The organism is Sphingobacterium olei, assembly GCF_005048855.1.
GTDB classification, from domain to species: Bacteria; Bacteroidota; Bacteroidia; order Sphingobacteriales; family Sphingobacteriaceae; genus Sphingobacterium; species Sphingobacterium olei.
In genome coordinates this window covers 402433-517775 of the sequence record NZ_SUME01000001.1, presented here as the reverse complement: position 1 = coordinate 517775, position 115343 = coordinate 402433, and the positions used below count along the sequence as shown (strand labels likewise).

Here is a 115343-nt window from a genome sequence, read left to right as displayed (position 1 = left end):
TATTTGGATTGGTTTTGTTCTTCAAGTTGCTTTAAGGCCTTTTTCTCCGATCTAATGTTCAGATATTCTACTAGTACCGAAAATGCCATTGCAAAATAAATGTATCCTTTAGGAATATGCTGATCGAATGCTTCTGCGGTTAATGATACCCCGATTAATAATAAGAAAGCAAGTGCTAACATTTTAACCGACGGATAATCATTTACAAATCTGCTGATTGATTCTGCAGAGATTAACATAATTACGACTGCAACGATAACAGCTGCGACCATTACACCAATCTGATCAACCATACCTACCGCCGTAATAACAGAATCTAATGAAAATACGATATCCAAAATTAGAATTTGGATAATGACACTGGTGAATGTTATTGGCTTACTTTTACTATTCGCTACTTCGACATGACCTTCCATTTTGTGATGAATTTCCGTCGTGGACTTGTAAATCAAAAACAAACCGCCGATAAATAAAATCAAATCTCTACCAGATAATACCAAATAAGGAACAATCTTCTCGTTGGTAATATTAAAAATTTCCGCAAAATTGACCAATGGAGCAGTAAGTCCCATCACCCACTTGATAGAGAACAACAATCCTACACGCATCACGAGCGCTAAAATCAAACCTAGTTGGCGTGCCTTCTTTTGCTGCTCTAAGGGCAGTTTAGCACTTTGAATTGATATAAATACAATATTATCTATACCTAATACGATTTCTAAAATCGTAAGCGTTAAAAAAGAAATCCATACGTGAGGATCCAATAACCATTCCATATACTTGTTTTTATTTGTTGTTAAACTTAGATAAAGTGCTTTAAATCCGACTATTATTTACGAATAATGAACGAGCGATACAACCTGATCACTAAATCGTGTCAACCGGCCGTGACTTTGTAAAAAATCCAAACTGATCACAAAAGAATATCCTACGATATTTCCACCCAATTTTTCAATAAGTTTCGATGCAGCTACAACTGTTCCTCCGGTAGCTAATAGATCATCGTGAATTAAAATATTTTGTCCTTCTTCAAATGCATCTTCATGAATTTCGATGGTAGCCTGACCGTATTCCAATTTATACGATTCTGAGATAGTCTTATAAGGTAGTTTTCCTTGTTTACGTATAGGCACAAATGGAATGTTCAGATGGTTGGCCAACATCATACCAAATAAAAAGCCTCTGCTTTCTATTCCTGCTACTACATCTATTTCAAGACCTTCCAGACGTCTTGCAAATTCAAACACCACCTCCTTGCATAGCGTTTGATCTTTTAAAATTGGTGTGATATCTTTGAAAACTATACCTGGTTGGGGAAAATCCGGAATATCGCGGATCACCTCTTTAAGCTTTTCTTCTAGCATACTATATTTTAGAATTGTAAATATGGCTCAATTTTACGGAAAAAATCTTCATTTAAAACAGGTATTTCTCTTAAATTATCTATGCCTTTATAATTTCCATGTTGTTCCCGATAGTTAACAATCAAATCAGCTTCCTTGTTTGAAATATAGGGGTGTTTTGCCAAATCCATTTTGGTCGTTTGATTTATATCTATTTTTTTTACTACTTGGGAGTCAAGAAATATTTCATCTACTAACTGTTCATAGAGTGCGGGGGTAATACCATACACTTCTCCAATCTGCGCTATGCAACAAAAACCTCCTAAAGCATTTCGATATTTTACGATGCGAGCGGATAAAACAGATCCAATTCCCTTCAATCTTTTAAATTCGCTGGTATCTGCTTGATTTATTTCGATCCTTAAAGGAATTACAGATGTTGAACTATCCGATTTTAAACCGATTGCAGCAAGACCTTCAAATCTATTTCTTTCCCTTTTCAAAATTTTAATATAAGGTTCTATACGCTTATAATCCTGATCCGATATTGAGTATATTTTTGCCACGTCCTCCTTTATATAAAATTTCCCTCCTTTGGATTCATAATTTTTGATAACCGAAATTTGTTTTTCTGAAAAGCCTAACCTTTTCCAATCTTCTACGGGAAGTGCATTTGGATCGAAATCAAAATATATAATACGCTTTTCGGAAGTCCGGGTAGACGATGGAGTTGCATAAAGTTCTTCCACAGGCGCATATTTTACTTTCCCATTTTCTTTATTTTCATCGCTAAAGTATACAATTGACGATTCAGGAATATCATTCTCACGGATAAAACTATACATCATTGGGAAGAGGGTAACAAAACCAATTAATAGGACGAGAACAAAAAATCCGCGTTGTTCAGCTTGCGTAAGGCCAAAATACTGAAAGAATTCCTTCATAAGTAAGATTAAAGTAATTAGTTAGGGAATGAACAATAGCTTTAATTTCAAATCTTTACTTAAATTTGCGAATATATTTCTAATATTACAACATGTATTTTGTCAATTCTCCTATTTTTCTAAGATGGTATTACCCCAACGTAACATGGAATAAATCAAGACGCGAGAAAAAGTTGTATTTGACATTTGACGATGGTCCAATTCCGGAAATAACCCCTTGGATACTAAATACTTTACGCAGTTTCAACGTTAAAGCCACTTTTTTCTGCGTAGGCGAAAATATTGAAAAATACCCTGAAATCTTTGATAGAATAGTTGAAAATGGACATCAGGTCGGAAATCATACGTACAATCATTTGAAAGGTTGGGATCATAGCGATACAGCGTATATCGAGAATATAATGAAATGTCACCAGTTAACCAAATCACGTTTATTTCGACCACCTTATGCTCGAGCAAAAAAATCTCAGATCTCCTTACTTTGCAAGCAATTTGAACTAATCTATTGGGATGTTCTTAGTGGAGATTTTGATTTGAACCTGTCGTCCCAGAACTGTTTGAAAAACGTATTGAGATACACTAAAAATGGCTCCATAATAGTTTTTCATGACAATATTAAGGCAATTCCACGTGTACAATATGTACTGCCTAAAGCAATTGAACACTTTTTAAAACGAGGATATTCCTTTGAAACTTTATAACATTTCTATACGAATGCCATACTCCTTAACAGCTGTAACACTAAAATAGCCAAAGGCACCGTTTGAAATATTCGATTTCGGATTTGAAGGTGACGCATTACCCGGATTGGCAAATTGAATCTCATTCCAATAATCGTATACTTCTTTGCTTATGCATTGTCTTCTTACTACAACTGAATCTCCGATTGCCAATGAATTATCACTATTAGCGATTTGGTGAGTAACAAATAGTCCGTCATTGAATTTATCGCTAAACGCCGAGGAAAACCTAAAAGGACCGCCATTTACCGAAGTAGAGTACCGATAGTAATTCGGAGTATCTATAGGGTCATTAAATTTAAATAACACGAAATAATAAGGGTCATTAAAAACACGCTCTTCAATAACGCCCAAAGAATCTATTGCTACGAAATCTTCCAATTTCGATGTAGCTTCAAATAGTTCATTATCAATGTTAACAGATAGGTTGTAGGTAATATTCTCTTGGAGCTTTAGATTTTGAACAGTATAATATCCCTGCCCCTGAGATACAAAATTAAAAACCTGTCCTCTTGAGTCTGAAACAGCAACCAGCGCATTTTCAATAGGTTTACTTGGAATATCAGCATTAAAAGGGACCGTTTGCGTCACTCGAATAAATTGATCGGAAGTCAGGGAAGTCAAATCAGCTTCTATCACATACTTCGGATCACCTTCATTTAAGTTTACCTCGATGATTTCTTCGCACGAAACGGCTGTTAAAGCAATACACAAACTTATCAACAAGTAAATTCTTCTTCTCATTTTCCTAAAATTTAAAATTCCATGTTACAGACGGAATAATACCAAAAAGTGCAATTTTGTAAGCCTCCGTAACATTTACATTTTGTTCATTTTCCCTAAAATCTATGATGTAGGCATTCCGTCGATTGTAGACATTATAGAGTCCAAAAGACCAACTTGAGTGTAAACGCTTATTTTCTTTTCGCGGTTCATAGGTGGCTGATAGATCCAATCGATGATAATCTGGCATACGATACCCATTACGCTCGGTATAATAAAACAATGTACGTCCGTCTACCTGATATTTCCCACTAGGAAAGGTAATTGCATTCCCTGTATAGTACACGAAAGTAGCACCCAAAGACCATTTTTTAGAAAGTTCGTACATACCCACTACAGAGATATCATGCGTGCGATCTTGTCGCGCATTAAACCATTCACCATCATTGATCTGTTCGAATTGTCTTTCGCTTTTTGCCAAAGTATAGCTTATCCACCCATTTAGTTTACCTTTTGATTTACGTAAATGCCATTCCAATCCATATGATCGGCCGACACCATACAGTAATTCTCCTTCCAAATATTTGTTAGCCTGCAAATCTGCACCATTTCGAAAATCAATCTGATTGCCCATATATTTATAGTAAGCTTCAACAGAAAACTCATAAGCATTATTATTGAAATTCCGAAAGTAGCCTAATGCGGCCTGATCGGCGTATTGTGGTTTAATGTTAACGCTACTAACTACATATTGATCCGTAGGCAAAGAAGAAGTTGTATTAGTCAATTGATGCAGGTTCTGTACAATCCTATTATAAGATGCTTTAACACTGTGCTCTTGACTGAGAATAACAGATAACGATAGTCTAGGTTCAAGATTAAAATAATGTTTTATAATGCCATCATCGAACAACTGTTCTCCGATGGGATCCCCTTCATCGTCATAGTCATAAAATGTACCCGGCCCCTGCACCATAAAGTCGGTCGCACGCAATCCATATATCATTGAAATCCAACTTGATGGCCTCCATTCGTGAGAAATGTAGGCTGCCGCCTCTATACCACTTCTACTTTCGATATCTATCGAATTCACAGCAGACTCGCCTCTGGCATTCAGGCTAGCCGGGGAAATTTTCTGACGCAATAAATTTAAACCAAAACGAAGCGTATTTTTATTATCTGCATAATACGACAGATCTTCCTTTAAATTAAAATTCTCAATTTTAGAAGCTATGGTAAAGTCACTTTCATCGTTAGATACATTTACATTATACGTAAAATCACTATAGATCAATGAGGTATTGCTGAATAGTTTTTCATTAAAAACATGATTCCAACGCACTGTTGCCGTGGCATTTCCCCAATCAAAACTAAATAGATCTCCATACCCTAAATCATCTTTTCCAAAATATCCTGAAGCGTATAGGGTATTCTTGTCATTAAATCTGTAATTTATTTTTGCATTTAAATCATAAAAGTAGAGCTTACTTTGATTTATTGTTTCATCATCGGATAGCTTCAGAAAGAGATCGGCATAGGTACGTCTTCCGCTGACCATGAAAGAACCTTTGTCTTTCACAATAGGGCCTTCCAGCTTCAACCGGGACGCGATGAGTCCCAATCCACCTTCTGCGGCAAATTTTTTATTATTACCATCGACCATATTTATATCCATCACAGATGATATCCGTCCACCGTATTGCGCCGGAATTCCCCCCTTATATAGTTCTACATCTTTGATGGCGTCCGAATTAAATGTCGAAAAGAATCCCAATAGATGGGCAGCATTATATACAGTGGCTTCATCCAATAGGATTAAATTTTGATCTGCTCCGCCCCCTCTAACATAAAAATTAGAGGAACCTTCCCCGCCTTTTCCAATTCCCGGAAGCAACTGAATGGTTTTTAAAATATCTCTTTCACCAAATACGACAGGAATATTCTTCACCTCTTCCATTGTAAAATTAAAAGCACCCATCTGTGCATTTGTGACATTATCATTTTGCTTTTTCGCAGAAACGACAACCTCTTCCAGTTGATTATCTAACGAAACGAGTTCAAAATTATAGCGTTTATTCTCCGAAATAAGAATAGTTTGCTCCAGAAATTGGTATCCCACAAAAGAGACTATTAATTCGGTATTCGGTTCAGAAATCTGCAAGGCATAATAACCATAGCTATTCGTACTAGTAGCATTTTGCGTACCTTTTATTTGAACGACGGCGCCTATTAACGCCTCGCCAGAGGCTGCATCTCTGACATAGCCACTGATGGTCGTCTTGTCTTGTGCGATTAATGAAACGGAAAAGAATAAACTAGTAAGTATTACAAGAAAATAAGGCATGAATCTAAAAATTGTACTGGAGTGCGAAAAAATTACAAACTAGGTGCGAAAAAAATCATCAAAAAATGCCATTTGCAATTTAATGGATTTCGCCCAATAGTCGAAATTGTGTTTGCCTGGCATAGATATAAAAGTGTGAGAAATATTCATATAAGTAAGTTGTTCGTGAAATTTTACGTTTACATCATAAAAAAAGTCACCAGTACCGCAATCAATTATAAGCTCCAAATTACCAGGTTGGATAAGATGAATCAACTCCATTACAGTATGCTGATCCCATTCTTCTCTATTACTCGCATAGGTACCAAGTCTAGCGGCCATATCCCAATTGTTCGGAAAAGGCCTGATATCAACCCCACCTGCTGTACTTCCCGCTGCGCCAAAAACATCTTGGTGACGAATTGCTAAATATAGTGCTCCATGTCCTCCCATACTTAATCCGGTAATTGCGCGCGCCTCACGTCCGGTACGTGCTAAATAGTTCTTCTCCACAAATTCAACAAGTTCTTTACTTACAAACGTTTCGTATTGATAATTGTTGTCTCCCTCGATGTTCCAATACCAACTATTGAAACCTCCATCCGGGCACACGACGTTATACCCATAAAAGTCAGCTAGATTTTTTATATATGGGGCATTTTTCACCCAGTTGGAATAGTTTCCCGAATATCCGTGCAAAAGATAAAGGGTTGGAGCTGGGCTTTTATTTCCCTCGGGCCGGATGATTACGGTCTTAATATTCTTATGCATAGCGGCTGAATACACATCCACGGTATCTACTTGGGCTGAAAACACATTGGTGCCGACACCAAAAACAAATAAAAGTAATAAGGAAATATTTTTCATTTGTATATAAATTATGATAGCTTCATTTTCATCTTTTTTCGTACCTATAAAGATAAGAATCCAATCCTAAAGGACGCTCACTTATCGTATAAAAATTAGCACTATGCGGATCGAAAGCAATAGCCTCTCCTTGGGGCTCTACTTCATAAGGAATCCCGACAGGAGATGCCAACAATGTTTCAATAATACTACTATTCGAATTTCTATTCCAATGGTAGATATTTGTCAAGGTCTTAATTAATACTTGTCGACCATCACGAGATATATCAGCGGCGGTAGCAAATGTAAAGGGCAGGGTAAGCTTAGCATCCAGCGTTAAAACGTGGTTTGCTATTGGAGGAATTTTAAAATCAAATACACCCACCCTTAGATCGCGCTTAGAAATTATATATACTTGATTATCCACAGGATCGACAAATACAGCTTCAGCATCTCTTTTTTTATCAGCGTACCTAACTTTTATCTCCCTAATGGACGATTTTGCAACAGTAACAACGGTTTGATCTCCTGAAAATTTTGGTTCCTCGAATAAATAAAATGACAGGATTTCTCTATCTCTTTTATTATTTCCAATATCAGCCAGCAATATATAAGGTATATTATCAATTTTCAACCATGCAATATCTTCAATGTCTACAGCTTTGATATTTTCAAGATTAAATTGACACCTTAGATTGCATAGTGTATCTATTAAATAAATAGTAGCGTTATCTCCACTATCGTTATGTACCCAAAAATGATGAGGACAGGTAGCAGAAGGAATTATTCCGGAAATTTCCCCTAATTTTGAATTCAAAATTTTTCCGAGTGTTTTTTTCTCATATATTGAATCCTGTGCTATAGCACAATAATGTATAGCAAAGCAGAGGTAAAGCAAGAAAAATTTCACATTAAATCTTATCATCCGTGAATATGACAAAAATAAAGGTTAGTACAAAAAAAAACACTAACCTTGCTATAAAATATTAGGCTCTAACCTATTGCCCTTCAAATGCGGAAATGAGATGTGCTCGAAAGGTAGAATCTTTTTCCGACATCTCAAATGACTTGCGGTAGGTATCCACCACAGCAAATAGCTCTGCTTCCGTACCAACTGAATTGTCCAAAAAAAACTTAAAACTATATGTACTTTGTTTTGCCAAATCCACAGGCACTTTATTTGACGAAAAAACCAGTGGATCAATAGTTTGGTTAGTCATTTTTCCCGAAGACGGTAATTGGAAGATGGTACCTAAAGCTTTAACCAGATTATCAGAGTAGACCCCTATTGAAGATAATTTAATAGATCCTTTCACAAATCCTTTGCTTTCATCAATTTTGCCATCAGAAGTTACACCAGCTTCGATATTTTTCAAAATTTCAACCTGTAAACCTACCGTATCGTCTTCAAAAACTGATTTTGCATTATAAATCACAGAAGAATCTGTTTGTTGCTCATCCACCAATCTCAAGAAAAATTGCTGTTTTGTTGCATTAACATCATTCGTAAATACTTCCAACGTACGTTCAGACGTTTTTTGCTTGTCAGCAGACGAACTATTACAGCTTGTCAGTACTAGCGCTACCATACCTAATCCGACAATAGAATATATACCTTTCATAATTATTTCATTTTATTGTAAAACAGCTAAATGTAAAGATTGTTTTTATTTTAACAAAGCATTATATAATATTTCAACCGGATGATAAGACTGTTTTCTCGCGCCATCTTTGATCTGATGTCGACAAGATGTCCCCGCGGCAGCTATTAATACGTCTCCGCTCGATTCACGCACAGCTGGTAATAACACCAGTTCAGCTACTTTCATCGATACATCGTAATGTTCCTTTTCATAACCGAATGAACCAGCCATCCCACAACAACCCGAGGGGATAACCTCTACCTTGTAGTTGATCGGTAACGAAAGAAGCTTTTCCGTATAGCCTACCAAGTGAAAAGCTTTCTGATAACAGTGTCCATGAAGTTTTATTGTACGGGAGTCAGAAGTAAACTGTTCGGTATGGATAAATCCCTTTTGTATTTCAGATACCAAAAACTCATCAATCATCAATGTGTTTTTAGCTAGCGATTCTGCTGTTTGACGTTGATCCCGATCTACCAATGTCAAATATTCGTCACGGAAAGTTAGTATTGCCGAAGGTTCGATACCCAAGAGGGGTGTATCATCGGTAACAAGATCTTTCAATAATTCCACGTTCATTTCAGCTATTTTTTTTGCTTCTTTGACAAATCCCTTAGAAAGATAAGTTCTTCCACTTTCTTTATGTGGAGGAATCAACACCTGATACCCCAAAGCGGTCAGTAGTTTATAAGCGATTTTTCCTATTTCCGTATCGTTGTAATCCGTAAATTCATCGCAGAATAAATATACCTGACGCGGTTTCAAAATCGATTCTTGCTTTTTCACCCAATCCTTCAACGTCGTAAAATGAACTTTAGGCAATGATCGCTGTGGTGCAAATCCGACGATTCGTTTAATAACACCTGAAAAAAAACGGCTTTGTGAAAAGAAATTATATAGTGGTGCTACATATGATCCAAGCTGCTGACTCTTTGTAAAGTTAGCGATCAACTTGGATCTAAATGGAGCACCATTCGCATCATAATAATGCTGAAGAAACTCAGCCTTCATTTTTGCTACATCCACGCTCGAAGGACACTCCGTTTTACAGCCTTTGCAACTCAGACATAAATCCATTACCTCCTTTATTTCTTCATGATCGAATCGATTCACCTTTGTTGAATTGGTTAAAAACTGACGCAGCATATTTGCCCTAGCCCGCGTCGTATCTTTTTCATCGCGTGTAGCCATAAAAGACGGACACATGGTTCCCCCCGAAATTTCCGATTTACGACAATCTCCTGAACCCGAACATTTTTCCGCTAGACGCAAAATGCTTTCGTCTTTCGTAAAGTCAAAATATGTTTTTATAGCGCCATCGTCTGGGACGGTATCGTAACGCAAAGAAGTATCCATAGGAGGTGTATTCACAATTTTATTGGCGTTGAAAACACCTTTTGGATCAAAAATATTTTTTACATCTTTCAATAAATCATATACCTTATCACCAAGTACCTTACTGATAAATTCACCTCTAAGACGGCCATCTCCGTGTTCACCACTTAACGATCCGTTGTATTTTAGCACCAAATCCGTTGTCTGTTCTAAAATAGAGCGAAACTTCCGTTTTCCTTCAGATGTCTTTAAATTGATAAAAGGTTCAATATGCAACTCCCCTGCACCCGCGTGCGCATAATAAGACGCGTGCACACCTTCCCTTTCCAAAAGAAGCTGTACATCAGCTACGTAACTGGGTAGATCTTCTGGTGACACCGCACAATCTTCTATTAAGTTGACGGGTTGGTTATCACCGGGAAGATTACGGATTAGCCCTAATCCGGCTTTTCTTACGTCCCACACCAAATTCGTGTCACGTACACCCGTAACCCAAGGATAAGCGTAGCCTAATCCTTTCTTCACCAGATCATCCTTAAGCGCCATAGCTTTCTGCTCAATTTCATCCAAAGTATCCCCTCTAAATTCGACAATTAACAGCGCCTGCGGATCTCCTTTTATAAAAAAACGATTATATTGATAAGTCGGGTGTCCTACCGTAAAATCCAATATATACTTATCCACCAATTCAGAAGCTTCTGGCCGGTGCTGTAACGCTATTACATTCCCATGCATACACTCCACCATATCAGTAAAATGTACGCAAAGAAGCCCTATTTGGGTTGGCGGCAGCGGTCTAAGATTTAACTTCGCCTCCGTAACAATGCCGATAGTTCCCTCGGACCCGGCCAATATATGGCACAGATTAAACGGTTTAGATGTATCAACTAAAAAATCCAAAGCATATCCTGTATTGCGGCGTGTTAGTGTTTTTTTTGGATAACCTGAATTGATTATTTCTATATTTTCTTTATCTGTTATTATTTCATTCAAATTACGATAAATATCTCCCTCTCTTGACTTTAATGTTAATTTATTAAAGTAATTCATCTCATCAAGCTCTTCAAATACAACTTCAGAACCATCATTAAGAAGCACATTGGCCGATACGAGATTTTGACGCATATCCCCCCAGACGATAGAATGTAAACCGGAGGAATTGTTTCCTATCATACCCCCAACCATCGCTCTACTAGCTGTCGAAGTTTCAGGACCAAACATCAATCCGTAAGCTCTTAAAAAGGCATTTAAATCATCCCGTATCACACCTGGTTCGACTCTCACCCACTTTTCTTCCACATTGATCTCCAATATTTTATTAAAAAACTTAGAAACATCCACGATAATACCCGAGCCAACTACCTGCCCAGCCAAAGAGGTTCCGGCAGTACGTGGAATTAACGTGAGGTGATGCATTTCGGCAAATGCAATCAACTGCTGTAAATCCGTTTTATGATGTGGAATAGAAACTGCCAAAGGTAATTCCTGATATACGGAAGCATCTGTTGCGTATGCCAAGCGTATCATTTGATGTTTAGGATCGGCGGAATCAAAAAACAAATCACCCGACAAGGTTTTAGCTAAATTTTCTAAAGATAGTTGTATTGACACGTCTTATGGTTTTAATAAACAAATCTAATTAAAGTAAGTTATTTTTTATGTATATTAGTAATAATAAATACTAATTTAAGTCGATTTAAATATAAAAAACGCAAAAAGACGCAAGTATTTTCTCGTTTTTTATATCATCATGCAGACTCTTTTATTAAAACGATAAATCTCCAAAATCAATTAACCAAGAGAACAATATTCATTATAAAATAAAATAATTGAATATTATTCTAATAATTACTAGTTTTGCAGAATTATGGCGAAATTAGAATACAATCTGGATCACATTGATTATCAAATTTTACGCATTATGCAAAATAATGCACGTACAAATAATGCAGATATTGCAAGAGAATTAGGTATGGCTCCGTCTGCTATCCTGGAACGCGTAAAAAAATTGGAACAAAAAGAAATTATCCTTCAGTATAATGCTAAGATAAACCCACTTGCATTAGACCAGAACCTGCTTTCCTTTATTTTCATCAAGACATCCGATATCATCGGGGAACAGGGTGTAGCCTACCTTTTAGCAGAAATACCCGAAGTACAGGAAGTGCACGACATCGCCGGGGATGATGGATATCTAATAAAAGTTCGAACAAATGACTCTTCAGGTTTAGTAGATCTTATGCGCAATACGCTAGGAAAGATAGAAGGTATATTGTCGACACGTACAACCATTGTATTGGAAACAATTAAAGAAGAACAAAAATTAGTCATTCCAACTAAAGAATAAAATGGAGGAAAAAAATCCATCTACCGGCAATATCGTTTTTGCCTATCTTGTCGTCTACATTGTTTGGGGATCTACGTTCTTTTTTATAGAAAAGGCACTACATTCTTTCCCTACCTTCGTATTGGGCTCTATACGTTTTATTATCGCCGGTGCATTGTTAATGGGTTATTGCGGACTGAAAGGATATCGGATCATCAATCGAGCAGATATAAAGCAAGCTGTGTTTGTAGGTTTTCTATTATTATTCGTAGACATGGCGGCTATCATTTGGGCTGAACAGTATATTTCCTCCGGTATTGTTGCCATACTCTCGGCCGCTACCGCAATTTGGTTTATCATATTCGACAAACCAAAATGGAAAGAAAATTTTTCCAGCCTACCTATTGTGTTAGGTTTGTTATTCGGTTTTGGAGGTGTCGTAATGCTATTTGCAGAACAGATATTCACCCAAAGCGATGACACAGAGAAATCTCAAAATTTGATCGCTATGGCTGTCCTTACCTTTGGCACTATGGCTTGGACAATTGGATCATTATTCTCAAAATACAATCAAAAAAATAAATCTGCCATTAAAAAGAAACAGCCCTCGCTCAATGTGATGGTGAAGACTGCATGGCAGATGGTGACAGCGGGTGTTGCATTTACAATAGTTGCGCTGCTTAATGGTCAATACACGTCATTTAGTGCCAGCGAAGTTCCATTAGAAAGTTGGGGGTACATGGCATACCTTGCGTTGATGGGATCTATATTAGCGTTCAGTTCATACATATGGCTGTTACAAGTAAGACCGGCGACCGAGGTGAGCACATACGCTTATGTCAACCCCATTGTAGCGCTAGTACTAGTTCACTTCTTTACAAACCATAACGTAACAGCATTACAGATTGCAGGATTGGTAATCGTATTATTTTCGGTACTATTAATGAATTGGAATCTGTATAAAAACAATAGGACATTTAGAGCGATCAAACACCGCAAGAAGCTTAAACGTCTCAAATATATGGCCCCTAAGAGTAGTATACCGCGAATTATAGAAGTAGCGGATTTTAATGAAAAGGAGAAGAATAAAAACTAAATCTATCTTCCTAAAAGAGCTAACTCTTCTTCATTGTACATCTTCGCTCCTTTCAAGTAGTTATATATGATATCTTTGGTATTTTCATCCGACATCTTATATAGGTTGTTCATAACAAACATCTTGTCTTCTTCTACATTTGAACTATATCCCAAATAACCCGGGACATAGTACTGAATACATAATCGAATAAAGCGCAGTTCTATGTTATTCGGATTATTAGCGATCTGTTTTTCCAACAGTTTTTTACCGCCATTAAAATAGCTCATCTTCTTGATAGGATTGGAAGTGTGTTTTGCCATAAACATATGAAACGCAGCTTCGTATCCCTTTTCAACCGGAGTATCAGCTTCTTTTTCTAGTGTTTTATGATATTTTTCGCACAAATCTTCATTTTTCACTCCCTTATTAAAATCTCTTCTAACATCATTTAAATTCAAACTCTGTGCCTGAACATATACTGATATCAATATCACGAAGACACAAACACTGGCTCTTTTTACATCTATCCATGGATATTTCATACAAATGACATTTTAGTTAGTTATTCTAAATTTACAAAAAATAAGCCAATATTTTCAACATCATCATTCGACCATTATTTTCATCCAGATAAATTTTTATTTTTTATGGCGATGAAACTTGTATGAACTCGTTATTTGCCTCCTTTATTGATCGGCACCTCACGCAGCTTTTCAATTAAAGAATTATAAAGAAAATTAGACACTTCTTTGGTTAGTGCTACATGTCCATTATCGTACTTCAAAACCGCGCCATTCGTAATTACAACAATTCCAAACTTCTCCTCCGGACTAAAAAACATCGAACTGTAAAGTCCATAAGCCGACCCTGTATGTCCTATTAACTTTTTGTTTCCTATAAAATTATCTACTTCGCACAATGCAAGTCCATATCCTTCTTTATGAGCCACCTTCGTTTGCATGGTTTTAACACTCTTTTTTTGCAGTATACGTTTGCCAGCATATTTACCATAATTCAGGTGCATAGCCATGTACTTTGCAAGATCTGTTACGGATATTTTCATACCTCCCGTAGGCGAAAATACGGGTGTAGAATACCCCAATTCGTAATTACTAATTTCCTCAGAACGTGGATTGTAAGCCGCAGACTGAATTTTAAAGTGCTCTAATTCACGATCGTATTCATATATATAGGCAAATCTCTCACTATCTAACGAATCTACGCAATATCCTGCATCAAGATTTAGTGGGTCTAAAATTTGTTGTTTAATGTATTGATCAAAACGTTTATCTGTTAAGCGTTCCAATACGGCACCCGCCATGTTAAAATTCAGATTGCAATATTCGTACTGTGTGCCGGGGCTATAGCTATTATAGCTTTTTCTCCAATCCAAACTCTTATTCGGATTGATAACATCCAGGTTAAAATATCCATTCGCATCATTAATACTTGATGTATGCGAAAGTACCATCCTCAGCGTAATCACCTGGTCCGGAAATGCGGGGTTACGAACAGGAAAACCAACTAAATCTCCAAAGTCATCATCTAGCGAAATTTCTCCATTTTCCACAAGCTGCATTAACGCAGTCGCTGTAAATGATTTTGAAATGGATGCTATCCGGAACAAGTTTTCCGAATTTAAAGATTCTTTTGTTTCCAAATTCTTATAACCGATGGCGCCTGTTTTAATAATTTTATTCTTTTTTACAACCGCATATGCGATTCCTATGGCATTATATTTTTCTGCAATGGACTTTATTCCATCCGCCACAATATCCTGAGCAATAGCTAAATGTCCCAAAAGAATGAACAAAAAAAATAATGTTACTTTATTTTTCATACATATAAGTTACTTCGCGAGCGCCCCTGTCTAGGTGAACTCGGTTATTCATTAATATTTTTCATGGTATTTAAACAAACTGTAAGCTAAATCTTAAGCCATATCCGATAGCTATTGCTATCACAAAACTTGCAAGTGTACCCACCAATATATATTCAGTAAATTTAGTATCCCTCGCATTGGTCAAATCTCCGAAACGGAAGATAGATTTCGCTGCCAGCAAAAAACCAATTCCGGAAAGAAAACCGACCTGAATAAACAATACGATGATTAATCTTTCCATTATGCCTATCAACATCCCGGCGTCCATTAACGTATCTTTTCGCTTCGTATAAAAATCGTTTTCCTTATTCCATTTACTAAAAAAGACACGCAAGAAAATAGGGCTTACTGTTGTCACCAGTAGAAAGGCGATTAGATAAAGAAGCGATCTATCTGTGAAAAACAATTGTCCCCATTGATCCGGAATACCATACACATGTACAATAACTGCAACTAATAACGCGATATGCAAAATTTGATCAACAATGAATAAGAGCACAGGCATATAAGGCCACATTCGCTCCCACCAAATCTTCAGGCTGTCTATTGCCAGATGCCCAAAAGTAATAAACAATACATTAGGCCACCAGTTTTCTAAATCGTTACTAAAAAGTGTAGTGAGTAAAAACAGGTGTGTAGCCACATGTAAAAACAAATACCCGATTTTATCTTTACGTTTAGCTACCCATGATTTTGGCTGTAGAACAAAATCTCCCAATATATGGCAAAGTAATAATTTTAAAAATACGGTTAACATTGCTTTAATAATTCATGAGTACAATATTCGATTACTTTCTTGATTTTCATAAAGCTAGCTTTATTCAGTTCAGTGCTAACCTGACTTTGATATTTCCGATGTAATATATTAGCTAATTCCTGTTGATTTGCTAACGGATTCTCGAATGTTGCAGCCACGCTTTCAGCCATATTTTCAGTCCATTTATTGGCTAATTCGGTTGATAGTTGCAACATTAAATTGATCGGGACATCCCACTCCCTCCAAGGAGATTGCATATTCATTAATTCCTTTTTCAATTCATCAAATGCTTCTCCTGAATTTATAAATGCTTCTCCAGTAGAATTTTTAATGTGTTTATCTAAATTTTCAATGCTGCCAAAACCTAATCCAAGTCTTACATCAAGCTGGCTTATGCTCTTAATTTTAGCTTTAATATAAAACAATATTTCGAAACTTTTTTCTAATTCAACTTCCGCCTGAAAACTATCCCCTCTAAATATATCAAAATTAGTAGAATATTCTTCAAGCGAATTTTCCAGTACAGGTAGCCAGACTTTGGCATTATGATTTCTCGATTTGACAATATCACCGGTTACTATAGCGTAAATTCTTTCCATTTCATCTAATATTATTATCAAATATAGTGATAATTAGCAATATCATCAAAATTAATAATAATCATAATTATCACTGATTTTGATAATATATAACAACAGAGATAAATTTTAAAAATTAACACAAAAACAATATCTTGTAACATCAAGTTATAACATTATGAGCGGATTAAAAAAGCAACTAACAGCGGATAGTAAATTCAACATGGAACATTATCCAACAGATATCAGTAAATCCATAGCACCTGAAGAGGCGAAAAAAGAATTAAAACGCATACGGAAAGAACTTGCTCAACTCCAAGATGTGATGTACGCCCATAATCGATATAGTGTACTTATCTGTCTACAAGGCATGGATACGGCAGGTAAAGATTCGCTCATCCGGGAAGTATTTGAAAAATTCAATGCACGAGGAGTAGTGGTGAGTAGTTTTAAAACACCCAGCAATAAGGAATTACAGCACGACTACTTATGGAGGCATGTAATAGCATTACCCGAAAAAGGGAAATTCGGTGTGTTCAACCGTACACATTATGAAAATGTATTAGTAACTCGTGTACACCCCAAATACCTCTTAAATGAAAATATGCCTGAAATCAAAAAAACAGAAGATCTTCCTAAAGATTTTTGGGAAAAGAGATACAAACAAATCAACAATTTTGAAGAGCATATATCGGCAAATGGAACAATAATTTTTAAGTTTTACTTACACCTCAGCAAAGGGGAGCAGAAAAAAAGATTGTTAAGAAGATTAGAAAAAGAAGATCACAATTGGAAATTTTCACCTGGCGACTTAGAAGAGCGCGAACTTTGGGACAAGTATATGGAAAGTTATCAAGAAGCCATTCAGCGTACTTCAAAATCGAATGCCCCATGGTATATAATCCCTGCAGACAACAAAGACATCAGTCGTTACTTAGTCGCCAAAACAATCTTGGACGAGCTCAAAAACTATAAAGACATTCAATATCCCGAACTAGCTGAAGATATTGAAAAACATATACATACCTATAGAAAACGATTAGAATCCGAAAAATAGACGTCATTTCTCAATTAATATCTAGGGCATCAATGTGATGCCCTAGATATTAATTATTTTTTATCAATTTCTTACAGATATCTCTGATCAACCCGGGACCTTCGTAAATAAATCCAGTATATAATTGAATTAAAGAAGCGCCGGCATCCAACTTTTCTATCGCATCCGCTGCAGAATGGATTCCGCCCACGCCAACAATAGGAAAGGCTTTATTGGATTTTATAGAAAGATAACGGATCACCTCTGTTGCACGTTTTGTTAGCGGCCTGCCGCTTATCCCTCCCATTTCTGCGACCAAAGTTGGGTCACTTTTCAATCCATCACGAGATATCGTTGTATTTGTAGCTATTACCCCCGCAATCTTTGTTTCCAATACGATCTCCACGATATCATCCAACTGGCTTTCCGTCAAATCGGGTGCAATTTTCAATAAAATTGGCTTTGCTTTTTCTTTTTTATTGTTTAAATCCTGTAACGTATTCAAAATATGTTTCAACGGCTCTTTCTCCTGCAAATCGCGTAATCCCGGTGTATTCGGCGAACTTACATTCACTACAAAATAATCCACATAGTCGTACAATGCGTGAAAACAATAGATATAATCGTTTATTGCTTCCTCGTTAGGTGTAATCTTATTCTTGCCGATATTACCTCCGATGATTACGCCATCCCGATTTTTCAAATATTTCAATCTACCGGCTGCCACATCAGCGCCCTGATTGTTAAATCCCATCCTATTGATCAAGGCTTCATCTGTTACCAGACGAAACATCCTAGGCTTATCGTTTCCCGGTTGAGGTTTAGGTGTTACCGTTCCTATTTCGATAAAACCAAAACCAAATTTGGCCATATCTTCAATGTACTCTGCATTTTTATCGAAACCAGCAGCCAGACCAACTGGATTTTTAAACTTCAGTCCAAAAACCTCTCTTTCCAGTTTCGGATCTTCTACCGTATATATGGCTTTCAATAACGCTTTGGAACCCCAAACTTTTGAAAACGTTTTTAATCCTCCAGTAACCGTGTGATGCGCCTTTTCAGGGTTCATCGTAAAGAACAAAGGTTTAACTAATTTATACATATGTGCAAAGGTAGCCAAAGAAGAAGAAATTTCATTACTTTTGCATCCGAAATGATATCAATAAATAACTTAACATTTGAAATTGGGTCTCGGGCATTATATGATGAGGCAAACTGGCATATTAAACCAGGTGACAAAGTAGGGCTAATAGGTGCAAACGGTACTGGTAAATCAACCTTATTAAGATTGATAGTCGGTCAATATACACCTACGTCAGGTACTATATCTATGGCCAAAGACTTAAAAATTGGGTATCTAAACCAAGACTTATTGTCTTACCATTCTGACAAAAGCATTCTACACGTAGCGATGGAGGCATTTGAACGCCAAAATCAATTACATACAGAAATAGAGAATCTTCTTAAAAAATTAGAAACAGACTACTCAGATGATATCCTGAACAAACTAAGTGATAAGCAAATGGAATTTGAGGCCCTTGATGGATACAGCATCGAGTTCCGTGCGCACGAAATTTTAGCAGGTTTAGGTTTTTCAGAGGAAGAGCAGAAAAGACCTTTAGCTACTTTTTCTGGGGGCTGGCGTATGCGTGTCATGTTGGCCAGGATACTACTCCAAACCCCCGATATACTTTTGTTGGATGAACCTACCAATCACATGGATTTACCTTCTATCAAATGGTTAGAAAACTACTTACAAGCCTTTGAAGGTGCAATTGTCATAGTTTCTCACGATAGATATTTCTTAGATCGTATCATTAAGAAAACCGTAGAGTCTCGTAAAGGAAAATTAACTCTTTATGCCGGAAACTACAGCTTCTATTTGGAAGAGAAAATGCTACGGAGCGAAATTCAGTCCAATCAATTCAAAAATCAACAAGCTAAGATCAAACAAGAAGAACGCTTGATCGAGCGCTTTCGTGCAAAAGCTTCCAAAGCAAAAATGGCGCAGTCTCGTATCAAGGCTTTGGATAAGATGGAGCGAGTAGAAGATGTAGATGATGATAATCCTACCGTCAACTTCAGTTTCAAGTTTTCAAAGCCTTCCGGAAGACACGTGGTTACACTGGAAAATATTTCTAAATCATATCCTAATCTAGAAATCTTAAGAAATACTGGAGGAATAATCGAAAAGGGCGATAAAATTGCTTTGATCGGAGCCAATGGTAAAGGGAAATCCACACTATTGCGGATCGTTGCAGGTGCTGATTCAGAATATGAAGGAAAATCAGAGCATGGTCATAATGTCTCTCAAACGTTCTTTGCACAGCATCAATTAGAAGCACTCCACCTCGAAAACACCATTATCAGTGAGTTGCAAGCCTTCGCTCCCAAACATACGGAGACAGAACTGCGCTCAATCCTTGGTTGTTTTCTATTCTCGGGAGATGATGCTTTCAAAAAGATAAAAGTACTTTCAGGAGGAGAAAAATCGAGAGTAGCATTAGCCAAAGCCTTAACAGCAGACGCTAACTTCCTCGCACTTGATGAGCCCACCAATCATTTGGATATGCAATCCGTAAATATCCTTATTCAGGCATTACAACAATATGAAGGCACGTTGATTGTCGTATCTCACGATCGTTATTTCCTAGATAATGTAGCCAATAAAATTTGGTTTATTGAAGATAAAGAAATCAAGGAATATCCCGGTACATATCAAGAATATGAAGAATGGAACGCAAAACGTGATATCAAACCTTCTGATAAGACAGAGAAAAAGGTAGTTAAGGAAGAACCTAAAAAAGAAAAAATTGCACCCTCTGAGGACAGAACAAAGCTTCTGCAAAAGAAAAATAAAGAACTTGCTATACTAGAAAGTCAAATCACGTCGAAAGATCAAGAAGTAAAGGATTTGGAAATATTATTAGCAAAGGAAGAAATCTATTCAGATGCTATAAAATTACAGGAAAACACACGAAAATATAACTCTACTAAAGCCGAATACGATCAACTTCAAAAGAAGTGGGAACAACTTGCTGAAGAAATAATGGATTTGGAATCTTAAAACAAAGAAGCGGCATGAAAACATCACGCCGCTTCTTTGTTAAACTATTGGTTTATCTTCAAGTCTCCTTACAAATAAACTATAGTTTTCATGTTTTTCGACATAAATCGGCTCTCCAGCCTCAATAAAACCATCCAACGCAACAGCTTCGTACCATATCCCATCAATTTCAATTTTACCCGACGGGCGGAGAACGGTTTTAGCTACTCCGTTCTTATTGATCAAATTTACTTTGGGAACAGATGATGTATAGCCCGACTCAGCAGTTTGCTCATCTTCCAAAACCAAACGCTTAAATACCGACGACCGCATGATATTTCTACCAAAAATAACCAGTAGCGCTACTGAAAATATCATAGCACTTACAACTATCAAAAAGGAATTCACTAATAATCCAGGTTTAGAAATTTTAAAATCCAAAAAATCATTGGCTAACATCGCGAAAGCCAATCCACATAATACAAATATAATACCGAGTATACCGGCCGCCCCAAATCCAGGCACGACAAACACTTCCAACACCAGCAATAGTACACCGATAACAAATAAAGCAATCTCCCAATTGTCTGCCAGCCCTTGTAAATACAGCGGAGCGAAAAACAGCGTCGCACAAATAAGTGCCAATACCAATGCAAAACCAATTCCCGGCGTTTGTAATTCGAAATAAATACCTCCTATTATCCCCATAATAAGCAGACCGCTAATCATTGGATTAATTAAAAATCCAATAATCCGATCTATAAATGTTAATTTGTGAGTACTCACCTGTGGTAAGGAAATGGATAGATCCGTAAAAATTTCGTTCATATCTTTTACCTGTGCTTTGGCAAGATTTGCCTTTACCGCTTCAGAGGCCGTGAACGTTAAAACCTGTCCATCCTCCTTCCATTGCGGTAAAGAAACATTCGGATCGACAAAAGCTTCTGCCATTTTGGAATCCCGTCCCTTTGCCTCAGCTGTAGCCCGCATCAATCCTCTCATATAGGATTGGTATTTTTCCGGCATAATTTCCCCTTGCTGATTGACCACGCTAGCAGCCCCCAAGGAGGCGCCTCTATGCATATAGATGTAATCAGAAGCCAACGAGATTAAAGTACCGGCAGATGCCGCATTATTATTTACAAATACGATCGTTTTCATATTGGCATTTAACAACAGCGTACGTATAGAATCAGCGAAATTAACCGCTCCGCCGAAGGTATTCATTTCAACTAAAAAATAGTCAGCTTTTTCCTGCTTCGCCTGTTCATACGAATTTTTAATAATACGCCATGAGTTTGGACCTACATCTTCTTTTAGATCTGTTTTATAAATCTTCTGTGCAAAGGAAGAATTTACACTTAAACCAATAAAAAGGAGAATCAAAAGAAAGGTTTTCGTAAATTTGTTTAGCATAGTTTGTATTACAATAATGACTAAATATACGATTAATAAAGCATTCGAAAAATCTTTTCCTTATCCAATATGGAAAATCGAGGTAGACTGCACTAAAAAATGTATAGCCATCGAATATCGAAACCCAGATAATACCAGACCAACATTCGCTGTTTTTGATTTCAGGGGGCAAGATTTGCTTCATTCATTTATAGAACAAGAAAAAGAATGGACTTTAGAAGCCGTACAAGGCGACTACATGATATTAAAGCAATTTGGAAGTAATACACCTATTAAAGAAGGTATCAAAATTGTTCATATCCCCTCAAAAAATATTATTTATACAGGAATGGAATATATATTACACGATGTATTTGAGGGATATATAAAAGCGGCTCATCGTTCCATTCCATCCGGTTTAGACTTTTACATCAATATCCAAACTGGCGAAATCCAGAATCGCATTATTACACCTTTGAATTATCCCTTAATCCATGTCCACTACCCTCTTCCTTATACTGGAAAATTACCGAAATTTATGCAAAGTCTTGCGGTTGAAGACACCATTTGGCTCCAACCTATCAGAAACAATTTTATTTGGGCATATCACACCAAAGCGCATGACTCATATAATCTTCATTTATGCCTTTCATCTCGATCGGAAATTTTTGACACAAAAATTATTCTAGATAACTTAACAAAGTTAATCCCTCAACCCTACTTTCAAGTCGAAGACTATATTTTCTTTTTATCAAATACTAAACAAGAAATTGTAGCGTATTTAGTATAATTGCATGATATGAAACCTTCATGAGCTGCTACTCGACAAAGGAACTTGAGCTACCGCTGAAGGTAGATGCAACCGAGTACGAGCTCATTGATGCAATAAAAAAACAAACGATAGAACAACAATTTATTTGAATGAAAAAAAACAAAACACTTAACACGTTTCATAAAATAACATTTTTACTCTTATTTAGTGCAGTTAGCTCCACTTCAATTCAAGCAGAAGAGCATTCTAATTTCCATTCTTTAGCGCCCGACTCCGTCGGTACGGAGACAATCAATGGACAGCGCTATGTCATTCATAAACTCAATCCCAAGGATACGTATTACCAGTTAGGTCGACAATATAACGTTGTGGTAAAAGACATCATGGAGGCTAATAACAAAAAGAATCTCCGTGTAGGAGATACCGTAAAAATACCTCGTGGCCGAGCTGTTTCTGCAACTCCCCCCGCCGTAGTTGCTATACCCCCATCCAACAAAAAAGAAATCAATAACGACCCAAAGCAAATATTGGTCAACCTACAAGATATCTTGACGGAATACAAAGTGGGAAAAAGCGAAACACTATATGCTATCGCAAGAAGATTTGGCACAAATGTCAATGATATCAAAAGAATAAATGGCCTTACTTCTGACAGTTTACGTGAAGGACAGCTGTTAAAAATACCTAATGGAGATCTGCCTGAACCTATAGTCGAAAAACCGATAGAAGTTCCCATTATTATAGAGCAACATCAACCCATTGACGATTCTGACTTTAAGCCAAACAAATATGGTATCCGCGAGAAAAAGGAAAAAGGAATCGGTGTATGGATGGAAAATTTAGAGTCAGATGGTCAGAGTAATCTTGCATTGCACAAGACCGCACCCGTAGGCACCGTTCTAAAAATTACGAATCCCATGACACGAAATGTTACCTTTGCAAAAGTGGTCGGTAAATTTGCTGATAATGCGGATACCCAAGATGCCATTGTTGTATTATCCAAATCGGCTGCGTCTTTTATTGGTGCATTAGACCGAAAATTTCAAATAGAAATTACATATGGCATCCCACTCGAGTAAAATTCAGATAATTTATGAACAAACCTTATGTAATTGGTATTGCTGGTAGTAGTGGATCCGGCAAGACTTTCTTTTTAAAGAGCTTTTTGAATCATTTTGCCGTGGATGAGATCACATTAATCTCCCAAGATGACTATTATATCCCGGCTAATACCAAGACACGGGAAGAAAATCGCTTATATAATTTTGACTTACCGACATCCATAGATCGAGAAGCATTCTTCCATGACATAAAAGATCTTTTTGATGGTAAAACTGTCTTCAAAGAAGAATACACCTTTAATAACCCAAATATCAAACCTAATATACTGGAAATAAAACCCGCACCAATTTTGATTGTTGAAGGACTATTTATCTTCCATTATACCGAAATTAATGACCTATTGGATTATCGTATTTTTATAGATGCAGAAGAATCTGTAGCCTTAGAACGTCGTCTAAAGAGGGATCTCATTGAGAGAGGTTATGACAAAGATGATGTCATGTATAAATGGATAGAGCATGTCGCTCCTTCCTACAATCAATATTTACTTCCCTACAGGGATATTTGTGACAATGTATTAATAAATAACACAGACGATCCCCTATTAATTCATCAAGCTACAAATATAATTTCTGACGATTTGAGAGAAAAATTACAATTATTATAATTTAAATTAATTCTAAATAACTAACTTTGTAGCATGAATTTGCTGTACGAGTTAGAATCTACTATTAATCAGGTCGATATTACTGAATCGTCAAAAGGTCTAAATCCTTTTGGTGATTTTTCATGCTGCATTATGAAGAAGTGCTGTAAAAAATACAAGAAAGGAAAACGTTGTAAAAAATGTCCCGGCCGATTACGTTAGGTTATTCTTCTATATAATTCAAATCCTTATCAAAGCTTTCTTTCAATCGGGTTAACGCAAATATCGCAATAGCCGAAAGCAGCAAAATCATTACGGTTGCCGCGACAATAATTCCCCATAAGCTTACCAAATATCCATATAATATTGTTGAGGGTATCAATGCACCTCGCACAAAATTAGGTGCAGTAGTTGCAACCGTAGCGCGTAGATTCGTTCCAAACTGTTCCGCGGAAATTGTCACAAAAGTTGCCCAGTATCCCACTCCTAGGCCCATAAAGAAAGCTAGCCACATAAATTTTTCCGATGTAATACCCGTGCTATTCAGGTACCACAATGAAGAAAGAATAATAAGCATTTGACAAATAAATACGACCTTCTTTCTCGATTTGAGCCACTGTGCTAACAAACCGGCAAAAAAATCACCGATTGAAATCCCTAAATAGGTAAACATAACTCCTTTACCCGCGCTGAGAACGGTCTCCGCTCCCAAAGCTTTTCCAATTTCCGGCGCCTGGGTAACCAATACTCCCACGACAAACCATATCGGCAATCCGATACACAAACAGTAAACGTAACGTAAGAAACGTTCCCTATTCGAAAATAACATTCCTAAACTTCCCTTCGCCACCTCGTGATTACTTACTTGTTTAAAAAGACTAGATTCGAAAGTCCCCACCCTTAACAAAAGTAGAAACAACCCCATGCCCCCACCCACAAAGTAAGCGGTCCGCCAATTGAACCATTCCGAAACATAATATGCCAATATAGCGCCTAATACACCTACCCCTGCCACGATCATCGTGCCGTATCCCCTCTTCCTCCTGTCCATACTTTCGCTAACTAAGGTGATTCCAGCCCCCAGTTCTCCCGCTAAACCAATTCCCGCAACAAACCGAATAACACCATACGAAGTTACGTCCTGTACAAAGCCATTGTAAATATTAGCTAAGGAATACAGCAGAATAGATCCAAACAACACCCGAAGTCTACCAAATTTATCCCCAATGATGCCCCAGACCACACCACCGATCAGCAAGCCGCCCATTTGCATATTCAGTACAAACTCACCTTTAGAACGCATCAATTCTTCGGGCACACCTATATCCTGAAAAGATTCGATCCGTACAATAGAGAAAATAATTAAATCGTAGATATCCACAAAATATCCCAGTGCGGCTACAAATACCAGAAGCCCTACATTTTTAGGTTGATTATTATTCATCATGAGATTAAAGGCATGAATTTAGGGTAGAATTTTAATTAATGCAAAGCTTCTCCTTAAAAACTTTTGAAAGTCGTACTTTTGTATCATGAAATTTTCGCCCACATCACTTAAATGGATATTAAGAACCTATCCCCCTTTCCTGTTCCAGAGAATATGGATCAAGAAAGTGGAAGAAGGCTTTCGCGGCATAGAGGTTAAGATTTACAAAAGTTTTTTAAATATCAACTCCAATCGTACCGTCTTTGGTGGTACCATTTTTTCTGCTTTAGATCCACTTTATCCCATTCTATTGGATCAGATTTTTCAGGCAAATGGCCTCAAAAAGACCGTAGCATGGTTAAAATCTGCGAAAATAGAATATCGAAAACCCGGAAAAATGAACCTAGGATTTTCCGTTCGCCTAGCAGATAGCGATATAAAAGAAGCATTTACCACGATCCGAAATTGTGGAAAAGTGGTTAAAACGTTTAAAACAAATGTTTACGATACCGACGGTACGTTAATCGCTATATCATATAATGAGATATACATTAGGGATTTAACGTTTCCGATTCCTAAACGAAATGTCTATCAACCTCAGTTGGAAGATAATTAATATTAAGGTATACACGGTTCCTTGAAAACAAAATTTAGTATTCACCCACAAATTAGAATATAAATTATATACATATGAAAAAATCATTTTATGTTGCTCTGGGAGCAAGTTTAGTTTTGGTATCATGCCAGCAAAAGTCTACAAAAAATACAGTAGCTGATCAAAAATTGACAGCGGAAGCTATTGCTATACATGACGAAATTATGCCTCAGATTGCTGTATTCGACAGAAATACCGTGAAGATTGATTCCCTATTGGCTAATCTGTCCGATATCAAAAAAACAAATTCCGAAATCGACACCACTACATTGAAGAATGAATTAACCACATTAAAGCGCAATCTTGAAGATGCAACAGATAATATGATGACCTGGATGAAAGATTACAATCCAGACAGTACGGATATAGATTATCAAAAAGCGGAAGTAGAAAAGGTCCGTGAAATGAAAAAACAATTTGAAGACGTATCAGCCGAAAGCACTAAAAAACTATCTGTAACCAAATAGAAAGCCATGCATAAGTTATTCGTTCTCGGAATGATAATCTGCATCGCTTTCGCAGCATGCCAGTCAAATTCCACAACCCTTCCTATTATTGGACAGCGGGAGGCTGTAGAAAAAGAAGTTGATGGCAAGATCGTGACAGATACCGTCTACCACAGGATCCCAGCATTCTCTTTTCTTAATCAGGATAGTATTCTGATTAGCGACAAAAATTTTGATCAAAAAATATATGTCGCAAATTTCTTTTTTACACATTGCCCAAGCATTTGCCCTACCATGCAACGCAATTTGCTTAGAGCATACGAGAAATATAAAAACGATGAGCGAATTTCATTTTTGTCGCACAGTATCGATTTTAAGTATGACCAACCCCATGTTTTAAAAGAATATGCAAAAAATCTAGGTGTAGATAATGCGCAATGGCAATTCGTAACTGGTAGCAAAGCCGCCATCTACAGCTTAGCCGATGAATACTTCGTGTATACAAAGGAAGATTCTACGGTAGCGGGTGGATATGACCACTCCGGATACCTGGTACTTGTAGATCATGATAAGCATGTACGTGGTGCATACGACGGAACCAATGAAGAACAGGTTTCACAATTGCTAAAAGACATTGATATTCTCTTGAAGGAGTATGAATAATCGGCACCACATCATTTTGGCATCCATTGGCTTGTTGATAATACTCCTTCTGTATTTGTCATCATGCCAATCGAATGTCAGTATCCAAACTGCCCAATATGCTGTCAACGGTCAAAAACTTTATATTAGCCACTGTCAAAATTGCCATGGGTCCAAAGGTGAGGGGCTCGCACAGCTTTATCCACCTCTCAACGACAACGAATACTTCAAACAAAACCGGGCAAAACTAAGTTGTATTATAAGGTACGGAATGAAGGAAAGTATTGTGATCCACGGAAAAATATATAAAAATCAAATGCCAGCAAATCCGCAATTAACCGAGTTGGATATTGCCTATATTCTCACTTACATTACAACTAATTTTGGCACAAGTGATAGTATTTATAGTCACAACGAGGTAAAAGAAGCTATAAAAGCGTGCGGTACTTAAAATAAAACTTTCATGGTTCCATTGGGATCACACACAAATATGAAAGTTCTTGATGGCTTTTGAAAACATACACTTTCAAAAAAAAGGTTTTCAAACGGGGAGAATGAAAACCTTTACTAACCAATTATAAACCTAAATTATGATACCACAAAGATAAGTGTAAAAAATACACCCGTCAAGCCTTTTCTTAAAACTTAATAATTTCTTAACACGAAGTATTCTTTAGTCGTTTTAGCCGACACTTTTCAACATTTTCCATTTCCAGATATCATTTATTATATAACAATAATTTGACACTAAAAATGATCTAAGATGGTTACTTTTGTAACCGAATGAACGTTCAATTGACAGAAAAAATAGAAATTATATTTAAGAGCACCTTGGAATTAATCTGTGAAAAGGGTTTTCACGGAACACCAATGAGCCAAATCGCAAAACAGTCTGATGTAGCTATCGGTACGATATATCATTATTTTCCATCAAAAGATAATTTGATCATCGAATTGTTTTGCTACTGTAAACAGAAAATAAACAATTACATATTTTCGGATTGGGACTCTACGCTAAGTTACAAATCCCGCTTTTATATCGTAATGCGAAAATTTTGCGTCTTCTACCTCGAAAACACAGATATGTTTAGTTTTATGGAACAATTTCATAATTCGCCATACTTAGAAATTTCAAGAAATTCGTGGGAAAAAAATCTGAATGAGGAAAATAATATTATGGCCTTTTTATATGAAGGTATGCGAATCGCAGAATTGCGAAACATTAATATTTATATCCTGACTTCCTCTTGTATTGGCGTGGCAACCTCATTTGCCAAAAAAGTCATCTATGGTCCTCTAGAATTTACGGATGAAAATTTAAATGAAATGATAGAAATAATTTGGAATGGCGTAAAACAACATGATTAATAGAAAAGGTTCATATTTCTAAAACCGGACATGCTATATAACAACTTAAAAACACATTATACATATATGAATTTCAACTTTAAGCCTTTAATTGCTTTTGTATTTTTAGCAGTAGCTACTATTGGAGTACACGGTCAGACTTCACGGCAAGATGGATTAAACAGCAATGCAAGCTTAGACGAACTTATCGATTACGCACTACGCAATAAAATCGAATTAAAGCAAGCTGGAATTGACCAGGAAATCGGAGAGAGAGAAATTGCCTCTGCCCTTTCCGGCTGGTTTCCTCAGATCAGTGCTACAGGTAGTTTAAGCCACAACCTTATAGTACCCATCGCCAATATTGGCGGGCAGAATATTCGCATGGGGCAAGCCAATAACAGCGCTTTAACTTTTCAGGCAGATCAAGCAATTTTGAGCCCTGAATTATTCCAAGCATCAAAGGCTGCGCGTTACGTACGTCAACAAAACGATCTCAGTGTAGAGGACACCAAAATTAACACCGTTGTAGATGTCAGTAAGGCTTATTATGATATTTTAACCAGTGAAGAACAGATTAATATTATTGACGAGAACATACTCCGTTTACAAAGACAGTATAATGAGGCTAAGGCACGTTATGAAACAGGCTTAGTCGATAAAACCGATTTTAAACGAGCACAGATTTCACTCAACAACGCAAATGCAGAATTAAAATCTGCAAAAGAAATGCGTAAGTACAAATACGACTACATGAAATTATTGCTCAGTATGCCACAAGGTGAACAGATCACCCTCTCTTTTACAAATCAAAACATGGAATCCAATATCTTATTAGATACCGCAGAACTGCTCCAAGTGGCTAAACGTGTGGAGTTCCAACAATTGCAGACCCTTCAGGAAATCCAACGGCTAAATACGCAATATCAGAAATGGAATTACCTACCGCGTTTGAGTGCGTACGGCAACTACGGACTGAATTATCGTAATGATCGCTTTGCCAATTTATATTCTGACAATTTTCCTGCTTCGACGATAGGGTTAAATTTGACGATACCTATCTTTCAAGGAACGAAACGAGTACAGGAAATCAAGAAATCGCAGTTACAAGAAGAGCGTCTGAAATTGGATATGGAAAATTTAGAGAACCAGATCAGCACGGAGTACTCTGCAGCTATGGCCTCTTACCGGGCCAATATGAACGAGTGGCGCAATGCAAGAGAAAATATGGATCTATCAGAAGAAGTATATAATACCATCAAATTACAGTATGATGCGGGAGTTAAGACCTATCTTGAGCTTATGACCGCAGAGACAGATTTGAAAACTGCACAATTAAATTACCTCAATGTACTCTATGCCGTATTATCCAGCAAGCTAGATATCCAAAAAGCATTAGGCACCGTCAACACGATAAATTAATAACATTACACCTCAACAAGAAATATACCATACAATGAATAAGAATCTATTATTTACGTCTTTACTTATTAGTTCAGGATTACTTTGGCAATCTTGTGGATCCAATGAGCAAAAAGGTGCACCGACACAGCAAGGGGAGATAGCTATCCCTGTAAGTACCGCTGTTGTCCAAAAAGAAATCGTCTCCGGTACACGTAATTATCCAGCCAACGTGGTACCCTTGCAGGAAACCGAAATCCGTGCGGAAGTAACAGGTTATATCACCAATATATATATAAGTGATGGATCATACGTTAATAAAGGACAACGATTATATGAAATCGACCGGGTACGTTATCAGGCCGCTGTAGACCAAGCAAAGGCGAATCTGGAAATAGCAAAGGCTAATCTAGAAAGAACAGAGAAAGATCTACAACGTTATCAGACACTATCCGATCAAGATGCAATCGCAAAACAAACGCTTGACTATGCCTTCACGGATGTCAATAACCAAAAAGCGCAGGTACAAGCAGCCGAAGCTGCCCTCACTACTGCACGCACTAATTTGCAACGGTCGGTAATTATAGCACCCTTCTCAGGTAGCGTCGGTATTTCGCAAGTGCGCAATGGTGCCTTGGTCAGCGCAGGAACAACCCTGTTAAATACCATCAGTTCAACGAATCCTATCGCTGTCGAATTTCCAATCAGTGAGAAAGATATTACCGAATTCACCAAACTACAAGCAGGTAGTGCTAATACGGAAATATACGTAACGTTACCCGATGGCACGAAATACGAGGCTCCCGGAAAAATATCAACCATCGATCGAGCAGTAGATAGTCAAACCGGAACGTTAAAAGTAAGAGCGTCCTTCCCGAATGGTGATAACCTACTACGTGCGGGGATGAATGCAACGCTCAATGTACAAAGCAAATCAGCAACAGAAGAGCTTATCATTCCTTATAAAGCCATCTTTGAACAATTGGGTACATTTAACGTATACACTGTAAATGACAGTAGTAAAGTGGAGCTTAAACAAGTCGCGTTAGGTAGTAAAATTGGTGACAAAGTAGTTATCACGCAAGGGTTAGAAGTAGGCCAAAAGATCGTAGTAGATGGTACTACAGCGCTAAGACCCGGTGCTACAATAACAGACAATGCAGAAAGTAAAAAATAGTATTTGCTAGGATCCAAATTAAAAAATAATGATTTCAGAAGTATTTATAAAAAGACCGGTCACAGCGATCGTGATATCCATCCTGATCTCTGTGCTCGGATTGATATCCATTACGACACTGCCGATTAGTCAATATCCATCTATCGCCCCCCCTACGGTAACCGTAACGGCAAATTATACGGGTGCCGATGCCCAGACAGTTGAGCAGACCGTTACGACGCCAATAGAGAGTCAGATCAATGGTACACCTGGTATGATCTACATGTCATCCAACAGTACTTCCAATGGTCAATCACAGATTACGGTGACCTTTGAAGTAGGAACAGATATCGACATTGCCACATTAGACGTACAAAACCGTGTAGGCATTGCCGAACCCTCCTTGCCCGAGGCTGTGCGTCGGTTGGGGGTTACCACACGTAAGGCAAATACCGATATCCTGATGTTGGTATCTTTGGTATCGCCTAACGGCACCCGTGATGACAAGTTCCTGTCCAATTATGCCAATTTATATGTCAAAGACGCGTTGATGCGTGTAACAGGTGTAGGTGATGTAACCGCATTTGGCCAACCGTTCTCGATGCGTGTATGGCTTGATGCCAACAAATTGGCAAATCTAAATATGTCCCCAGCGGATATCTCTACGGCAATTGGTGAACAGAATATACGTGTACCGGGAGGTAGTGTGGGCGGGCGTCCGCAGGAATCCAGTACCGTATTCGAATACCCGGTAATTACGGATAGTGATCTATCCGATGTAGACGATTTCGAAAATATTGTGGTGAAAACCAATATAGACGGATCCATTGTATTGCTAAGAGATGTAGCCCGTATAGAATTAGGTCAATTTAGTTATGGAACCAGTACGAAAGTAAACGGGATGACCTCTACCGGTATGATGATCAATCAAACACCAGGGGGTAATGCGGTACAGACTGCAGATGGTATCTATGCGGCCCTTGACAAACTTCAGGAATCTTTTCCCGAAGATGTCGAGTATGTGGTTGGATACGAAACCGTATCTGTTGTCAATGCTTCTATCGAATCGGTCATACATACATTATTAGAAGCCCTTCTCCTTGTTACGGTAGTTGTCTTTTTCTTCCTACAAAGCTGGAGGGCGACACTCATTCCCGTATTAGCAATTCCAGTATCCATTATCGGTACATTTATATTCTTTACCCTATTTGGCTTCTCTATCAACAACCTGACTATGCTTGCATTTGTATTAGCCATTGGTATAGTTGTGGATGATGCCATTGTGGTCGTAGAGGCTGTTCAGCATTATATAGATCACTATAAAATGAGTGCCAAGGAGGCTACCGTACGAGCGATGAAAGACATTACAGCGCCGGTAATTGCTATCGCATTAATCCTTGCTGCCGTATTTGTACCGGTAGGTTTTATACCTGGTATGGTAGGTCAGTTATACCAACAATTCGCTATTACAATTGCTGTCTCTGTAATGCTATCCGCCTTTATAGCCCTTTCATTGACACCAGCATTGTGCTCGTTGTTATTAAAACCCACCAGTGTCAAAAAAGAATCTAGAGGACTGAACAAGTTTTTCTATAAGTTTAATGTTTGGTTTGATAAGGTTACATATAAATATTCCAAAGGCGTCCGGAAAGCTATCAAAGCTGCTCCTCTCGCCCTTATCCTTCTATTATGTATCTTCATCGGTACAGGTTGGATGTTCCAAACCAAACCTACAGGGTTTATTCCTTCCGAGGATGGAGGAATGTTTTTCGCAGGTGTAACACTACCTGAAGGATCGTCCTCAAGCCGAACCGACTCCGTATTAACGGAGCTTGAGACCGAACTACGGAAAGATTTCCCCGAAATAAACTACATCACCGCAATATCGGGTATCAATATTTTGAATCGTGCGTTCAAACCCAATGGTGCTACGCTATTCGTTTCGCTAAAGCATTGGAATGAACGTAAGCGCACAGCTGGTGAGATCACGGGAGCGATTATGGGTAAATTTAGTCAATACCCTAAAGCCCGTATTCTTGCGGTAACACCTCCCGCTATTCCAGGTCTAGGTACTTCCGGTGGTTTCTCCATGCTACTGCAGGATTTACAAACTGTGGATATCAAAGAATTTGAAGCCACGGTTGGCAAATTTCTGATGGCCGCCAATCAGCGCCCCGAACTCGGAATGGCCTATACCCTATTTAACTCGAACTCTCCGAACTATAAATTAGAAGTCAATAGAGAACAAGCCAAACGTATGGGGGTGCCTATCTCCAGTATCTATGCTACGATATCGTCTTATTTGGGAAGTAGCTATGTCAATGATTTCACGAAGTACGGACGTAACTTCCGCGTAGTAACCCAGGCAGATGTTGAATACCGTATGAATATAGAAGACATCAATAAGCTTTATGTAAATAACGTACAGGGTAATCCAGTTCCTATGGGATCTTTGGTAAGTTATGAACTTGTCACTATGCCTTCGATTATCAATCACTACAATATTTTCCGTAGTATTGAGGTAAGCGGAAGTGCCGCTCCTGGGTATAGTTCGGGAGATGCATTGAAAGCCTTAGAAGAGGTTGCTGCAGAAAATCTGCCCAACGGATATGACTATCAGTTTTCGGGATTATCTTTACAGGAAAAGCAGTCTGGATCACAAACAATACAGATCTTTGCATTATGTATCCTATTTGTATTCTTGCTCCTAGCATCCTTATACGAAAGTTGGTCCGTACCATTCTCTATCCTGTTATCCGTCCCTTTGGGTGTGTTTGGAGCTATTTTGGCATTAACCTTATTACCGCAGCTTGATAACAATATCTTTGCGCAAATTGGTTTGGTAACCATCATCGGTCTAGCGGCCAAGAACGCGATTCTAATTGTAGAATTTGCAAAAGAAAGGGTCGATATCGGTATGAATCTAATTGATGCTACCCTTGATGCCGTCAAATTACGTCTAAGACCTATTATCATGACATCGTTGGCATTCATCCTAGGTATTATTCCGCTGATGCTTTCCACAGGCGCGGGAGCAGTATCCCGTCAAACTATCGGTTGGACCGTATTCGGTGGTATGACTGCCGCTACATTCTTAGCCATTTTCTTCGTACCCGTTCTTTTTGTAGTCATCACCAGACTGGCTTACGGAAAGAAAAAATTAGCTGAATTAGAAGCTAATTTTGACGAAGAAAAGAAAAAGAGCTTGAGTGCACATTAATAAGTTAATATATTTTCACCCGTTCAAGAGCCGACTTATTTAGTTGGCTCTTGTTGTTTTAGCGCGATAAAAATTAATCACTTTAGTAATCAATAGGTTTAACAAATGGCACTAAAATATTTTTGGAAAATAAGCTAGAAAACCTATATTTGCATCGTCATCAAGATACAGCAAGCCCAGCTGGCGGAATTGGTAGACGCGTTGGTCTCAAACACCAATATCTTCGGATGTGCCGGTTCGACTCCGGCGCTGGGTACTTAACAGGAAAAGCGAGCGATGATTGTCTCGCTTTTCTTTGTTTAATGCCGTTTTGAGGACATAGAGTAAACCTTGACACGGGTGTTTTTTTACTCACGCTGATAGTTTTTGTCGACATTTTGTAGACATACATTCTGATCATCCTCTCATCAATCGATTCCAAAGTCATATTTTTTTCATTCCTTCAAAAACATATTTGTAACAAATACGTTATAATTAAAATCCTATAATATAACATGAAGTTACACCACTATTGCTTATTAGCGGGTGGATTGTGGGGGTGTATGCATTTACAGTCAACTGCACATGGGCAACAGCTCGATTCACTAAGAAACACCTCCAAACAACCATCCCTCATTCAGGACACCCTGCTTCAAAAAAGAAGCATCCTTTCTACTCAAACTCCTATTCAGGATAAAAGCAATCCTCGGCCGCAACAGCCATCCATTACTACCGACTCATTGATTCAAGGGCAAGTGCTCAACGAAAATGGTTTGCCACTTAGAGCTGTTACCATCATCGCTATAAAGGGCAAAAGTGTGGTGGGAACAGACGATCAGGGCAAATTTTCAATCGCGGTAGCGGCACAAGATTCGATCGAAGCCAACATGATGGGCTACGAACGTGCTGTCATAGCTGTCGGTCAACAAAAAGAAGTCGTCATTCACATGAGTCCTTCTGCAGCTCAGAAAATTGACGAAGTCGTCGTGATCGGATATGGAACTGCACTTAAGAAAAATTTAACCGGATCGGTCAGCTCATTAAAAGGTTCTGCATTTCAACAACAGGCCATCACCAATGGAGAAGAGGGTATTGCCGGAAAGATAGCCGGGGTACGTGTTAGTCAAACCTCTGGTGTACCCGGTTCGGCCATGAATATCAAGATACGAGGCCTTAATTCCATCACGGCATCCAGCACACCGTTGTACGTAATAGATGGTCTGCCCCAATCGCATATGCGAAATGTCAATCCTCGTGACATCGCCTCCATAGAAGTGCTAAAAGATGCATCTGCCGCTGCCATCTATGGCTCTCGTGGTGGAAATGGGGTAATCGTAGTCACCACTAGATCAGGTTCTGCAGGGCACTTACAGCTGGAGTTTAACAGCTATGCCGGTTATCAGACAGTGGATAAAAAACTGCCCATGATGAATACCGAAGAGTATACAAATTATATCCGCTTTGTTAGGAACGAGCGGTTCCGACTTACTGGGGGAGATCTGTCCGCTCCCATCAGTAGTCGTCCCGAAGCCTTTCAGTATCCCGATTCCTATGCTAACCCCAGTTTACTTCCCAATAACAACTGGCAAGATCTAGTTTACAGAAATGCATCCATGCAAAATTATGATCTTAATGTATCTGGAGGGGGCGAGATCGGAACATTCAATATATCGGGAGGCTATCTCAAACAAGATGGTGTGATGCGATACACCGGCTTTGAAAGATATAACCTTCGAGCAAATACACATTTCCAGTTTAGCGAAAAATTCAACATAGGTGCCAACGTAGCTGCTGCTTTCAGCCGTCAACAGGATCCGGTTACCGAGGGAAAAGAGAGCAACGCACATTATGCTATTGTCATGCCTCCCGTGGTAGAGCAAGATCAGAACACCGAACGTACAGGTTACTCGCAAGCACATACTTTTGTTAATCCACTGATCCGTCTGCAGGAAATGACAGCCAATGGCAAAGGAAATAACGTACACATCAATACATTCGCCGAGTACCGACCCATAACGAGCCTTAGACTACGAACCCAACTTGGATACAATTACCATAATGCAACATACAATGAGTTTATTCCATTCAACGTGAATAAAGGTGTGCAGGCACAAGGGATGGCCACCAACCGCAACTCATTCAACATGAGTATACAGAACACAGTCACCTACACGCCGGATCTCGGCAGCAACCACTACCTCGATGTATTAGTAGGGCAGAGTTTTGAGAGAAATAACGAGGAATATATGGCAGCTGGAGGCAACGGATATCCAAACGATCTGCTCCCTTGGCTGAATAATGCTTCTATTCCGACGTTAGCGACGTCCAATGCCACGGCAAATAGTATAGCGTCTTATTTCGGCAGGGTACAATATCATCTAATGGATCGCTACCTTATATCAGCTTCCGCCCGCTACGACGGATCTTCGCGGTTTGGTCAAAACCATAAATGGGGGCTATTTCCTTCCCTATCAGCGGGCTGGAAAATAAATGAGGAAAACTTCCTAAAAGATGTAGAACAAATTTCATTACTCAAAGTACGCGCTTCGTGGGGACTAGCCGGTAATGATAGAATTGGCGATTACGAACATATCGCTTTACTTGCCGCACAAAATTACAATCTTAACGGGGAAGTTTTTAATGGCCTCGTCCCATCCACTATCCCCAATGATGATTTAAGTTGGGAAAAGACAACATCAACCAACATAGGTCTCGATCTCTTCCTATTTGCAGACCGCTTACAATTCACGGCAGATGCATACCTCAATAATACCACGGATTTGCTACTGAGCGTGCCCACGACTAGACTATCGGGATTTTCATCCATTCGAAAAAACATTGGAAAAGTAGAAAATAAGGGATTGGAATTCCAGCTAGCTTCTACTAACATTCAAAAATCTTCGTTTACTTGGACCTCCAATCTCAATTTTTCATTAAACAGGAATAAAGTACTGGATTTGGGTACCCAGACCAGTTCTATTATCGTCAACACATGGGGGGCAGATGCGTTCATCACCCAGGTAGGTCATCCCATAGGTAGCTATTATATGTACAAAACAGATGGATTATTAATGCCCGAAGATTTTAATGACCAGGGAAATGCAACAGTTCCCATTGCCTCAGGACAAATCGAAGGGAATGTGAAAATTGTCGACGCAAATGGCGACGGCATCATCAACACCCAAGATCAAGTAGTCCTCGGAAACAATCAACCCAGCTTCCTGTATGGGATAAGCAACAATATCACCTTTAAAGGCTTCGAATTCAGCTTTGATTTACAGGGGTCTAAAGGAGGTAAGATTTTTTATCAGGGTCGCAGAGGATTCGATAACGGTGTGGGCGATGGTAGTAATCAATATCAACGATGGCTATACTCTTATAAAACCACGGAGATGGAGGCCTCCATCCCATCAGGTGCCAATATGGAATGGGACGGGATAACACCCAATCAGTTTGGCGTTAATCCGGTTTATAACGACACCTGGTTATATGATGCATCTTTCTTACGGATCCGTAATATTACTCTAGGATACAACTTCGAAGAAAATATACTACAGCAATTACGGATCAGTAAAGCCAGAATCTACCTTATGGCAGATAATCCATACACCTTTACCAAGTATCCCGGAGCCAATCCCGAAGCCAATAACGGGGGGAATGAAAGTACATCTGCCGGCGTAGACTACGGCTCCTACCCCATATCACGAAGATTTACATTAGGTATCCAACTCATTTTTTAATAATGAAGAACACATCAAGAACATATAAGACATTGTTTATCGTCATGTTGACTACCATCGGATTAATGAGCTGCAACAAGGATATTGACCTCGCTCCGGAGTCCAATTATAACGCAAAGGACTTTTACAAATCCGAAAATGACTTTACACTTGCTATCGCTGGTACATATGGCGGATTACGCGGCATCCACAGTTACCAATATCCCATTGTAGTCGAAAGCCTCAGTGACAATGTCAGTACCTCTACGAACAACCCCTATACACGTCTTACGCTTAATGATGGTGATGCAAATGTGTTATCTCTATGGTCAGCATACTGGACCATTATCAACCGTACCAATAATATCTTAGATCAGATTGATGGCGGCGAGTTCTCTACACCCACCCTACAAGATCGTATAAAGGGCGAGGCGTTATTCATTCGTGGATTCTGTTATTTCCAACTAGGGTGGCTATTTGGTGGCGTTCCACTAGTAGATCATGTCACTCCCGAACATGAATTACTCCAACTTACACGTACCTCCCAGGCGGAAACCCTCGCTTTCGCCGCACAGAATCTAGAGGCCGCAGCAACACTTCTTCCAGAAGAAAACACAGGTGGAAACCTGGGAAGGGCAACAAAATTTTCAGCCCTCGGTTTACTCGGGCGCTTACATCTATTTACCAAGGACTATAATAAAGCCAAAGAAGCACTTTCCCTCGTTATTCAATCGGAAAATTACGATATGTACCCCGACTATAAAGATTGTTTCTTGAACACAAAAGACAATGGTATTGAACATGTTTTTCAGATTCAATATACCGAAAGGTTGATCAATCAGGGCAATCCGCTAGTCTACACATTAGTTCCGGAAAATATACGTTCACCTCAATTTCCCAGTGGCGGACGGTCACTGTGGCTTGCCGTTTCCAATGATCTATATGAAGCTTATGAAGAAGGCGATCTACGTCGTGATATCACCATCCAAAAAGGGTATGTTACCAGCAGCAATGTCACAGATGAAAACACATTACTTTATATCAAATACGCACACGGAACCGTTCCAGGATTACCAGAAGATAATGATGTTAATCTCTCGGTCCTGCGGTATACAGACGTCCTATTGATGTATGCCGAAAGCTTAAATGAGCTGGAATATGAGGTAGATGGCGAGGCGCTATCCATTTTAAACGCCGTACGCGAGCGGGCAGATCTAGATTTTTACAATCCATCCGATCTCACTACACAAGATCAATTTCGCGAAGCGTTATTCAAAGAACGCCGAGTGGAGTTTGCCTGTGAATTCTTTCGTTGGTTTGATCTCATACGCCAGGGCCGCGATAAAACTTCTTCCATCATGACCAATTTTCTCATTCGCACCGATGAAGGCAGCGGCACCTATGTGTTTAATGATAAATTTATGTTATTGCCAATTCCTGCTGCCGAAAGACAAGTAAACAATAGCTTGGAGCCGAATCCAGGCTACTAACTTCACAACAACTATGGCACTGTCCCAAACGACGGTTCCGTAGTTGTGTGAACAATTTATCATAAATTACTAATTTCACATACTAATGCGCTGTTACCTAATAAAAAGTGCTGAATATCGCGAGATAAAATAACGGAGAGGTGATCTTATTAACACGTCACACAGATTTTACCGAACCAATATATACCGATCGGTATTATTTTAATATATTTGCATTGAGATAATAAAACGAAAATGTCCAAAGCAGAGAAAACCAGGCAATTTATTATTGAAAAAACTGCCCCCATTTTTAACAAAAAAGGTTATTCAGGTACTTCATTGTCAGATATTACAGAAGCTACCGGACTTACCAAAGGGAGTATCTATGGTAACTTCGGGAACAAAGATGACGTTGCTTTAGCTGCGTATGAATACAATTCCACATCATTAAACAAGCGCATTAAAATCTCTATTTCCGAAAAATCTACCGCCCACGAAAAATTAATTGCTTTTATCGAATTTTATAGAGACAATTGGACATCAATTTTTGAAAGCGGGGGTTGTCCGCTATTAAATACTGCTACCGAGGCAGACGACCACCTTCTTTTTTTAAAGACAAGCGTACAGAAAAGTTTTAAAAACTGGTCGGATACCATTATTCAAATATTGAATGAAGGCAAAAACAGTAATGAGTTTAAAAAAGCAATAGATACGTCCTATTATGCACACTCCTTTATCATGTTAATTGAAGGAGGTATACTGCTCGCCAAAATTTCAAACAATCAACAGCTTCTGTTCATCGCTTTGGATAGAGTTATTAAGATCATTAATGATGAAATAGTCAAGTAATTTTTTTGAGCAACAATATACCGATTGGTATATGTAATAGAAATTTTAACACGAAGAAAACTTTAACACAAATGCTCAACAAAATACATACATAGATGGAACATCTCGTTCAACGTATTGAAGATAAACACAATAAATGGTTGATCAGAGAAATTGGGTTCAGATACAATGAAAAATAATTTTTACCAATGGCATATATTGCATATCAAATGATTAGCTTGTATTCCTGAAGAAGAAATAACATATACAAATGAAAAGAGTAGTAATAACAGGGTTGGGAACGATAAATCCCCTCGGAAATGATATCCAGACATTTTGGAATAATGCGATATCCTCCAAGAGTAGTGCTAGTTTAATAAGCAGATTCGATGCATCAAAATTTAGAACACAGATTGCATGTGAGGTTCAAAATTTTGATCCAACTAAATATTTAGACCGAAATGAGATTAAGAGAAGCGATTTATTTACACAATTTGCCTTGTATAGTGCTACACAGGCTTTAGAAGATTCCGGATTAACTATTTCCGCCATGAACCCTTTCGATATTGGTGTTATTTGGGGAGTGGGACAAGGTGGTATGGAAACATTTGAAACCGAAGTAGAAAACTATGTACAAGGTAATTATATACCGCGGTTCAGTCCTTTTTTTGTACCCAAGTTAATTGTCAATATGGCATCGGGGATGATATCCATGAAATTTGGTTTACAAGGAATTAACTACACCACTGTTTCAGCCTGTGCAACATCCAACACAGCAATTATGGATGCATTCAACTACATCCGTTTGGGCAAAGCCAAGGTATTTATTACCGGGGGATCGGAGGCTCCTATAACGGCCGCTTCCATTGGTGGTTTTTCGGCTATGAAAGCCATGTCAACCCGAAATCACGATCCACTTACAGCCAGTCGCCCTTTCGATCAAAATCGGGATGGTTTTGTTATGGGTGAAGGAGCGGGTGCATTGGTATTGGAAGAATATGAGCATGCCAAGAAAAGAGGCGCAAAAATCTACGCAGAGTTAGCAGGCGCAGCGATGACAGCCGATGCCTACCACATGACATCTCCACACCCCGAAGGTCTTGGTGCAGCCAAGGCAATGGAATTAGCCTTAGAAGAAGCGCGATTGAATGCTTCCGAATTAGGTTATCTCAACCTACACGCTACTTCAACCCCGGTAGGTGATATCAGCGAATTAAATGCCGTTTATAAGGTCTTTAAACAATCGGAAAATATGGTCGTCAGCTCCACTAAATCAATGACTGGTCATTTGCTCGGAGCCGCAGGTGCTATAGAAGCTATTCTAGCCATAAAATCCATCAATGAAGGTATAATCCCGCCTACTATTAACGTCGAAAACCTCGACACCAATATTCCTGAGGGCATCCAAATTATCGTGAATGATGCATTAGAAAAGCGAATAGATACAGCAATGAGCAATGCTTTTGGGTTTGGTGGGCATAATTCGACGGTGATATTTAAGAAGCTGTAACAAACAGGAGTTCTTGCAATCAGATTGAGATCGAGAGATATTGCACCATTATTTCTTAAAAAATTAGTGGTACAACGAAATCTATAGCGATCTTTTCGTCAATACAATAGGTTCCTCATCCATCACTACAATAGTATGTTCATGTTGCACCGCAAGGCCCGCTTTGTTACCCAGCAGTGTCCATCCATCGGGCTGTTCCACTACGAGTGTAGATCCCGTTGTAATAAAGGTTTCAATAGCCACCACCGAACCTTTACGAAAGCACCTTTTATCGCTCGGATCGTAATAGTTGAGTATATTATCAGGCGCTTCATGCAGCGCCCTTCCCAGCCCATGTCCGGCTAGGTTTTTGATAACACTATAGCCTCTTTTTCGGGCAGTAGTTTCAATATATCGTCCTATTGCGTTGATTCTAACCCCACCGCGTATACGTGCAATAGCACCATCCAAAATATAACGAGAAGCTATAAGCAACGGGGTGTGACCATTTATATCCCGCCCGACAACTATTGATCCGCCATTATCCGACCAATAGCCATTCAATTCAGCCGATACATCGATATTAAGCAGGTCACCCTCTTCAAGGATCCGGGATGCAGATGGCACACCATGTGCCACTTCATTGTTTATACTGATACAGGTTGCTCCGGGAAAACCGTATGTAAGCGAAGGTGCCGATCGAGCCCCGTATTGGGTTAAAATCGCTGCACCATACTCATCCAGCTCTTTCGTAGACATTCCAGGTACCGCATATTTTTGCATTTCTATAAGTGCAAAGGAAACGACTTCACTAACTCTTTTCATTTCCTCCAATTCTTCGTTATTTGTGATGATCATATCGTGTTTGTTTTCACAAATGTAATCATCAAGGTTCTGCTGACGGTAGTAAGAAATGGACAATTATATAAAATTCAATCAAGAGTTCATATCTTTGTACGCTATGCCCATCAACTATCTTACAGCTATTCGATCTCATGATACACAAGCATACATTCGTGTAGAACCATCTCCCGCTATTACTGCGTATATTGAAGGATTTTATCTGTTTAGCGGAGAAACTAGCCGTCGCCCCATTCCTCTCTTCAATGATGGCTATCCTTCACTGATATGTATGCCATTATCAGACAGCATCAGCATAGTCAATACGCATCGTGGTACACAATCACTTCAATCCTTCTGGACCTGTGGGAATATATTACATCCTACGTCTTGGTACAGCGAAACTATCCACGGAACCGTATTAGTTGTGCGTTTTTATCCGCATACATTTTCACATCTTTTTGGTGTCTCTGCAGATTTCTTTGCTTCACACCCCGTATGCAATTTAACGCAATTGTTGGATGAAAAAAGCTACCTGCAATTAAAAAACTCTTACTATACGTGTATAGGACTAAAACAGCAAATAACAACCATTGAGTCGTTTATCAAAAACAGAGCAACCATATCCGTTCCTATTCCACCGATATTAATGGATCGATTAAATACCATACAGCATAGTCAATTTTTAAGTAGTCGAAATCTTACAACTGGTATACACTACAAATGGTGGCAACGAAGTTTTAAAAAATATGTAGGATTTTCACAAAAGCAGTACATCAATTTACACCGTTTTCTTGAAGCCTATAAAGAGCTGTATTTCAACAGACAACACCCTCTTATTCAAATAGCACTAGAGGTTGGCTATTATGACGACAATCACTTGATCAAAGATTTTAAAAAATATATCGGTACTTCGCCAAAGGCACATTTTAATCGGTAGCTATTTTATTAGCCCGTCACATTCACCCAATTTCCGTTATTTCGGCGACTCCAATGCGCTGCATCGATAAATTTACAGACCGTAAGCGTCTCCTCTTGATTAAATGGGGGAATACCTGTTTCAAAGAATTCAATGACCACTTGTAATAAATGTCGATAACCGTCAAATTTACCCAAGGTAACGACGCTGTCATTGTAAAATACCGCACCTCCAAAGTCTGATATTTTACGTCTTATACCTCGCAATGTGCCCAATCGTCCGCCGCTCCATTCTCCAATAAAGAGGTCTTCTGTAACACCACAAACGGCTTTCACCCTGAGGCATTCGGTGCCCATAATAGCGACCAGCATCTCTACACCATGTATACCATACCAATACAGGTCTTTATGGGAAGGTTCGACCCACGCTGGCGAATAGATATCGGCACCAACAACAGCTTTACGGTCAATCTCGACCACAGAAGGCATAAATCGTAAAGCACTGCTCGAAAAAACAGGTATCTGGTGCGCAGATGCCAACAAAAATATTTTTTCAGCTTCCTGCCATGAATTACTGATAGGTTTATCGATAAAAAGAGCTTTACCCGCACGGATTACCACTTCGGCCTGCTTAAGATGAAGATTTCCATCATTAGTCTCCAATAAAACACAATCCACATCAGCAACCAGTTGTTCTATGCTTTTTACTATTTTGACACCGTATTGCTGTATTTCCGATGTATATTTCGTTATTCGTTCACCATTGGTAGCAACAGTCGGACTGCCATACGGAAAAGCCGCCACTACGCTATATCCTTTATAGCGATCCGTTGACGAAAGATTAAGTTCCTTTGTAAATGCAATTGCGTGAGACGAATCTAACCCAATAATACCAATCCTTTTTCCGTCCATTATAGGTCGTATTTGTGCTTTAAGGTCAAACATCGGAACAGAAGCACAGAAAAACGTTAGAAGCTGCAAAAAATTCCTGCGATCCATCATAAAGAATTAGAGTTATCCTTATCTAATATGTTTATTGCGGCGTAAGCCATGGAAAGCATCGCATGCATAAACGCACCCTCATCAACATCAAAACGTGCATTATGCAAGCCAAACTGTTGTTTTTTCATTTCGTTTCGAATACCTATCAGAAAAAAAACGGCGGGATATTGGCGCGAATAATGCGCAAAATCCTCTGCTGCCATCCATATGCCTATTTCGTTAACTGTATCACTACCTAATATTTCCTCGAATAGCCCTCTAGCAACTCCAGCAAGTTCCGGATCATTATACAGGAAAGGATAGCCATGCCTAACCTCAAGCTCCACCTCGGCTCCAAGTACCGCAGGAATCTCGCGAATCATCTGTGTAATCTGCTTCAGAGCGACTTGTCTCCATTGCTCGTCCATAGTCCGAAAAGTCCCCTCCATGAACACCTCTTCCGGAATAACATTAGCAGCTCCATTACCGATAAATCGCCCAAAAGTTAATACTGAAGGGACAGATGGATCAGCTCTACGGCTAATGATTTGCTGCAAAGAAGATAAAAGTTGTGCTCCTATATATACAGGATCCACAGCTTGATGAGGTTCTGCCGCATGTCCACCTTTTCCTTTAATACGTATATAAAATTCATCACTGGAAGCCATAAAACGCCCAGGACAAATCCCTACTTTTCCAGTATCGAGCCGCGGACTTACATGAAGCCCCAACACAGCTTTGATCCGGTGAGTATGCTCCTCAAAAACCCCTGCACGCAATACTTCCTGTGCACCTCCCGGTATACGCTCTTCAGCAGGCTGAAAAAGAAAAATAACCCTACCTGAAAACGCTGATGCTGCTGATTTAAGAACTGCCGCTACACCAAGTAGATTGGCACTATGAAAATCGTGCCCACAAGCATGCATTACTCCTTCTTCCATAGATCGGTAATCTACCTCATTCATCTCCTGAATAGGAAGCCCATCCATATCTGCCCGCAAAACAATAGCATCATCTGCGGCGCCCCTCAGGCCATCGATCCATGCAAATACGCCTGTAGTCGCAATAGACGTATGAGGTATTTCTAACGCATCCAATTCTGCCTTTATAAAAGTGGACGTCTGGTATTCCTGAAACGACAATTCCGGATGCTGATGTAGAATTCTCCTGATTTTCACCACATTTTCAAACTGCTCTTCCACCAATGATCTTAATTGCTGCTGTAGGTTCATATCTTATTTATTACTAGGGAATATACCTCCAAAGTTCCGTTTTATTTCTGAAATATAAGTGTCCTTTGTCATCCATGGTCAACAAACTGGCTCCATCATGTAGAAAAGAAATCGCTTTATTCATTTTATCTACTTTGAATAGTTTGTTATCCACCGTTCCATAGACATCACCAGAAGGATGCAATATCAAAAAAGCACTTCGCCAGATATGGGATCCCATTGGCTTTTGTTCATACAGGTCAATGGATTCTATTACGCTATTACGATCGGCATCATAAATGAATAACTTGCCCCCGGCCACTCCCAAAAGATGGCCATTCGGCCCTTCTACTAATCCCGTAATAGCAGGTGCACCCTTTACCGGAACACAAACCTCTTCAATAGTCTCGCTATCCGGATTCCAGATACATAATTTCGCTTCTTCGGTCGAAGGTTTTACGCCCAAACCTCCCGAAATAGTGGTACCAATCCATACCTTGCGGTCCTTATAAACCATACTACTAATGGCTTGATCTTTCAGCGGTATACCATGTGAAAGCAAAAGATCCTTCTCTCGATCAAATTCTACCAGCGCACCTCCCAACAAGCCGTACTCTGGGATCATTCCAAAGTACAGCTTATTTCTATCTTCAGCAGCAACCAAAGCAAAAGAACGTCCCTGTCCCTCTATTTCTCCGAGCCATTGTGGATTTCCCTGTATAGGCATCCATGCTTTACGGGTATCATATCGGTAAAACCTCCCCTTCGGATAAATACCAAAAAACAATTCGCTGCCGAAGGCCACCATACCTTCTGTCTGATCCAAACCCTTCCATTCCATGCTTACCTCAGATTCTGGATCATACGTCGCATGACCTCCTGCCAGATACCCTCCCATCCAAATTTTATTATCCGGCCCGAAAAGCAAGGCATTAATGGGAATTGGCTGTCCAGGGATTTCCAAAGCTGTTACTATTGCGTTCTGGGTATTAAAATTGTACGCAAAAAGCTCACCGTGGGCATTCAGCACATACAAACTATCCTTCCAGCACGACAATGCATTAGCAGATCCGACCTCTTTCCGAAGAATTTTCGATGTACGGATGGATTTCGAGGGATCAAACATTTTTAAGTTTCCCCCAGACGTATAATACACATTATTGGCATTAGATGCTAATGCTTTCATATCCATGCTATCGATTTCCTGCTCAAATATTTCCGTTTTAAGGTTATATACCAAAGTTTCCCTTCCTGACGTAAGAAGTGCAAATAGACGATCTGCTCCGTCTGCTGCGGGCACAATCTCCAAACCATAAACAAATTCCTTCGTACCATATTCCTCTGGCAGCAGTTCTTTTTTTTCTGCCGTCCGCGGATTCAACTGTAATAGATGAGCGTGCGATCCGACTCCTACATACAATTTATCAGTATTTTTATGATATGCCAAACTGCGCACATAGTTTTCCGATGCTACAATCGGCCCGTTTCCCACATCCGAAAAACCATCATGCGGATGATAGCGGAACACCCTACAACCGGGATACGTTGCACCAAACACCTCGCCGTCCTTTCCTACCGCCAGATTCCACACATACGTCTCTCCCGGCAATGCTTGCCCTAAATTTTCAACGATTTGCGTACCAGGGCGGTGTCGAAATAAAATACCACTAGCACCCGGGATATACAAGTATCCATCATCGGTAAAAGCAAGATCCCACGCGCCGTCCGTATTCGGCAACGGTTGATTCACCAAGAGCTTCTTTGTGATCAAATCGTATCCCAAAAGGTAAGCAGGTTCGCCACGTACGACGGTATAAACGTAATCCTTTCCAGCCACATCATGCAAAAACAGGCTTCCCTGAATCATATTTGCGGTAAGCTGAGTCCCTAAATTTTCAAACCGACCAACTTCTTTTTCCTGCGATCTAGTTTCATCACAAACAAAGCAGGTAAATAAGATAAAAAATATTACGCTGTAGTACATAGTTATCCATTTTCAACTAAAAAATCTTTCACAAATAGATCGTCATGCAGATGCGGATACGCATTATATACCCGATCAATTTCTTCCAACTGTCCCGGAGACAGATCTTCATCGGGATTAAGGCACCATCTTCCGACTAATAACTCTTGCCTACGCAACACCTCATGTATTCCGGGAATACAACCGTGAAAACCATGTCCAGGATCGAACAATGCTGCATTGACATCGGTTATTTGTATTCCCCGGGCAAGAAGGTCGTCTGCCCTCCCTGCTGTCTTTTGCGAGCGATAATGCTGAATTTCCGCCATTAATTCCACTGCTTTATGTGTCCACACAGCCCAATGCCCAAGCAGGCCACCTCTAAAACCGATCTCTACCGGATTATTATCCACATTAAAACGATAAGGTGTCAATAGATCGGCGACAATATTGTCGTCATTTCCGGTATACATTGCGATATCCATTCGACGACTAGAGTGCGCGACAGCACGCATTACATCTAACGTTTGATAGCGATTGAAGGAGGCACATTTTATTGCCTCTACATTTTCAATTTCTGCAAATTCTCGCCAAAAATCGTAGCTAAACACCCGACCGCCTACAGAAGGCTGTAGGTAGAAGCCAAATACCGGAATCACCTGTGCTACCATGCGTGTCCGTTTAATGATGTCCTCTTCTGTCATTCCTTGAAGACCTCCCATACTCAGCAATCCCATATCATATCCGTATTTACGTGCTAGGCTTGCCTCCGTCAATGCCTGCTCTGTAGGTCCGCAGATTCCGGCTATTTTGACAAAAGGTGCTTTCTTTTCAAAGCGTTCCACTTCCTCTGCTGCCCATTGCAATACTGTTTCCAAGAGATTTATTTTTGGATCTCTAATTTCAAACTGAGTGGAATGCACGCCTACTGCGATACCACCGGCTCCCGTGGCCAAGTAATACCGCGTCAATCGACGTTGGCGTTGTTCATCTATATTTCTTTTGGCATCCAAGGCTAAAGGATGTGCTGGAATCACCGTCCCCCGGAGCAAGTGTTCCTTAATTGTTAAGTCTAGCTTATCCATTAAAATTTCCCTCCTCTCTCTTGAAAATGAGTTTCTTTATTCCATTCTTCGCCACCAAGCCGTAACCAACTTGCTGTGATATCTATGATCTCACGAATAGAGAGCTTCGGATAGCCAAATAATCGATGGCAGTCCGATGCGTTGTTTAGCAATGCCGTTCTAGCAGGCTCGTTTACAAAAATCGGTTCAATATCAAACAAACGTCCAAATTCGTTGGCTAGCCAAACAATTCCTATCGTTTCTGGACCTGTCACATTTAAAATTCTAGCGGGATTACGCGTATGTAGCAATGACCGTAGCGCAATCTCATTGGCATCACCTTGCCAAATGACATTTACCATAGCTGTACTCAGATTTATGGGCTTGCCACGCAATACCGATTTTGCTATTTCCATCACTACACCATAGCGAAAATCCACCGCATAATTCAATCGATAGATCAGCATATTGGTATGGTTTTTTTTTGAAAAATAAGTTAAGATACGCTCCCTGCCTAAACACGATTGCGCATATTCGCCTATCGGCTCGGGAGTTGTATCTTCCGAAGCTCCTCCAGACACTGGACTCACAAAAGGCAATACATTCCCAGATGATAAAGCCACAATATTCGATTTCTTGTAGCGGTCGGCCACCCTTCCGGGGAGGTAGGCATTCATGGCCCAAGTGAAACTCTCATTACCCGAAGTACCAAATTTATGTCCCGCCAAATAGATTACATGGTCAGCATCCGGAAGACGCTGTAGCGACTCATCTTCCAATAAATCACATGATATGGTCTCTATCCCCGCTTCTTCTAATTCTGTTTTAGTTCGTAAGTCCGAAAAACGTGACACGCCAATTATACGTTTATTCACTCCAGCCGCTTGTGCCGCCCGTACGGCTAGTTTACCCATACTGGGTCCCATCTTTCCCCCGATGCCGAGTAATAAAATATCACCCTCAATCTTCTTTATATCCTCAATCAGATCAGCCGAAGGCTCGGTAAATCGTTGTTCTAATTCCTGCAATGTGTAATCCATAGCTGTTTTAAAATTTTTATTTAATAAACATATTGTAAAAATTATAGACTGCTAGACCGGTCAAAAAAAGTAAACCGATAGCACCACTTATCTTTTGAAATTTGGAGTTTTTATTACCTTTCATAATTGAGCCATCATTGGCAATACTAAACATCATATAGCCAATAAAAGGCACCAGAAAAATCGTGATACTTTGCGCCAAAATAATGAGCTGGAGTGGTAATCCACCAAATAGAACCGCTACAGTAGCTCCGATCAACATGACCAATGCAATACATATACGGCTTCCTAAACTATCCATTCCTCGCTTAAGGCCAAGCGCATCCGCTAGTAAAGATCCTCCGACAGTTGCATTCCCAACCAAAGAAGAAAAAGATGCAGCAAACAGTCCAGTCAGAAACACGCCGGAGGCATATCCACCAAACAAAGGCTGAAGGACATTCGCCATATCCATAGCACTTATCAATTGAATTTGCTTCGGATGCAGAATAGAGGCCGAACAAATCATAACGATCATACTCATAACACCCAACATGATAATCCCTACTAAGCTTTTATCTTGATAAGCTTCTGTTGCTCGTGTCTTTTTTCTTTCCTGTACGAGATAAGACTGATAAAAGGCCCCGACAATAGAAAAACACGATGCCATGAAGGCAATGATCAATCCTTCTGAGCCGGTGGGTAGTGAAGGGATAGCGCCTGCGGCGAGGAGCTCCAAATTAGGCTTCGCAAGAATAAGTGTGATGGTGAAAGACAAAAACATCAGGAGAACCAAAAAGAGCATCAACCTTTCCAACACGCGATAAAAAGAACTAAAGAAAAGTAGTGATATCCCCATGATAGTAAATAGTATAATCCAAAGTTGGGGCGAAGTTTTTGTAGGCTCAGCGAGTGAAATACCTACACCGATTGCATTTCCGGCCTGAAAAGAAGCGGCAACTGAAAATATACCTATCCCTACGCATAATACCGCCCAACGTCCAAATTTGTTGCGAATCAGCTGTATCAGCGATTGCACATTGTGCATTCCGATACGACTTCCCATACCTGTAAATATGGCCATAAAAAAAATTGCTATCGGAACAATCCACACTAAGCTGTATCCATATGTCGCCCCCAACTTTGAGGTGATCGTCATCTTACTTGGTCCAAATACAACTGCAGCGATAATTATTCCTGGTATCAAGCTTTTCATCCACGTAGAGAGCGTAAACTTATTTCCCTTATTTTTCATTATTTATTTCGTTTAGCTTTCACTTCAGATAAAGAAATGGAATCGGAGTTATTCCCAAATTCCTTGCGGATATAATTAACAATTTGTTGAATTTCTTCGTCCTTCAAAAAAGAAAAAGCAGGCATTTGCTGATCGTACACTTGCCCCTTCACCGTTATCTTGCCCGAGAGACCGTTCATCAAAATATCCAGTAAACGGCTTTTACTATCCGACACTTGCGAAGCCCCCACTAATGGTGGAAATATTCCGACAACGCCGCTTCCATCCTCTTTATGGCAAGAAGCACAATACAAAGTAAATAATTGCTTCCCATCCTTCCCCCCATTTATGTGACCACTTTTTTTATTCACCGTGACAGGACGTATGGGTATCCCATGCACCTCTGTCGTACTACTTATTTTAAGAATACGATCATCTCCTTCCCGTGGAAAACCTTTGGGTGGATTCCAATCGCGGTTACTGGTCGCCAAAAACAGATCTCCGTGTGGGGAAACAGCAATCGCGCGTAATCTACCGTATCGACTTTCGAAAAGGATCTGCTCATCTACAATTTGCTGCCCACCAGCACTTAATTTCATTATCCGTAATGACTGTGTTTTGAGCGTAGCAAGTAACAAACTGTTTTTCCATTCTGGAATCTTGGTCCCTGTGTAAAATGACAATCCTGCAGGAGCAATGACAGGTGTCCATGAATGCAAAGGTTCCGATGTATGGTGCTGTGTTGCATAGGAACGCTCCTGTTCTGTATCATGAAATCCCTCTATAACAGGCCAGCCATAATTTTCACCTTTCCTGATGAGATTTATCTCATCTTCGATGGCATCCCCATGCTCCGATGTATATAGCATACCACTATCCGAAAAGGTCATTCCTTGTATATTCCTGAAACCATATGACCATACGTAACTGTCGACAAAAGGATTATCATCAGGAATGGAGCCGTCCAGATTAAGCCGGAGAATCTTTCCGTTATACTTTGTCGTATCCTGTGCCCATTCCCCATGATGTGCATCACCAGTAGCCCATAGGATCTTGCGATCTGGAGATACGACCAAACGTGAGCCATTGTGTCCCGTATTACCTGGAATCCTTAACAAAACTTCTGGCTTAATCAAGGTGTCCAGTCCGATCTCATAACGTACCAAAAGAGAAAAAATAGAATCTTGCTCTTTTGTTGTATAATGGATATAAGCATAGGGACTTTTTTCCATATCCGGATGAAGTACCATACTGAGCAAGCCCAGTGTACGATAGCGGTAAACATCAGGAATATGCAAGAGCAATCTGGAATTACCAGTATTTGGATCGATCTTTTTTATTGTTCCACCCTGTTCTGTTACCCAGAGGAATCCATCTGATCCAAATAGCATATTCCAAGGAACATCCATATCCGAAGATAACACCTCTACTTTCAAGGTAGTTTTATCCAGTTGTATATAATCTATAACCGAAAGATGCCGCTCCCCTACATTACCGCAAGAAGCGAGAAAGAGAACAAAAATTCCGTACACAACTCTAATATAGTGATTCATCATTTCTTTACCGGTACAGGTTTTTCGAAGGGCTGTTTCATCGATGTCGGCAACATAAATACATGTCCCTTACGGTTTGCAAAATATAAGCGAGAAGAAGACTTCTCCCGACCATGTCCATCAGCCCAGAAGGCATAGAAATCAGGATGCACATTTACAGGTCGTCGCGCATAGGAATGATTATAGATGCTGTTAAATGTTAGCTGCTTGCTTTTCCAGCTTTTGCCCTGATCCTTACTTGTCCACAACACCATCTCCCCCCCAGTATTGTAGACCTGCGGACCTTGAGCTGTAGGGCCGATAATACGCCATACTCCTTTTTCATCTATATACAAAGACCCCATGTCATAGTTATTATCGGAATACGTTACTGGACATATTACCCATTCCGACCCGTCATATCTAGCCGTCTGCCACTCCCGTACGCCATTTTCCGGACCGGATTGATAACCGTTCGCCTTTACGAACAAGATTACCGGATACCCACTGTTATCGTAGGTCAAGTCGTTGATATACACATTTTTTCCAGACGATGCGTAATCCTTCACCAGCGCAGTGTTATCTATGTCCCGAAGAGGAATATCCACTACTTCACCAGACACGTTTTGCCATGTTTTTCCAAAATCCCTAGTTTCCAAATAGTACAGATTGGTTCTATAATTTAATCCGTTCTCACCCGCTTTAATCGGATGATAATTAAAAGAAGTTCCGATGATACTGTCACCAAAACTCCCACTGGTTTGATAATGGCCCTCTTCTATTATAGCCAGATTGTTCCATATTCCGTAATTTTCTCCATCGGCACTATACATAAAACTTATCGTACGCCGAGGTTTCTTCGGCTGCCCAGGTATCACCTGTCGGTCGTAATGCGTGAACAGATTGAGAAAACCTTTTCCTTTTTTATACCAACTCTGCAAGTAAGAGAAATTATCTAATGACACCGATTTACCGTCTTGGATTTTGGTGGCATAAATTTGTTCAAAATCAGAAATATCATACGGTTTGGTGCTTTTATGAATGTAAGACGGAGCATTGGTGCCATGTGAAGTCGAAAAAATCCAGATATACCCATCACTATCAATATTCATGACCGGATTATCATGAGCATTGTCCGTTTTCTTATCCAGCACGATAGTTGGTTGAGGAACCATTTTCGTTTGATGATCAAAATACGAAATTGCATGAAGCAGTGTCTTTTGTTCTTTATCCGTCGCGCCGTAGCAGAAAAAGGTTTTGTCCACCTTTTCTACATAGATCGAAAATGGATAATGATTAGCAGGATAGGTTCCCAAACCGCCACTATACTTGAAACGGTATTCGTCGCCCGAGGGCTGATCGCTGTACCATATGCCGCGATAGCCGTCGTCTTTTTCGTTTAAAGTAAGTACAGTTTGAGCTACAAGTCCACTATTTACAAATCCAATTAACAGTAAAAGCAATAAATTTTTCATCCGTATATATTAGTAGAGCACTTTAGAACAATGAAGTGTGTGTGTTAATTTCGACGTCGATATATTTAACTCGGCTACCAGCCGATTGAACTTATGTTAATCGTAATCTTCATTTTGGGTAATCAGTCCCGGATTAATCTCGATCTGACTATTCGGTATCGGAAAAAGAACATGATGCGCCTGCATACCAAGTGATCCAAGCACTGTCGCCGCTCGATCAGTACGTACAAGATCAAACCAACGATGCCCCTCGAAAGCGAGTTCTACACGTCTTTCCTGTTCTATTGCCAATCGAAAAGCAGCTTGATCAGCGACCCGAAGTGTTGGTGTGGTATGACTACTTGTCTTGCTCAACAGGTTTGCCCGGTTACGAATCTGATTCAGATAAGAAAACGCGGGTCCGTCTGCTACATACCCCTGTTCATTTAACGCCTCTGCATACATCAGTAGCACATCGGCAAACCGTAATACGATCCAATTGTTGTCGCTATCCAGATTAGCCGCCGGTACACCTAAGTACTTCGCTACATAATTATGCATCACAGTGTTTCCATTGAGCACATAGCTTGTTCGCATAGATAGGTTTTTTCGTACATCGTCTGCCTCGTAAGCCGCATTCATGTTGTCTGTCGGAATATTCTGTCCCAACGGATTGCCCAGAGCCGTCACCGCTGTTCCGGATCCAATAGGTGCAAATTGATTTGTAAAGGGGCTTCCCTCTCCTGAAGATCCTTTCTTAAATTGCACCTCAAAAATAGACTCATTGCTATTCTCATTGGCAATACCAAAGACGTTACCATAATTGGGCAGCAATTGATATTTATTCAGGTTTGTCTGATCAATAACTTCCTTTAACTTTTGGGCGGCGAGATCCCATTTTTTCTGTGTTAAATATACTTTTCCAAGTAACGACATGGCCGCCCCTTTTGTAGCCCGGCCGATATCTGCATTTCCATATTCATATAATAACGATCCCTCGGCACCACTGAGGTCCGTAACAATCTGGGCATACACTTGCTCAGCAGGCGTTCTACCGTAAGTGTAACCTTCCTGTGGATTGTTGATAACATTCAGTACCAACGGTACATCCCCGAAAATGCGGACCATGTTAAAGTACATGAGTGCACGCAAGAATTTAGCTTCACCGCGATACTGATTTTTCAGGTTTTCATCCATATTAACCGCATCTATCTTATCTATTACAATATTCGCTGCCTGTATGCCCTGATAATGTGCACTCCACGTTGTACTGCTAATAGAATTGAAAGCATTGTTTTTAAATTCGTCCACTTCCTGCAGATTAGCCCCCGCATTTGGATTAGGTATCCAGGTATTATCAGATCGTAGGTCGCCAATGACATGCATAGAAGAATAGTACATTCCTGGATACTGTAAAGCGCCATATACAGCAGTAAGCGCATTTTTCATGTCTTCCGCCGTTTGATAGAAATTATTTCCATTCATCTGGGATATGGGTGCAAGATCCAAGAACTTCTTACAACCGCTCAACGCTAACATCGAAAGCGCTCCCATAATAACGATATTTTTGATAGTTTTCATGTTATTCAGAATTTAGAAGCCAATATTTAAACCAAACATAAAGGTACGTGCCAACGGGTAGCCCCCAGCATCCACGCCCGGAACCAACGTGCTTCCACCCTGTATGCTTACTTCGGGGTTATAACCTTGATAATTGGTCCAGGTATACGCATTCTGCACAGTAAAATTCAATCTCGCCTGTGCAATACCCGCCGCTTGTACAATAGATGTAGGAAGTGTATAACCTAGTGTAATATTTCGAAGACGCAGGTATGAGCCATCTTCCACGAATGCTGAGGTCACGTTATTAACCAGATTACTTCCTGGAAAAGCCCCGAAATTGCGATCTACCATCGGTGATTTTCCGTCTCCCGGATTCTCTGGCGACACCCATCCCTGTGAGGCACTTTTCAATACATTGTAAGATCCCGCGTAATTACCATAATAGCGACGAGCCATATTCAGTACTTCAAAGCCCTGGACTCCTTGTAATGTAAAAGAGAAATCTATATTCTTAAATTGAAACGTATTAGTAATCCCATATGTGAAATCAGGGAAGGGGCTTCCCAATATCGTTCTATCTGCACTGGTAATGCGTCCATCACCATCTACATCTTCAAACTTAAGTTGTCCTGGTTTTGATTCATTTACGATGATAGGACTGTTGGCGATGTCTGCCGCATCTTGATATACGCCAATTACCTTATAGCCATAAAAGCTTCCCGGCTCTGCATCGATTTGCGTAATGTGCGTGGGCGCGTTAGCCGACGTCGCTTGCCTCGAAATAATTGGTGATCCATCAGAACCCAGTGCCAACACTTTAATCTGATTGGTCGACAAGTTAAAATCTGTCGTCCATTTGAAATCGCTGACGAGGTTACGACTGGTCACGGTAAACTCCCATCCTTTATTTTGGATCTTTCCAATATTCTGCAGTGCCGTACTGTAGCCTGTTAACGTCGGCACCGGTACATTGAGCAATAGATCAGAAGTTTTTTTGTTGTAATAGTCTACCGTCAAAGCAAACCGATTATTCAAGACACTTACCTCTAACCCTACATCCAACTGATTATTTTTCTCCCATCCAAGCATACTGTTCGGAATATTTGCTATTCGCGTTCCGTTAATTAGTGCACCACCGTTTCCACCGAAAATATAGTTTTCGATGCCTGTAAGACCAATATGGCCGTAGTTGCTGATGAAGTTGTTTCCAGTTGCTCCGTAACTCGCCCTTAAACGCAAATCGCTCAACCAAGAGACTTCATTAAGAAATACCTCTTCCGATAACCGCCAACCGACCGATACTGAAGGGAAGAATCCCCACTTGTTGTCTGCCCCAAATCGTGAAGAACCATCCCTTCGTAAGGTAGCCGTAAGTAAATAACGATCCGCAAAACTGTAGTTGATACGTGCCAAATAAGAGAGAAGTGCCCATTCCTCCTGCGTCGTGATCGCGTTTGTAATCAAGCCGGCAGCATTAATGGTTTTTATATTATCATTCGCAAAGTTAGTACCTGCCATACTGCTGAAGTCGATATACTCCTTTTGCATAGTATATCCTACCAAAGCATCGATAGTATGCTTATTAAATCTTTTATTGTAATCCAGGGTAAACTCCGCTAACCAGTTTTTGTTTTCCGAAGAAATAGCCGTAGCGGTTGGTACTTTAGTAGCATTTACACTATTCGGATTGACAATCGACGGACTGAAAATATGTTCTCTGAAATTTCGAATATCCGTACCTGCCAACGTTTTGAATCTTAAACCATCCATTATACTTACCTCAGCAAATGCTGTTCCCAGTAAACGGAGAGTTCCCTGTTTAAAATACGACTCCTTAGCCAATTTAACTGGATTATCAACCTCACTCGTTCCAATACCTAATCCCGTTATTTTTGTATAGTTGCCCTGCGCATCGTATGGAGTTAAGAAGGGTGCGGCAGTTATTGCAGATTGAACGATACCTCCACCCTGCCAATTTCCTTCTGCATTTACAAGGTTGTTAAAAGTATACGACGGGGTCAGGTTTGCACCTACCTTCACCCTTTTATGTACATTAGATTCCACATTTATACGGAACGAATAGCGTTTTAGATCGGAGTTCAAAATAATACCATCCTGATCGAGATAACCTCCAGACAGAAAGTATTTTGTCTTTTCGTTACCACCTGAAAAGTTCAGTTGGTAGTTGTGCATCATTGCCGATCTGAAAATCTCGCGTTGCCAATCCGTCCCTTCCCCCAGTGCATCTGGGTTGCTCGTCATCTCCGGTAGCTGGTACATCACGTTGTTGGTGCGAACACTATTCGGATCAGAAGCAGATCTTCCTGCACCCGAATTGATCCATGCATTATTACGGGCTTCATTGATATATAATGCATATTCCCGTGCATTCAACAATTCGAGATATTTTTCTACTTCCTGTACGCCACTGTTTATAGATAAGTCCATGCGCGACACACCATTCTTGCCTGATTTGGTGGTAATGATCACTACACCATTTGATCCGCGAGAACCGTAGATGGCTGTCGCAGAAGCATCTTTTAATACTTGGATATTTTCAATATCTGCGGGGTTAATGGTGTTTAGCGGGTTATTGTTTTGGTTATAATCATTGGTTACCGGGAATCCGTCTATCACATAGAGCGGATCATTGCCCGCACTTAAGGAGCCCGCTCCCCTAATCCGTACCGAGGAACCTCCCCCCGGTGCTCCTGTGGCCTGGCTAACTTGTACACCGGCCATTTGACCAGCCATCGCATTATCCAATGAAACAACGACTTGATTCTTTATCTTTTCGCTATTCATCGAACTGATCGAACCCGTTATATCTTTTCGTTGTTGCGACCCGTATCCAACGACCAGGACTTCATTTAAGTTTTGATTATCTTCTTGGAGCAATACCCGTACATTACTTCGGTCTACAACGGCTATCTCCCTACTCTCATATCCGGTATAGCTCACCAGCAAGATGGGTTTCGTTTGATCGGTAGCTAAAGCAAACATACCGTTAGCGTCTGTCACACCACCGAGATTCGAACCCTTTATCTTCACCGAAGCTCCTTGAAGAGGTTTTCCTTTCTCATCCAATACTTGGCCTTTAATTTCGGCAGGCTGCACCTGAATGGTTGCCTTGGGTGTGATAACTTTATTCACCACTATTGTCCTATTATCGATCGTATACGAAAATTCCTGACCTTTGAAGCTTTCCCTAAGTGCCTCTTCCAAGCTTGCATTACGCAGCTGTAACGTCACCGGCGCCGCATCTTTAAGTTCGTTATACTTGTAGAAAAAATAATGGTTACTTTGTTTTCCTATCGCTATCAACGCCTTTTCTAATGGCATATTTTTAGTTGTCAGGGTTATCGTCTGCGAAAAACTGTGCGCGCTTACCTGAAAACAGCTAACAATAGTCAGCAATATAATGAGTTTCATAACAAGGATCTGTTTGAAAAGGACATATTCAGAATATATCCGAATTTTTCCATAAACATTAAAATTCATAAGTTTGTCATGTTTGGGTTAATGGATTAATAAATGTGCAATCATAAATTAATGGGATTAATCCAAGCAGTTCCCTACTTTCGGAACATATAGCCAGCCGTGTTAGCAGCACGGTTGGTTATTTTTTTGCAAGTATCCCATTATTGGGTATTTTTTCGGTTATGTTTTCATAGCATTCATTTTTTAAGTTTCACGGTGGTTAGTTATAAATAATAACTTTTCGACCTATTATAGTCACATTAATGCGGTTGAGTTTAAGTATCCGCAATACTTCTTCAATATTTTCTCCCCTTTTTATTTCTCCAACAAATTGATCACGGCTAAGTTCGCCCTGATATTCGACCTCTACATCGTACCACCGCGCCACCTGCCTCATAATAGTCTGCAGATCATCACGATTGAATTTAAAATAACCATTTTTCCAAGCCACTGCATCTTCATTTTGGCTACTTTCTACAACGATGTGGTTGTTTACCGGTGAAATAAGTGCCTGCTGTCCGGACTGCAAGACCTTTGAAATATGTACCATTGGACGCCTGTCCTTATCCAACTTTGTAATTTTAATACTGCCTTCCAACAACGTCGTTTTGTTGGAGGTCTCTTCCTTGTACGTATTGACATTAAAATGCGTGCCCAATACTTCAATCATTTGATTGTCAGAGAAAACTTTAAAGGGACGTTTGTTATCACTTTTCACTTCAAAATAAACCTCACCACTGATATCTACACGTCGTTCGTTTGCGACGAATGCAGTGGGAAAACGGATAGATGAGGCCGCATTTAGCCAGACTTTAGTGCCATCAGACAATACGAGTCGATACTGCCCCCCTCGGGGAGTCTGAATCGTATTCTCCACCACCTCACCCTGTGCTTTCATATGATAAACTAGCTCGCCATCGCCTGTTTTTTCTACCGTCACTCCTGCCTGGTGCGAAATTATGCCGTCCGCCTCATTATTGAGGATAAGTTGTGTACCATCGGCCAATGTCAATACCGCATCGTCCTTCCCTGGGTGAATGGACTCTGTATTCACCCGCATAATCTGAACTTCCTCTTCTTTTTCAGGCACATAACGCCAATAGGCAAAAAGAGCCACGCAAAGTAATGTTGCAGCCAGCAACGCTACAAAAGGCGACTGATACCATAAGGGTCTCCGTCTCGTATCGCGCGCGTCCTCTTGCTCCCGGATCATCTCGTCCACCTTGGCTCTGATTTCTCCACCTAAAGTCTCTTTATCTTGCTCCACCATCCGGACTAAAATATCCTCTTGCAACTCGAAGAGCTGATAGTAGGCTATTAAAAAGTCAACCTCCTCTTTCGAAGCCTTTTTCTCCTGGTATTTACGAAGCAAAATCAAAAATTCTTTTTTATCCATATTTGGTTAATTGTTATGTGCTTATTTAAGCTCTATATCATATAAGACCCTGATGGACAAAAAAGTCCCACGAGAAAATTCTTTTTTACCAATATTTTAATAATTGGATAACGATCAGTAATCCGATCGATTGGCGAAGTTGCGCTACACTCTTTCCCAACTGATTTTGTACTGTCTTTCTGGTAATATTTAAGCGGTCAGCAATCTCCAAGGTCGAGAGGTCGTCGTGATACCGCATACGAAATATTTCCTGCTGTGCAGGGCTCAAGGTAGCGACAAGAGTCTCATAATACACTAAAAATTCCTTGCGAATCACCTCTGCATCCGACTGTTCTCGGGCAGCGAAAAGCTGATCAAACAGTTCGGGTAATGGTGTAAATCGCTGTGCCCTATCCATACATTTGAATACCCGATTCCGAACTGCTATATAAAGATAAGCGCCAAGATTGTCAATAACGAGATCCTCACGTCGCAGCCACAATTGTAGAAAAATATCCTGTACAATATCCTGAGCAAGCTCCATATCTTTTAACCGCTTATAAGCTGCAGAGAATGCATGTTCCCAATATCTGGTATAAATCGCATCGAAAGCAAGACGATCTCCGGCAGCCATCTGCTTAAGTAGGTCGTTTTCTAGCGCTTTTTCATATATAGATTCAGACATGCTTACTTTAGGTTTTTGTATATATTGTTGAAGATCTATTTTAAAATTAAAGATAGTCAGATACAGCAAAAAACTACAGTCGGCATACACCAATTGTAGTTTTTTATTTTTAAAGGATCGCCTTCTCCATTATGTATTCTCCTTCCCCTGTTGTTTGCGATAGCGCAATAATGCTTCCAAATAATAGTAATCTGCATATATCAGTGGTACATCGACCTCATTGCTACTAGGCAAATTTCCCGTGCTATGCTTTAACAGAAAGTAAGGATTATCCCCCTGCGTATTGAGATAACTTCCCGATGCCAACGTATGTAATATGGCAATAGCAGCCTCTTTGTATTTTCCCTTTCTGTGTACATCAGCTGTAAGGGCAGACAATTCCAACAGTGCTGATGCTGTAATTGCAGCTGCCGAAGCATCTCGAGGCTTCTCCGTAAATTTTTCCGGACGATAGTCCCAATCCGGCACATAGCCTTCCTCTCCGGCATCGAAATCCCAAAAAGGCACCTTATCTGATGGCAATCGGGGGTGATTTAAAAAAAAATCAGCCATCCCTTCCGCTGTTTTCAAGAAACGTATATCTCTCGTTTCGCGGTATGTCATGGTAAATCCATATATCCCCCAAGCCTGCCCACGGGCCCAGGTCGATTGATCAGAAAATCCCTGCAACGTCTGTCTATGTAATACCTTTCCTGTTTTGGGATCGTAGTTAACAACGTGATACGAACTGTAATCCGTCCGTACGTGATTTTTCATCGTTTGGAGTGCATGATTGATTGCAATATGTCGAAAGCTAGAATCCTTAGTCACTTTCGCTGCATAGAATAGCAGCTCCAGATTCATCATATTGTCCATAATTACAGGGTATTCCCACAAATTTTTATCACCTTTGGATTTTCGTTTGTTCCATGACTGAATAGACTGCACTGTATCCGAGTAACGTTCGCAAAGTGAGCGGGCAGATTGTATCAAGATATCACGATACCGGGCGTTATCTTCGAAGCGCAATGCATTACCGTAGCTGCAATACATCATGAAACCGATATCGTGATGGGCTGTGTTATATTGGTTAGTTTCTAACGATTCCGTCCACCTACGGGCCTCCTCTTTCCAATGATTATCCTTTGTATATTCATACATATACCAAAGAATCCCAGGCCAAAAACCACCTGTCCATTCGTCTATCTGCAGAAACTTTAAAGATCCATCAGGATTCAGTGCGTGCGGGTAGTCTGTGAAGTTACTTCCGGTTACCTTTAATAAGCTATCATAAAGAGGAGTTGCAGCATTAAAACTTTCTGCAATGATCGGATCGGCTTTTTTTTGATCTTGACATCCGGAGAGTGTCGCCACCATAAAAACGAATGTCAAACAGTAAAAATATACTTTCATAAAGTTGGTTTATCATAACATGCAGCCCATTATCGAACCGCCTTCTCTAATATGACCCAGAAGTATTCAAAAGTCCCATGGAAAAATTACTTTTTTTTAGGGAATATTTTATTTTCAACGTTATCGTAAAAAATTAATTAATCATACATATGAAACCGCAATTATTTGTACATTACATTCGTTTATAAGCCATAAGCAAAACATGAAGACCAATTTTGGAAAGATTTTATATAACCATAGAAAGTAGCAAGTATTAACGAAGTAATGTATAATAAGGTCCTTTTAGTTATCCTCTCCCTTTTCACAACCTACTTTGGTGCTATTTCACAAGAATACAATCATGAATTTGGTGTGGTAAGTGATAATGATGCTTATTTGTGGTACGGACAAGACCGTTATTATACTAATGGCTTATTCATTTATTATAGACGGGCCATTGATCAGGACAAACTCAACGGCAATCTCGAAAAATTAACCTATGAACTATCTATCGGGCAGAAGATGTACACACCGTTATCTGGATACGGTCCTGACCCAAGAACACACGATCGGCCGTTTGCAGGCTATCTTTATGGAAAAGCACAAGTAAACCTTTTCTATCAAAGAGAACAAGTGTGGAAGGCAGGACTGGCCCTAGGAACCTCTGGTCCAAATTCTCTGGCAAGCGGAACACAAAATCTAATACACAATACTGTGGGATTATACGAAACAAGTGGTTGGGACTATCAAATTCAGAACGAAGCAGCGGTAAATCTAGACATACAATATACGGCATTACTAGGTCGTAACAGGGCCAAGTCAGTCGATTTTTCATTAGAAAGTTATGCCCAATTAGGGACTGTGTTCAACGGTGCAGGCCTTGGTCTCCTCTTTAGAACAGGACATATCAACCAGTTATTTCACTCCTCCTATCACAATGCCGCCATCAGTCAAAACAGCAAAACGAAGAAATTGCACGAGCGGGAACTGTATTTCTATGCAAGACCTCAATTTAACTATGTGGCATACGATGCCACCATACAAGGTAGTCTATTTACGCACAACAGTCCAGTAACCTTTTCCATTAGACCGTTTGTATTTGAACAAAAACTAGGTATTAATTATTCTACCGCCCGTTTTACACTCGATTATAGTTTAACCTTTCGTGCGCGGGAAATTAAAAGCAACGCTAGACCACACCAATACGGCAGCATCGCCATTTTTTACCGCTTCAATTAAATATTTTTAGGCTCCTTCGCTATTAACCACTTCGGTTTTACTTTTAAAATTTCTTGATGAATGGGACAGCTATCCGAATGCGCTCCACGGAGATATCCTATACTCATCAAAAACTCGTTGACGATTTCTCCACCGGTAAATTTGAATGTCTTCTTAAAAAGCTTTACCCACTCCTCTTTGGTTTTAGGGTGATAATGTTCCAACCATTTTTCAAAACTTCCGTATTCCAGTTGTAATTGAAGAATCGTCTTTGCATTTTCTATCGCTGCATTGATCTTTAACCGATTCCGGATAATTCCGGGGTCATTCAATAAGCGCTCACGATCGTGTTCGCTATAGGCCGCTACTGTTGCGATGTTGAAATTATCATACGCTTTCCGAAAACTAGCTTCCTTTTTCAGAATAGTTTCCCAACTTAATCCCGCTTGGTTGATCTCCATAATCAAACGACCAAAGAGTTCATTATCGTCATGAATAGGATATCCATAATGATTATCGTGATAGTTTTTGTGGAGGCTTCTGCGCGGCTCAGCCATGCTTGGTATGTATTCGCAATAACTCATGTATAATCTATTTTATCTGTCTGCTTAACGATTAGGCTTTCATATTTGTAAGATTTAGACAACCTCTCCTTTACCTGAATTTGGCACACGTAAAAATAGTTTTTTTTGTTGTATTTCAATTCGACAAACTAGAATTTAGCAGTCAAATGACGCAAGTTACTTTATAGCCTTACTAACTTCGATCGGAAAATCCGACTCCAATATATTGGCACCATCGTCAAATACCATTCTATACTTCTTACGGCGCTCCTCTTTCGTTAGCAGTTTATCATAGGTCGGTGCCGCGGAAATCATGCACATTACACCCTTTTCCTTAAAAAAGTTATACATCCGCTGGTTGGCAGGTTTTATCTCCGGGCCGATATAGACGATCATGCGATCAAATGGAAGGCCAGAAGAAATAAAATCATCCAGGGCTTCTTGTGTTTTAATATGCATAGAAAGGTATTGATCTGGATTTTTATCCAAATAAAATCGAGCCTGCTCTACGTTATGTACCGTTACCCACACCCAACGGTACGCATTGTGTTTACGGATGATCTCCGCCGTCATTTCCATGGGAAGGTCTTTTTTATCTAGGTTCAATACGGTTTTTCCCTTGGCCCATTCGATCATTTCATCTAACGTATTGATACTATACGCGGTTATATTACCTTGACTATCTTTAAGTTTTAGTTCTTTCAGTTCTTGCCAGGTATAGTCCGACAGCTTACCACTTCCCGTCGTTGTCCGTTCCAAGGTAGCATCGTGTAACATCACAGCTACTCCGTCTTTCGTCAAGCGTGGGTCGATCTCAAATATCGCTGTCGTATGCTTAAGTACCTCTTCCATTCCGACAATAGAATTCTCCGGCAGACCGTTTTCAATTGTTCCTCTATGACCACTTATTATCTTCTTACTCTTTTCATATTTAAAATACTGCATCATCTCCTGTACCGTACTAAAGTTCAATACATGTAGTTTTTGTGCTGAAACCTGGAAGATGGAGAAAGCAACAAATAGGGTTAAAAATAAAAATTGTTTGTTCATATATACCTATAAAGATCTAACAAAATTAAGCATTGCATTTTAACAAAATGCAACCTTAATATTTATCTAAAGTTAACAAAGACCAGTTAACAGCCTATATATTATAAAACAGCTAAATATTCCATATATAACTCCGTAGAAACACCTACCATCATACCGTAGAACACTTCACGATACGGCTTAAAACCCGTAAAATTAAATTAGAGGTCAACAGATTTCGCGGCCGTCTGTTTACAGCAGTAAATGGCTCCCAAAAGGATATAGCTATGGAGTCATTCTATATATTACAACAAATTGTAACGCGTTATAAATAGAACAATTAACATGGAAAAGCTACACGAAAAAAGAATCGCAATTTTGACTGAAGATGGTTTTGAAGAAATCGAATTGACGAGTCCTAAGGAAGCATTGGAAAAAGCAGGTGCTCAGGTGGATATTATTTCGCCTAAGGACAATGTTGTCCGTGCAAAGAAGGGTGATGACTGGACAGGAACTTACGACGTAGATTATGTACTGTCGGATGCGGATCCAAGTTTATATGATGGTCTTTTGATCCCGGGAGGCGTTATTAATCCGGATAAGCTTCGCACTAATGACCAAGCACTTGAATTTGTCCGTTCATTTTTTCAAGCCGGCAAACCCGTCGCGGCGATCTGCCACGGACCACAGGTACTGATCGATGCTGAAGTGATTGAAGGGCGTAAGATTACCTCGGTAGCCGCGATTAAAAATGATTTAATCAATGCCGGTGCCGTTTGGGAAGACAGCGCCGTCGTGACAGACCAAGGACTTGTAACAAGCCGAACACCCGAAGATCTTCCTGCTTTCAACGCAAAGATCGTCGAAGAGTTTGCAGAAGGAAAACATCGAGGACAGCACGTATAGTGCTTCCCACGACATATATCCAAGAAATGCTGGTACCGCGTATGCGATACCAGCATTTTAATTTTTATATGCCTTCCATATTTTATAGAACAATTCGTTGTTCTCGTAATAACCCATAAACTGGGCTGCTCCCGGGCCATATGCCATCACTGGTATCATCATACTGCTGTGGTCGTTCGATGCGAAATGTCCGTGTATGGCACCGTGTTTGGAATCTGCATCCAAGAGCGTTAAGCCACCCGTCTCGTGGTCCGCCAATACGATAACCAAGGTATGACCGTCAGCATCGGCAAAGCGCAATGCCTCACCAACTGCCCTATCGAAATCCAGGGTTTCAGTCGTTACGTACTCCAGGTCGCGGGCATGACCTCCATAATCAATTTGAGCTCCTTCCGCCATGATGAAAAATCCAGAACCTCGTCCGTCTAATTTATCTATCGTAACCATCAGGAGCTCACTCAAGATCGATCCCCGCCCGTCTTTAACCGGACGCATAGCCGAATCCGGGAGATACACCACTAGTTTTTCCTGCTTCGACTCTACATAAGCCGTTACATTATCCAACAGCGAGAAACCGTTGCCCTTGATCGTTTGCGCAAACTTCTCCCGCTTCAAGTTATCTCGGTATGGTCCTGGTGTCGAACCGATCAGAAGATCAATACCTTTATTATGGCGAAGCGCTAGACTGATTTCCTCCGATGCGATTCGATCGCGGTGGGATGCATAGAAGGAGGCTGGAGTCGCATCGGATGCATCACCCGTAGAAAGGATACCAGTGTGGATACCTTGCTGTGCCAAGATATCCGGTAAGCGTGGCAACGGAATTCCCGATGTATCCACGCTAAGAAATCCATTATATGTTTTTTGTCCAGTTGCGATAGCCGATCCACCCGCTCCCGAGTCCGTGTTACCCGGACTATAAGATGATGTCTTTGAAAAACCAATATGTCGCATCTGTGTCATATGGACCTCACCTTTATTTGCCGTAAGTGCCGCTTGTATATGCCCTAGCCCCATGCCATCACCTATCAATAAGATCACATTTCGAACAGGGCTATCTTTTCCATCAGAAGCATAAGACGGATGATAAACAGGATAAGTCTGTTTACTTTTAAATCTCGATTTGGGCAGATCATCCAAATACTCCCTTAACCTCGTGGGATAATCCGTGTTTAACCAAGTTACTCCTATCTTCTCCAATACGATCCAGGTGTTTATGCTTTCGGGTGCGCCCCATAGTCTAAACGGAATACCCCACTCCTTTGCACGTAAAGCCTGTGCCGCGATTCGTTGCATCTCCTCCTTACCTGGGACACCCTTCCCATTCCAAGCTGTATAACTACGCAGATTATCACTTATCATTCCTAGCCGCTTACGTTGTCCTTCTGTATACGCTAAATTGGGCCGACCGTCAAAAAAGATCCATAATGGATAATGGTCAAAACTGTCCGCAGGGGGCATACTCCCACTAATCACGATACGTACTTTATTTCCCGAAGCACCCTCATCCAACATGAAGCGGTACTTTTCAAGTATTTCTACTAAAGGAGGCATAATTTTCTCATACCCCTCCTTAAGATCAATTAATAATTGTAGGCTCTTGGTACTATCAGCAAACGGTCGATTACCATTCTTTTTATAAAGAGATGCCAATGGTTCTAGATAGAGCTTTTCCAATGACCTGCCAGGTCTTATCTCATCCTCGTCATGCGCAGTATATAAAGTACCCTTGCGTAGGAACAAATCCACCTCAATGGATTCCATTCCTGCATAATACGCTGTAAAAAAAGGAATATTTTGCTCATAATCGTTATGGCTGTGTCCTTTAACTACATATTGCTGTTCCTTCTCCGCTCCGAACATCAGCTGTTCGAATTTGCTGTGCATATCGGGAGTTTGTGCATTGGCCGGTACCAATCCCAAGCATAGTATTCCCGTCCATATTGTGAAAACTATTTTTTCCATACCATTCAAATCTATCACTTATCTAAAAGACAATATACAAAAATAGAACTACCTGAAACCTACCAACCTTCATTCTGTGCAATCCCCGCATTGCTAAGGTCTTGCGGTGGAATTGGCCAAACATGGTGTATCGATGGATCAAAGCTACGTGCCGGCCATACCTCCACGATAGTGAACGCAGAGGTAGGATCGTTCTTTACTGTATACTGTCTACCCGTTGCCGCTTTCGCATATGCAGCCTTCGCATCGCCCCAGCGGACAAGATCCGAATGTCTGTCTGTATATTCCGCAGCAAATTCAGAACGGCGTTCACGCTTCAGATCTGCTAATGTTGCACCTTGAACAGCCGGCAATCCGGCTCTATTGCGCACCTGGTTTATTTCGGCATCGCCATTCTGTCCCTGTTCGATCAAGGCTTCCGCCTTCATGAGTAAAATATCCGCGTACCGAACCAAAGGGATGTTCAGGTCTGAAGTAGGATAATCACCGTTTGGATTTAAGTGCTGATCTTTAGGCGCACGAAAGGGTTGCATATATTTATTAAATTGAAAACCCGTTTGCGAATTCGAAGAAAAATACCTGCGTTCTTCACCAAAAAGTGTAAACGGATCATTAAATTCTAAGATAGTCGCTTTTTTACGGTGATCTCCTGCTTCAAATGAATTGTACAATTCTAAGGTTGGGTGAAAATACCCCCAACCGTTATAAAGACCATAGCCTGTGTTTTCAAACAGTACACCCGGCAGAATAGATCCTCTTGTCCGATTAGAAACCACAGAAAAGATATATTCCGAAGAATAGTTATTCTCAACATAAAATACACTCGCAAAATCGGTAGCCGGGTTATCCGTATCGATCAACTTGCGTCCCGAGCCCGAGTTGGTTACCATATCGCAATATTTTACTACTTCAATCCATTTACTGGCATCGTATCGCGCCCACTGTACGTTCATTTTTGCCAGATATGCATATGCTGCATCTTTATTTGCACGACCTAGGTCGTCCGCACCATAAGTCGTCAAGAGTGGCAGTAATTCAGCCGCTTTTAACAAATCTTTCTCCATTTGCACAAAGTTTTCATTTACATGCCCCGGTCTGCTAAAGCGTGTTTCCAACATGTTCTCTTCCGTTACAATGGGTACACCAGCACGTTGATCACCATAATACTGTGCCAAATAAAAGTAAGCATATCCACGCATATAATAAGCTTCCCCGAGCACACGTTGTTTAGTTTCCTCGCCGATTTCCATAGGGGGCACTTTTGTCAATATCGTGTTTGCACGCTGTATAATTTGGTAGAATTTTTTGTACATGCTATTCACACGACCTTCCTGACCGGTAGCCGTAAAATTGCGTACTGCTGCTGAACCAGCGTCTGTACGTCCGGTTACCATATCATCTGATGCGTTAAGGTAAAAAAACAATCCTCTGCCGAACATATGATCATCACTAAAATGTTCGTACAGACCGTTTGCTGCCAAAACCGCATCCGTTTCCGTTTTCCAGTAGTTTACATCCGTAATCGACCCTTGGGGCGTTAGATCAGTAAAGCTTTTACTGCACGATTGCAGACCCATATTTAAGCCTAAAAGTGCCAGTAACATATATTTATTAAATCGTAAATTCATAAGATTTGCTGTTATTGAATATTAAAAATTAACGTTAAGCCCTATCGTGTAAGTCTTCGCTAGAGGGTAGTTTGCGACATCTAGTCCAGTTGTCCCTACCTCTGGATCAATCCCAGAGTAAGAAGTGAACGTAAACGGATTTTCGGCAGAGAAATAAACTCTTGATTGCAATTTTCCCAGCAACTTCGGAACATTATAACCTACTGTAATATTCTTAATGCGGAAGTAATCGCCATCCTCTAGGTACCAATCCGAAGCCGTTCCATAGTTGCTATTCGGATCTTGGCGCGACAATATTGGTATGTCAGAATCCGTATTCTGCGGTGTCCAAGCATCCAACACACGGCTATCCAAGTTATACCCTTGTAGTCCCGCATTGTAGGCCGTATATTTATATCCATTGAATATTTTTGAGCCTGAAATACCATAAGTCAGCACAGCCAGATCAAAGTTTTTGTAATCTACATTAAACCGGAAACCATACGTAAATTTCGGCACCGCACTACCCATATATTGTCTGTCTTCATCGTTTATAACCCCATCGTTGTTGGAATCTACAAACTTCAAGTCGCCCGGGCGTGCTTTCGGCTGGATAGGGACATTGTCTTTTTGGTATGCGTTGATTTCATCCACTGACGCGAAAATACCGTCCGTAGGAATTAAGTAATACGAATACAAGGGTTGGCTTACAGCAGAACGGTAAGGATACAACACACTGCGAACCTGCTCCGGATGTGGAAGGAAATCGTTAAAGTAACCGTCTAGGTTCAACACTTCATTTCTATTGATACCTATATTTGCGTTAACCCCGAAGTTCCAGTCGCCGACAGATTCATTATAACGGGCGCCCAATTCAAAACCCCTATTAAGGACATCACCGACATTCAAGGTAGGTCCATCTTCTACTCCGATATGCGGATCCGCCTCAATCTGATGAATCATTCCTTTTGTTGTTTTCCGGTAGTAGTCGGCCGTCAAATGCAATTTGTGTAAAACTGAAATATCCAATCCGATATCCAACGACTCCGATCTTTCCCAAATAATATCTGGGTTAAATTGCTTCGTGACTGCAAAATGGCGAACCAATAAATTATCTGATCCAATAGGCGTTAAAGTACCCGTGTTCAATGGGATATTGTAGGCATACTCACCTACTGATTGAATATTACCGATCTGACCCCAAGAAGCACGTAGCTTTAAATCATTCACAATAGACCGATCAAAGAACGGTTCAGATGAAATTTTCCAGGCTCCTGACAATGATGGAAAGGTATCCGACCTGTTTTCTTCGGACAAACGAGAAGAACGATCCTGACGTATACTGGCACCTAGGAAATAACGATCGGCGTAATTGTAGTTTACCCGGGCAATAGCCGATGTTAATGCATCCTCCCAGACATTACTTGTCGGTAGTCTTGGAATGCTTGCTCCATTTCCTATATATTGGTACCAATCATCTTCCCGTAGAAAGCCCATTGCTTGAATATAGTATTGTTCGTAACGTGTTTTCTGCGCAGAATATACGGCAACAGCATCCAAGTTGTGCGCACCGAAGCTTTTGGTATAATTCAACTGCTGGTCCCATATCCATTTATCTTCCCTCGCTTCCTCATGTGATAAATAATTGTTACCATTAGCACGGCCGATTTCAGGGATCTTTGGGTCAAACCGCTTAGCGGAAAACCGGTTCACATTTAAGCCGAAATTCGATTTGAAGGTCATTCCGTCAAAAATATTTACTTTCGCAAAAGCATTACCATTCAGGTTTAAAGAAGGATTTTTTACGGTAGGACGCAATAAAAGAGCAACCGGATTATAGGTATCGCCATATGCGGAAGAGAACCTTGCTAGATCAAATGGTACCGTACCGTGGAAAGCTCCATTTTCGTCATATACCGGAGCTGCGGGGTTCATATAAATAGCATTAATAATCGATCCGCTGTAACTACTGGATGTATTTGTTCCCCTGGTAGTCGTATGATTCACGTAAAAATTCTGTCCTACGGTCAATCGGTCAAAGAAATCGAACTCAGACTTCAGCCGGTAAGCAAACCGTTTATAGCCCGTATTTAACAACAATCCTTCTTTATCGTGGTAACCGAAAGAAGAACTATAGAGCGAGTTCTCCGATCCCCCTGAAAGTTGCACGTTTGCATTTAGGATATCCCCTGTCTGAAAGATTTCATCCATCCAATTGGTACGTGTTACCTGTCCCCATGGGTTTAAATCTGCATTATGGCCATCCGCAGCAGTCACGCCGTCGTTTTTTGCAGCCGTATTATAAGCAGCAGCATACTGCTCTGCATTTAACGCAGAAGGTAGGTTAGTGGCATTTTGCCATCCTTTGTAGAAATCTACATTTAAGCGTGGTGCGCCAATTTTACCACTTTTGGTCGTAATGACGATTACCCCCGACGATGCCTGCGCGCCATAAATCGCCGCTGCTGCTGCATCTTTCAAGATATCTACCGTTTCAATATCATTGGGGTTGATAGGTCCACCATAATACGGCATACCGTCCACTACGTATAGTGGATCATCATTATTAATTGTACTACGGCCGCGGATCATCACCTTCGGTGTGGAAGTCGGATCACCACCTGCCGACATTACCGTCACGCCAGCAACATTTCCTTGCATCATTTCTGAAATATTCGTGATCGGCCGCGCCACATTATCTGCCATATTCGGCAAAGAGCTTACTGCTGTCGTGAGGTCTCCCCGACGCTGCTGACCATAGCCGATAACGACAACTTCATCCAATTCCGAAGATTGCTCGGCGAGGCGAATCAACATGGAATTGCTTTCCCCTTCCTTTATTTGTTTAGCCGCAGTTTCGAACGAATCGTATCCAATCATCGATACCCTTATGCGATATCGCCCTGTTATACTTAGTCCATCTAGAGTAAACATACCCCTCGCATCTGTAGACACTTGCGTAACAGCTTTTCCATTGCCGTCTATTACCTGTACGGTAGCCCCCGCGATAGTCGCTCCGGTATTGTCCATGATCGTTCCGCGCAACTGACCATTCGATTGTGCCCAAGCTGTGGCAGCAACAAACAGTGCTGTTCCGATCAAGAACAATCGCACATTTTTAAACATATTCCTCTTTTTCATTTATATTGATTTGTTTGTTTTATTTTTATCCTATCTATTTGGTCGTACCGCTCTGCTCGATCCAAATTGTACTTCCATCTTCTCGGTAAATTAGCCCATTCATTTGGCAGACAATCTGCAACATGACCTGTATCGATTCCTCTGATGAAAAATCACCTGTAAACGATAGTCCTTCCAGTTTTATCTTTCCGATCTTGATTGCTTCGTTCTTATGTTTCGCTATGGACTCAAAAACCTCTTCTAGTGGAGTATCTTCAAAATGTAATGCCGTTGGCAACTGCTTCTGTGGAGGCAATACCCTGTTAGCATGCATAGAAGGGAGAACAGCTTTTTGTACCATCGCTTTCCGTTCAACGGAACGATCTTTCACGTCGATATGAAGCTCCTCACCCGGTTCCATATATTGGTCTTCCATGGCTACCGCACTAGCTGGTGTTGCCTTCACGACAATCTTTCCGGAAAGTAGCAGTACTTTAACCATCTCCTCCGACTGTGTATCGACCGTAAATTCAGTACCCAGGGCCGTAGTGGTATAACCACTTGCCAACACGACAAACGGCCGTAAGGTATCCCTTACTACCTGAAAACGTGCTTTACCTGAGAGCGTAAGCACGCGATTGCGTATACCATACCCGGAGTTATAAGACAGTTCGCTTTTCGGAGAAAGTATCAATATAGATCCATCCGGTAACATGGCTTTTTTTTCAACCGGTTCGTTATTGATGATATGCATCGTATCCATTGCAGCATACATTCCGTTGTCGATCGGATCAGTTGGGGCCGTATTATGAAAGAGAAACCAATAGGTCCCTAATCCTAGGCATATGAACACTGCGGCGGCAGCGGCCCATTGTCGGAAGGCAATCCGCGATTTTGGCAACGACCTCACCACCCCCATTTTTTGATGTACCTGCGTCAGGATCTCCGCATACCTTTCTTCCGTCAACAATTCATCATTTCCGATTGTACCTTGCTCAAATTCCTCCTGCAATTCAGTTTTCAACTTTTCCTCCTGTTCCATCAAATCCGCAAGCAGACGCCTTTGCTCATCTTCATTTAAGGATCCCTTCCAAAACTGTTCTATATATTTTCTAATTCGTGCCTTCATCAATAGTAAATACACGGGTAAGGCATAAAGGGGATGCCTATTTGCATTAAGAAAATATTAACAAAATGTAATGTAATTATTTAGAAAACGCTCCCAGAAAAAGGGTATTAACGAGCGGAGTGGGCGCATTAATTGTACTAGAAGTAAACAATGATGAATAAACTATACACGTCAGAAATAGAGTGTTACAAATAATAAGATATTGCTCACATAACCCGGGTAGCGATCAAGTACATATTCTTTAATGGCTTTATTCGCCTGTTTTAGGTAATCACTCACCGATTGGGTGCTAATACCCAATAGATCGGCTACGTCCTCTTTGGATCGTCCCTCGTAGCGGCAAAGCCTAAACACCTCCCGCTTACGCGCAGGTAGTATATCCACTGCCTCTTCCAGCAATTGCATCTGCAATTGAAAAACCTCTTCCTTCTCTCGGCTGTTTTCCTCGGTAGCCACGAGGTCTGCCGGATACTCCGCCATATATTCAATCGATTCTTTTAACCTGCGGCGTAGCACATTGAGCGATTTATTGTGGCTTACCACGAATAGCCATCCGCCAACAGGTTGGTTTGGATTAATCTTAAATCTGTTTTGCCACAGCGCGAGGAATACGTCTTGCAACACCTCCGTAGCTTGTTCAGGACATTTAACCAGTTTCAGAATATTTGCATGGACAGGTTTGTGATATTTCGCATACAATCTATTGAAGGCTGATACATCATCCAACGCCATCTGTTCAACATCCAGTTGTTCCTTGTCTCTTTTTATAACGTCAATCCGCAATGTATCCATTTTGTTCTCGGAGAATGAGACAAAATTATCCAAAAAGGAGTAACAGTACTATTTCCATTGTGTTATGAAATTGTTAAGGATAGTGTCCCAACTACGCGATGACATTAATAATTACACGTCACTGCGAGGAGGTACGACGTGGCAGTCTTTCATTTACAAACTATTAAGATCTCCACACCTTCGTACCTCAGGTTTGCGATGACGACGATGTTACTATCACGATGACAACGAGATCACGGACGTGATAACGGAAACTCAAAACGTTCGAACAACTCAGGTTCAACCTTCTCCTTTCCTATTGCATCCTGCGGAATCGTATAGTATTCACCAAATAATGTCAAGCCCGCCCGGGTTTTCTCCACCGCCATCTTCAGAAAGCCATAGCGATCCTCACAAAAGGCTTCCAGTCTCACCGCTCCATTTTCGACTTGCAATGTCTCAAACCAAGGATCATCTATCTCCGCCACGCTATGTAGGATCGAATAGCCACCAGCTCCTGCTACAACGAAAGGAACCGTAGCTCCGTCTGTATATATCCTCGAAAAGCGTTGGTAATTGTGCACATGTCCGCTGAACACTGCATCTGGTTTCATATCCGCCGCAATAAAAGCTTCTTCCAAGAAATCAATCATGGGTTTACTCGAGCCGTGGTTCGTATCCGCTGAAAAAGGTGCATGATGTATACATACCATAATGGCCTGCTCCGCTGCATGCTGTTTTGCATAGCGAAGTTCTTCTATAAACCATTCCCGTTGCTCTTCTCCGATCCAACCGTGTTTCGGGATATTGCTATATAAACCGATAAACCGGGCCAATGGCGTTTCCAATGTCCAATATACATTGGGTTGCATCATACTCTGCCTTTTGCTCCCCTCTCCAAATTCAATCGTCCGTCTTTCCGCTCCGCAGAAAACTTCCATAAATGGCTCCAAACTGTTGTATGATATAGCGCTTTCCGGATTGACATCCCCATCGTGATTGCCCGGGATGGCAAATATAGGTGCTTCATAGTTTTCATAGGGCTGCAAAAACTGCTTCGGGTAGGCACTGGCTTCGCCGTGATTGTAGACAATATCCCCCAAATGATATAAGAAAGCAGGTGACTTATTCTCGGTCAAGATTTTATTACTTTGATCATTTAGCGTATTAGCAACCAAAGATTGAAAGTCCGAATGACGCAAACTACCCGTGTCACCCAACATATGGAAACTCATCTTTTCTTGCAAAAGTTCCGCATCTTTCCCGAGAACGGCCGCTATATCCAAACGGTACGGGTAAGGCCAGCGAGGCTGAGGTAGAGGTCTGAATGCTGGCGCGTCCGTAGGCAAATCTTTAATTTGTACTGCTGTGTCGTATTTATGATCCATCATATCTCAAACTTACAAAATTAACTATGAAGGCAACGTCAATTTTAGATAAATTGTTTTCATAACCTATATACTACCAATACCCATTTGCTCGCCCAGTCTCTTTATCCTATTTTACTCTGCTTCGAACTGTTGTCACCTCGACGCAAGTATATTTAGTATACTATATAATATTACCACTTTTAAAATCGATTATTGGCTAAATTTTTGTATATTAGGAGATATACAAGTAGTTAACAAATCTTTAAATCCCTTTTTACATATGATTTTAATAGAACAACTAGAAAAGCTAGCAAACGAAAAAAATGCTCCCTGTGTCACCATTACATTAAACACGCATCGTACACACCCCGCCAATGTAAAAGATGAACTTGTACTTAAAAACTACCTAAAAGAGGCTGAGGACAGAGTAATAGCAGAATTCGGCAAACGACCAACAGCGCCATTGTTGGAAAGAATACAACATATTGCCTCGAAGATCGATGTCAATTACAATTTAGACAGTTTGCATATTTTCTTATCCAACGACACCGAGGAAATCATAAAATCAGCATGGCCGGCTACCAATGAAGGCGTGCACATATCCAATACATTTGCTGTACGTCCACTCATCAAATCTTACAACCGAAGCGAGCACTATTTGCTAACGGTTCTTTCTCAAAGCGGTGTACAGCTTTACGAAGCTATTAACGATGCAATTATCCAAGAAATCACTAATGATGATTTTCCGTTTTCGGAAAACCAACACTACGTGACAAATGCGGAACGGGGAAGTGATGGTAAACATGTTGACAATTTGGTACGGGAATATTTAAATAAGATCGATAAAGCCTTATTGCAAGTTCATAATGAAACTGGCCTTCCCTGCGTGGTAATTTGTACGGAAGATAATTATAGTCGATTACAACAAGTAGCCGACAAGCCTGCTATTTATCTCGGATATGCAGCCATAGATTATAATAACACCGCTCCTCATCAGGTCGTTGAACAGTCATGGCAGATCATCAATGAACTACAGATACAGCGAAGAACAAAAGCCATCGGGGAGATGAAAGAAGCTGTATCCCAGGGCAACGTGCTCACCGATCTGCAGGAAATTTATCAGGCGGCAATTGACGGGCGTGCTGACCTGCTAATAGTACATAAAGACTTTTCCCAAGCCGTACACATGAACGATGAACGAACATTCGATCTGATTGAAGATGCCACGCAACCTGATGCGATCGACGATATATCGAATACTATCGCCTGGGCAGTGATCTCACGAAAAGGTAGAGTCATTTTTACCGGTCAGGATGACATCAAAGAACTGGGTGAAATCGTATTGAAAGTAAGATATTAAACCCACCACGGGTTCTGACATATCAGATAGGGCGTCCGAAAAAGACGCCCTATTTTACTTTCTTAACACTTGCAATTTTCGCACCCAACTTATTATCCAAAATAGTGATTGTAATCCGCTAACCCAACTTCGATAAGTTATTTCCCCTCTGCCAACGCATCATATTGATCGTTTATCAGCTTCAATCCATAACAAAATAAAAAGACTGCTGAATAAATCTCACAAAGATTTGCTTTTTATACAATTATAGACAAACTTATTCCATTTTTGGTTATTATTGTAAACGGATCCAGCGTATAGGTTAATATGCTGTTGATTCCAACTTTATAAACCTTTCCAAACATTTGTTATGCACGTTAATAATACACACGAAGAAAAAGAAAGCCTCACCAAACGAAAGTCTACCTTGGGTATACGTTTATTTTTTATTTACCTATTCTGCTATGCGGGTTTTGTTGCCATCGGCGTATTCCAGTATGAGCTGTTATCTATTCCCGTACTCGGTGGTCTCAATTTAGCTTTAGCGTACGGAATAGGTCTAATCTTATTTGCTGTCATTTTAGGAATTGTATACAATTACTACTGCAGTAGATACGAGGACGAGGTTACCCAGGCGGAAGAAATTGAAAAAGGAGGAAAGGCATGATTTACGATATTTCATACACTGCCTTATCATTTTTCTGTGTTTTTGTCGGGTTAGTTATTGGGCTTTCCTTTTATTTTGGAAGAAAGACCAGTTCATCCTCATCCTATTACGCAGCAGGCGGGAATATCCATTGGGCCGTCAATGGAATTGCCTTTGCAGGCGATTATCTATCGGCAGCATCTTTTCTGGGTATATGTGGTATGATTGCAGTATCAGGGTTTGACGGTTTTCTATACGCCATTGGTTTTCTGGCGGGTTGGATTGTAGCCCTGTTCCTCATTGCCGAGCCCTTCAAGCGCCTAGGAAAATTCACTTTTACCGACGCACTAAATGCAAAATTTAATTCCAGGGCGATTACCTTGTCTGCATCGGTCAGCACGCTGATCATATCCGTATTCTATCTTATCCCCCAAATGGTGGGTGCCGGCGATCTGGTTATGCCACTGCTCGGATTGCCACATTGGGCCGGTGTGATACTTGTCGGGGCAATAGTTATCGTCATTGTTGCGAGTGCAGGCATGGCTTCGACAACCTATGTCCAGTTTCTAAAAGGTGGTCTACTGATTATTCTCTCCCTAGTACTTACCTTTTTTATCTTAAAAAATGGGTTGACACTAACCCCTGATTTTAAAGGAGAAAAATACCATAATTTTATGGAACTGACGCCTCAGGTGGAGGATGGCAAGGTGGCCAATGTCGCCGGTTGGGAGCTTGTCACCCAGCAAGCTGTTGGCAACAAAACGTTTGTAAAACTTTCACAAAATGGGGTTGAAAGATGGTTCGATTTCACACAGGACGCTAACAAACCCTTGCTCAAGGAAACCTTAACCGTGACACAACTTGCCAATGGGCAACAGCTGTACAACGGAGAAGCTCGGGAGAAACGGCGTTTCTACCAAGTAGGACATATGAGTAAAATTGTGGTGAATGGGCAAGAGGTGGATAAAACGGGACCACTCGGCCCTTTTGAATTTCTTTCTACATTGCAAGAGAGCGAAGTCGTCCGATTCCTTCAGGTGAAGTTTGCCGACGGAGGTGATCAGGTATCACTATATTATCCACAAACAACCGCGGGCGAAAAATTTATGCTCCCCGGACTCAAATACAAAATCGGTCGCGACGCAAATCTATGGAGCAAACTGGATTTTATTTCGCTGATGTTAGCCCTATTTTTGGGTACCGCTGCCCTGCCGCACATCCTGATTCGTTACTACACCGTCAAAACACCGCGTGATGCGCGTAAGTCCACTATTTTGGCTATTGCAGCCATCGGAGGCTTTTATATCCTTACCTTGTTTATGGGGCTAGGAGCTGCCGTTAACGGCGTCTTAGATGTGGAATCTAGCAATATGTCCGCTCCACTCTTGGCACGGGCATTTGGTGCGGCTTTGTTCTCCATTATATCCGCTGTAGCTTTCGCAACCGTACTCGGCACTGTAGCAGGTTTGATTGTCGCATCCTCTGGGGCTATTGCACATGATTTTATTGATGTCTACCTCAAGCGAAATCTGAGTGATGACAAAAAAGTAAAAGTCGGAAAAATTGCAGCTTTCGCTGTCGGTATTTTCGCGATTCTTCTGGGGATGGCGTTCAAAGGGATTAATGTTTCTTTTTTGGTCGGTTGGGCTTTCGCGATCGCAGCATCGGCCAATTTGCCAGCCATCCTATTCTTACTTTTTTGGAAAAGAACTTCAGAAACCGGAATAGCGGCCTCTATCATCGTGGGAATAACAGCCTCTTTAGCCATTATTCTTACCTCTCCCACCATGTGGGATCGATACGGATTAGACCCTACAAATGCAATACATCAACTGGAAAATCCAGCCTTGATCTCGTTTCCACTTGCTGTCTTGACCGTCTATGTGTTTTCTATATTATACCCAAAACGACAAAAAGATGTTGGTGTGATAACTGGCTAAATTAATAGGGGTCTTCAATGCCTGTCTAACATTGAAGACCCCTTGTTTATCGAACCATCAATACACTAGATTCCCATTCCAATCCACTGATGTCAATCAGCTTAATGCTATATTTTTCATCCGCCTTGATCTTCACATCCGCTACAGGAAGCATTATAGTTGCTTTCGCACCGAGCGGAATAACCATGCTATGCGCTGCGGGCTTTACTTTTGCGATATATTGATTTTGGATCGCCGCATTGCTCAGATTCAAAAAATCGCTTGAATCGTAGGACTGGATAATTTTACGGTGTTGATCCAACAGGTGAATACCAATTAAAAATGAACCATATACATCGGCTCCTTCCACACGATATACATCAAACTGCAAACGGTCATTTTTCAAAGACGTTGCAGAAATTTCCAATTTAGGTTTCACGGATTTATTATGCAACCTCCCCCAAACACCACCATGAAAATACTGGTTAGTGAAAAGTGATAGCGCGAAGATAGCTATCGACCCCACCAATACTGGAAACTTCACATTTTTGACGGGAAAGTTTCCTGATCCAAGCCACGGAAACCATTTTTTAGTTGTAAAATTTAGTTTCCTTTTGATGAAAACATCATCCAGAGCATAAGCGCTGCTTCCTGTAAAGAATAATGTAAAGCCTGAAGCAAGTCCTAAAATACCGATTTGCCACTCATCCAGACAGGTCGTACCCAACCAACCTGCCGCCAGGAGTATACCCATCGCTAGGGCAAACACCCCTATGCTCATCAGTCTTGTAAAAAGTCCCAACATGAGTAAAAGTCCCACTACAGCTTCGACGATGGTAAAAACAATCATTGCGATCGCCAAGATATCGGGATGTGTAACCAAATATTCAATTATCGGCTTAATACCTAAAGCATTAGGTAAAAAATGATTAAACTTTTCGCCGATGTAGCCAGCCTCTTCGGGGATTAATTTATTATCTAAGATCAACCTGCGCCAAAATGCAGAAAAATATGTCCAACCTACGACCCAGCGTAAGGACAAAGTGAATAAACCAGCCAAATAAGGCTGATGAGAAAATGTTGTATTTTTCATGAAATTCTATTGTGTTAACGATTACAAAATATGTTGGTGAAATCAGTAATTATACCACCGCAATTTTTAAGCGTTTATACAAAATATATTTCGGAGGGGCGTTGGCCTGATGGCTTGCGCCAAAATTAGACGAAAAAATATGGTTATTGTAGCAATACAACCTCTGGTGACCGGTACTTACGACTGCAATACCATGATCACTTTTGATCTTATATGGGCTACATGTCATTTTTGTAACCTCTAATGTATTAAAACAGCCCGTTAGGTGACGCGTAGTCTTTACACGATTAAGTGGCTTCTCGTAATCAATGTCGATAAGAGATAGAACACTGGCTTTATTCGAACATGGCAACAATGAAAATACGACCACCATAAGTAGTAGAATCGTTCTTATTGTCTGTATTTCCTTTGCCATGTTCATTTTTATGCAACAAGAATATATTGATGTGCGAATAAAAACGACAATATACAAAAATCCGCTTCGAAAATGACGGCTATCTGCTCACGTATCGGCAAAGTGACAGTATGAATAAGCCAAACACCATTCGAGTACACTTATATATTAATTCACAAGCATATCGTTTTTATAGCATAGCTTATCCGCGATAATCGTTGTGATTACAATAGTCCGATCCCTCCAACACGGTAACGCAACCCGACTTCATGCGTATTATTCGAGATACGTTGATTTAACGTACCGGTATTGGGACTAAACTGATAGCTGTATCCTATACCGAAATCACCAAAGTTCAGTTGTAACAACGCCGAGAGGTCACCTTGATTCTGTACCCCGATACCCAGTCCTAACTTCCGGGCCATAAAAAACAACGCACTCACATCATACCTAGGTGTCTGATCATCCATATGGCTCACCAAAAAAGATGGCCGGAAATGGAACATGTCATCTAGGCGGAATAAAGCACCACCGGTGATATAGTAGACGTTTCCAAACTCATATTCGCGGTCTTCACGTCGGTTAAGCGAAAAACGCGGCACGGAGACACCGACATAGTACCGTTCTTTACTGTAGTAAGAAGTACTGATACTTAATATACCGGCCGTCTCTTGTATGTTATCACGGAACGAAGGATCCGTACCATCCAGGCTATTATAATTTCCCTGAAAATACAATAGCCCACCACCCATCGACAAGCTAAGGTATTCGTTTTCAGACAAACGCACCGATTTTGCGAAATAGGCACTAAATTCACTTTCCTTGACCACACCAATGGCTGCGTGCTTGATGTCAAAGCCAACGGAAGCACCTATACGCTGTAAACCGATATTTCCTGTCGCCCATAGCGACTTTGGCGCACCGTCTACCCCCAACCATTGGCTGCGACCCAATACAGAGACACTTCCCCGCTCATCCATTGTACTCAACGAAGAATTGAAGCTGTTTCGCAACTGTCCAAACTGGTTGTAGCTCACACCATGCTGTGCCCGGACGACTCCGGGTACAAGAAGTGTAAGTACTATAATCAACGATCCGATATTTATTTTTAATGTTCCCATTCTATTTAATCTCAATAAGTTCATAATTAAAGCTTAGTTACCGCTAGAGCGTTTTACGACAAAGAAACCTTTTTCGCGCTTCCACGTGCCATCATCCAATAGATCTAGGTAATAATAATACGTTCCATCGATTACATACTGTCCCGTGAATACCTTGTCACGGTTGTTGTATCCCTCGATCTCAGCGAGCACTCGGCCCGATTTATCGAATATGGTCACCCTGTTGTCTGGGTAATCTCCGATCCCCTCGATCATCAGGAACTCATTTATACCATCGCCATTTGGTGATACGGCTTGGTGCACACGGATCGGAACTTTTGCTGACGCGTCGTTAGCGATCTTGATATCCATGTACACCGGCTCTGCTGCCTCATAGTTAGCATTCCCGGGCTGTGTTGCTGATACCCGCACTGTTCCTAAACGGTGCACCATTAAGTCCGTACCTGATACCGTGGCGATGAAGGCGTCATCTACGGATAAGTTTACAGGTAAATCACTGCTGGCGTACACATCCAGGGCAATTGTTCCTGCATCGCGGGATAATACTCCAGGAGAATTGAACCTTATGCTCTGAGGTGCTTTATGAATCGTCAGATTGGCTGTCAGACTCAAGTCGTTATAGTTGTTGCCACCTTCAATATTCGCCATAATGTTGTACGTGCCAGCATTGGTATGTGTATTGTCCGTATAACTTACCGTTGTTCCTGCAGGCAGTGTTCCCGTGATGGCAAGTGATTTCGCTGTGCCGTCGTAGACAAACGTATCGTCTTCGAAAGTAATACCTGTTATTGTAGCCGGTGTAATCTCCAAATCGGCCGTCAGCACCAGTTCAGTATAGTTCGAGCCAGAGATTGTAGCTGTTACCACCTGTGTTCCCACATCCGTGCGGCTATTGTCCGTGTAAGCTACATTCGCCCCTGCCGGTAATGTACCATTGATCGCAAGCGACTTCGCCGTGCCATCATACACAAAGCTTGCATCTTCGAATGTAATGCTCGTAATATCTGCCGGAGTTACCGTCAGGTCAGCCGTCAATACCAATGTAGTAAAGTTCGACCCGGTAATTGTTGCTGTCACTTCCTGCGTTCCAACATCCGTGCGGTTGTTGCCCGTGTATACAACGCTGGCACCTACCGGCAGTGTACCCGTGATGGCAAGTGATTTAGCTGTACCGTCGTAGACAAACGTATCGTCTTCGAAAGTAATACCTGTTATTGTAGCCGGTGTAATCTCCAAATCGGCCGTCAGCACCAGTTCAGTATAGTTCGAGCCAGAGATTGTAGCTGTTACCACCTGTGTTCCCACATCCGTGCGGCTGTTATTGCTGTAAGCTACATTCGCCCCTGCCGGTAATGTACCATTGATCGCAAGCGATTTCGCTGTGCCGTCATACACAAAGCTGGCATCATCAAAACTGATTCCCGTAATGTCTGCCGGGGTAACCGTCAGGTCAGCCGTCGATACTAATGTAGTAAAGTTCGAACCGGTAATTGTAGCTGTAACTTCCTGCGTTCCAACATCCGTTCTACTGTTATTAGCATAGGCTACAGAAGTTCCAGCTGGAAGTGTACCCGTGATCGCAAGCGATTTCGCTGTGCTGTCATAGACAAAGCTATTATCTTCAAATGTAATTCCTGTAACTGTGGCCGGGGTAACCGTCAGATCAGCCGTCAATACCAAAGTAGTAAAATTCGCGCCTGTGATAGTTACTGTCGCTTCTTGCGTTCCCACATCTGTTCTGCTATTATCTGTGTAAGCTATATTTGCGCCTGCCGGTAGTGTGCCACTGATGGCAAGCGATTTCGCTGTGCCGTCGTAGACAAACGTATCGTCTTCGAAAGTAATACCTGTTATTGTAGCCGGTGTAATCTCTAAATCGGCCGTCAGCACCAGTTCAGTATAGTTCGAGCCAGAGATTGTAGCTGTTACCACCTGTGTTCCCACATCCGTGCGGCTGTTATTAGCATAGGCTACAGAAGTTCCAGCTGGCAGTGTACCTGTAATCGCAAGCGATTTTGCTGTACCTTCATACACAAAGCTTGCATCTTCGAATGTAACGCTCGTAATATCTGCCGGAGTTACCGTTAGGTCAGCTGTCAATACCAATGTAGTAAAGTTCGAACCGGTAATTGTAGCTGTAACTTCCTGCGTTCCAACATCCGTGCGGTTGTTGCCCGTGTATACAACGCTGGCCCCTACCGGCAGTGTACCCGTAATCGCAAGCGACTTGGTAGTTCCGTCAAAGACAAAGCTGGCATCATCAAAACTGATTCCGGTAATGTCTGCCGGAGTTACCGTCAGGTCAGCCGTCAATACCAATGTAGTAAAGTTCGAACCGGTAATTGTAGCTGTCACTTCCTGGGTTCCAACATCCGTTCTACTGTTATTAGTATAGGCTACAGAAGTTCCAGATGGAAGTGCACCTGCTATTTCTATGGATTTCTCTGTTCCGTCAAAGGTAAAACTCGCACCATCGAATGTGATTCCCGTGATATCAGAAGGAATAACAGTCAGCATCCCATTCAATATAGAGATCGCATAGTTTGGATCCGAACCACCGCTTAGTGTAATCAGATAGCTTCCTACCGGAGAGGCTTCAGTGGCCGTTGTGGCGATGCTTGGCTCATCTGCTACTTGGGTGTCTCCATTGACTAGGCCCACGTAGGAAAAGGTCAAGGTTGGATTAGCTTGGCTAAAGGTTTTCTGCTTATCGTCTGCTGTGATTGTTAATGGCGCAGGAGTAATACCCAAGTTGCCATTTACTCGTGTTATCGTATAGTTTGGATCTGAGCCACCGCTCAGCGTAATAGGATAGCTTCCCACCGAAGAGCTAGTCGTAGCAGTGGTAGCGATGCTTGGCTCTATCTGAATTTGTGTATCTCCATTGACTAGTCCATCGTATTCAACTGTCAATACAGGATTGGCCGCTCCGTATACTTTGCTTTGATCATCGGCAGTGATCGTTAACGGTGCTGGAGTAACACTCAAGGTTCCATTTACCAGTGTAAAATCATAGTTTGGATCGGAGCCTCCGCTTAGTGTGATCTCATAAGTTCCCACATTGGAACCTGTGGTAGCTTCAGTGGAGATGCTTGGTTCGATCTGGATTTGGGTATCTCCTTCCAGTAAATTGGTATACGTGAAAGTCAATACTGGATTGGCTGCTCCGTATATCTTGCTTTGATTGGCTGCTGTGATTGTGACCGTTTTTTGTCCGATAGTCAGGGTTCCGTCTACTCGTGTGATCGAATAGTTTGGATCTGAGCCGCCATCTAGGGTAATTGAATAATTGCCTGCTGGGGAGGTTTCAGTGGCCGTTGTTCCAAGAGTTGGCGCAGTCTGGATTTGTGTATCTCCATTCACTAGGCCATCGTAAACAAAGGTCAAGGCTGGATTGGCCGTACCAAAGATTTTCTGCTTATTTTCTGCTATTAGTCTCAGTTGTGCCGGCGTAATTTGGAATGGATTGGCGCTGAGCAACTGCAGATTGTAATTGGCTCCCGCACTCAGCGTATTAAGGTTAAAGTTATACGTTCCAACATTCTCTCCTGGAGCTCTGGCTAGGGTTCCTGTTAAGATCGCTTCAGTGTCATTTAACTGAAAGCCTGTTGCAGTATAGCTGTAGTCGGGATCTTCCGCTCCATATATTTTTTCAAGGTCATCTACTTCGATCGACAGAGTCGCTGGAGTAATCGTAAAGACTTCCGGATTAAGTACTAATTCGTAGTTCGGACCTGCATCCAGGTTTCCTAAGGTATAGGAATAGGTGCCTGCATTTTCCCCTGTTTCACGGGTAAGTGACCCTTGGATGATGGTTTCATCATTACCTGGGTCGAATCCGCTGGCGGTGTAACTAAAGGTCGTCGGATCGTCATCCCCATACACTTTCTGCTGGTTGGCATCTGGGGTGATCGTCAATTGCCTCGGCGCATCATTGTCTGTTATCGTCAGGGTAGCCTGCCTTGGCTGTCCAAGGGTGACTAGGGAATTGTCGGTTCTGACCAGTCGAATACTGACCGTTTCATCCCCTTCTACATCCAGATCATCGATCACTTCTACCGGGATCAACACCGAATTCGTGTTGCCCAATAAAAGAACACCTATTGGTATCGGAGTGTAGTCTTCTCCTGGTGTGGCGGTGCCCCCAATCTCTAGTTCTAGGACCGTGATGGCGGCCAAGGTATTGTCGGTTTCTATTATAAATTGTCCGTCATCTCCGCCTTCGGCTGCGTCCTGAAGAACCCGTATCGTCAATGTTGCTGGCAAGAGTTTCTCCACCGTATCGCTTGCTGGTGCTCCTTCATTGCCGGATTCATCTGTTAAGGTGACTGTCAGGGTTAATTCACCATCGGGAAGATCCTCTACCACGATCCCACTGATGAGCTGATCGCTGCTGGTTACTTCACCGGTTCCGGTAACGGGGGTTCCTCCTGCACTGCTGCTGATCGAGAACGAATAATCCGATCCCGGTTCCCCGTCAAGTAACCTGAATCTGAAGTTGTTCTGGTTGACTCCATTGATTCGGTCGGCAAGGATCAAAACCGAATAGCCGGAGGGTAGTTGGGTGTCAACGGAATAATTATTGGAATTGGAAACTCCTGTTCCGGCATTTCCTGCCAAATCCTGATAACCGGTGTTGTCAAGGGTGATGAGGTTATTCGGTGCCTGTACATCCGCATCCGGAGTTAGGGTTGCCTGCCATTGATCACCACCAGGCAGAGATTCCAAGTCGGACAGCGTTCCATTTTGTACTGTAAAATCATCGAGGGATACTTCTGTTACAGGCTCTGAGAAAGAAATGGTGACAAGTGTGGTTTCACCCAATGTCAACTGGGGATTCGTTACATTCACTAATGCAGTTGGCCGCTGGGTATCAATCTCATAATTAGCAGTTTCAGAGGTCCCTGCTCCTGTATTTCCGGCAAGATCTGTATATCCGGTATTGTTAAGCGATAGCACATTTGAATCATCCTCGACAAAGGACAATGGAGTAACTATTGCTGTCCAGCTCAACCCGCCGTCAGAAGAGGTCAACCCGGATAAATTACCATTATCAACTGAAAAATCAGCAGGTTCAAGTCCGGAGATTCTTTCGCTCAACACCAGGGTAAGTGTTGCCGTTTCTCCCACCGCTAGGGAGGTATTGTCCAAACTCATACTAACCACCGTTGGTCTTACCCCGTCAACCAAAACCTGACTCGTACTACCTATGTTATTCAGGATCAAATTGGCCTCATTTCCTGCTGCATCACGAATAGCGCCACCACTCAGAGACAATGCTCCTACCACGATCCCGTTAAGATCAAGATCACCGCTAAGGACTGTATACCTAAAAACAATGGAACTTGAACCGGTTCCTGCTAAATAACTGGCCTGACGGCTAGTTTCCCCTACAGTAAGACTGATCTGGGGAGAACCGCTGAGGACTACTGCTTCAGAGAAGTTCACGGTAAAATCCAAATCCTGACCTATCGCATACAGGCCGTCTGCAGGTACTGAAACAGTGGTGGTAATTGGAATTACCCCATCGACGAAGAAATTTTTATTTGCTGAAAGGGAATTGGGATTTCCCGGTAACGGCAAGGTCAAATCGGCATCCAGAGAGGATAGGCCTTGGATCTCTGCTCCGTTGGCATCCAAGGCCTCGGGGCTAACGTAATCCAGATCAGTTGAGAAATCTCCTTGGGCTACGATGTATTCGAATTCCAATACAGCAGTACCGCTGCCGGACACGTAGTTGGCTACCTGGTCTGTTCCTGTAAACAGGGTCAGTTCAGGGGTCCCTCCTGTTACGGTGACCGCTTCGCTGAAATTCACGGAGATCGTGAGCTGATCTCCGATTTTAAAGATGCCGTTGGCAGTGCTTGAGGTGACACTGGTGACTACAGGATTGATCGGATTGATAATAATTGAAATCACATCTGTATCAGTCTGAGCTCCTCCTGATCCGGAGAATCCTTGGTCATTGCTGGTGATTTCTAAACTTGCACTACCCACCAAACCTGGGGTCGGAGTATACGTCAGTCCATTCAATGCATTGTTAACATCTACCAAAGACCCTATAAATGTCATAATTCCGTCATTGGTTCCAGACCCTTGAGTGAAATTTAGGCCAGTAGTACTCGCTAAGGAAATTAGTCCATTTGAAGCTGTGAGCGTGATCTCAATTGCATTTGATCCCAAGTCCACGTCTGATACAGAGATTTGATTCCCGTTGCCAGCACTAAAAGTGAGCGTTTCATTTTGAGCTACGTTCTGGGCGCCTGGCACAGTATTGACAGGAGCATCATTTACTGCTGTCACGACTAAGCTGACAGTGGAATTGTCTGATTCAGCTCCTCCAGAACCAGTATTTCCTTGATCGTCAATTTCTATGGTTAAAGTAACCGCTTCAGTATTATTTAGGCTGGTGGTATAGGTCAATTCCCCGTTGGCTAAAAAGCTGTTGATCGCGTCCACACGTCCTGTTAGGGTTAGGCTAGATGAGTTCCCTCCTACTGTCACTCCATTTGCGGAGCTTGCAGCTAAGGTTCCGCTGCCTACTTCAAAGGTGACCAGGACATCAGCTGAGCCTGCATCTACATCGGTGAAGCTGATGCCTGTTAAGGCTTCTGGCTCGTCTTCGAACACAGAAATGGTTAAAGGAGCAGAGATGACCGGAGCATCGTTGACCCCTTGGATGCTGAGTTCAAAGGAATCAGAAACAGCTCCCCCATTTCCATCATTCGCAATAACTTCTATGGCTATCGAACCAGTATCATCATTTCCCGGAGTGCCGCTAAAGGTACGGCTTATTGGATCAAAACTCAGCCAAGCAGGTAAAGACCCACCGCCTGACAATTGGGCTGAATACGTCAACACATCCCCGACATCAATATCATTGAAGGTATTGGCAGCGAATTGGAAGTTAAATGTTATATTCTCTGTAGCAGTTTGATTCGGAATAGGATTGACTACAGTTGGCGCTTCATTGACATCGGTAATGCTTATACTAAAAGGAAGCTCCAGAACCAATCCCCCGGAGTCAGTCACCCGAACACGGATCGAATAGCTGTTTTGTACATCAAAATCAAAGACAGCTGCAGTACGGAGTTCATTTCCTTCTATACTGAACGCCGAATTACCACCATCTCCGGAACCGGGAACCAACGTGTAAGTAAATGTATCCCCATTGTCCACATCAATAGCGGAAAATAAGCCAACTACTATGCCTACAGGTTCGTTTTCTGCTACACTGTTATTATCCAGAAGTATATCGGTAGGAGCATCGTTTACGGGTGTAATATTGACATTGACAGTGCCGACTACTACATTATTTCCACCACCGACTCCAGTATGACCATTGTCATTTGCGGTGAGGGTTATAATTATAGCGTTCGGCCCACTTAGGTTATTGGGCAAAATCAGAGCTGCATTGGTATTTATATTTAAAAAAGACTCAATGTTGGCTACCGATCCGGTGAGAATAAGCGTTGCCGTGTTATGGCCAGACTGACTGACTCCATAGTCAGCTGGATTAGCTACAGCAAGAGCGCCTTGAGAAGTAGCTATGGTCAATGAAATATCATTTGATCCCGCATCTATATCTTGAAATATACCTGAAGAAAGAGCATCTCTCAAGTAGGCTGGATACTCATCTTCTACTACGGTGATTGAATTTATTATGCCTACAAAAGTAGGATCATCGTTCACACCAATAATATCGAAAGTGACTGAAGCCGTATTCGAATTAGCTGTACCGTCATTTGAGACAAAAGAAATCGTACCTGCATTGGTGCCAAATAAATTCGGTGTTGGTGTAAAAGTCGCCGCATCAAGCGCCGCATTGATATTGGCCAAGGTGCCAGAAGCTGTAAAGTTGGCTGAGCCATTTCCCCCACCTGCAAAAGTAATTCCTGTAGTTCCCAAAGAGACAGTTCCACCTGTGACCGTAAAGGTCACCGTCTGATCGTCCCCATCAGCATCATTGACCTGTATATTGTTTGCCAAGGCCACGTTGATAGCGTCTTCACTTACAGTAGGCGCTGAGGGTGCGGTGGCGACTGGTGCAGAATTAGCTGCTGTGGCCAACAACCTAAAATTATCAATTGCCCATTCTTCATTGTAAGAATTATTTGAATACACCCTCAAACGTAGGGAAAGCGTACTCCCTGACCCTGGAATTGTTTTGGTAAATTCATTAAAGGCTTTGGTCAATACCGTGCCATTACCGATACCATTAAAATTGGTATCTTCCGCCAATTGCTTGTGCTGATTATTAATTTCATCTGCCCCACCAGGTCGGGCACCGTCATTAGCCCGGAAATCTATCAATTTTTGGTAAGTTCCTCCGTCAATACTATATTCCACTGTCACATAGTCGTCATGTGAAAAACCAAAAGCTGTACCTTCCCATGCCTCATACGTTGACTGGGCTGCAAACAATCCCTGAAAACTGATGTTATTTCTTCCGGAAATATCGATGCCGCTCCAAACGATCGTTTGTTCTGCAGGTCCAAATGCGTCATGATCCTCACCAGCCCAAAACCAACTTCCCTGAACGTTGGAATAAGGTCCATCGGAAACAAACGATAAATCAATATTATTCCCTTGGGTTCTTAAGAAATAAGCGACATAAGGAGTCGCCCCCGAGCCGCCATTGTAAGATGGTGTCCTTGTGCCACTGGAAGGCGCCGTGGCATTTTCAAAGTCATCAGACCAAAATTGCACTTGGCTAGATGCCGTAAAGTGAGTGATCGCCAGAAGAACTAAAAGTAAAATTTTTTTCATAGTTTAAATTATTTTGATCAGCAGATCAGGGAGGAGTAGCTAATGATTTTAATCAGTTCAGGAGAATGTTTAGCGTACATTCGCACAATAGTCGTCTTGTCGTTAGGAACGGGGTCGACTGTTAACAGTGTCACCTTTTTTATACGGTTAACGTACAGGATTTTTATGTTCATATTTCATAGGTCAAAAAAGAAAAGATAACTAAGAAGAATACACTAGGTAAAATGCAGACTACTCTAAATAACAATTCTACCTCTTTATCAGCAGAATGTTAGCAATTGGCGCCATCAATCCATTTTTATGTAAATGATAATTCTACTCAATATTCAGGAAATTTATTTGAAAAATCAAGAAATAATTTGATATTATTCAATTAACGGCCTAATTGCCGTGTGTTGCGGCGCTTCTATAACATTTTTTTCAACGGAACATCATAAATGTATTTCCGGTTTCGCCGAATTAAAAATAATTCCCTATATTAATTTACTTAAAATTATCATAGTAGTTGTTAGTATTTCCCCTTAGGAAAATTGCCTCGGGGGAAATTAAAACTGTTCACTCGTGAGCTCGCTATTAGCCATGGCACCTGCCATATTTCCCGTTGCAACCGCATTTGCTACCGAGCGCATTCCGGAATTATCGCCGCAGGCAAAAACACCATACACCGAAGTTTTTTGGAAACTGTCCACTTTAATGTATTCGTCCTCGGTCAGTTCACAGCCCAATGCAAGCGGTATATCGACCTGTTTCTTAAATGGAATCGCTGCATATAAGGCATCAAAATCCATTTTGTCACCATCTTCGAAAATCACCTCTTTAATATTTCCACCTTCATGCGCTACCTCTGTAATTTTCTTTTCGATTACCCTGATGTTATGGCGCTTGAGTTTTTCCCGTTGCTCTTCGGTAAATTCCGCTTTTGCCGAGGTCAATATGGTCAGGTTATCCGTTAGGTTATTCACCAATGCGCCTAAGTGTAACGCCCGCTCGCCATTTGCCATTAAGCCTGTTTTCTTACCGCGGAGTTCATATCCATGGCAGTACGGACAGTGAACGACCGAAATACCCCAACACGCTGCAAATCCCTTAATTTCAGGCATGATATCCTGTAGTCCAGTAGCAAAGATGATTTTCTTTCCCACAAATTTCTCCCCAGCCTCGGTATTAATGGTGAAACCGTCCTCCATGTTATTTCCACTGACGGCCAGTCCTTCGTGAAACTGCACCGTATCATATTTCAGCACTTGCGCTTTGGCTTTTTCTGCAATTACCTCCGGCTTTTCACCGTCGTGTGTAATGAAATTATGCGAATGCGGCGTCTGCCGATTGCAGGGCATTCCGTTATCGATAATCAGCACATTGCGCAGTGAGCGTCCTAAAGCCATTGCTGCCGAAAGGCCTGCATAGCTTCCACCGATTATGATTACGTCAAAATTTGTATGGTTTGCCATCGTGTTTAATTTTATATCTATTAAAAAAAGAAAGGAAATGTACATCCAGTTAGGACCGCTCTCCTTTTTTGATCAAATCCCTTCTCGTCATCGCACTCCAGGTTCAAGCGAATTGTTTATACCTGTTTTACTACAACGTATAACATAGAAGGGGTAGTTTTCGTTCACTTCTTTTATTTCAACCAAGCCGAATTTTGCAAACTCCCCATGCACAGCCTCCTCGTCATAGAAGAATATCTGCACGCCGCCGAACATTTCAAAGCGATCCTTGCTGATCTGCGTACCCAGCCCATAGGTCTTCGCTTCTTTCGTGATCACGGTAAAGATCATGGTGCCGCCCTCGATGAGCTGTTTGTAGCAATTTTGGATCAACTTCACTCGTTCTGCTTCTTCTAACAGGTAAATTAGACCATGACAAAATATACCATCATACACATTGTCGTCAAAAGGCATATCAGTTACCGAACCATGGTATAACGTCATATCCGCTCCATAATGCCTTCTAGCCAGTGCGATAGCTGTTTCCGAGATTTCGATTCCTGTCACACCTATACCATGCTCCCTAAAAATCTGGGCATTTCGACCATAGCCGATTCCGGGAATGAGTATACTTTTTGCCGCTTTTCCGAGAAAGAAGTCTTTCGCCCATATAGCAGACTTTGCCGGCTCGAAACCCCACATCTCCTGTTTATCTGTAAAGCTGGTTTCCCAAAACTCCTTTTTCGTATTGTCTTTCATCGTGTCCTCTATTATATCCCCCTATTCTTGATCTAATCTGTAAGATTTTTTTCAAAGGTACTAAAAGTTTTGTTATTGCGACTGCATCGCAATAATTTAATGCGATTTATTTGCATTAACTTTGTATCAGAATAAATAGGAATAATGAAACGTAGAAATACCCCGTCGAAAGAAGCAATATTAAATTTATTGGCCAATACCAAGAAGGCCATGAGCCATGATGCTATTGAAGATAAATTAACGATAGATATAGACCGTGCTACGATTTACAGGGTTTTAAATCGCTTTTGTGACGACGGCCTAGTGCACCGGATCGTGGCCGAAGATGGAAAGCAATACTTTGCGGTATGCATGAAATGTGATGAAAGTAAATTAGTCGCCAATCATTTTCACTTTCGCTGTACGAGCTGTCAGACTATCGAGTGCTTACCGACACCTGTACACTTCTCTATCCCAGAAGGTTATCAGGTCGAAAACGTAAATTGTGTGCTTACTGGCCTGTGCAACGAATGTTCCTCAGACCAAAAGGGACTGTAAACCATAGGCAGCAGTACTATCCCTATACTTTTCTAGCTACTTTACCCGTTCTATTGTTATGAGAAGACCAAAATTTCTAGCGCGGATGAGCAAAAGGCAGTACTTTGCCTTTATTTGGTTTTTTGTCGTTCCATTGAGTATCTTTTTAATTGGGCGATTGATCATGCTTATCGCTTTGCTTTATTTTTAGCAGCGTTTTAGTTCATATAATCAACCGACGTGGTCATCATATGACTATATATGAAAAATAAGAACCTGAACCAATTAATAATTCAGGTTCTTATCCTATAGCAGACTTAGTTAAGGATTTTTTCTAATGCCTTATGAAGTTCCTCGCCTCTCAGATTTTTAGCAATGATTTTTCCATCCGGATCGATTAGGTAGTTTTGGGGAATACCTGTTACGCCGTATTTCAGTGCCGCCTCATTGCTCCAGTACCGCAGGTCGGATACATTAGTCCATTGCCCAAGTCCATCATCTTCTATCGCTTTAATCCAGTTCGCCTTGGCCGTTTCTTTATCTAGGGAAACACCGAATACAGTAAACCCTTTGTCTTTGTACGTATTAAATGCGCTGACCACATGGGGATTTTCCTTACGGCATGGCCCACACCAGCTTGCCCAGAAGTCAAGCAATACATATTTACCACGGGTTGAAGATAGGGATACTAACTCACCAGTAGGAGTATGCTGTGCAAAATCAGGAGCCATACCACCAATAGCAACTTCCATTTGTCCTTGGATACGTTTGGCAAACGAAATTCCTTCTGGTGAATCACGCTGATCAGCTGGAAGCTTTTTATACATTTCGAGTACTTTAGCCATATCTTCCCTAGAGCCACCGCCATACCGCTGTAATGCATAGAATAGCATTGGCGATTTTGGATTGTCTGCAATATATTTCGCGAAGACATTCTCTTTCATTTCAGATTGCAGTTTCCTGATCTCTCCATTAATAGCTTGCTTTTCTGTTTCTATTAAGTTCTTGTCTTGTCCTTTACGCATCAATTCCATTATCTGATTTTGATAGGTCTTCGCTAAGGTATTTATTTTATCGTATTCAAAATGACTTTTGGACCCGTTCACTGTCACATTAGAGAATTTACCATCACTAGACAATTTTATTTTACCAGGCTCGAGATAAACCTGTGCGGTATTATCTGGATTGCTGATACCTGCTCCCGGACGCCCAGGAACTGCTTTGAAGATGATAATGTGGACGAGTACAGGCTGTTCTAGATCAAACTCAAAACCATATTTACCTTTGACCAGATTCGAGCTATCGATAAATTGCTTGCCGTCGTACTTATAGAATAAGTACAATTTGTTAAAATCTCCCTCCACGTTCTTTAACGCTCCACTGATTTTTACTTTTTTCGCCTGACCAACACTCAGGAACGGCATAAATAGTAGTAATACCGCTAATAATTTAATTGTTTTCATGTTTATCTCTCTTTTAAATATTTATTTATTTTTAAAGTATCCATTTGTAAGACATGTCCTTAATCTTACCAAAACCTTCGTAAGTAACTTCAGTTGATGTGTCGATAATGCCATTGGAAGGATCTATCTTGTAGCTATACACTTTACCGTTTTTTGTGGTTTCGTTCCATGTTGCAAAATAGACGTATTGATGGGGGTTTGGAAGACGTGCTGCTTGTATGGATAGCGCATAGAACTTCTGTAGTCGAATGCAGGTTACCTCTTCGCCAGATGGTGGTGTCCATAGTGTCTCAGCTGCTGAACCGGTATTATACTTCAATAATGCAACTTGTGAAGGGGTGCTGTACAATAGATATTGCCCCAGTACAGCAGAAGTAATTGAGTTAATATTTACTGCATCTGGACTATTGCTAATATCTATTTTTTGCAATGCAATATTTGCAGGTATCAGTGAGCCAAGGTTCAGAATAAGTAAATAAGGAATGTTCCCACCTTTCATCACAAAGTACTCATAGTTCAGATTTCCCCAATCATTGGCTACAAAGTCCAATCCAATATTGTTGAGATCGATTGATGAAGCATTTTGAGGTACGAACCCCCCCGAGGATGTCGAATTTGTAGGGACGTTTACAAACTTCCTACCAGTCTTATCATAAGCTACCGCATCAAAGGTCGAAGCCGGAAATGTGGCTAGCCAATCTGCTAGTTCGCCGTAACTTCCACCTATAGCTGGTCCAAAGAAGTTGGTACGGAATGCACCAGAAGATATGAAATTGGCGATATGGAATTTATTATTGTTGATAATAACTTCTTTTCGTGCATTGCTGGCGTTAAGAGCTTTAATATTTTTACCTGTGGGTCTCGAAGACGCCCAAAATAACTCGTCAAAAACAAGGGCTTCTTGAAAATCAGATCGGTTTACTGCAATTAGTTCCTGCTCAGAGGCTACAAGTATCTCGCCCGATCCCAAAGGTGCCACCGAATGTAGCAAGGCCTTAGGTTTACCAGGTAATGCTTCTTCGTTGGTGTTACGGAGTAAATCAAGAAATAAGCGGGATTGCAACATGCCCGTTTTCACACGGCTATCCACAATCAAACCTACATCGGTGGTATTGTCTTTTTCGTATAAAACCATCCAACCATCTGAAATATTTTCACTAATGTCAACTTGAAAGTATTGATATGTTTCGACCTGGGTATCCAGATCCCGAATAGACAACACTATATTCCATAAACCTTCAGGTTTGGTAATAGGAGATGAAAGCTTTAGATCGCTCGATAGTGTATCGCGTGTGTGCACGGTCCCGCCAGAGACGGCTTGGTATATGCTCCAATTGAACGCTAGTTTGTCTTTCACTTGATCGATACTATTTATTTTTTCTCCATTCAGGTAAATATCGGGCGTGATGTTTAGTACTTCGTATCGAAAGACCGCATAAGAATTCTTTATGTCATTTACGCTAGTGTCAATAAGAATTTGGTCCAAGACAGCATAGTCATAGTTTCCTTTGTCCTTATAACAACTTTGCGCTACCAAGAGCACGATGCAAGTTAACAGAAGGATTTTTTTTAATAGATTGTTCATACTTTTCAAAAATTAAATGATCAGATCAAAATATATTATAGTGGGAATACTACACGTTCCTTCGTTGTTTCATCAATCAATGGGCCGTTAACAGCTTCGTATTCTTGTAGTTTCAATTTACATAATGCCTTAAGATAGGTTGCATGCGTATCCGTGATTGTGTTGGTCGGTAACTCGGGGTTTTGCGATACGTTATATACCACCCTAAAATCATAAAAACCTGTGGTTTGAATAATAAATCCATACTTGGCATCATTGTATGCACCAAAATAACGAGACAGCGCGCGGTAAGTAGAGATCGTTTCAGTATCCCAATTGACCGGTTTTGAAATCGCATTTTTTAGGCTGACATGAAGGTGGCTACGCTCAACCGCTCCCATGCTATATTTGTCATTTTCTTTTAGCTGGAAAGTAACCATACCCGACTTGTTTTTGAATAGTTCAAAATTTGCCGGCTTATCAATATATATCGGAAAAGTTCCCTCATATTGTCCAGCTTTAATTACGTAGGTGCCAAAAGAATAATTCACCTTATCCTTGTCATCACCGGTGGCTTCCAATTCAAAGTGTATATCTTCCGTAGGCACTATACCCAGCCATCTATAATGAAATAAAACAGAATCGCGACCGGGAACCGTGAAAGCATAGTTATAACTAAGGCTATCCTCAACTACATTTGCGGTACCGAACCAAATGTTGATTGCCTTGTCATTCCTGTCATAGTGCTTAACATCCTGCTTTTCACAGCTCAAAAATGCCAAACAAGAGAAGAGAGTTAAATATGTTAATGTTTTCATGTTCATAATTATTATCGGTTAGATACTCTATTTGCTGCTTCGTATTCGGAGTCTGGCAACGGAAAGATGTATGCTTTTTCCGCTACCATATCGTGACTTCCGTTAAGAATGGCCTGTTGATTCAGCCTCTTATAATAATAAAAAAACTGTCCTTCTCCGATAAATTCCTTACGAAACTCGGTGGTCATAAATGCTCTAAAATCCACTGGAGCTGTACTGAGTTCGCTTATCCCGCGAGCGCGACGTACCGCATTAAAATACGGCAGTGCGTCTGTCTGCGTATGATTAGCGTATTCGGCAAGAATATAATACATTTCAGCCAGTTTGATTATCGGCATCTTGCTTTGATAATATATATCGTCTGACGTAGATTCACTATACTTTAGGAGATACCGATTGTTTGCGTCCGCTCCGGCACCGCCCTCAAACAAATACAGATAACGATAGTCATCGGTATCGTTATCAAAATAGTTGAGTCTCTGGGTTTGCGTTAGATTGAACTTAATGCCGTCTGTACCATACTCGAGAAACATTTGAGAACGTTGCGCTAGGTCGAAAATATTCAACGCAAAAAGGTGTTCGCTAGCGCCTACCAAATCGGTCTGGCTGCTCGCATTAGCTTGTGTTGTAAATGAAAATTTATTACCATCTATGACACTTTTAGCAGATGCATATGCGTTGTCGTACTGCCCTATATAGAGATAGATTCGAGCTAATAACCCCTCTACAGCATAGTAATTGAGATGTACCTGCCTGTTTATCAAGTAACCGTTATCATCCAACTGAGTTACAACTCTACCTGTAAAGATCGGATCTTTTTCGAGTAGTTTTTTTGCTTCTATTAAGTCATCCAGAATTTGTGTGATCGTCTCGCTTACGGTAGACTGATTAGTTTGTTTAGACGTATAACGTGTCACGTACGGTATCGCGGGCTGATTGGGAGATACCATATAATTTGCACCAAAACAACGAAGCAAGTCAAAGTGGATGAATGCGCGTAAAGCCAATGCCTCCCCTTTTATAATGGCATAGTTGTCACCTCTAAATACGGGATATTGATCAATCTTAGCTAGGATATTGTTGGTGTTACTCACTGCCTGGTACATATTGCTCCAAACGTTCTCGATATACTGTTGCGGCAGAGTTGCCACATAATCATAGTTAGCCATGTCGTCATAGTTCAGTCCCGAATAATTACTCCATTCTTTGGACAACACGCCCATCATTTGATAGGTAAGCTGCCCACCATACAAAGATTGATTGCCAAGAATGGTGTATACGCCCGCCAGGGCTTCTTTAAATCCTTGTTCGGTCTCGAATAGTTCAGAATCGCGGATCTGTGAATTAGGCTGTACATCTAACCATTTGTTGCAAGAGGTATATACACTGATCGTGCTTATAGCCGAAATAAAAATTAAGCTTATCTTCTTCATAACTCGTGTTCGTTAAAATGTGGTTTGTAATGAAAATGAAAAAGTACGCGCAAACGGGTAATCTAGACCGCGTTCAATCGTAATGTTAGAAAAGACAAATGCTTCATTCACATAAACACCGCATTTAAGGTTTTGCAAATGGTACTTTTTTAGGTTTTTCCACTTAAAATCATAATATACATTGACCGAAGAAAGTGTTAGCTCATTTTTTTGCTGTAAGAAACGATCTGTCGGTCTCGTTGTGGTCGGCGTAGGCGATATGCGTTTAAAGGGTACGACATCACCGGGTTGCTGCCAGGTATTTTCGAATACTCTTTTATCTACATTATTGGCTATATTCACGTTTTCAATACGGTTGACTAATGTGGCATTATAGTAGTCTGCTCCTAATATATAACGCATAGTGGCGTTTAAACCCCATCCCTTGTATTCCATATTAACTCCAAAATTTCCGCGCAATGTCGGATCAGACACGCCTACTGCAATTTGGTCATCGGCGCTCCATACGTATGTAGTTGAACCGTCTTTCTTTTGAAACAGTTCCTGGCCAGTGATCGGATCGATACCCAATGACGGTACCGCCCAAATGGTCGAGGTCGATTGGCCCTCTTCGTAGCGCGTTTTAGGGGCGTTGAGGTTAGCATTACTATTGTCCTGTTCTTCATTCAACTGCCTCAAGGCGTCGGCGATTTTTGTGATCTTGTTTTGGTTTCCCATAAATGCGGCAGTGAAAGAAAGGAATGATTGTTGTTCAGGGTTGGAATAGGCTAAATAACTTGTAGTTGCTTCGAAACCGCGATTTTGTAACGATCCAATATTCTCCTTATATGAATAAAAACCGGTGGAAGGAGGAAGGGTAAAATCTATCAATAAATTATTTGTGTTATTCACAAAATAATTAAACTGCATATTCCAGCGTTTGAATAATCTGATATCTATACCAACATTTTGGTCGACAGTCTGTTGCCATTTTAAGTTGTCGTTCGCAAGACTGTAAAGGTATGCTCCAGAAATATTATCGTATGTACTGCTGTTAAAAAAATTATAGGTCGCCATCGCTTGATAAGGATTGAAATTTTGGCTACCTGTAGATCCGATTGAACCACGTATACGTAGTAGATCAATAAACTCTTGGTTTCTAAAAAACGGTTCATTATGTAAATTCCAACCAAGTCCTGCAGACCAAAATGTTCCCCAGCGGGAATCAGAACCGAAGACGGAAGAGGCATTGCGCCGTATACTTATGTCAACTAAGAAGCGGTCGTCATACGAATAATTGGCAAAACCGATGAGACCAATTTCCCGCTGTATGGTTTCTGAGCCAAAAGGTACTGTTCCTTGTGTGTACTGACGGGCAAACGAAATAAAATCAACCCTATTATTGAGAAATCCCTCTGCCGACATACCGTGTGATTGAGTCAGAAAAGCGGCAAGATTTGCCCCGCCATTAGCGAAAACGATATGCTTTTTCCATTTTTTTGTCCAATTAACAAATACATCCGAACTAAGCGTTGAGCTTTCACCATCGGTAATGCGATATGAACCACGGCGGTAAAAGTCTTCACCGCCCCATGTTGCAAAGTTGGTATGGTCCCCAGGTAAGAACCTTTCCGCTGTATTGCCATTATAAGTATACCCCACTCGTGCCGTAAAGCGTAGATTAGGACTATGCTGGTATTCGGTATAGAAATTTTCTGTCACCTCGGTATACTTAGAAAAATCTTTGGTGCCCAATTCGGCGTTATACAATGGATTGAAAAAATAAGACATAGTACTTCTGGGTGTGGTCTGGAATGTGCCCAATAATTTTGTCACATTGCCATTGTCATCATGAGGTTTGAAATATGGGTTGAGTACGGAATATTCCGAAAACATACCATATGGCGAATTGTCAGCTCTGTTAAATGTTACATTGAGAATGTTTCGAAATAGGATTTTGCCATTCCGGTAAGAGAGGTTAATTGACCCACTATTATTTGTACGGTCAGATCCTTTCATTACACCTGCTACTTTGTTGTGGGTGAAGTCGATGCCGTAACGCAGAGCAGGGTTTCCACCCTCGAGAAAAAGCGTATGTTTACTGGCGATGCCTGTTCTTAATGGTTGCGACAACCAATAGGTGTCGACACCCTCGACGACATTTTTCAATAGTGCATTGTACTGCTCGTTGAGAAACTGTTGTGTGACTGGGTTAGCAGACGTATATCTGCCAGCTATACGTTCAATCTCAAGTTTTTCGCTTGCATTGGTCAGGTTATAGCTACTGAGGTCAGGTGCTTCCACATTGAAATTTCCGTTGTACGATACGCGCATGGCACCTTCTGCAGGCACAATCGTCTCGATAACAACGACTCCGTTTGCCGCTTTAGCGCCATAGATAGCTTTTGCTGCGGCATCTTTTAATATGGTAACCGAGGCGATACGGTTCATATCAAGATCGTAGACCCGCTGTAAACTAGCTTCAAATCCATCAATCAGAAATAGAGGCTGATTAGGGTTTCCCGCATAATCTCCGCGGACATCATCTAAAGCGGATTTTCCACGAAGTAAAATATCGGGAAGCCCATTAGGATTGGAGCCTAAGTTGAGATTTTCTGCCAATATAAACGAAGGATCCAGATTTTGTAAACTTTGCAACACGTTACGGTTACCTACGCGTTCGAGGTCTTCTTTATTAAATGTGCTGGCATTTCCTGTAAAAGTGCTTTTTTGACGGTTTCCATATCCCGTTACAACGACCTCTTCAATCTGATCGGCCGATTCTTCCAAGGTAACAATCAATGGAAGTTTTGTGTCATTCGTCAACGTAATCTCTTGTGCTTTATAGCCCAATATGGTAATCAACAGCGTTTCGCCTTCTTTTTCGGGAGAAAGGAGAAACTCACCGGTATTGTTGCTGGTGGTCGCAATTTTCGGGTTGCCTTTAACGGAGATAATCGCCCCTGAAATCGGCGACTTATTTTTGTCAATTACTTTTCCCAATACCTTGGGAATCGCTTTTATCGGGGTCATTTGTACTTGACTGAAAAGGATGGTGGGAGCACCTAGTAGTCCCAAAAACGCAAAGGTAAAAACGCTCCATCTAATTCTCCGTTTGAGTTTTTTATTCATTATTCATTGGTTTAGTTAATTATTTGGTAATTAATTAGGCTTTTGTACAATCGTTTCTTCGCTAAAATCTGAAAAGAAAACATTGCTAGTCACTCGCATAGCAGGATATCCTATACCCATATGATCCCATGAAGTACGTTTTTGTGCGAATACAAGACACAAGGCCATAGCTTTTGCTACGACGGCATCTGTATATGCATTGCAATTTTTAGTTAAAACAGATTTTTACAATACTGTCTTGAAAAGAATAAGTAAACAGCATCTTTTCAGACATGTCACTTAGTAAATCAGAAAAGGAAATCTTTTCAAACCGAGCCGTATATGTTTTGTTCATCCCCGAATCATCGCAGGGCTCCAGAATAATACCATATTGGTGGCGCAGCATGGCCGAAAAGCGTTGAAAGCTTACTTCGTGCACATCGATATTCAATACAAGTGTATTGGAGTCGATTTGATCGCGGAGTTTACTTAGCAGGACTTCATTGACCATGATATTGCCAAGCTTGGCAGGTTTCACAGTTTTAGGCCGATGTTCCTGATTTGCAGTGTCTGCCGAAGCCACTGCTGGGGTAAATTTGTTTTTGTCGGGTTTTCTTTCATAATGCATAGTAATTTTGGGGTTAGAACTCGATTGAAAAGTGTCCGTCAGGGATGGCACGGTTTGGTCTGCTAAATCAGCTTGCGGTGATGAAACGTTTACTAGCTTCCGACTATTTACCACCTCGGATCGCATACCGTAATAATAAGCTCCAATGCACAAAACAACCGCTGCAGCAGCTGCCTTCCACCAAATACTTTTGTAGGGCCTACCTTTGATCCTTTCGGTCTGCAAATGCTGATCGACATGGACATCCCATTGGGTTTCCAAAAACTTTTCAAAGTCGGTTTGATTATTCGAATCCAATAACCATTCTTCAACAGCTTTTGCTTCTGTTGCAGAACATTGTTTTTCGAAATACCTTTTTAATAAATTTCTGTCCACCTTTTCAATTCTTATCGTATACTATACAGTTAAAAGAATGTTTGCACCTAAGAAAAAATAAAAAAAAATAAAATAATTGTCCAAAAGCCCATACCTTTCAATAGTCTTTTTACCACCGAAGACGAATGATTGATGTGATTTTCTACCGTACTTTTGGATATACCTAGCTTCTCTGCAATTTGTTTATTCGAATACCCTTGAATTCTACTCATTTCAAACACCTTTCTCCTCTTTTCCGGAAAACTCTCTAAAATTTTACTTAAAACTTCCTCAAGCTCTCGAGATACATGCAATGTAGAGGGGGAAGAATGCTGATAGGTGTAATCGCGATATTTTTCAGCTACTACATTTTTCTTTATTTTATTGTATATATCGTTTTTTGCTATGGTAATGATGTAATTTTTGAAGGATGAATTCAGATCGATCTTATCCTTATGTTCCCAGATCTTTAAAAACGTCTGTTGTACACTATCGCTCACATCCTCTTGGTCTAAATGGTAATTAGCAAGAAAACTTGATAGGATTGGAGAATATACGTGAAACAATTCAACAAAAGCATGTTCACTACCCTTTTGTAGCTGGGCAAGTAATTGCTTTTCGTTGAAAACACCGTAAGACATAATATTATACGTTTTCGTTATGCAATCCGCATAAAAGGTTAATGGAAATTAACAACAAACCACAAAAAAATGCGTTTGAATTCCTCTTTTTCATTCAATTATTCGCACAAAATATAAAATTTTGATATATGATCATAATATTTTAGAAAAATATGATCATCTCGTCCATACTTCGGCTACGATTTATATGGATTCGAATACCACTATCGCCGGAGTTATACCGAGCTCTGGCCATTTTAGATAACATCAGAAATCATTACCTTTAACCCATATCGTAAAAGCAAGTGGCTCAGAAAAGAACCCCCATTCCGGTACGGTCAATGGCCGATGTATCCGATCATGGCATAGCCGTTGCCAAGGTCTCTGCCGATAGTTTCCGGACAGACGAAGCCCTCCTGCACGCGCATCGCCACGATTACCATTTTTTTGTCCTGCAGGTAGAAGGCGTCACGATAACCGAGATTGATTTCGAACGCTATGTGATCCAAAACCCCAGCATACTTTATCAATCGCCCAATCAAGTACACCGCGCACTGAAGGTAGAGCAGCTCGAGATGTATCTACTGCTGATCAAGGATGAACATCTTCATCCCGAGTACCTGACCCTGTTACAGTCTATTTCGCCCGTAAAACCGCTGGAACTCGAAGCAGGAGATCTGCCGATTATTCTGCAAGCCTTTTCGCTGTGTACCGGTCTTTATGAAAGAACAGCGGACAAACTGTATTTTTCCCTACTAAAAGATAGTTGTAACACAGTCGTTGCCTTGTTCCTTTCGCAGTACCTCAAACGTACCACGCCCCCATCTAAACTATCCCGTTTTGAAACCATCGAAAATGCCTTTGCTCGATTATTAGAAACTCAATTTATCGCGATGAAGCGACCTGCGGATTACGCTCAGCAATTGCATATTTCCGTTTCCTACCTAAATGAATGCGTACGTAATGTCACCGGATTCCCTGTATCCTACCACATACAACAACGTATTATACTAGAAGCCAAGCGGGAACTCTATCATTCGGATAAGTCGGTCAAGGAAATTGCAGCCTTGCTAGGCTACGATGACTATGCCTACTTTTCACGCCTATTTACCAAAATAGCGGGTATGCCGGCGCTAGCCTTCCGCAAGAAAACCGTAGCTCACTAATACCATAAAAAACAAACTACCCTTAATAAACCGCGATTCGTCCAATACCTACACCGCTCGTTCCATTGTTCGGCCCAAGCATGCCCTATACCTTTGTGTATAAAACTTAAAGATTATGCCAAGTGCACCAAAATGGTTATTCGATGTCGTAGATAGGTTGTGGCCAAAATTACCTATCATGGAAGTATTGGACACACAGCTTCTTTCGCCCACGGTGAAGCGGGTTAGCTTTACCGGTGATCTTACCGATGTGGTATCCAAACCCGGCTCGTTCATCGACTTTCGGGTAAACGACACCGATGCACGGCGATACACCGTATCTGCTATTGATTTTGACCAAGGTATTATCGAATGCATCGCCCACCTGCACGGCGATGGTCCGGGCAGTCAATATATGGATGCGTTACAAATCGGCGATCGGCTCCAGATGAATCAGCCCCGCCCCTACAACTACTATCAGGAATCGATTCCCAAGTACATTATTTTTGGCGATGAAACCTCCTTAGGCCTTGCCTGCTCTTTGCAGCCTATACTAAAAGAAAATAAGCAGCTTTTCCATTTCTATTTCGAACTAGATGAAGAAAACAGATCGGTTCCAGATCTACTGGGACTCGAAAACTACAGCTTATTTCCCAAAGACGGATCCTTCCGGAAGGAGGATTGGGTAAGCAGTTTGCCGCTATTCCAGAAAACCGACTGGCTAGATGCCCATTTTATTCTTACGGGAAATGCAAAATCGGCACAGACCTTTCGGAAAGTTATCAAGAAAAACAGCAGCGGCAAGGTCAATCTACACGGATATTGGCTGGAAGGAAAGAAAGGCCTGTAGTGCGAGAACCTACCCTGTCAGTAAAAACCAAATAGAACGAAATAATATTTTTTCTTCTACCAAACTGACACACGGTTGTCACGTTGTAGATTTAGTTTTACGTTTGGATAATCAACATCACAAATATGAAACACGAGTGGAAGAAATCAGAAAAGCAATTCTATTTGCCAAAGGCCAAACCAGAAAGGATCACAATTCCGGAATTTAAATTTTTCACCATCGAAGGTGCCGGAAATCCAAATCATGCTTTTTTTGCCGATTATATTGGCATTTTATACGCCCTATCGTATGGTGTTAAAATGAGTCCTAAAAAAGGAATCGAGCCACAGGGATATTTTGATTATACGGTCTATCCCCTGGAGGGGATTTGGGATTTAACAGAAGATGGCAGAAGTAGTTATGACGGAAAAGTCAACAAAGACGAGTTGGTATTTAAACTGATGATCCGGCAGCCCGACTTTGTAAGTAAAGATTTTGCCCTGCACATACTTGAACATACAAAAAAGAAAAAGCCCCACGATTTATTTGACAAAGTAACCTTTGAAACGATTACTGAGGGTGAATGTATTCAAATGTTGCATGTAGGAAGCTACGATAGCGAACCCGAAAGTTTTCAAATTATGGAAGAATTTGCGGAACAAAATCAGTGTAAGCGACTCTCGAAGATACATAAAGAAATCTACCTGAGTGACGCAAGAAAGGTATCTCCCGAAAAACTCAAAACAGTTTTACGGTTTTCAATTGCTCCGTAGGCTACCGAAGCAAACCAACAGTTGCAATGGATAACAATTTCATACACTATAAGATCGCCGCACCTTCGTGCCTCAGGTTCGCGATGACGACGATGTTACTACGATGACGTTGATAGTTCGCTCATTCATTTGTTTGCATATCCCCGATTCGGCTACAACCTTCACGGATTCGAACACACCTGGCTGCGCCGTAATCCCCAACTTTGTTCCATCAAAATAGATAAAACAAATTCGTTATGGAAACAAAAAAAGTATGGTTCGTTACTGGCGCTTCAAAGGGTTTAGGTCTTAGCCTCGTCAACGAGCTCTTAGCACAGGACTATCACGTTGTGGCTACATCAAGAAATCAACCTACATTGGTTGAAGCAATAGGAAGCCACGACAACTTTCTACCGCTTGAAATGGATATTACCAATGACAGCGACGTAGCCAAAGCTGTACAAACTGCAGTGGACAGCTTTGGGAAAATTGACGTAGTCGTTAATAATGCCGGCTATAGCCAAATCGGCACACTGGAAGAACTTACAGACGAGGAGACCAGACGGAATTATGATGTGAATGTTTTTGGATCATTGAATGTCATCCGGCATACCGCTCCGCATCTTCGCCAGCAACAATCCGGACATATCTTCAACATCGCCTCCATCGGTGGTCTGGTAGGCAGCTTTCCTGCTTTTGGCATCTATTGCTCCACCAAATTTGCCGTTGCCGGTTTCACCGAAGCCCTCGCTGTCGAAATGGAACCCTTTGGTGTACATACCACCTTGGTCTATCCCGGTTATTTCAGAACTGATTTCCTATCCAAAGGTTCTGTACAGACACCTGCAAATCCTATTGATGCGTATACGGCTGCCAGAGCATCCGAAGCCGCACATTTGAATCAAATCAATGGCAATCAACCTAACGATCCACAAAAAGCAGCCGAGCTGTTTATTCAATTGAGCAAGCTGGATCATCCGCCCGTGCACTTCGTGATGGGCGAAGATGCCTATGGTATGGTACAAGATAAAATTCAGTTATTAAGTCAAGAATCCGAAAAATGGAAAGCCTATTCCCTATCCACCGGCTATTAATCTTTTTCCTTATTGCATTAAATGTTAGCTGTATGAGTACCAAAACAAATAGCACGATCCAAACCATAGCTGAGACGAAAGCCTATATCGGTATGTGGGTCACCGAAGATGGGTATATCCGTCATGAACTATTACCTAATAACCGGTATGACGAAGCTCGTGGCAACCGTAAGCATGCTTATCAGGGAACTTACCGCGTGACGGGAAACCACATTGATTACAAAGACGATACCGGTTTTACAGCCGATGGCGAATTTAAAGACGGGATCCTGTATCATGCCGGTATGATCTTGTATAAGGAAAATTAATGCATTAAATTAGCACCAATGGAAAACATCTTTCGCTTTCATTCGCTCACCGAGTTTCACACCTTCTGTGGTCTGCCCAAGCCAGAGCATCCGCTCATCAGTTTGATCGATTACAGTAAGGTAAACTATCCCCTAAACGATATAGAACTGAAATGGATCCAACATTTCTATTCCATCGGTTTGAAACGGAATGTAAATGCCCGGTTTAACTACGGTCAACAGCAATATGATTTTGATTCGGGTGTACTCTGTTTTGTATCGCCCGATCAATTTCTACGCCTCGAGGTCAACCCCGAGGCTCAGGTTGAACCTACCGGCTGGCTGTTGCTTATCCATCCCGATTTTTTGTGGCATACCGACCTAGCCACCAAGATCAACGGATATGAATTTTTCAAGTATGCGGTCAATGAAGCACTGTTTCTTTCCGATAAAGAAGAGCAAACCGTTGTGGATATCCTTCAGAACATCGAAAAAGAATATCAATCCAACGTGGATAAATTCAGCCAGGATCTGATTATAAAACAAGTAGAGCGTTTATTGATTTATGCCGAACGATTTTACGAGCGGCAGTTTATTACCCGAAAAAAATCTACTCAGGAACTGGTGGTGCGGTTTGAACAGCTCCTCTCGCAGCATTTTACCACAGAGAAGCTGGGCGAGCATGGCATACCTACCGTGACCACTATTGCTGCGCAATTAAACATTTCTGCAAACTACCTGGGCAGCCTGCTCCGCATCTACACCCAACAAAATACGCAGCAGCATATCCAGAATAAGGTGATCGATTATGCGAAGACACGGTTAAGTACAACCGCTTTATCTGTATCCGAGATCGCCTATGAGCTTGGTTTTGAGCATTCACAGTCCTTTAGTAAAATGTTTAAGGCGAAAACCAGTCAAAGTCCGCTGGAATTTCGGGAAGCCTTTAATTGAGTACCTTTTACTCGTCAGAACGAGGATTACGACGCGGCAGTCTTCCATTAATACACTGTAAGATCGCCACACCTTCGTGCCTCAGGTTCGCGATGACGACGATGGTACTATCGCAATGACGAAGAGACTACAGGCTAATCGCGATGACAAAGATGCTTGGCTGTTATCCTAACTTCTTGGATTCTTTTAGAATCCTGCCCGACCCCACGACCGTATAGCCCACTGGCGGACTGATACTGTCGCGCACCATCAATGCCGCCAAGCGCCTCACCGGTAGCGGTGCCATATTGCGGAACAAGCCAATTTTATTGAAAAAAGCAATAATCGAAACACCTATCTTTTCACCCTTACGGTGGGATTGCGGTCGTACCAACGCTCCGGGACGAAAGGCAAGGAAGCTTTCGAAGGCTAATGCTTCAATATTTTGTTCCAGCTGCCCTTTCATTCTCGAATAGAAAATCCACGATTTCGGAGCGGCGCCCGAAGACGAGATGAGTAAAAAAGTAGGGATCCCATTCTTTTTCGCCAATTTTGCAAACTCGTACTGGTAATCGTGATCCACCTTAAATTGTGCTTCCTCGCTACCGGCATCTTTTAATGTCGTACCCAGACAAGAAAACACCACATCACCCTGTATAACGTCGCTCCACCGCGACAGATTATCAAAATCAACCACCACAGCACGAAGCCTCTCATGCGCTCTGGTCAGCGGCTTACGTACCAATGCCACCACTTCCGTAAATTTTTCGTTGGCGAGAAGCAGCTCCAATACCTCTTTGCCCGTTGCTCCCGTTGCACCTATAACTACGGCTTTCATATGTATATATTTATTTTTTAATGATCATATGCCTACCTACCGCAGGCAGGGGATATCCAGATTTTCATCCGCATTTGCATCCGTAAAAATATGGATATTTCATATCTTTTATCCGCTCTATATTTAATGTAACGTTCAGCCGACGAATAAGTTTCCATTCCAGTCTTCTCCTGTTAAATTAACATCGTAAATTTAACAAAGCGAAACGCTTAGCGGTTTTTCCTTTTTTACACATTAAATATGGAAGCCGGCTTGCGGAATCGAAAGGCAGCTGTTTACAATTGGCGGTACTAAAAGGCCGCTCTGGTATACTGCGAGCCGGGAAGCTATACATTATTCCTCCCGGCGCCCAGCACTTCAAAAATTAGGTGAGTATGTTTTTATTCTCCAAATATTTCGCGAAGCTTTTCATCGAGCTCCTCTCCACGTAAGTATTTGGCAATGATCTTACCCTCCGGATCAATCAAAAAGTTCATCGGAATCGCTTTAATCTCGTACAACACACCGGCTTCGTTGTCCCAACCCTTTAAATCTCCCACCTGTTTCCATGTTAGGCCGTCGTCCTGAATTGCTTTTAGCCATTTCGCCTTATCAGCTGCTTTATCCATCGAAACGCCCAAGATTTCAAACCCGTTCTTTTGATATTTTGCGTACGATTTAACCAAATTCGGGTTTTCCCGACGGCAAGGAGCGCACCAGGAAGCCCAGAAATCGATGAGTACATATTTGCCACGGTAATCCGATAAGCTCACCGGGTTGCCATCCACGTCTGGTTGCATAAAGTTCGGCGCTTCTACACCATCCTGCGTTTTCTTTACCGTTGCGATCCGCGCTGCCAGATCCTTACCCAAAAAGGAATTTTGTATAGCTGGATCAAATGTAGCGAATACCTTTTCCGCAGCCAATGCATCAAATTCGGGTTTCAAGGTCGAATTAAAAGCCATTAAAGCCATGTAACTCCCCGGATTTTTAGCGACAAACGCCATCTTCGCATCGATGGTCTGCTGCTGAATGACAGCTGCACGGTCCTCCAACGTTTGGATGTACTTCGGATCCTGCTGATCGGCTAGCGATTTAGATTTATATTCAGCATCTAACGCATCATACTGTTCGTAGATCGGTTTGAGCATGGCATTTACGGCTTCATTTTCCGCATTTAAAGGCGATCCCGATATTTTTGCATTTTGTATCGAATCTTTAGATACAAACTTGATCGTCTTCCCCTCTATCAAAAACGGTAAGATATCCTGTTTTGTCGGTTTTGAAGGATCAAATGGTTTGTCGTCGTGGATAATGCGCAAATGCGCCTCCATTGGCGATTGGATCGTACCTTTAAACTCAAACTTACCCTTATTCATATCCACCGAGTCGATGTGTTCCTTGCCATCATATTTAAGGCGCAAATAGGCCTTTGCTGGCTTGTCCAACTTACCCACTTGCCCTTGGAGGGTGTAATCTTGCTGTGCAAAAGCGAAAGCCGGCAAGGCACACGCGAGCATCAATGCCCATTTTATATTCTTCATCTTTATTTTGTTTTTTGTGTTAATTTCTCTCCAACAGTCCCTGCCTGCAATAGTGCGCTGTAAAGCTTATCATCGCGCAGTACGCGCAGAGCTTCATTAAAACTCTGGTTAGCCTCATTGCGGATACGCGCCATGTAATCACCCCCCGTATACAAGAGCGATCCTACCTGTGCTTTAAATTCCACGTCGATGGCGGCGTGCGCTGCCATCTGCTCTTCGGCAGGGATGGCAATAGACATGCTGCGCGCGTAGTCCACGAGCTGCCTGTGCAACTCTACAGGTACATCAAAACGATTGTTGAACTGCTCAAAGTCGGGATAGGCCTGTAATAACGCCTCCCTATTTTGCTGCACAAATTCAAAGCCGCCCTTTGATACAATACCTTTATTCATCAGCTGTGCCATCCAGTTGCTGTATTGGTTGGTATCGATCGGTACGAAACGATCGGGCATGATTCCGCCCCCGCCATATACAATCCTTTTGGTGTTTAGTGTCGTATATTTCAGCGAGTCCGGAAACTGCACATGGCCTTCCTCCAACAGTTCCTTCGATTGCATCCTCCTGTTGAAGTCTTCAAAATAATCATCCTTTCCGTTACTGTAAGGCTTCTGGATCGACCGACCCGAAGGCGTATAGTAGCGCGCGCCGGTCAGCTGCATTTCCGATCCATCCGAGAGCGGCACGGGTCGTTGCATCAAACCTTTTCCGAAGCTACGTCGCCCAATGACTACCGCGCGATCCCAGTCTTGCAAGGCACCCGTCACAATTTCACTCGATGAAGCCGTAGACTCATCGATCAATACCACCAATGCGCCGTCGTAAAACCGACCATAACCGCCCGTGGCATAATAATCGCGTCCGCCCCCATTCGGAACCGAATAAAACACCATTTTATCTTTTGGTAAAAATTCATCTACCACACCTATGGCCGATTCAACATAACCACCACCATTGCTCTGCAAATCCAAGATCAGCTTCGTCATCCCTTGCTCCTGCAGCTTTTTTAACGCGGCATCGATCTCCGGTCGCGTCGTACGGTTAAAGATCGACAGTGCGATATAGCCGATCTCTTGGTCTACCATGTAGCTTTCGCGCACCGACTTCTCCAAGATGTTTTCGCGTACGATACTGATATCCTTCTGGGCCGTGCTACCCGGCGATACGATTTGTAGCGCTACGGGCACATCCTTATCTCCCCGCAGCTTCAGCATGATCTCCTTATTACCAAATTGTTCACCCACAATAGATTCACCGTCTATGCTGACGATTTGGTCGCCCACACGTACCCCTGCACGCATGGCAGGCCCATCGGGGTTCACCATCGTGACATACGTTTTATCCGCATTCTTCAGAAACTGAATGCCGATTCCGGCAAAGCTACCGCTCATTGCCTGGCGCATCGCCTCTGCTTCTTCCCTACTGGTGTAATGCGAATGCGGATCCAGGTCCGCAATCATTGCCTTAATAGCCGCATCCACCAGATGTTCTTCGTTTACCTGATCCACATAGTTTCCTTGAATCAGCTTTAACGCTTCTTCAAACTTGTATTTCGGATTCATCTGTGCCTGCGCAGCGAAAGCTAGGCCGATCATCCCTACGAGTATTCCCGTTCTTTTTCTATTCATACCCCTTAATGCTAAATGACTTTTAGTTTTCATTCTTTAATGTTTCAATAACCAAAGACAGCTCGTCCATTAGTTTACTGGGGCTACCCGAATATCCGCCCGAGCAGTACCGAACGCGTCCATCTTTTACGACGATCTTACGTGGGATAGAAGAATCTCCAAACAGTGGAATCAACTGCTTGAAGACCAAATCCTGTTCGTTGGTTGCTGGGTTCACCGCATCATGTAGCAAATTAAACCGGTACCCCTCGCCACGTACGAAGTTGACCGACTTACTTTTGTAATCGCCTGTTTGCATAGTGCCCACCATGTATACCGCTACCGCCTCGTCGGTCGCGTACTTGTCGACCAATAGCTGCATACCGGGAAATGCCATAATACACGGCCGGCACCAAGTCGCCCAAAAATCCACCACCACAATCTTCCCTTTCCAATCTGCCGGCGTAACGAAAGACCCGTCCGCATGTTCTAGCTGAAAATCCGGCATGGGATGGTTCACCCAGTGCTGATCTACGTACGCTTTCATTTCCGCCTTTTGCTCGTCAGACTTAAGGCTACCGAGGTATCCTTCGTAGCCCGCTTCATCGCCGTTATGTTGTGCTAGATAAATAGTGCGCAGTTTCTCAAACATTCTTGGTGTCATGGCGTTCTGCCGCGCACTCATCTCCAGTAAGGGCAGAATCTGTTTACCATCATCCAATCCTTCCAGCACCTGTAGGTTGATTTCATTTAATTCCGCATTACTGTACTTTCCATCATCGGATAATTCGTAGAAATACGTTCTCGCTTCCTTGTATTTTTTCAGGTCGTTCAACAACGAGATGTGTGTAAATAAGCGATCGTCCAATTGCTTCATCCTATTGGCATCCGCCATCGCCTTGTCGTCGAAATCATTTAGATAAGAATCGTCGTCTTTTCGCGCGATGAGCTTCGGTAGGATAGCTTCAGCAACCTGATACAAGGTATCTTGTCCGACCAACTTAAACATGTAAGCGCGCATGATATTCCAGCGCATCAACTCATTACCCGTACGAAAATCGATATCATCATACAACGTGACAAACTTGTCGAACTGCTTTGCGTCGAAATAAGAAGACCCCAGTCCACGGTAAATAGCATAATAGATGAATCCCTGCTTATTTGGCTGCTTACGCCATTCCGTTATCGGAAAGCGATTTAGAAAATCCTCATAAGAGGCAATCACTTCTGCTCGATCCGAGCTGCTTCCTTTGGTGTTGTTATAGGCGACAAAGCGCGCTGTGGCCCCCTTAGGGAACTCCTTCATGATGCGCATTTCGATCGTAGTCGCCAGCCGCTCGTCTTTGAGCCTAAATTTCGTATATTGATAGAGCTCGCCAAGGGCATCCTCACCCAAGTTTTTATCCGCAAGATACGTCTGTAGGGTTTCGCTTGCATATGCAGGGAATTCCTCGCCCAAAACCAGCTGTTGCAACTTCATCAAAGATTCGAAGAACTTCAGGTACTGTTTGCCCGATAAGCGCAGTTCTTTCGCTGCTAATCCTTCCATGTAGGATTTATCTAACGGAGTCGGCTCTTCGGCATAGTAGCCGTACAGCCCCCCAGTAGCTATCCCCGGTGCTTGAAAAGCAGCTTCGGCCAGATAAGCACCGGTCTTGGCGTTGCCCTTTGCATCCGCTAAGGCCACGCCATATCCTTTCCCTTCATTATTATCAAAGACATCGGGCTGGTTTATATCCCCCTGAAAAAACTTAACCGCAAC

88 protein-coding genes and 1 tRNA gene (2 of these 89 only partly in view) are annotated in these 115343 nt (G+C 41.3%); 34 read left to right on the top strand and 55 right to left on the bottom strand.

Features of this window, described 5'->3' with window-relative positions; genetic code table 11:
• The 3 genes in view from FAZ15_RS02115 to FAZ15_RS02105 are tightly spaced (at most 57 nt apart) and all read right to left on the bottom strand, a layout consistent with a single transcriptional unit that may run on beyond the window.
• Positions 1-776 carry the 5' portion of a TerC family protein gene (locus tag FAZ15_RS02115; RefSeq protein WP_136899654.1) on the bottom strand. The gene continues 1 nt to the left of window position 1, outside the view, so 776 of the gene's 777 nt are visible here — the first part of the coding sequence; the start codon lies at positions 774-776; its stop codon straddles the left edge of the window (only 2 of its three bases are visible, at positions 1-2).
• Positions 777-833: 57 nt separating this feature from the next.
• Positions 834-1364, bottom strand: a complete 531-nt coding sequence (locus FAZ15_RS02110; protein WP_136899652.1) for an adenine phosphoribosyltransferase — start codon at positions 1362-1364, stop codon at positions 834-836.
• An 8-nt stretch (positions 1365-1372) separates the two neighbouring features.
• Positions 1373-2287: a helix-hairpin-helix domain-containing protein gene (locus FAZ15_RS02105; protein ID WP_136899650.1), complete on the bottom strand. Its 915-nt coding sequence runs from the start codon at positions 2285-2287 to the stop codon at positions 1373-1375.
• Positions 2288-2379: 92 nt separating this feature from the next.
• On the opposite strand from FAZ15_RS02105, the gene FAZ15_RS02100 reads away from it, so the two are divergent.
• The gene (locus FAZ15_RS02100) at positions 2380-2988 is read left to right on the top strand and encodes a polysaccharide deacetylase family protein (protein WP_136899648.1); all 609 of its coding nucleotides are present in this window, start codon (positions 2380-2382) and stop codon (positions 2986-2988) included.
• Here FAZ15_RS02100 and FAZ15_RS02095 read toward each other — a convergent pair.
• The 6 genes from FAZ15_RS02095 to FAZ15_RS02070 all read right to left on the bottom strand — a co-directional run bounded on the left by FAZ15_RS02095 (position 2983) and on the right by FAZ15_RS02070 (position 11508).
• Positions 2983-3771, bottom strand: coding sequence for a DUF4249 domain-containing protein (locus tag FAZ15_RS02095; protein ID WP_136899646.1), 789 nt, complete (start codon positions 3769-3771; stop codon positions 2983-2985). The two genes, FAZ15_RS02100 and FAZ15_RS02095, sit on opposite strands and share 6 nt — an antisense overlap.
• A gap of 4 nt (positions 3772-3775) precedes the next feature.
• Positions 3776-6094 carry a TonB-dependent receptor gene (locus FAZ15_RS02090; RefSeq protein WP_136899644.1) on the bottom strand — a complete coding sequence of 773 codons (2319 nt, stop codon included), beginning with the start codon at positions 6092-6094 and terminating at the stop codon, positions 3776-3778.
• 39 nt (positions 6095-6133) lie between these two features.
• On the bottom strand, positions 6134-6940 hold the full coding sequence (locus FAZ15_RS02085) for an alpha/beta hydrolase (RefSeq protein WP_136899642.1): 807 nt from the start codon (positions 6938-6940) through the stop codon (positions 6134-6136).
• 28 nt (positions 6941-6968) lie between these two features.
• A complete protein-coding gene (locus FAZ15_RS02080; protein ID WP_136899640.1) occupies positions 6969-7844 on the bottom strand; it encodes a hypothetical protein in 876 nt (291 codons plus the stop codon).
• 73 nt (positions 7845-7917) lie between these two features.
• Positions 7918-8541 carry a hypothetical protein gene (locus FAZ15_RS02075; RefSeq protein WP_136899638.1) on the bottom strand — a complete coding sequence of 208 codons (624 nt, stop codon included), beginning with the start codon at positions 8539-8541 and terminating at the stop codon, positions 7918-7920.
• A 45-nt stretch (positions 8542-8586) separates the two neighbouring features.
• Complete coding sequence (locus FAZ15_RS02070) at positions 8587-11508, bottom strand: FAD-binding and (Fe-S)-binding domain-containing protein (protein ID WP_238387119.1); 2922 nt, start codon at positions 11506-11508, stop codon at positions 8587-8589.
• 256 nt (positions 11509-11764) lie between these two features.
• Between FAZ15_RS02070 and FAZ15_RS02065 the strand changes: the two genes are divergently transcribed.
• Positions 11765-12244 carry an Lrp/AsnC family transcriptional regulator gene (locus FAZ15_RS02065; RefSeq protein WP_136899636.1) on the top strand — a complete coding sequence of 160 codons (480 nt, stop codon included), beginning with the start codon at positions 11765-11767 and terminating at the stop codon, positions 12242-12244.
• Position 12245: 1 nt separating this feature from the next.
• Positions 12246-13319 (top strand): EamA family transporter, encoded by a 1074-nt coding sequence (locus FAZ15_RS02060; protein WP_136899634.1) that lies wholly within the window; start codon positions 12246-12248, stop codon positions 13317-13319.
• Between the two features lie 2 nt (positions 13320-13321).
• Here the strand turns inward: FAZ15_RS02060 and FAZ15_RS02055 are convergent, their stop codons facing one another.
• The 4 genes from FAZ15_RS02055 to FAZ15_RS02040 all read right to left on the bottom strand — a co-directional run bounded on the left by FAZ15_RS02055 (position 13322) and on the right by FAZ15_RS02040 (position 16539).
• Positions 13322-13843, bottom strand: coding sequence for a hypothetical protein (locus FAZ15_RS02055; RefSeq protein WP_136899632.1), 522 nt, complete (start codon positions 13841-13843; stop codon positions 13322-13324).
• A gap of 131 nt (positions 13844-13974) precedes the next feature.
• Positions 13975-15141, bottom strand: coding sequence for a serine hydrolase domain-containing protein (locus tag FAZ15_RS02050; protein ID WP_136899630.1), 1167 nt, complete (start codon positions 15139-15141; stop codon positions 13975-13977).
• A 70-nt stretch (positions 15142-15211) separates the two neighbouring features.
• The gene (locus tag FAZ15_RS02045; RefSeq protein WP_136899628.1) at positions 15212-15940 is read right to left on the bottom strand and encodes a DUF3307 domain-containing protein; all 729 of its coding nucleotides are present in this window, start codon (positions 15938-15940) and stop codon (positions 15212-15214) included.
• Positions 15934-16539, bottom strand: coding sequence for a hypothetical protein (locus tag FAZ15_RS02040; RefSeq protein WP_136899626.1), 606 nt, complete (start codon positions 16537-16539; stop codon positions 15934-15936). Before FAZ15_RS02040 ends, FAZ15_RS02045 begins: the two co-directional genes overlap by 7 nt.
• Before the next feature lie 157 nt (positions 16540-16696).
• On the opposite strand from FAZ15_RS02040, the gene FAZ15_RS02035 reads away from it, so the two are divergent.
• A complete protein-coding gene (locus tag FAZ15_RS02035; protein WP_136899624.1) occupies positions 16697-17575 on the top strand; it encodes a PPK2 family polyphosphate kinase in 879 nt (292 codons plus the stop codon).
• 49 nt (positions 17576-17624) lie between these two features.
• On the opposite strand, the gene FAZ15_RS02030 is transcribed toward FAZ15_RS02035, so the two are convergent.
• On the bottom strand, positions 17625-18656 hold the full coding sequence (locus tag FAZ15_RS02030) for a quinone-dependent dihydroorotate dehydrogenase (RefSeq protein ID WP_136899622.1): 1032 nt from the start codon (positions 18654-18656) through the stop codon (positions 17625-17627).
• Between the two features lie 51 nt (positions 18657-18707).
• Between FAZ15_RS02030 and FAZ15_RS02025 the strand changes: the two genes are divergently transcribed.
• Complete coding sequence (locus tag FAZ15_RS02025; protein ID WP_136899620.1) at positions 18708-20621, top strand: ABC-F family ATP-binding cassette domain-containing protein; 1914 nt, start codon at positions 18708-18710, stop codon at positions 20619-20621.
• A 39-nt stretch (positions 20622-20660) separates the two neighbouring features.
• On the opposite strand, the gene FAZ15_RS02020 is transcribed toward FAZ15_RS02025, so the two are convergent.
• Positions 20661-22016, bottom strand: a complete 1356-nt coding sequence (locus tag FAZ15_RS02020) for an NfeD family protein (RefSeq protein ID WP_136899618.1) — start codon at positions 22014-22016, stop codon at positions 20661-20663.
• A gap of 16 nt (positions 22017-22032) precedes the next feature.
• On the opposite strand from FAZ15_RS02020, the gene FAZ15_RS02015 reads away from it, so the two are divergent.
• The 3 genes from FAZ15_RS02015 (at position 22033) to FAZ15_RS02005 (ending at position 24496) form a co-directional block, all read left to right on the top strand.
• On the top strand, positions 22033-22785 hold the full coding sequence (locus FAZ15_RS02015) for a hypothetical protein (protein ID WP_136899616.1): 753 nt from the start codon (positions 22033-22035) through the stop codon (positions 22783-22785).
• A 131-nt stretch (positions 22786-22916) separates the two neighbouring features.
• A complete protein-coding gene (locus tag FAZ15_RS02010; RefSeq protein ID WP_136899613.1) occupies positions 22917-23846 on the top strand; it encodes a LysM peptidoglycan-binding domain-containing protein in 930 nt (309 codons plus the stop codon).
• Positions 23847-23860: 14 nt separating this feature from the next.
• Entirely contained in the window at positions 23861-24496 is a 636-nt protein-coding gene (locus FAZ15_RS02005) for a uridine kinase family protein (RefSeq protein WP_136899611.1), read from the top strand.
• A gap of 202 nt (positions 24497-24698) precedes the next feature.
• On the opposite strand, the gene FAZ15_RS02000 is transcribed toward FAZ15_RS02005, so the two are convergent.
• The gene (locus tag FAZ15_RS02000) at positions 24699-25922 is read right to left on the bottom strand and encodes an MFS transporter (protein WP_394343802.1); all 1224 of its coding nucleotides are present in this window, start codon (positions 25920-25922) and stop codon (positions 24699-24701) included.
• Between the two features lie 85 nt (positions 25923-26007).
• Here FAZ15_RS02000 and FAZ15_RS01995 point away from each other — a divergent pair, with 85 nt between their 5' ends.
• From FAZ15_RS01995 to fabF, 13 genes are all read left to right on the top strand, one after another.
• A complete protein-coding gene (locus tag FAZ15_RS01995; protein ID WP_136899609.1) occupies positions 26008-26517 on the top strand; it encodes a hotdog fold domain-containing protein in 510 nt (169 codons plus the stop codon).
• 74 nt (positions 26518-26591) lie between these two features.
• Positions 26592-27023: a transposase gene (locus FAZ15_RS01990; protein ID WP_136899607.1), complete on the top strand. Its 432-nt coding sequence runs from the start codon at positions 26592-26594 to the stop codon at positions 27021-27023.
• Between the two features lie 6 nt (positions 27024-27029).
• On the top strand, positions 27030-27665 hold the full coding sequence (locus FAZ15_RS01985) for an SCO family protein (protein ID WP_136899605.1): 636 nt from the start codon (positions 27030-27032) through the stop codon (positions 27663-27665).
• The gene (locus FAZ15_RS01980; protein WP_136899603.1) at positions 27658-28095 is read left to right on the top strand and encodes a c-type cytochrome; all 438 of its coding nucleotides are present in this window, start codon (positions 27658-27660) and stop codon (positions 28093-28095) included. Before FAZ15_RS01985 ends, FAZ15_RS01980 begins: the two co-directional genes overlap by 8 nt.
• 332 nt (positions 28096-28427) lie before the next feature.
• Positions 28428-29012 carry a TetR/AcrR family transcriptional regulator gene (locus FAZ15_RS01975; protein ID WP_136899601.1) on the top strand — a complete coding sequence of 195 codons (585 nt, stop codon included), beginning with the start codon at positions 28428-28430 and terminating at the stop codon, positions 29010-29012.
• Between the two features lie 66 nt (positions 29013-29078).
• Entirely contained in the window at positions 29079-30413 is a 1335-nt protein-coding gene (locus FAZ15_RS01970) for a TolC family protein (protein WP_136899599.1), read from the top strand.
• A 34-nt stretch (positions 30414-30447) separates the two neighbouring features.
• Positions 30448-31569, top strand: coding sequence for an efflux RND transporter periplasmic adaptor subunit (locus FAZ15_RS01965; protein ID WP_136899596.1), 1122 nt, complete (start codon positions 30448-30450; stop codon positions 31567-31569).
• A gap of 28 nt (positions 31570-31597) precedes the next feature.
• The gene (locus FAZ15_RS01960) at positions 31598-34768 is read left to right on the top strand and encodes an efflux RND transporter permease subunit (RefSeq protein WP_136899594.1); all 3171 of its coding nucleotides are present in this window, start codon (positions 31598-31600) and stop codon (positions 34766-34768) included.
• A 174-nt stretch (positions 34769-34942) separates the two neighbouring features.
• Positions 34943-35024: transfer RNA gene (locus FAZ15_RS01955), tRNA-Leu, on the top strand.
• A 238-nt stretch (positions 35025-35262) separates the two neighbouring features.
• The gene (locus FAZ15_RS01950) at positions 35263-38487 is read left to right on the top strand and encodes a SusC/RagA family TonB-linked outer membrane protein (protein WP_136899592.1); all 3225 of its coding nucleotides are present in this window, start codon (positions 35263-35265) and stop codon (positions 38485-38487) included.
• 2 nt (positions 38488-38489) lie between these two features.
• A complete protein-coding gene (locus FAZ15_RS01945) occupies positions 38490-39956 on the top strand; it encodes a RagB/SusD family nutrient uptake outer membrane protein (protein WP_136899590.1) in 1467 nt (488 codons plus the stop codon).
• Positions 39957-40190: 234 nt separating this feature from the next.
• A complete protein-coding gene (locus FAZ15_RS01940; RefSeq protein ID WP_136899588.1) occupies positions 40191-40784 on the top strand; it encodes a TetR/AcrR family transcriptional regulator in 594 nt (197 codons plus the stop codon).
• A gap of 250 nt (positions 40785-41034) precedes the next feature.
• A complete protein-coding gene (gene fabF, locus FAZ15_RS01935) occupies positions 41035-42273 on the top strand; it encodes a beta-ketoacyl-ACP synthase II (RefSeq protein WP_136899586.1) in 1239 nt (412 codons plus the stop codon).
• An 81-nt stretch (positions 42274-42354) separates the two neighbouring features.
• On the opposite strand, the gene map is transcribed toward fabF, so the two are convergent.
• Complete coding sequence (map, locus tag FAZ15_RS01930; protein WP_136899584.1) at positions 42355-43110, bottom strand: type I methionyl aminopeptidase; 756 nt, start codon at positions 43108-43110, stop codon at positions 42355-42357.
• A 55-nt stretch (positions 43111-43165) separates the two neighbouring features.
• Here map and FAZ15_RS01925 point away from each other — a divergent pair, with 55 nt between their 5' ends.
• Complete coding sequence (locus FAZ15_RS01925) at positions 43166-44032, top strand: helix-turn-helix domain-containing protein (RefSeq protein ID WP_136899582.1); 867 nt, start codon at positions 43166-43168, stop codon at positions 44030-44032.
• A gap of 8 nt (positions 44033-44040) precedes the next feature.
• On the opposite strand, the gene FAZ15_RS01920 is transcribed toward FAZ15_RS01925, so the two are convergent.
• The 13 genes from FAZ15_RS01920 to FAZ15_RS01860 form a co-directional block, all read right to left on the bottom strand.
• Positions 44041-44922, bottom strand: coding sequence for a Gfo/Idh/MocA family protein (locus FAZ15_RS01920; protein WP_162304847.1), 882 nt, complete (start codon positions 44920-44922; stop codon positions 44041-44043).
• A gap of 86 nt (positions 44923-45008) precedes the next feature.
• Positions 45009-46223, bottom strand: a complete 1215-nt coding sequence (locus tag FAZ15_RS01915; protein ID WP_136899578.1) for a M20 metallopeptidase family protein — start codon at positions 46221-46223, stop codon at positions 45009-45011.
• Positions 46224-46236: 13 nt separating this feature from the next.
• Positions 46237-48186: a ligand-binding sensor domain-containing protein gene (locus tag FAZ15_RS01910; RefSeq protein ID WP_136899576.1), complete on the bottom strand. Its 1950-nt coding sequence runs from the start codon at positions 48184-48186 to the stop codon at positions 46237-46239.
• 2 nt (positions 48187-48188) lie between these two features.
• Complete coding sequence (locus FAZ15_RS01905; RefSeq protein ID WP_136899574.1) at positions 48189-49250, bottom strand: dihydrodipicolinate synthase family protein; 1062 nt, start codon at positions 49248-49250, stop codon at positions 48189-48191.
• Positions 49250-50269, bottom strand: coding sequence for an NAD-dependent epimerase/dehydratase family protein (locus FAZ15_RS01900; RefSeq protein WP_136899573.1), 1020 nt, complete (start codon positions 50267-50269; stop codon positions 49250-49252). The genes FAZ15_RS01905 and FAZ15_RS01900 overlap by 1 nt, the downstream gene beginning before the upstream one ends.
• A 16-nt stretch (positions 50270-50285) precedes the next feature.
• Complete coding sequence (locus FAZ15_RS01895; RefSeq protein WP_136899571.1) at positions 50286-51503, bottom strand: Nramp family divalent metal transporter; 1218 nt, start codon at positions 51501-51503, stop codon at positions 50286-50288.
• On the bottom strand, positions 51503-53038 hold the full coding sequence (locus FAZ15_RS01890; protein ID WP_238387117.1) for a PQQ-dependent sugar dehydrogenase: 1536 nt from the start codon (positions 53036-53038) through the stop codon (positions 51503-51505). Before FAZ15_RS01890 ends, FAZ15_RS01895 begins: the two co-directional genes overlap by 1 nt.
• Complete coding sequence (locus FAZ15_RS01885) at positions 53035-54489, bottom strand: BNR-4 repeat-containing protein (protein WP_136899569.1); 1455 nt, start codon at positions 54487-54489, stop codon at positions 53035-53037. The genes FAZ15_RS01890 and FAZ15_RS01885 overlap by 4 nt, the downstream gene beginning before the upstream one ends.
• Positions 54490-54585: 96 nt before the next feature.
• Complete coding sequence (locus FAZ15_RS01880) at positions 54586-56049, bottom strand: RagB/SusD family nutrient uptake outer membrane protein (RefSeq protein ID WP_136899567.1); 1464 nt, start codon at positions 56047-56049, stop codon at positions 54586-54588.
• Between the two features lie 12 nt (positions 56050-56061).
• The gene (locus FAZ15_RS01875) at positions 56062-59463 is read right to left on the bottom strand and encodes a TonB-dependent receptor (protein ID WP_202912294.1); all 3402 of its coding nucleotides are present in this window, start codon (positions 59461-59463) and stop codon (positions 56062-56064) included.
• Positions 59464-59731: 268 nt separating this feature from the next.
• A complete protein-coding gene (locus FAZ15_RS01870; RefSeq protein ID WP_136899563.1) occupies positions 59732-60907 on the bottom strand; it encodes a FecR family protein in 1176 nt (391 codons plus the stop codon).
• Between the two features lie 85 nt (positions 60908-60992).
• A complete protein-coding gene (locus FAZ15_RS01865) occupies positions 60993-61571 on the bottom strand; it encodes an RNA polymerase sigma factor (RefSeq protein ID WP_136899561.1) in 579 nt (192 codons plus the stop codon).
• Positions 61572-61700: 129 nt separating this feature from the next.
• Positions 61701-62963: a glycoside hydrolase family 88 protein gene (locus FAZ15_RS01860; protein ID WP_136899559.1), complete on the bottom strand. Its 1263-nt coding sequence runs from the start codon at positions 62961-62963 to the stop codon at positions 61701-61703.
• A gap of 264 nt (positions 62964-63227) precedes the next feature.
• Here FAZ15_RS01860 and FAZ15_RS01855 point away from each other — a divergent pair, with 264 nt between their 5' ends.
• The gene (locus tag FAZ15_RS01855; RefSeq protein WP_136899557.1) at positions 63228-64181 is read left to right on the top strand and encodes a lipid A deacylase LpxR family protein; all 954 of its coding nucleotides are present in this window, start codon (positions 63228-63230) and stop codon (positions 64179-64181) included.
• Here the strand turns inward: FAZ15_RS01855 and FAZ15_RS01850 are convergent.
• Entirely contained in the window at positions 64178-64744 is a 567-nt protein-coding gene (locus FAZ15_RS01850; RefSeq protein WP_136899555.1) for a DNA-3-methyladenine glycosylase I, read from the bottom strand. The genes FAZ15_RS01855 and FAZ15_RS01850 overlap by 4 nt on opposite strands.
• Positions 64745-64900: 156 nt before the next feature.
• Entirely contained in the window at positions 64901-65773 is an 873-nt protein-coding gene (locus FAZ15_RS01845) for a glycerophosphodiester phosphodiesterase family protein (RefSeq protein WP_136899553.1), read from the bottom strand.
• Positions 65774-66097: 324 nt separating this feature from the next.
• Between FAZ15_RS01845 and FAZ15_RS01840 the strand changes: the two genes are divergently transcribed.
• The gene (locus FAZ15_RS01840; protein ID WP_136899551.1) at positions 66098-66658 is read left to right on the top strand and encodes a type 1 glutamine amidotransferase domain-containing protein; all 561 of its coding nucleotides are present in this window, start codon (positions 66098-66100) and stop codon (positions 66656-66658) included.
• Between the two features lie 57 nt (positions 66659-66715).
• On the opposite strand, the gene FAZ15_RS01835 is transcribed toward FAZ15_RS01840, so the two are convergent.
• The 6 genes from FAZ15_RS01835 to FAZ15_RS01810 all read right to left on the bottom strand — a co-directional run bounded on the left by FAZ15_RS01835 (position 66716) and on the right by FAZ15_RS01810 (position 76641).
• Positions 66716-68623: an alkaline phosphatase gene (locus FAZ15_RS01835; protein ID WP_136899549.1), complete on the bottom strand. Its 1908-nt coding sequence runs from the start codon at positions 68621-68623 to the stop codon at positions 66716-66718.
• 59 nt (positions 68624-68682) lie between these two features.
• Positions 68683-70251, bottom strand: a complete 1569-nt coding sequence (locus tag FAZ15_RS01830; protein ID WP_136899547.1) for a RagB/SusD family nutrient uptake outer membrane protein — start codon at positions 70249-70251, stop codon at positions 68683-68685.
• A gap of 21 nt (positions 70252-70272) precedes the next feature.
• Positions 70273-73371: a SusC/RagA family TonB-linked outer membrane protein gene (locus tag FAZ15_RS01825; RefSeq protein ID WP_202912293.1), complete on the bottom strand. Its 3099-nt coding sequence runs from the start codon at positions 73369-73371 to the stop codon at positions 70273-70275.
• Positions 73372-73405: 34 nt separating this feature from the next.
• On the bottom strand, positions 73406-74479 hold the full coding sequence (locus FAZ15_RS01820; protein WP_136899545.1) for a FecR family protein: 1074 nt from the start codon (positions 74477-74479) through the stop codon (positions 73406-73408).
• A 171-nt stretch (positions 74480-74650) separates the two neighbouring features.
• On the bottom strand, positions 74651-75271 hold the full coding sequence (locus FAZ15_RS01815) for an RNA polymerase sigma factor (protein ID WP_136899543.1): 621 nt from the start codon (positions 75269-75271) through the stop codon (positions 74651-74653).
• A gap of 233 nt (positions 75272-75504) precedes the next feature.
• A complete protein-coding gene (locus FAZ15_RS01810) occupies positions 75505-76641 on the bottom strand; it encodes a metallophosphoesterase family protein (protein ID WP_136899541.1) in 1137 nt (378 codons plus the stop codon).
• Between the two features lie 259 nt (positions 76642-76900).
• Between FAZ15_RS01810 and FAZ15_RS01805 the strand changes: the two genes are divergently transcribed.
• The 3 genes from FAZ15_RS01805 to FAZ15_RS01795 all read left to right on the top strand — a co-directional run bounded on the left by FAZ15_RS01805 (position 76901) and on the right by FAZ15_RS01795 (position 80545).
• The gene (locus FAZ15_RS01805; protein ID WP_136899539.1) at positions 76901-77980 is read left to right on the top strand and encodes a baeRF3 domain-containing protein; all 1080 of its coding nucleotides are present in this window, start codon (positions 76901-76903) and stop codon (positions 77978-77980) included.
• Between the two features lie 349 nt (positions 77981-78329).
• Positions 78330-78626 (top strand): DUF485 domain-containing protein, encoded by a 297-nt coding sequence (locus FAZ15_RS01800; RefSeq protein WP_136899537.1) that lies wholly within the window; start codon positions 78330-78332, stop codon positions 78624-78626.
• Positions 78623-80545 carry a solute symporter family protein gene (locus tag FAZ15_RS01795; protein ID WP_136899535.1) on the top strand — a complete coding sequence of 641 codons (1923 nt, stop codon included), beginning with the start codon at positions 78623-78625 and terminating at the stop codon, positions 80543-80545. Before FAZ15_RS01800 ends, FAZ15_RS01795 begins: the two co-directional genes overlap by 4 nt.
• A gap of 46 nt (positions 80546-80591) precedes the next feature.
• Here the strand turns inward: FAZ15_RS01795 and FAZ15_RS01790 are convergent, their stop codons facing one another.
• The 6 genes from FAZ15_RS01790 to FAZ15_RS01765 form a co-directional block, all read right to left on the bottom strand.
• Positions 80592-81617, bottom strand: coding sequence for a TQO small subunit DoxD (locus tag FAZ15_RS01790; RefSeq protein WP_136899533.1), 1026 nt, complete (start codon positions 81615-81617; stop codon positions 80592-80594).
• Positions 81618-81666: 49 nt separating this feature from the next.
• A complete protein-coding gene (locus tag FAZ15_RS01785; RefSeq protein WP_136899531.1) occupies positions 81667-82032 on the bottom strand; it encodes a hypothetical protein in 366 nt (121 codons plus the stop codon).
• 203 nt (positions 82033-82235) lie between these two features.
• Positions 82236-83156 (bottom strand): PorP/SprF family type IX secretion system membrane protein, encoded by a 921-nt coding sequence (locus FAZ15_RS01780; protein ID WP_136899529.1) that lies wholly within the window; start codon positions 83154-83156, stop codon positions 82236-82238.
• Positions 83157-83165: 9 nt separating this feature from the next.
• Positions 83166-91901 (bottom strand): MBG domain-containing protein, encoded by an 8736-nt coding sequence (locus FAZ15_RS01775; protein WP_136899527.1) that lies wholly within the window; start codon positions 91899-91901, stop codon positions 83166-83168.
• Positions 91902-92446: 545 nt separating this feature from the next.
• Complete coding sequence (locus FAZ15_RS01770; RefSeq protein ID WP_136899525.1) at positions 92447-93352, bottom strand: NAD(P)/FAD-dependent oxidoreductase; 906 nt, start codon at positions 93350-93352, stop codon at positions 92447-92449.
• An 87-nt stretch (positions 93353-93439) separates the two neighbouring features.
• The gene (locus tag FAZ15_RS01765) at positions 93440-94090 is read right to left on the bottom strand and encodes a class I SAM-dependent methyltransferase (protein WP_136899523.1); all 651 of its coding nucleotides are present in this window, start codon (positions 94088-94090) and stop codon (positions 93440-93442) included.
• Positions 94091-94234: 144 nt separating this feature from the next.
• Here FAZ15_RS01765 and FAZ15_RS01760 point away from each other — a divergent pair, with 144 nt between their 5' ends.
• On the top strand, positions 94235-94627 hold the full coding sequence (locus FAZ15_RS01760) for a Fur family transcriptional regulator (protein WP_136899521.1): 393 nt from the start codon (positions 94235-94237) through the stop codon (positions 94625-94627).
• 296 nt (positions 94628-94923) lie between these two features.
• Here FAZ15_RS01760 and FAZ15_RS01755 read toward each other — a convergent pair whose 3' ends face one another.
• The 7 genes from FAZ15_RS01755 to FAZ15_RS01725 form a co-directional block, all read right to left on the bottom strand.
• A complete protein-coding gene (locus FAZ15_RS01755) occupies positions 94924-96069 on the bottom strand; it encodes a TlpA disulfide reductase family protein (protein ID WP_136899519.1) in 1146 nt (381 codons plus the stop codon).
• Between the two features lie 31 nt (positions 96070-96100).
• The gene (locus tag FAZ15_RS01750) at positions 96101-97654 is read right to left on the bottom strand and encodes a PKD-like family lipoprotein (RefSeq protein WP_136899517.1); all 1554 of its coding nucleotides are present in this window, start codon (positions 97652-97654) and stop codon (positions 96101-96103) included.
• Between the two features lie 35 nt (positions 97655-97689).
• Positions 97690-98451: a DUF4843 domain-containing protein gene (locus FAZ15_RS01745; protein ID WP_162304846.1), complete on the bottom strand. Its 762-nt coding sequence runs from the start codon at positions 98449-98451 to the stop codon at positions 97690-97692.
• 11 nt (positions 98452-98462) lie between these two features.
• Complete coding sequence (locus FAZ15_RS01740) at positions 98463-99884, bottom strand: RagB/SusD family nutrient uptake outer membrane protein (RefSeq protein WP_136899513.1); 1422 nt, start codon at positions 99882-99884, stop codon at positions 98463-98465.
• Positions 99885-99896: 12 nt separating this feature from the next.
• A complete protein-coding gene (locus tag FAZ15_RS01735; RefSeq protein WP_136899511.1) occupies positions 99897-102995 on the bottom strand; it encodes a SusC/RagA family TonB-linked outer membrane protein in 3099 nt (1032 codons plus the stop codon).
• 208 nt (positions 102996-103203) lie between these two features.
• Positions 103204-103977 (bottom strand): hypothetical protein, encoded by a 774-nt coding sequence (locus FAZ15_RS01730; protein ID WP_136899509.1) that lies wholly within the window; start codon positions 103975-103977, stop codon positions 103204-103206.
• Positions 103978-104024: 47 nt separating this feature from the next.
• On the bottom strand, positions 104025-104597 hold the full coding sequence (locus FAZ15_RS01725) for an RNA polymerase sigma-70 factor (protein ID WP_136899507.1): 573 nt from the start codon (positions 104595-104597) through the stop codon (positions 104025-104027).
• A gap of 284 nt (positions 104598-104881) precedes the next feature.
• On the opposite strand from FAZ15_RS01725, the gene FAZ15_RS01720 reads away from it, so the two are divergent.
• The 6 genes from FAZ15_RS01720 to FAZ15_RS01695 all read left to right on the top strand — a co-directional run bounded on the left by FAZ15_RS01720 (position 104882) and on the right by FAZ15_RS01695 (position 109637).
• Positions 104882-105742: a helix-turn-helix domain-containing protein gene (locus FAZ15_RS01720; protein WP_238387116.1), complete on the top strand. Its 861-nt coding sequence runs from the start codon at positions 104882-104884 to the stop codon at positions 105740-105742.
• 115 nt (positions 105743-105857) lie between these two features.
• The gene (locus FAZ15_RS01715; protein ID WP_136899505.1) at positions 105858-106571 is read left to right on the top strand and encodes an FAD-binding oxidoreductase; all 714 of its coding nucleotides are present in this window, start codon (positions 105858-105860) and stop codon (positions 106569-106571) included.
• Between the two features lie 125 nt (positions 106572-106696).
• On the top strand, positions 106697-107323 hold the full coding sequence (locus tag FAZ15_RS01710; RefSeq protein ID WP_136899503.1) for a GyrI-like domain-containing protein: 627 nt from the start codon (positions 106697-106699) through the stop codon (positions 107321-107323).
• 236 nt (positions 107324-107559) lie between these two features.
• Positions 107560-108396 (top strand): SDR family NAD(P)-dependent oxidoreductase, encoded by an 837-nt coding sequence (locus tag FAZ15_RS01705; RefSeq protein WP_136899501.1) that lies wholly within the window; start codon positions 107560-107562, stop codon positions 108394-108396.
• 32 nt (positions 108397-108428) lie between these two features.
• Positions 108429-108704 carry an Atu4866 domain-containing protein gene (locus FAZ15_RS01700; protein ID WP_136899499.1) on the top strand — a complete coding sequence of 92 codons (276 nt, stop codon included), beginning with the start codon at positions 108429-108431 and terminating at the stop codon, positions 108702-108704.
• An 18-nt stretch (positions 108705-108722) separates the two neighbouring features.
• Complete coding sequence (locus FAZ15_RS01695; protein WP_136899497.1) at positions 108723-109637, top strand: helix-turn-helix domain-containing protein; 915 nt, start codon at positions 108723-108725, stop codon at positions 109635-109637.
• Positions 109638-109800: 163 nt separating this feature from the next.
• Here the strand turns inward: FAZ15_RS01695 and FAZ15_RS01690 are convergent, their stop codons facing one another.
• The 4 genes from FAZ15_RS01690 to FAZ15_RS01675 all read right to left on the bottom strand — a co-directional run.
• Positions 109801-110454, bottom strand: a complete 654-nt coding sequence (locus tag FAZ15_RS01690) for an NAD(P)H-binding protein (RefSeq protein WP_136899495.1) — start codon at positions 110452-110454, stop codon at positions 109801-109803.
• Between the two features lie 380 nt (positions 110455-110834).
• Positions 110835-111977, bottom strand: a complete 1143-nt coding sequence (locus tag FAZ15_RS01685) for a TlpA disulfide reductase family protein (RefSeq protein ID WP_136899493.1) — start codon at positions 111975-111977, stop codon at positions 110835-110837.
• A 2-nt stretch (positions 111978-111979) separates the two neighbouring features.
• Positions 111980-113602 carry a S41 family peptidase gene (locus FAZ15_RS01680; RefSeq protein WP_238387115.1) on the bottom strand — a complete coding sequence of 541 codons (1623 nt, stop codon included), beginning with the start codon at positions 113600-113602 and terminating at the stop codon, positions 111980-111982.
• Positions 113603-113624: 22 nt separating this feature from the next.
• A protein-coding gene (locus FAZ15_RS01675) for a TlpA family protein disulfide reductase (RefSeq protein WP_162304845.1) crosses the window boundary here: on the bottom strand, positions 113625-115343 show its 3' portion. 285 nt of this gene lie beyond the right edge of the window; 1719 of the gene's 2004 nt are visible here — the last part of the coding sequence; the start codon falls outside the window, past its right edge; its stop codon occupies positions 113625-113627.

What these genes read in the sequence shown, in the direction of transcription:
- FAZ15_RS01975 (WP_136899601.1), top strand. Translation starts at nt 28,428, where the DNA reads ATGAACGTTCAATTGACAGAAAAAATAGAAATTATATTTAAGAGCACC.
- FAZ15_RS02085 (WP_136899642.1), bottom strand. Translation starts at nt 6,940, where the DNA reads ATGAAAAATATTTCCTTATTACTTTTATTTGTTTTTGGTGTCGGCACC.
- FAZ15_RS01715 (WP_136899505.1), top strand. Translation starts at nt 105,858, where the DNA reads ATGCCAAGTGCACCAAAATGGTTATTCGATGTCGTAGATAGGTTGTGG.
- FAZ15_RS01710 (WP_136899503.1), top strand. Translation starts at nt 106,697, where the DNA reads ATGAAACACGAGTGGAAGAAATCAGAAAAGCAATTCTATTTGCCAAAG.
- FAZ15_RS01890 (WP_238387117.1), bottom strand. Translation starts at nt 53,038, where the DNA reads ATGATGAATCACTATATTAGAGTTGTGTACGGAATTTTTGTTCTCTTT.
- FAZ15_RS01735 (WP_136899511.1), bottom strand. Translation starts at nt 102,995, where the DNA reads ATGAATAAAAAACTCAAACGGAGAATTAGATGGAGCGTTTTTACCTTT.
- FAZ15_RS01725 (WP_136899507.1), bottom strand. Translation starts at nt 104,597, where the DNA reads ATGTCTTACGGTGTTTTCAACGAAAAGCAATTACTTGCCCAGCTACAA.
- FAZ15_RS01765 (WP_136899523.1), bottom strand. Translation starts at nt 94,090, where the DNA reads ATGAAAGACAATACGAAAAAGGAGTTTTGGGAAACCAGCTTTACAGAT.
- FAZ15_RS01795 (WP_136899535.1), top strand. Translation starts at nt 78,623, where the DNA reads ATGATTTACGATATTTCATACACTGCCTTATCATTTTTCTGTGTTTTT.
- FAZ15_RS02055 (WP_136899632.1), bottom strand. Translation starts at nt 13,843, where the DNA reads ATGAAATATCCATGGATAGATGTAAAAAGAGCCAGTGTTTGTGTCTTC.
- FAZ15_RS01820 (WP_136899545.1), bottom strand. Translation starts at nt 74,479, where the DNA reads ATGAAGGCACGAATTAGAAAATATATAGAACAGTTTTGGAAGGGATCC.
- FAZ15_RS01760 (WP_136899521.1), top strand. Translation starts at nt 94,235, where the DNA reads ATGAAACGTAGAAATACCCCGTCGAAAGAAGCAATATTAAATTTATTG.
- FAZ15_RS01845 (WP_136899553.1), bottom strand. Translation starts at nt 65,773, where the DNA reads ATGAACAAACAATTTTTATTTTTAACCCTATTTGTTGCTTTCTCCATC.
- FAZ15_RS01780 (WP_136899529.1), bottom strand. Translation starts at nt 83,156, where the DNA reads ATGAACTTATTGAGATTAAATAGAATGGGAACATTAAAAATAAATATC.
- FAZ15_RS02040 (WP_136899626.1), bottom strand. Translation starts at nt 16,539, where the DNA reads ATGGAAAGAATTTACGCTATAGTAACCGGTGATATTGTCAAATCGAGA.
- FAZ15_RS01835 (WP_136899549.1), bottom strand. Translation starts at nt 68,623, where the DNA reads ATGGAAAAAATAGTTTTCACAATATGGACGGGAATACTATGCTTGGGA.
- FAZ15_RS01800 (WP_136899537.1), top strand. Translation starts at nt 78,330, where the DNA reads ATGCACGTTAATAATACACACGAAGAAAAAGAAAGCCTCACCAAACGA.
- FAZ15_RS01850 (WP_136899555.1), bottom strand. Translation starts at nt 64,744, where the DNA reads ATGAGTTATTGCGAATACATACCAAGCATGGCTGAGCCGCGCAGAAGC.
- FAZ15_RS02020 (WP_136899618.1), bottom strand. Translation starts at nt 22,016, where the DNA reads ATGCTAAACAAATTTACGAAAACCTTTCTTTTGATTCTCCTTTTTATT.
- FAZ15_RS01685 (WP_136899493.1), bottom strand. Translation starts at nt 111,977, where the DNA reads ATGAAGAATATAAAATGGGCATTGATGCTCGCGTGTGCCTTGCCGGCT.
- FAZ15_RS01940 (WP_136899588.1), top strand. Translation starts at nt 40,191, where the DNA reads ATGTCCAAAGCAGAGAAAACCAGGCAATTTATTATTGAAAAAACTGCC.
- FAZ15_RS02110 (WP_136899652.1), bottom strand. Translation starts at nt 1,364, where the DNA reads ATGCTAGAAGAAAAGCTTAAAGAGGTGATCCGCGATATTCCGGATTTT.
- FAZ15_RS01875 (WP_202912294.1), bottom strand. Translation starts at nt 59,463, where the DNA reads ATGAAACTCATTATATTGCTGACTATTGTTAGCTGTTTTCAGGTAAGC.
- FAZ15_RS01900 (WP_136899573.1), bottom strand. Translation starts at nt 50,269, where the DNA reads ATGGATTACACATTGCAGGAATTAGAACAACGATTTACCGAGCCTTCG.
- FAZ15_RS01745 (WP_162304846.1), bottom strand. Translation starts at nt 98,451, where the DNA reads ATGAAAACATTAACATATTTAACTCTCTTCTCTTGTTTGGCATTTTTG.
- FAZ15_RS01805 (WP_136899539.1), top strand. Translation starts at nt 76,901, where the DNA reads ATGATTTTAATAGAACAACTAGAAAAGCTAGCAAACGAAAAAAATGCT.
- FAZ15_RS01905 (WP_136899574.1), bottom strand. Translation starts at nt 49,250, where the DNA reads ATGGATAAGCTAGACTTAACAATTAAGGAACACTTGCTCCGGGGGACG.
- FAZ15_RS01960 (WP_136899594.1), top strand. Translation starts at nt 31,598, where the DNA reads ATGATTTCAGAAGTATTTATAAAAAGACCGGTCACAGCGATCGTGATA.
- FAZ15_RS01785 (WP_136899531.1), bottom strand. Translation starts at nt 82,032, where the DNA reads ATGGCAAAGGAAATACAGACAATAAGAACGATTCTACTACTTATGGTG.
- FAZ15_RS02045 (WP_136899628.1), bottom strand. Translation starts at nt 15,940, where the DNA reads ATGTTAACCGTATTTTTAAAATTATTACTTTGCCATATATTGGGAGAT.
- FAZ15_RS01840 (WP_136899551.1), top strand. Translation starts at nt 66,098, where the DNA reads ATGGAAAAGCTACACGAAAAAAGAATCGCAATTTTGACTGAAGATGGT.
- FAZ15_RS02080 (WP_136899640.1), bottom strand. Translation starts at nt 7,844, where the DNA reads ATGATAAGATTTAATGTGAAATTTTTCTTGCTTTACCTCTGCTTTGCT.
- FAZ15_RS02030 (WP_136899622.1), bottom strand. Translation starts at nt 18,656, where the DNA reads ATGTATAAATTAGTTAAACCTTTGTTCTTTACGATGAACCCTGAAAAG.
- FAZ15_RS01705 (WP_136899501.1), top strand. Translation starts at nt 107,560, where the DNA reads ATGGAAACAAAAAAAGTATGGTTCGTTACTGGCGCTTCAAAGGGTTTA.
- FAZ15_RS01790 (WP_136899533.1), bottom strand. Translation starts at nt 81,617, where the DNA reads ATGAAAAATACAACATTTTCTCATCAGCCTTATTTGGCTGGTTTATTC.
- FAZ15_RS01990 (WP_136899607.1), top strand. Translation starts at nt 26,592, where the DNA reads ATGAAAAAATCATTTTATGTTGCTCTGGGAGCAAGTTTAGTTTTGGTA.
- FAZ15_RS01945 (WP_136899590.1), top strand. Translation starts at nt 38,490, where the DNA reads ATGAAGAACACATCAAGAACATATAAGACATTGTTTATCGTCATGTTG.
- FAZ15_RS01740 (WP_136899513.1), bottom strand. Translation starts at nt 99,884, where the DNA reads ATGAAGAAGATAAGCTTAATTTTTATTTCGGCTATAAGCACGATCAGT.
- FAZ15_RS02075 (WP_136899638.1), bottom strand. Translation starts at nt 8,541, where the DNA reads ATGAAAGGTATATATTCTATTGTCGGATTAGGTATGGTAGCGCTAGTA.
- FAZ15_RS01915 (WP_136899578.1), bottom strand. Translation starts at nt 46,223, where the DNA reads ATGAACCTACAGCAGCAATTAAGATCATTGGTGGAAGAGCAGTTTGAA.
- FAZ15_RS01815 (WP_136899543.1), bottom strand. Translation starts at nt 75,271, where the DNA reads ATGGATACATTGCGGATTGACGTTATAAAAAGAGACAAGGAACAACTG.
- FAZ15_RS01870 (WP_136899563.1), bottom strand. Translation starts at nt 60,907, where the DNA reads ATGGATAAAAAAGAATTTTTGATTTTGCTTCGTAAATACCAGGAGAAA.
- FAZ15_RS02060 (WP_136899634.1), top strand. Translation starts at nt 12,246, where the DNA reads ATGGAGGAAAAAAATCCATCTACCGGCAATATCGTTTTTGCCTATCTT.
- FAZ15_RS01830 (WP_136899547.1), bottom strand. Translation starts at nt 70,251, where the DNA reads ATGAATTTACGATTTAATAAATATATGTTACTGGCACTTTTAGGCTTA.
- FAZ15_RS01895 (WP_136899571.1), bottom strand. Translation starts at nt 51,503, where the DNA reads ATGAAAAATAAGGGAAATAAGTTTACGCTCTCTACGTGGATGAAAAGC.
- FAZ15_RS02095 (WP_136899646.1), bottom strand. Translation starts at nt 3,771, where the DNA reads ATGAGAAGAAGAATTTACTTGTTGATAAGTTTGTGTATTGCTTTAACA.
- FAZ15_RS01965 (WP_136899596.1), top strand. Translation starts at nt 30,448, where the DNA reads ATGAATAAGAATCTATTATTTACGTCTTTACTTATTAGTTCAGGATTA.
- FAZ15_RS01700 (WP_136899499.1), top strand. Translation starts at nt 108,429, where the DNA reads ATGAGTACCAAAACAAATAGCACGATCCAAACCATAGCTGAGACGAAA.
- FAZ15_RS01825 (WP_202912293.1), bottom strand. Translation starts at nt 73,371, where the DNA reads ATGAAAAAGAGGAATATGTTTAAAAATGTGCGATTGTTCTTGATCGGA.
- FAZ15_RS02090 (WP_136899644.1), bottom strand. Translation starts at nt 6,094, where the DNA reads ATGCCTTATTTTCTTGTAATACTTACTAGTTTATTCTTTTCCGTTTCA.
- fabF (WP_136899586.1), top strand. Translation starts at nt 41,035, where the DNA reads ATGAAAAGAGTAGTAATAACAGGGTTGGGAACGATAAATCCCCTCGGA.
- FAZ15_RS02100 (WP_136899648.1), top strand. Translation starts at nt 2,380, where the DNA reads ATGTATTTTGTCAATTCTCCTATTTTTCTAAGATGGTATTACCCCAAC.
- map (WP_136899584.1), bottom strand. Translation starts at nt 43,110, where the DNA reads ATGATCATCACAAATAACGAAGAATTGGAGGAAATGAAAAGAGTTAGT.
- FAZ15_RS01950 (WP_136899592.1), top strand. Translation starts at nt 35,263, where the DNA reads ATGAAGTTACACCACTATTGCTTATTAGCGGGTGGATTGTGGGGGTGT.
- FAZ15_RS01925 (WP_136899582.1), top strand. Translation starts at nt 43,166, where the DNA reads ATGGACAATTATATAAAATTCAATCAAGAGTTCATATCTTTGTACGCT.
- FAZ15_RS02015 (WP_136899616.1), top strand. Translation starts at nt 22,033, where the DNA reads ATGACTAAATATACGATTAATAAAGCATTCGAAAAATCTTTTCCTTAT.
- FAZ15_RS01860 (WP_136899559.1), bottom strand. Translation starts at nt 62,963, where the DNA reads ATGAAAGTATATTTTTACTGTTTGACATTCGTTTTTATGGTGGCGACA.
- FAZ15_RS02005 (WP_136899611.1), top strand. Translation starts at nt 23,861, where the DNA reads ATGAACAAACCTTATGTAATTGGTATTGCTGGTAGTAGTGGATCCGGC.
- FAZ15_RS01985 (WP_136899605.1), top strand. Translation starts at nt 27,030, where the DNA reads ATGCATAAGTTATTCGTTCTCGGAATGATAATCTGCATCGCTTTCGCA.
- FAZ15_RS01920 (WP_162304847.1), bottom strand. Translation starts at nt 44,922, where the DNA reads ATGGACGGAAAAAGGATTGGTATTATTGGGTTAGATTCGTCTCACGCA.
- FAZ15_RS01855 (WP_136899557.1), top strand. Translation starts at nt 63,228, where the DNA reads ATGTATAATAAGGTCCTTTTAGTTATCCTCTCCCTTTTCACAACCTAC.
- FAZ15_RS02105 (WP_136899650.1), bottom strand. Translation starts at nt 2,287, where the DNA reads ATGAAGGAATTCTTTCAGTATTTTGGCCTTACGCAAGCTGAACAACGC.
- FAZ15_RS01910 (WP_136899576.1), bottom strand. Translation starts at nt 48,186, where the DNA reads ATGTACTACAGCGTAATATTTTTTATCTTATTTACCTGCTTTGTTTGT.
- FAZ15_RS01770 (WP_136899525.1), bottom strand. Translation starts at nt 93,352, where the DNA reads ATGGCAAACCATACAAATTTTGACGTAATCATAATCGGTGGAAGCTAT.
- FAZ15_RS01970 (WP_136899599.1), top strand. Translation starts at nt 29,079, where the DNA reads ATGAATTTCAACTTTAAGCCTTTAATTGCTTTTGTATTTTTAGCAGTA.
- FAZ15_RS01885 (WP_136899569.1), bottom strand. Translation starts at nt 54,489, where the DNA reads ATGAAAAATTTATTGCTTTTACTGTTAATTGGATTTGTAAATAGTGGA.
- FAZ15_RS01865 (WP_136899561.1), bottom strand. Translation starts at nt 61,571, where the DNA reads ATGTCTGAATCTATATATGAAAAAGCGCTAGAAAACGACCTACTTAAG.
- FAZ15_RS01980 (WP_136899603.1), top strand. Translation starts at nt 27,658, where the DNA reads ATGAATAATCGGCACCACATCATTTTGGCATCCATTGGCTTGTTGATA.
- FAZ15_RS02065 (WP_136899636.1), top strand. Translation starts at nt 11,765, where the DNA reads ATGGCGAAATTAGAATACAATCTGGATCACATTGATTATCAAATTTTA.
- FAZ15_RS02035 (WP_136899624.1), top strand. Translation starts at nt 16,697, where the DNA reads ATGAGCGGATTAAAAAAGCAACTAACAGCGGATAGTAAATTCAACATG.
- FAZ15_RS01680 (WP_238387115.1), bottom strand. Translation starts at nt 113,602, where the DNA reads ATGAATAGAAAAAGAACGGGAATACTCGTAGGGATGATCGGCCTAGCT.
- FAZ15_RS01880 (WP_136899567.1), bottom strand. Translation starts at nt 56,049, where the DNA reads ATGAAAACTATCAAAAATATCGTTATTATGGGAGCGCTTTCGATGTTA.
- FAZ15_RS02000 (WP_394343802.1), bottom strand. Translation starts at nt 25,922, where the DNA reads ATGATGAATAATAATCAACCTAAAAATGTAGGGCTTCTGGTATTTGTA.
- FAZ15_RS02050 (WP_136899630.1), bottom strand. Translation starts at nt 15,141, where the DNA reads ATGAAAAATAAAGTAACATTATTTTTTTTGTTCATTCTTTTGGGACAT.
- FAZ15_RS01750 (WP_136899517.1), bottom strand. Translation starts at nt 97,654, where the DNA reads ATGAACAATCTATTAAAAAAAATCCTTCTGTTAACTTGCATCGTGCTC.
- FAZ15_RS01810 (WP_136899541.1), bottom strand. Translation starts at nt 76,641, where the DNA reads ATGATGGATCATAAATACGACACAGCAGTACAAATTAAAGATTTGCCT.
- FAZ15_RS01775 (WP_136899527.1), bottom strand. Translation starts at nt 91,901, where the DNA reads ATGAAAAAAATTTTACTTTTAGTTCTTCTGGCGATCACTCACTTTACG.
- FAZ15_RS01695 (WP_136899497.1), top strand. Translation starts at nt 108,723, where the DNA reads ATGGAAAACATCTTTCGCTTTCATTCGCTCACCGAGTTTCACACCTTC.
- FAZ15_RS01690 (WP_136899495.1), bottom strand. Translation starts at nt 110,454, where the DNA reads ATGAAAGCCGTAGTTATAGGTGCAACGGGAGCAACGGGCAAAGAGGTA.
- FAZ15_RS02025 (WP_136899620.1), top strand. Translation starts at nt 18,708, where the DNA reads ATGATATCAATAAATAACTTAACATTTGAAATTGGGTCTCGGGCATTA.
- FAZ15_RS01995 (WP_136899609.1), top strand. Translation starts at nt 26,008, where the DNA reads ATGAAATTTTCGCCCACATCACTTAAATGGATATTAAGAACCTATCCC.
- FAZ15_RS01755 (WP_136899519.1), bottom strand. Translation starts at nt 96,069, where the DNA reads ATGAAAACAATTAAATTATTAGCGGTATTACTACTATTTATGCCGTTC.
- FAZ15_RS02010 (WP_136899613.1), top strand. Translation starts at nt 22,917, where the DNA reads ATGAAAAAAAACAAAACACTTAACACGTTTCATAAAATAACATTTTTA.